This is a genomic window from Enterococcus xiangfangensis (assembly GCF_005405365.1).
Lineage (GTDB): Bacteria > Bacillota > Bacilli > Lactobacillales > Enterococcaceae > Enterococcus_A > Enterococcus_A xiangfangensis.
On record NZ_BJDX01000001.1, the window covers coordinates 1 to 115343 of the forward strand.

General features: G+C 38.9%; 118 protein-coding genes (1 of these 118 running past the window's edge). 12 read left to right on the forward strand and 106 right to left on the reverse strand.

Translation table 11 applies throughout. The annotated features are described in order from the left end of the window. Positions 1-134 precede the first annotated feature (134 nt). From ribF to rpsB, 18 genes are all read right to left on the reverse strand, one after another. Positions 135-1088, reverse strand: a complete 954-nt coding sequence (gene ribF, locus FFM68_RS00005) for a riboflavin biosynthesis protein RibF (protein ID WP_137617409.1) — start codon at positions 1086-1088, stop codon at positions 135-137. Between the two features lie 3 nt (positions 1089-1091). After that, entirely contained in the window at positions 1092-2015 is a 924-nt protein-coding gene (gene truB / locus FFM68_RS00010) for a tRNA pseudouridine(55) synthase TruB (protein WP_137617410.1), read from the reverse strand. A 149-nt stretch (positions 2016-2164) separates the two neighbouring features. Next, on the reverse strand, positions 2165-4237 hold the full coding sequence (locus FFM68_RS00015) for a cation:proton antiporter (protein WP_137617411.1): 2073 nt from the start codon (positions 4235-4237) through the stop codon (positions 2165-2167). A 4-nt stretch (positions 4238-4241) separates the two neighbouring features. Next, complete coding sequence (locus tag FFM68_RS00020; protein ID WP_137617412.1) at positions 4242-4532, reverse strand: hypothetical protein; 291 nt, start codon at positions 4530-4532, stop codon at positions 4242-4244. Positions 4533-4654: 122 nt separating this feature from the next. After that, positions 4655-5002, reverse strand: a complete 348-nt coding sequence (gene rbfA / locus FFM68_RS00025) for a 30S ribosome-binding factor RbfA (protein ID WP_137609323.1) — start codon at positions 5000-5002, stop codon at positions 4655-4657. Between the two features lie 19 nt (positions 5003-5021). Continuing rightward, a complete protein-coding gene (infB, locus tag FFM68_RS00030) occupies positions 5022-7634 on the reverse strand; it encodes a translation initiation factor IF-2 (protein WP_137617413.1) in 2613 nt (870 codons plus the stop codon). A 12-nt stretch (positions 7635-7646) separates the two neighbouring features. Beyond that, positions 7647-7949: a L7Ae/L30e/S12e/Gadd45 family ribosomal protein gene (locus FFM68_RS00035; protein ID WP_174784485.1), complete on the reverse strand. Its 303-nt coding sequence runs from the start codon at positions 7947-7949 to the stop codon at positions 7647-7649. After that, the gene (gene rnpM, locus FFM68_RS00040; RefSeq protein ID WP_137617414.1) at positions 7942-8238 is read right to left on the reverse strand and encodes an RNase P modulator RnpM; all 297 of its coding nucleotides are present in this window, start codon (positions 8236-8238) and stop codon (positions 7942-7944) included. Before rnpM ends, FFM68_RS00035 begins: the two co-directional genes overlap by 8 nt. Before the next feature lie 19 nt (positions 8239-8257). Further along, positions 8258-9418 carry a transcription termination factor NusA gene (gene nusA / locus FFM68_RS00045; protein ID WP_137617415.1) on the reverse strand — a complete coding sequence of 387 codons (1161 nt, stop codon included), beginning with the start codon at positions 9416-9418 and terminating at the stop codon, positions 8258-8260. 66 nt (positions 9419-9484) lie between these two features. Beyond that, on the reverse strand, positions 9485-9958 hold the full coding sequence (gene rimP / locus FFM68_RS00050; RefSeq protein ID WP_137617416.1) for a ribosome maturation factor RimP: 474 nt from the start codon (positions 9956-9958) through the stop codon (positions 9485-9487). A 166-nt stretch (positions 9959-10124) separates the two neighbouring features. Beyond that, positions 10125-14468: a PolC-type DNA polymerase III gene (locus FFM68_RS00055; RefSeq protein WP_167483422.1), complete on the reverse strand. Its 4344-nt coding sequence runs from the start codon at positions 14466-14468 to the stop codon at positions 10125-10127. Positions 14469-14565: 97 nt separating this feature from the next. Next, on the reverse strand, positions 14566-15834 hold the full coding sequence (gene rseP, locus FFM68_RS00060; protein WP_137617418.1) for an RIP metalloprotease RseP: 1269 nt from the start codon (positions 15832-15834) through the stop codon (positions 14566-14568). 101 nt (positions 15835-15935) lie between these two features. After that, complete coding sequence (locus tag FFM68_RS00065; protein ID WP_137617419.1) at positions 15936-16730, reverse strand: phosphatidate cytidylyltransferase; 795 nt, start codon at positions 16728-16730, stop codon at positions 15936-15938. Then, on the reverse strand, positions 16727-17527 hold the full coding sequence (gene uppS, locus FFM68_RS00070; RefSeq protein ID WP_137617420.1) for an undecaprenyl pyrophosphate synthase: 801 nt from the start codon (positions 17525-17527) through the stop codon (positions 16727-16729). The genes FFM68_RS00065 and uppS overlap by 4 nt, the downstream gene beginning before the upstream one ends. 289 nt (positions 17528-17816) lie before the next feature. Beyond that, complete coding sequence (gene frr, locus FFM68_RS00075) at positions 17817-18374, reverse strand: ribosome recycling factor (RefSeq protein WP_137609332.1); 558 nt, start codon at positions 18372-18374, stop codon at positions 17817-17819. A 1-nt stretch (position 18375) separates the two neighbouring features. Next, the gene (gene pyrH / locus FFM68_RS00080) at positions 18376-19098 is read right to left on the reverse strand and encodes a UMP kinase (protein WP_137617421.1); all 723 of its coding nucleotides are present in this window, start codon (positions 19096-19098) and stop codon (positions 18376-18378) included. Between the two features lie 129 nt (positions 19099-19227). Continuing rightward, positions 19228-20112 carry a translation elongation factor Ts gene (gene tsf, locus FFM68_RS00085; protein WP_137609334.1) on the reverse strand — a complete coding sequence of 295 codons (885 nt, stop codon included), beginning with the start codon at positions 20110-20112 and terminating at the stop codon, positions 19228-19230. Positions 20113-20192: 80 nt separating this feature from the next. Further along, positions 20193-20990, reverse strand: coding sequence for a 30S ribosomal protein S2 (gene rpsB, locus FFM68_RS00090; protein WP_137617422.1), 798 nt, complete (start codon positions 20988-20990; stop codon positions 20193-20195). Between the two features lie 436 nt (positions 20991-21426). Between rpsB and FFM68_RS00095 the strand changes: the two genes are divergently transcribed. Next, a complete protein-coding gene (locus FFM68_RS00095; RefSeq protein ID WP_137617423.1) occupies positions 21427-21912 on the forward strand; it encodes an arginine repressor in 486 nt (161 codons plus the stop codon). Between the two features lie 118 nt (positions 21913-22030). Here FFM68_RS00095 and argS read toward each other — a convergent pair whose 3' ends face one another. The 8 genes from argS to galE form a co-directional block, all read right to left on the reverse strand. Further along, complete coding sequence (argS, locus tag FFM68_RS00100) at positions 22031-23722, reverse strand: arginine--tRNA ligase (RefSeq protein ID WP_137617424.1); 1692 nt, start codon at positions 23720-23722, stop codon at positions 22031-22033. Positions 23723-24110: 388 nt separating this feature from the next. Beyond that, positions 24111-25124: an ornithine carbamoyltransferase gene (gene argF / locus FFM68_RS00105; protein ID WP_137617425.1), complete on the reverse strand. Its 1014-nt coding sequence runs from the start codon at positions 25122-25124 to the stop codon at positions 24111-24113. Between the two features lie 188 nt (positions 25125-25312). Beyond that, positions 25313-26335: a tRNA (adenosine(37)-N6)-threonylcarbamoyltransferase complex transferase subunit TsaD gene (tsaD, locus tag FFM68_RS00110; protein WP_137617426.1), complete on the reverse strand. Its 1023-nt coding sequence runs from the start codon at positions 26333-26335 to the stop codon at positions 25313-25315. Beyond that, positions 26328-26753, reverse strand: a complete 426-nt coding sequence (rimI, locus tag FFM68_RS00115) for a ribosomal protein S18-alanine N-acetyltransferase (protein ID WP_137617427.1) — start codon at positions 26751-26753, stop codon at positions 26328-26330. The genes tsaD and rimI (FFM68_RS00115) overlap by 8 nt, the downstream gene beginning before the upstream one ends. Before the next feature lies 1 nt (position 26754). Further along, complete coding sequence (gene rimI / locus FFM68_RS00120) at positions 26755-27303, reverse strand: ribosomal protein S18-alanine N-acetyltransferase (protein WP_137617428.1); 549 nt, start codon at positions 27301-27303, stop codon at positions 26755-26757. Continuing rightward, positions 27287-27991: a tRNA (adenosine(37)-N6)-threonylcarbamoyltransferase complex dimerization subunit type 1 TsaB gene (gene tsaB / locus FFM68_RS00125; protein ID WP_137617429.1), complete on the reverse strand. Its 705-nt coding sequence runs from the start codon at positions 27989-27991 to the stop codon at positions 27287-27289. The genes rimI (FFM68_RS00120) and tsaB overlap by 17 nt, the downstream gene beginning before the upstream one ends. Before the next feature lie 168 nt (positions 27992-28159). Next, a complete protein-coding gene (locus tag FFM68_RS00130; protein WP_137617430.1) occupies positions 28160-29638 on the reverse strand; it encodes a UDP-glucose--hexose-1-phosphate uridylyltransferase in 1479 nt (492 codons plus the stop codon). An 11-nt stretch (positions 29639-29649) separates the two neighbouring features. Beyond that, on the reverse strand, positions 29650-30639 hold the full coding sequence (gene galE / locus FFM68_RS00135; protein ID WP_137617431.1) for a UDP-glucose 4-epimerase GalE: 990 nt from the start codon (positions 30637-30639) through the stop codon (positions 29650-29652). A 291-nt stretch (positions 30640-30930) separates the two neighbouring features. Here galE and FFM68_RS00140 point away from each other — a divergent pair, with 291 nt between their 5' ends. Beyond that, positions 30931-31098 carry a DUF3042 family protein gene (locus FFM68_RS00140; RefSeq protein WP_137617432.1) on the forward strand — a complete coding sequence of 56 codons (168 nt, stop codon included), beginning with the start codon at positions 30931-30933 and terminating at the stop codon, positions 31096-31098. 28 nt (positions 31099-31126) lie between these two features. Here the strand turns inward: FFM68_RS00140 and FFM68_RS00145 are convergent, their stop codons facing one another. The 11 genes from FFM68_RS00145 to FFM68_RS00195 form a co-directional block, all read right to left on the reverse strand. Beyond that, positions 31127-32890: an FAD/NAD(P)-binding protein gene (locus FFM68_RS00145; RefSeq protein WP_137617433.1), complete on the reverse strand. Its 1764-nt coding sequence runs from the start codon at positions 32888-32890 to the stop codon at positions 31127-31129. Between the two features lie 110 nt (positions 32891-33000). Beyond that, complete coding sequence (gene yidA, locus FFM68_RS00150; RefSeq protein ID WP_137617434.1) at positions 33001-33813, reverse strand: sugar-phosphatase; 813 nt, start codon at positions 33811-33813, stop codon at positions 33001-33003. Positions 33814-34060: 247 nt separating this feature from the next. Further along, complete coding sequence (locus FFM68_RS00155) at positions 34061-34462, reverse strand: rhodanese-like domain-containing protein (RefSeq protein ID WP_137617435.1); 402 nt, start codon at positions 34460-34462, stop codon at positions 34061-34063. Between the two features lie 24 nt (positions 34463-34486). After that, a complete protein-coding gene (locus tag FFM68_RS00160; RefSeq protein WP_137617436.1) occupies positions 34487-35443 on the reverse strand; it encodes an ROK family glucokinase in 957 nt (318 codons plus the stop codon). Position 35444: 1 nt separating this feature from the next. Further along, positions 35445-35651 (reverse strand): YqgQ family protein, encoded by a 207-nt coding sequence (locus FFM68_RS00165; protein WP_137609348.1) that lies wholly within the window; start codon positions 35649-35651, stop codon positions 35445-35447. A gap of 143 nt (positions 35652-35794) precedes the next feature. Further along, a complete protein-coding gene (locus tag FFM68_RS00170) occupies positions 35795-36328 on the reverse strand; it encodes a DUF1697 domain-containing protein (RefSeq protein ID WP_167483423.1) in 534 nt (177 codons plus the stop codon). A gap of 45 nt (positions 36329-36373) precedes the next feature. Continuing rightward, complete coding sequence (locus FFM68_RS00175) at positions 36374-37039, reverse strand: rhomboid family intramembrane serine protease (RefSeq protein WP_137617438.1); 666 nt, start codon at positions 37037-37039, stop codon at positions 36374-36376. Between the two features lie 51 nt (positions 37040-37090). Beyond that, a complete protein-coding gene (locus FFM68_RS00180) occupies positions 37091-37627 on the reverse strand; it encodes a 5-formyltetrahydrofolate cyclo-ligase (protein ID WP_137617439.1) in 537 nt (178 codons plus the stop codon). A 119-nt stretch (positions 37628-37746) separates the two neighbouring features. Further along, positions 37747-38727 carry a FecCD family ABC transporter permease gene (locus FFM68_RS00185; RefSeq protein ID WP_137617440.1) on the reverse strand — a complete coding sequence of 327 codons (981 nt, stop codon included), beginning with the start codon at positions 38725-38727 and terminating at the stop codon, positions 37747-37749. Then, on the reverse strand, positions 38724-39707 hold the full coding sequence (locus FFM68_RS00190; RefSeq protein ID WP_137617441.1) for a FecCD family ABC transporter permease: 984 nt from the start codon (positions 39705-39707) through the stop codon (positions 38724-38726). The genes FFM68_RS00185 and FFM68_RS00190 overlap by 4 nt, the downstream gene beginning before the upstream one ends. Positions 39708-39710: 3 nt before the next feature. Beyond that, positions 39711-40499: an ABC transporter ATP-binding protein gene (locus FFM68_RS00195; protein WP_137617442.1), complete on the reverse strand. Its 789-nt coding sequence runs from the start codon at positions 40497-40499 to the stop codon at positions 39711-39713. Between the two features lie 160 nt (positions 40500-40659). On the opposite strand from FFM68_RS00195, the gene FFM68_RS00200 reads away from it, so the two are divergent. Continuing rightward, entirely contained in the window at positions 40660-41586 is a 927-nt protein-coding gene (locus FFM68_RS00200) for an ABC transporter substrate-binding protein (RefSeq protein ID WP_137617443.1), read from the forward strand. Positions 41587-41647: 61 nt separating this feature from the next. Here the strand turns inward: FFM68_RS00200 and FFM68_RS00205 are convergent, their stop codons facing one another. The 8 genes from FFM68_RS00205 to FFM68_RS00240 form a co-directional block, all read right to left on the reverse strand. After that, complete coding sequence (locus FFM68_RS00205) at positions 41648-42379, reverse strand: DUF6681 family protein (protein ID WP_137617444.1); 732 nt, start codon at positions 42377-42379, stop codon at positions 41648-41650. Continuing rightward, positions 42376-42768, reverse strand: coding sequence for a hypothetical protein (locus FFM68_RS00210; protein ID WP_137617445.1), 393 nt, complete (start codon positions 42766-42768; stop codon positions 42376-42378). The genes FFM68_RS00205 and FFM68_RS00210 overlap by 4 nt, the downstream gene beginning before the upstream one ends. 196 nt (positions 42769-42964) lie before the next feature. Next, positions 42965-43114, reverse strand: coding sequence for a 50S ribosomal protein L33 (gene rpmG / locus FFM68_RS00215; protein ID WP_067623696.1), 150 nt, complete (start codon positions 43112-43114; stop codon positions 42965-42967). A gap of 111 nt (positions 43115-43225) precedes the next feature. Next, complete coding sequence (locus FFM68_RS00220) at positions 43226-43711, reverse strand: glutathione peroxidase (protein WP_137617446.1); 486 nt, start codon at positions 43709-43711, stop codon at positions 43226-43228. Positions 43712-43831: 120 nt separating this feature from the next. Further along, positions 43832-45949 (reverse strand): penicillin-binding transpeptidase domain-containing protein, encoded by a 2118-nt coding sequence (locus tag FFM68_RS00225; protein ID WP_137617447.1) that lies wholly within the window; start codon positions 45947-45949, stop codon positions 43832-43834. A 360-nt stretch (positions 45950-46309) separates the two neighbouring features. Then, positions 46310-48247, reverse strand: coding sequence for a threonine--tRNA ligase (gene thrS, locus FFM68_RS00230; RefSeq protein WP_137617448.1), 1938 nt, complete (start codon positions 48245-48247; stop codon positions 46310-46312). A 316-nt stretch (positions 48248-48563) separates the two neighbouring features. Continuing rightward, positions 48564-48740 (reverse strand): 2-hydroxymuconate tautomerase, encoded by a 177-nt coding sequence (gene thmT / locus FFM68_RS00235; protein ID WP_137609361.1) that lies wholly within the window; start codon positions 48738-48740, stop codon positions 48564-48566. Positions 48741-48822: 82 nt separating this feature from the next. Then, positions 48823-48996 carry a transcription termination/antitermination protein NusG gene (locus FFM68_RS00240; protein WP_167483424.1) on the reverse strand — a complete coding sequence of 58 codons (174 nt, stop codon included), beginning with the start codon at positions 48994-48996 and terminating at the stop codon, positions 48823-48825. Between the two features lie 146 nt (positions 48997-49142). Between FFM68_RS00240 and FFM68_RS00245 the strand changes: the two genes are divergently transcribed. From FFM68_RS00245 to helD, 3 genes are all read left to right on the forward strand, one after another. Further along, positions 49143-49553 (forward strand): VOC family protein, encoded by a 411-nt coding sequence (locus FFM68_RS00245; protein ID WP_137617450.1) that lies wholly within the window; start codon positions 49143-49145, stop codon positions 49551-49553. Between the two features lie 12 nt (positions 49554-49565). Continuing rightward, complete coding sequence (locus tag FFM68_RS00250) at positions 49566-50438, forward strand: VOC family protein (RefSeq protein WP_137617451.1); 873 nt, start codon at positions 49566-49568, stop codon at positions 50436-50438. 125 nt (positions 50439-50563) lie between these two features. Beyond that, a complete protein-coding gene (gene helD, locus FFM68_RS00255; protein ID WP_137617452.1) occupies positions 50564-52846 on the forward strand; it encodes an RNA polymerase recycling motor HelD in 2283 nt (760 codons plus the stop codon). Between the two features lie 104 nt (positions 52847-52950). Here the strand turns inward: helD and FFM68_RS00260 are convergent, their stop codons facing one another. The 31 genes from FFM68_RS00260 to FFM68_RS00410 all read right to left on the reverse strand — a co-directional run bounded on the left by FFM68_RS00260 (position 52951) and on the right by FFM68_RS00410 (position 78825). Then, complete coding sequence (locus FFM68_RS00260; RefSeq protein ID WP_137617453.1) at positions 52951-53670, reverse strand: YebC/PmpR family DNA-binding transcriptional regulator; 720 nt, start codon at positions 53668-53670, stop codon at positions 52951-52953. A gap of 72 nt (positions 53671-53742) precedes the next feature. After that, positions 53743-54882 (reverse strand): nucleotidyltransferase, encoded by a 1140-nt coding sequence (locus FFM68_RS00265; RefSeq protein WP_137617454.1) that lies wholly within the window; start codon positions 54880-54882, stop codon positions 53743-53745. Positions 54883-54927: 45 nt separating this feature from the next. Further along, positions 54928-55656 carry a class I SAM-dependent DNA methyltransferase gene (locus FFM68_RS00270; RefSeq protein WP_137617455.1) on the reverse strand — a complete coding sequence of 243 codons (729 nt, stop codon included), beginning with the start codon at positions 55654-55656 and terminating at the stop codon, positions 54928-54930. After that, a complete protein-coding gene (gene rsfS / locus FFM68_RS00275) occupies positions 55656-56012 on the reverse strand; it encodes a ribosome silencing factor (RefSeq protein WP_280531853.1) in 357 nt (118 codons plus the stop codon). Before rsfS ends, FFM68_RS00270 begins: the two co-directional genes overlap by 1 nt. Before the next feature lie 61 nt (positions 56013-56073). Next, a complete protein-coding gene (yqeK, locus tag FFM68_RS00280; protein WP_137617779.1) occupies positions 56074-56670 on the reverse strand; it encodes a bis(5'-nucleosyl)-tetraphosphatase (symmetrical) YqeK in 597 nt (198 codons plus the stop codon). Then, positions 56660-57295 carry a nicotinate-nucleotide adenylyltransferase gene (locus FFM68_RS00285; RefSeq protein ID WP_137617456.1) on the reverse strand — a complete coding sequence of 212 codons (636 nt, stop codon included), beginning with the start codon at positions 57293-57295 and terminating at the stop codon, positions 56660-56662. Before FFM68_RS00285 ends, yqeK begins: the two co-directional genes overlap by 11 nt. A 31-nt stretch (positions 57296-57326) precedes the next feature. Then, positions 57327-57638 carry a ribosome assembly RNA-binding protein YhbY gene (yhbY, locus tag FFM68_RS00290; protein ID WP_137617457.1) on the reverse strand — a complete coding sequence of 104 codons (312 nt, stop codon included), beginning with the start codon at positions 57636-57638 and terminating at the stop codon, positions 57327-57329. A gap of 28 nt (positions 57639-57666) precedes the next feature. Continuing rightward, positions 57667-58776, reverse strand: coding sequence for a ribosome biogenesis GTPase YqeH (gene yqeH, locus FFM68_RS00295; RefSeq protein WP_137617458.1), 1110 nt, complete (start codon positions 58774-58776; stop codon positions 57667-57669). Further along, positions 58776-59300 (reverse strand): YqeG family HAD IIIA-type phosphatase, encoded by a 525-nt coding sequence (locus FFM68_RS00300; RefSeq protein ID WP_137617459.1) that lies wholly within the window; start codon positions 59298-59300, stop codon positions 58776-58778. Before FFM68_RS00300 ends, yqeH begins: the two co-directional genes overlap by 1 nt. 127 nt (positions 59301-59427) lie before the next feature. Further along, on the reverse strand, positions 59428-60162 hold the full coding sequence (locus FFM68_RS00305; RefSeq protein ID WP_137617460.1) for an amino acid ABC transporter ATP-binding protein: 735 nt from the start codon (positions 60160-60162) through the stop codon (positions 59428-59430). Positions 60163-60181: 19 nt separating this feature from the next. Beyond that, positions 60182-60871, reverse strand: a complete 690-nt coding sequence (locus tag FFM68_RS00310; protein WP_137617461.1) for an amino acid ABC transporter permease — start codon at positions 60869-60871, stop codon at positions 60182-60184. Between the two features lie 12 nt (positions 60872-60883). Beyond that, entirely contained in the window at positions 60884-61720 is an 837-nt protein-coding gene (locus FFM68_RS00315) for a transporter substrate-binding domain-containing protein (protein WP_137617462.1), read from the reverse strand. Between the two features lie 249 nt (positions 61721-61969). Then, positions 61970-62776: a transporter substrate-binding domain-containing protein gene (locus tag FFM68_RS00320; protein ID WP_137617463.1), complete on the reverse strand. Its 807-nt coding sequence runs from the start codon at positions 62774-62776 to the stop codon at positions 61970-61972. 129 nt (positions 62777-62905) lie between these two features. Then, positions 62906-63691: an acetyl-CoA carboxylase carboxyl transferase subunit alpha gene (locus tag FFM68_RS00325; RefSeq protein ID WP_137617464.1), complete on the reverse strand. Its 786-nt coding sequence runs from the start codon at positions 63689-63691 to the stop codon at positions 62906-62908. Beyond that, entirely contained in the window at positions 63691-64557 is an 867-nt protein-coding gene (accD, locus tag FFM68_RS00330; protein ID WP_137617465.1) for an acetyl-CoA carboxylase, carboxyltransferase subunit beta, read from the reverse strand. The genes FFM68_RS00325 and accD overlap by 1 nt, the downstream gene beginning before the upstream one ends. An 11-nt stretch (positions 64558-64568) precedes the next feature. Then, positions 64569-65933 carry an acetyl-CoA carboxylase biotin carboxylase subunit gene (locus tag FFM68_RS00335; RefSeq protein ID WP_137617466.1) on the reverse strand — a complete coding sequence of 455 codons (1365 nt, stop codon included), beginning with the start codon at positions 65931-65933 and terminating at the stop codon, positions 64569-64571. A 6-nt stretch (positions 65934-65939) separates the two neighbouring features. Then, positions 65940-66362 carry a 3-hydroxyacyl-ACP dehydratase FabZ gene (gene fabZ, locus FFM68_RS00340; protein WP_137609382.1) on the reverse strand — a complete coding sequence of 141 codons (423 nt, stop codon included), beginning with the start codon at positions 66360-66362 and terminating at the stop codon, positions 65940-65942. A gap of 41 nt (positions 66363-66403) precedes the next feature. Continuing rightward, the gene (gene accB / locus FFM68_RS00345; protein WP_137617467.1) at positions 66404-66853 is read right to left on the reverse strand and encodes an acetyl-CoA carboxylase biotin carboxyl carrier protein; all 450 of its coding nucleotides are present in this window, start codon (positions 66851-66853) and stop codon (positions 66404-66406) included. A gap of 2 nt (positions 66854-66855) precedes the next feature. Beyond that, a complete protein-coding gene (gene fabF / locus FFM68_RS00350) occupies positions 66856-68082 on the reverse strand; it encodes a beta-ketoacyl-ACP synthase II (protein ID WP_137617468.1) in 1227 nt (408 codons plus the stop codon). Positions 68083-68099: 17 nt separating this feature from the next. Further along, positions 68100-68831 (reverse strand): 3-oxoacyl-[acyl-carrier-protein] reductase, encoded by a 732-nt coding sequence (gene fabG, locus FFM68_RS00355; protein WP_137617469.1) that lies wholly within the window; start codon positions 68829-68831, stop codon positions 68100-68102. A gap of 92 nt (positions 68832-68923) precedes the next feature. Continuing rightward, complete coding sequence (gene fabD, locus FFM68_RS00360; RefSeq protein WP_137617470.1) at positions 68924-69847, reverse strand: ACP S-malonyltransferase; 924 nt, start codon at positions 69845-69847, stop codon at positions 68924-68926. A gap of 64 nt (positions 69848-69911) precedes the next feature. Continuing rightward, positions 69912-70136, reverse strand: a complete 225-nt coding sequence (locus tag FFM68_RS00365) for an acyl carrier protein (protein WP_137609387.1) — start codon at positions 70134-70136, stop codon at positions 69912-69914. A 51-nt stretch (positions 70137-70187) separates the two neighbouring features. Next, complete coding sequence (locus tag FFM68_RS00370; RefSeq protein WP_137617471.1) at positions 70188-71150, reverse strand: beta-ketoacyl-ACP synthase III; 963 nt, start codon at positions 71148-71150, stop codon at positions 70188-70190. Further along, a complete protein-coding gene (gene fabT / locus FFM68_RS00375) occupies positions 71147-71587 on the reverse strand; it encodes a fatty acid biosynthesis transcriptional regulator FabT (protein ID WP_137617472.1) in 441 nt (146 codons plus the stop codon). Before fabT ends, FFM68_RS00370 begins: the two co-directional genes overlap by 4 nt. A gap of 197 nt (positions 71588-71784) precedes the next feature. Then, entirely contained in the window at positions 71785-72948 is a 1164-nt protein-coding gene (locus FFM68_RS00380; RefSeq protein WP_137617473.1) for an SAM-dependent methyltransferase, read from the reverse strand. Between the two features lie 162 nt (positions 72949-73110). Beyond that, positions 73111-73341 carry a YkuJ family protein gene (locus tag FFM68_RS00385; RefSeq protein ID WP_010740403.1) on the reverse strand — a complete coding sequence of 77 codons (231 nt, stop codon included), beginning with the start codon at positions 73339-73341 and terminating at the stop codon, positions 73111-73113. A gap of 110 nt (positions 73342-73451) precedes the next feature. Beyond that, positions 73452-74312 carry an NAD(P)-dependent oxidoreductase gene (locus FFM68_RS00390; protein ID WP_137617474.1) on the reverse strand — a complete coding sequence of 287 codons (861 nt, stop codon included), beginning with the start codon at positions 74310-74312 and terminating at the stop codon, positions 73452-73454. 63 nt (positions 74313-74375) lie between these two features. Continuing rightward, positions 74376-75614: a glycosyltransferase family 4 protein gene (locus tag FFM68_RS00395; protein ID WP_137617475.1), complete on the reverse strand. Its 1239-nt coding sequence runs from the start codon at positions 75612-75614 to the stop codon at positions 74376-74378. Positions 75615-75629: 15 nt separating this feature from the next. Continuing rightward, a complete protein-coding gene (locus FFM68_RS00400) occupies positions 75630-76673 on the reverse strand; it encodes an LTA glycolipid anchor biosynthesis glycosyltransferase, IagA/BgsA family (protein WP_137617476.1) in 1044 nt (347 codons plus the stop codon). A gap of 158 nt (positions 76674-76831) precedes the next feature. Next, the gene (gene ptsP / locus FFM68_RS00405) at positions 76832-78559 is read right to left on the reverse strand and encodes a phosphoenolpyruvate--protein phosphotransferase (RefSeq protein WP_137617477.1); all 1728 of its coding nucleotides are present in this window, start codon (positions 78557-78559) and stop codon (positions 76832-76834) included. Next, complete coding sequence (locus tag FFM68_RS00410) at positions 78559-78825, reverse strand: phosphocarrier protein HPr (protein ID WP_137609395.1); 267 nt, start codon at positions 78823-78825, stop codon at positions 78559-78561. The genes ptsP and FFM68_RS00410 overlap by 1 nt, the downstream gene beginning before the upstream one ends. 439 nt (positions 78826-79264) lie before the next feature. Between FFM68_RS00410 and FFM68_RS00415 the strand changes: the two genes are divergently transcribed. Then, a complete protein-coding gene (locus FFM68_RS00415) occupies positions 79265-81487 on the forward strand; it encodes an ATP-dependent Clp protease ATP-binding subunit (protein WP_137617478.1) in 2223 nt (740 codons plus the stop codon). A gap of 156 nt (positions 81488-81643) precedes the next feature. After that, a complete protein-coding gene (locus FFM68_RS00420; protein ID WP_137617479.1) occupies positions 81644-81940 on the forward strand; it encodes a DUF1827 family protein in 297 nt (98 codons plus the stop codon). A gap of 161 nt (positions 81941-82101) precedes the next feature. Here the strand turns inward: FFM68_RS00420 and FFM68_RS00425 are convergent, their stop codons facing one another. The 3 genes from FFM68_RS00425 to FFM68_RS00435 form a co-directional block, all read right to left on the reverse strand. Then, positions 82102-83679 (reverse strand): peptide chain release factor 3, encoded by a 1578-nt coding sequence (locus FFM68_RS00425; RefSeq protein WP_137617480.1) that lies wholly within the window; start codon positions 83677-83679, stop codon positions 82102-82104. A 253-nt stretch (positions 83680-83932) separates the two neighbouring features. Next, positions 83933-85309, reverse strand: coding sequence for a hemolysin family protein (locus FFM68_RS00430; RefSeq protein WP_137617481.1), 1377 nt, complete (start codon positions 85307-85309; stop codon positions 83933-83935). 111 nt (positions 85310-85420) lie between these two features. Continuing rightward, positions 85421-86545: an AI-2E family transporter gene (locus FFM68_RS00435; protein ID WP_137617482.1), complete on the reverse strand. Its 1125-nt coding sequence runs from the start codon at positions 86543-86545 to the stop codon at positions 85421-85423. 76 nt (positions 86546-86621) lie between these two features. On the opposite strand from FFM68_RS00435, the gene FFM68_RS00440 reads away from it, so the two are divergent. Next, positions 86622-87053: a GNAT family N-acetyltransferase gene (locus tag FFM68_RS00440; RefSeq protein ID WP_137617483.1), complete on the forward strand. Its 432-nt coding sequence runs from the start codon at positions 86622-86624 to the stop codon at positions 87051-87053. 71 nt (positions 87054-87124) lie between these two features. On the opposite strand, the gene ntdP is transcribed toward FFM68_RS00440, so the two are convergent. The 3 genes from ntdP to recX form a co-directional block, all read right to left on the reverse strand. After that, positions 87125-87658 carry a nucleoside tri-diphosphate phosphatase gene (gene ntdP, locus FFM68_RS00445; protein WP_010740416.1) on the reverse strand — a complete coding sequence of 178 codons (534 nt, stop codon included), beginning with the start codon at positions 87656-87658 and terminating at the stop codon, positions 87125-87127. A gap of 97 nt (positions 87659-87755) precedes the next feature. Then, positions 87756-88907 (reverse strand): A/G-specific adenine glycosylase, encoded by a 1152-nt coding sequence (gene mutY / locus FFM68_RS00450; RefSeq protein ID WP_137617484.1) that lies wholly within the window; start codon positions 88905-88907, stop codon positions 87756-87758. Then, a complete protein-coding gene (gene recX / locus FFM68_RS00455) occupies positions 88900-89697 on the reverse strand; it encodes a recombination regulator RecX (RefSeq protein ID WP_137617485.1) in 798 nt (265 codons plus the stop codon). The genes mutY and recX overlap by 8 nt, the downstream gene beginning before the upstream one ends. 193 nt (positions 89698-89890) lie before the next feature. Here recX and rlmD point away from each other — a divergent pair, with 193 nt between their 5' ends. Continuing rightward, positions 89891-91264: a 23S rRNA (uracil(1939)-C(5))-methyltransferase RlmD gene (gene rlmD, locus FFM68_RS00460; RefSeq protein WP_137617486.1), complete on the forward strand. Its 1374-nt coding sequence runs from the start codon at positions 89891-89893 to the stop codon at positions 91262-91264. Positions 91265-91461: 197 nt separating this feature from the next. Here the strand turns inward: rlmD and FFM68_RS00465 are convergent, their stop codons facing one another. The 3 genes from FFM68_RS00465 to FFM68_RS00475 form a co-directional block, all read right to left on the reverse strand. Beyond that, entirely contained in the window at positions 91462-92661 is a 1200-nt protein-coding gene (locus FFM68_RS00465) for an LCP family glycopolymer transferase (protein WP_137617487.1), read from the reverse strand. A 233-nt stretch (positions 92662-92894) separates the two neighbouring features. After that, positions 92895-93503 (reverse strand): superoxide dismutase, encoded by a 609-nt coding sequence (locus tag FFM68_RS00470; protein WP_137617488.1) that lies wholly within the window; start codon positions 93501-93503, stop codon positions 92895-92897. 72 nt (positions 93504-93575) lie between these two features. After that, positions 93576-94043 (reverse strand): GtrA family protein, encoded by a 468-nt coding sequence (locus FFM68_RS00475; RefSeq protein ID WP_137617489.1) that lies wholly within the window; start codon positions 94041-94043, stop codon positions 93576-93578. Positions 94044-94205: 162 nt separating this feature from the next. Here FFM68_RS00475 and FFM68_RS00480 point away from each other — a divergent pair, with 162 nt between their 5' ends. Beyond that, positions 94206-95021, forward strand: coding sequence for a DUF1189 domain-containing protein (locus tag FFM68_RS00480; RefSeq protein ID WP_137617490.1), 816 nt, complete (start codon positions 94206-94208; stop codon positions 95019-95021). A gap of 88 nt (positions 95022-95109) precedes the next feature. Then, complete coding sequence (locus FFM68_RS00485; RefSeq protein ID WP_137617491.1) at positions 95110-96057, forward strand: phosphoglycerate dehydrogenase; 948 nt, start codon at positions 95110-95112, stop codon at positions 96055-96057. Between the two features lie 12 nt (positions 96058-96069). Here the strand turns inward: FFM68_RS00485 and FFM68_RS00490 are convergent, their stop codons facing one another. The 21 genes from FFM68_RS00490 to FFM68_RS00590 all read right to left on the reverse strand — a co-directional run. Next, positions 96070-97002 (reverse strand): glycosyltransferase family 2 protein, encoded by a 933-nt coding sequence (locus FFM68_RS00490; RefSeq protein ID WP_137617492.1) that lies wholly within the window; start codon positions 97000-97002, stop codon positions 96070-96072. Between the two features lie 11 nt (positions 97003-97013). After that, positions 97014-97307: a HesB/YadR/YfhF family protein gene (locus FFM68_RS00495; protein WP_137617493.1), complete on the reverse strand. Its 294-nt coding sequence runs from the start codon at positions 97305-97307 to the stop codon at positions 97014-97016. A gap of 11 nt (positions 97308-97318) precedes the next feature. Continuing rightward, entirely contained in the window at positions 97319-97984 is a 666-nt protein-coding gene (locus tag FFM68_RS00500) for a potassium channel family protein (RefSeq protein ID WP_137617494.1), read from the reverse strand. 135 nt (positions 97985-98119) lie between these two features. Continuing rightward, positions 98120-98752 carry a response regulator transcription factor gene (locus FFM68_RS00505; RefSeq protein WP_137617495.1) on the reverse strand — a complete coding sequence of 211 codons (633 nt, stop codon included), beginning with the start codon at positions 98750-98752 and terminating at the stop codon, positions 98120-98122. A 60-nt stretch (positions 98753-98812) separates the two neighbouring features. Next, on the reverse strand, positions 98813-99886 hold the full coding sequence (locus FFM68_RS00510) for a sensor histidine kinase (protein ID WP_137617496.1): 1074 nt from the start codon (positions 99884-99886) through the stop codon (positions 98813-98815). Continuing rightward, positions 99883-100605 (reverse strand): cell wall-active antibiotics response protein LiaF, encoded by a 723-nt coding sequence (liaF, locus tag FFM68_RS00515; RefSeq protein ID WP_137617497.1) that lies wholly within the window; start codon positions 100603-100605, stop codon positions 99883-99885. The genes FFM68_RS00510 and liaF overlap by 4 nt, the downstream gene beginning before the upstream one ends. 187 nt (positions 100606-100792) lie before the next feature. Further along, complete coding sequence (gene greA / locus FFM68_RS00520) at positions 100793-101272, reverse strand: transcription elongation factor GreA (protein WP_137617498.1); 480 nt, start codon at positions 101270-101272, stop codon at positions 100793-100795. Positions 101273-101369: 97 nt separating this feature from the next. Continuing rightward, on the reverse strand, positions 101370-102578 hold the full coding sequence (gene mltG, locus FFM68_RS00525; RefSeq protein ID WP_167483433.1) for an endolytic transglycosylase MltG: 1209 nt from the start codon (positions 102576-102578) through the stop codon (positions 101370-101372). A 593-nt stretch (positions 102579-103171) separates the two neighbouring features. After that, positions 103172-104122, reverse strand: coding sequence for a glycosyltransferase family 2 protein (locus FFM68_RS00530; RefSeq protein WP_137617500.1), 951 nt, complete (start codon positions 104120-104122; stop codon positions 103172-103174). A 67-nt stretch (positions 104123-104189) separates the two neighbouring features. Then, complete coding sequence (locus FFM68_RS00535) at positions 104190-105140, reverse strand: NAD-dependent epimerase/dehydratase family protein (RefSeq protein WP_137617501.1); 951 nt, start codon at positions 105138-105140, stop codon at positions 104190-104192. Continuing rightward, positions 105137-105541 carry a glycerol-3-phosphate cytidylyltransferase gene (gene tagD, locus FFM68_RS00540; protein ID WP_137617502.1) on the reverse strand — a complete coding sequence of 135 codons (405 nt, stop codon included), beginning with the start codon at positions 105539-105541 and terminating at the stop codon, positions 105137-105139. Before tagD ends, FFM68_RS00535 begins: the two co-directional genes overlap by 4 nt. A gap of 23 nt (positions 105542-105564) precedes the next feature. After that, positions 105565-106401, reverse strand: coding sequence for a LicD family protein (locus tag FFM68_RS00545; RefSeq protein WP_137617503.1), 837 nt, complete (start codon positions 106399-106401; stop codon positions 105565-105567). A gap of 71 nt (positions 106402-106472) precedes the next feature. Beyond that, positions 106473-107324 carry a hypothetical protein gene (locus tag FFM68_RS00550; protein WP_137617504.1) on the reverse strand — a complete coding sequence of 284 codons (852 nt, stop codon included), beginning with the start codon at positions 107322-107324 and terminating at the stop codon, positions 106473-106475. Between the two features lie 22 nt (positions 107325-107346). Beyond that, positions 107347-108741 (reverse strand): lipopolysaccharide biosynthesis protein, encoded by a 1395-nt coding sequence (locus tag FFM68_RS00555; RefSeq protein ID WP_137617505.1) that lies wholly within the window; start codon positions 108739-108741, stop codon positions 107347-107349. 8 nt (positions 108742-108749) lie between these two features. Beyond that, positions 108750-110258, reverse strand: coding sequence for an O-antigen polysaccharide polymerase Wzy family protein (locus FFM68_RS00560; protein ID WP_137617506.1), 1509 nt, complete (start codon positions 110256-110258; stop codon positions 108750-108752). 89 nt (positions 110259-110347) lie between these two features. Continuing rightward, on the reverse strand, positions 110348-111325 hold the full coding sequence (locus FFM68_RS00565; protein WP_137617507.1) for a glycosyltransferase family 2 protein: 978 nt from the start codon (positions 111323-111325) through the stop codon (positions 110348-110350). Further along, positions 111325-112380, reverse strand: coding sequence for an NAD-dependent epimerase/dehydratase family protein (locus FFM68_RS00570; protein ID WP_137617508.1), 1056 nt, complete (start codon positions 112378-112380; stop codon positions 111325-111327). The genes FFM68_RS00565 and FFM68_RS00570 overlap by 1 nt, the downstream gene beginning before the upstream one ends. A gap of 10 nt (positions 112381-112390) precedes the next feature. Then, positions 112391-113092, reverse strand: a complete 702-nt coding sequence (locus FFM68_RS00575) for an IspD/TarI family cytidylyltransferase (protein WP_137617509.1) — start codon at positions 113090-113092, stop codon at positions 112391-112393. Beyond that, the gene (locus tag FFM68_RS00580; RefSeq protein WP_137617510.1) at positions 113093-113965 is read right to left on the reverse strand and encodes a LicD family protein; all 873 of its coding nucleotides are present in this window, start codon (positions 113963-113965) and stop codon (positions 113093-113095) included. A gap of 15 nt (positions 113966-113980) precedes the next feature. Beyond that, positions 113981-115021, reverse strand: a complete 1041-nt coding sequence (locus tag FFM68_RS00585; protein WP_137617511.1) for a glycosyltransferase family 2 protein — start codon at positions 115019-115021, stop codon at positions 113981-113983. Between the two features lie 14 nt (positions 115022-115035). Next, positions 115036-115343 carry the end of a sugar transferase gene (locus FFM68_RS00590; RefSeq protein ID WP_137617512.1) on the reverse strand. 1084 nt of this gene lie beyond the right edge of the window, so the window shows 308 of its 1392 coding nt (coding positions 1085-1392); the start codon falls outside the window, past its right edge — the gene reads right to left on this strand; its stop codon occupies positions 115036-115038.

Sequence of the window (115343 nt, forward strand, 5' to 3'; positions counted from 1 at the left end):
GGCTACCAATCACCGATAGAATATCGGAAATTAGCAGCCTAATAAATGCTTTTTTATTACTGTCTCAGTATTTTAGGTCAGTTCCTACAGTGATCCGAAGCTTTTTATCTTGTAATTACACATCATAACTTTAACTATTGAGCTTTTTTCTTGAAATAATCTCGAGTCGCCTGTTCATCTATTTCGAGTTGCCGAACCAATCCGTCAACTGATTCAAAGGCTACTTGTCCTCGCAACATATGATACCAGCGTACTTTCACTTTTTCTCCGTAGATTTCTTGATTGAAATCTAAAATATTGATTTCGACTGTCAACATCCGATTGGAGCCAAACGTATCATTATGTCCGATTGATCCCATCGCTTGATACCATTGATCACCGACTTTAAGCTGATTGACATAAACTCCTTCTTTCGGTAATTTCATGTCTTCTGGTACTTGAATATTAGCTGTCGGATAGCCTAAAGAACGACCGCGTGCTTCACCGTGGATCACTGTGCCGCTGATTTCATAAACATAACCTAGCAACTGATTGGCTTCTTCCAAACGACCTTCTGATAATAAACGGCGAATGCGTGAAGAACTGATTTTTTCAGTCTCATGCTCTTCCGTTTTTTTAGCAACAATAACTACCTCAAAACGATCTTTAGCATAATCAGGCAGCCGTTCAGCATCTGCAGATTGATCTTTTCCAAAATTATAATCGAATCCTGAAACCGCGACTTTTCCGTGCAGTCCTACAATGTATTGATCCACAAATTCTTGCGGATCTAACGCCGCAAAAGCGGAAGTAAAAGCCACTTCATATAAAATATCCACGCCTAAACTTGCCATGCGTTCTTCTTTTTGTCTCAAAGTTGAAAGATATTTGATTGGTTTGCTCTGAACTTGTTGGAACACGATTGCAGGATGCTGATTGAAAGTCATCACAGCTAATTTTAACTTTTTCTCTTCCGCAATTCTTTTGCCAGTATTGATTACTTCTTGATGTCCGCGATGGACACCATCAAAAAAACCTAAGACCAATACACAATCTCCTGCTGGAATTTCTTCTGGTTTATACGGATGACGCAACTTTACTATTTCCATCTGCTATACCTCGTTTCGAATCACTTTGCTTGGCTTTAAGAGCCAATCTTTTTCTGGATGCTGACCATATAGACTGACTAATTGGTCTTTATAGAAGAATGCGATCAATTTTCCCGGCATTTTTTTTAGACCAAAATCATTCATTGGCAAAACTTGTCCATTTTTAACTTTTTGCCAACTGACAGTTGTAAGATTGATCCGTGGAAAATCTTTCATCGCTTCTTCGATTGGTTGTAACGCTTGATCGATCTGATTTTTTTCCATTAATTCACTGACTTGTGCTAAAGTCACCGCTTGGCCGACTGAAAAACCACCGCTTGCTAAACGAGTTAGATCAGACATATGAGCTGGATACCCAAGTTTTGCTCCCAAATCGACGGCTAAAGTTCGAACATACGTCCCTTTTCCGCAAGTTACTTGAAACCGCCAGCTTTGTGTTTTAGTTTCTGCGTGGTAAATTGGATCAGTCGTTCGTTTAAAACTTTTGATGACTGCAATTCGTTCGGGGCGTTTAATCGTTTCACCCGCTCGCGCGTATTCATATAAGCGTTTCCCATTTACTTTTACCGCTGAATACATCGGTGGGATTTGTGTGATTTCTCCGATAAATGTGGCCATCATCTGATCAATTGCTTCTTTTGTCAAAGGGGTTTCTACCGCTTTAGTCTCTACAACTTCTCCGCTACGATCTTCCGTTGCAGTAGCAAAACCTATCGTAATTTCGCCTTCGTAAATTTTTCCGCCTTCTTGTAAATATTCGATCACTTTGGTTCCTTTTCCGATACAGATAGGCAAGACCCCATCGACATCCGGATCTAAGGTCCCACCATGTCCAACTTTTTTCGTTTGTAAAATCTTTCTTAATTTAAAGACACAGTCATGACTTGTCATACCGCGCTCTTTCCATAACGGCAAGATACCGTCCATTTTATTTCCTCATTTCGTCTTATAATTAACGTTCCCATTATAGCATAGCTGATCTGAGAATTGGCAAGATAGCTTTTGACTAGTTTTTTCTGTAGTCATCAGCTGTAAAAATCTAGATATAAAAAGAACCGTCAGTAATGACGGTTCAGCTATTCTGTTTCTTTGGTTCTTTTCTTTTGACGTTTAAGTACAAAGGAAAAACTTGGATCTGAAGATTGCCGCATTGTATACGACTCCAATTGATTCACTTGATGGCGATAATTATTTGCCGTAAAATTAGTGATTTCTGAATTTGCTTCGTATTGATCGATCAACTTTCTTTCTAAATAAAAGCCGCGGATCAATTCTTTAACATACAACGGATCTTGTTGAATCAAATGCGTTCCAAACAATCCATGTCCGCTGACTTGATTCATCAGATTCTTTCGTTCATCCACAAAAAAATCAATCAAATCTTCATCATAAACATCGCGTAGATTTTCTAAACTATCTAAGATCACTTCGCTATTACGGATAAATATTTTTCTAAGAGATGAGATATCACGATTATCAACGATCTCTTTTTGCTTTTTCTTCCGTTGCCAAAACATTTTTGGATGCAAGATGATCCGAATGATCCGACGCACAAAAATCAGCCAAAAACTAAGCAAAGACAGCATCTGCTTTGTTACCGATTCAGATACATTAGAAATGAAGCGTGAATATAATCGATACGCACTTGCATCGATTTGATGCCTTCTAAAGCTTTCGTCTAGGCCATCGCGTTCAACGGAAATGATCAACGCCTGAATTTCTTGAAATTCCTGTTGTGCACTTTCTGGCATCGAATTATTGAAGACTTGCTGGATTCGACCTTGATAATTCGCAATTACCGCAAGCAGTGCAAAACGTTCTTTTTCACTGAGTTTCTTATCATCTAAGTCCGCATAGAGTTCGCTAATTACTTCCCGCAATATCAACATCAATTTTGGATCTGTTGGCGGGATGACTTCTCCTTCAGACAAGATCGGTAGTAAAATCATTCCGATGATCAAAGTCAAAAAAGTTACGCAAGCGGTGATGAATAAGAGCAGTGAACGTTCAGGAAAGGCTAAGCCATGAATCGTTGTCGGTAAAATAAAAATCGTGGCGATACTGACCGTTCCTTTGACCCCACCAAAGGTCAGCAGCAGACGCTCTCTTAACTGTGAACGTGTCGTTTGCCAGCCTTGCGTTACGACATAAAAACCACTGACAAATAAAAAGCGTAAAACAAATAATAGAGCTGTCAATAACAAAACTATCCCTAAAAGATGCAGGTTTGAATAGCTCTGACTGTTCCACACAGGAGAAAAGACTTGTGATAGTTCGATACCCAAGAAAATAAAGACTAGAGCATTCAACATAAAACTGATCGTATCCCAAGTACTTTCTGTAACATTTGATAATTGTGCTTCAAATAGATTTACTCGCCGAAACCCAGTCGCCTGCAAAACGCCTGTAACTACCGCAGCAATGATCCCTGAAGCATGGAACAATTCCGCAATAAAATACGCTGTAAACGGCAAAATCAATTCAATCAGTAAATAGGCTGAAACATCTTGAGCAGAGATTCGCTCAATGATTTTTATGATTTCATTTTTAACCCAAATAATGACTAATCCAACCAAAACACCTACGATACTTGATTCCAACAAAGAGATTGATGCGTCCATTGCTGAAAATCGGCCCGTCAAAAGAGCCGCCACAGCAAACTGAAACGCCGTTACGCCGGTCGCATCATTGATTAATCCTTCGCCTTCTAAGACATGCATGACTGATTCTGGGATATTCAATCGTTTTGCCAAGGAGTTCACAGCTACAGCATCAGTAGGCCCTAATGAGGCGCCAAAAGCCAAACAAGCTGCTAACGGAATTATCGGTAAGATTTTATGCAAGACAAAACCCAAACCAAATAAGGTGAAAATAACGCCGCCAAAAGCTAATAACAAAATCAAGCCAAAATGTTTCAAGATCGAAGCAATATCTGCCGTCTCGCCTTCGCGAAACAATAAAGGCGCAATGATCATCACTAGAAACACTTCTGGCTCAAAATGGATTGAACTGCCAACTTCAGTAAAACCAATGATGATCCCGATAATAATCTGGATCATAAAAATCGGAAAAGACGGAAAAACTTTTGCTAAAACATTCGATAAGGTGATGGCGATGGCTACAATAATAATAATCTCAATTAAACCCATTCACTCACCTCGGGGAACAACTATCTTTTGCCTTCGATAATAATTTTAAGAATTCACGTTTCTTATTGATAATGCGGTCTTCTAGTTCCGCCAATTCTTTCGGGTCGTCATCTAATGAAAGCTGTGCCCGCTTAGTTTCCATGCGCAATAAATCATGTTTCATCCGTTCTAATTTACGAGACGTCAAAACATTGACCCTTTTTATCTTTTGTTTAACGACTTTGCGTTCTTCCGGGCTCAACTTTTCAAACTCTTGATGAAGAGCCTTCATCCGTTCTTCAAATTCTGTAGTCATTTTAGACTTTGCCTCCTTGAAAATATCCCAAAAAAGGATCATTTACAAACTGCCTACACTGTAACAGGATTTTTCTAATATTGCAAAAAGAACCTGAAAAAATTTTTCAGGTTCTAACGAATTTATTCTTTATTTAAATCTCGGATCAGCTGATCGATTTTAGAACCGTATTCAACTGATTCATCTAATTCAAAAAACAATTCAGGTGTCTTGTAGATCGATAATGCATGGCCTAGTTCACGTCGAACCAAACCACTTGCTTTATTCAATCCTTCTTGAGCTTTTTCCTTATCTGAAGCTTTATCAGATAATAAGCTGTAGTAAATCGTCGCTTGTTGCAAGTCGCCAGTAACATGGACATCCGTGATATTCACATTTTGGACCCGCGGATCACGAACCTTTTTTCGTAAAACGTCATTGACTTCTTTTAAAATTTCTTGAGCAAGACGACGATCGCGATAATTTGGCATAGCGATGGCCTCCTTAGAACTATTTTTGTTTGATTTCTTCCATAACAAAGCCTTCAATTACATCGTCGACTTTGATATCATTGAAGTTTTCGATCATAGCGCCACATTCGTAGCCCATTTTGACTTCTTTCACATCATCTTTGAAACGTTTCAAGCTAGCAAGTTTTCCTTCTAGAATAACGATGCCATCGCGGATGATCCGAACACCGCTATCACGTTGGATAGAACCTTCGTTGACATAACAACCAGCGATTGTTCCGACTTTAGAAACTTTATACGTTTCACGAACAGTCATTTGACCGGTGATTTTTTCTTCATACTCAGGATCAAGCATCCCTTTCATCGCTGTTTCGATTTCTTCGATTGCTTTATAGATGATGCGGTGTAGACGAATATCTACTTCTTCCGTCGCTGCTTGTTGTTTGGCTTGCGCTGTTGGTCGAACGTTGAATCCGATAATGATCGCATTACTTGCTGCTGCTAAAGTAACGTCACTTTCGTTGATTGCGCCAACAGCTGAATGGACGATCTTCACACGAACGCCTTCAACATCGATTTTTTTCAATGATGCTGATAACGCCTCGGCAGAACCTTGTACATCGGCTTTGATGATTACGTTGACTTCTTTTAATTCACCCTCTTTAAGGGATTCAAATAAGTTGTCTAGTGTCACACGAGCATTGGCACTGCGGTGCTCTAACACGGCACGTTTTGCACGTTCTTCACCTGCTGCACGAGCTGTTTTTTCATCATCGAAGATTGCGAAACGATCGCCGGCTTGAGGAACATCATTCAGTCCTGTGATCTCTACTGGTGTTGCAGGTCCAGCTGTTTTTTCACGACGACCAATGTCATTAGTCATAACACGTACACGACCATAAGTATTACCGACAACGATTGGATCGCCGACTTTCATTGTACCTTGTTGAACCAATAAGGTCGCAACCGGGCCTTTTCCTTTATCTAAACGAGCTTCAATAACTGTTCCGATACCGTGTTGGGTTGGATCAGATTTCAAATCTTCTACTTCAGCAACCAATAAAATCATTTCTAATAATTCATCGATATTTTGATTGAATTTCGCTGAAATTTCTACGAAGATCGTGTCGCCGCCCCATGCTTCAGGAATCAATTCATATTCGCTTAATTCTTGCATCACATGTTGTGGGTTGGCACCTGGCTTATCGATTTTGTTTACTGCTACGATAATCGGCACTTTTGCCGCTTTTGCATGGTTGATTGCTTCGATTGTTTGTGGCATTACACCATCATCAGCTGCTACGACTAGAATCGTAATGTCTGTGATACTTGCACCACGAGCCCGCATACTTGTGAAGGCCGCATGTCCTGGTGTATCCAAGAAAGTGATTGGTTTGCCGTCGATATCGATTTGGTATGCACCGATATGTTGAGTGATCCCACCGGCTTCTCCGCTAGTTACACGTGAATGACGTAAAGTATCTAGCAATGTCGTTTTACCATGGTCAACGTGTCCCATGATAGTTACTACTGGCGGACGTGATACTAAGTTTTCTTCATTGACATCAGCTGCGTCGAAGAAACGATCGATATCAGCGACATCGATTGTCACTTTCTCTTGTGATTCGATCCCGTAGTCTGTTGCTAGTAATTCGATCGTATCTTTATCTAATGGTTGGTTTTGGTTGACCATAACGCCCATCATAAATAATTTTTTGATGATTTCAGCTGGTTCGCGATGGATTTTCTTCGCGATATCTGCCACATTCATGCCTTCTGTATACTCTAATACTTCTGGCAATTCACGGAATTTACGTGGTGGTACTGCTGGTTTTTGGCTTTGTTGCTGTCTGCCTTTTTTCCCTTTTTTGTTAAATCTATTTTTATTGCGATTTTGGTTGCCGCCAAAACTATTGTTACGGTTTTGATTGCCTCCTTGGTTTGAACGCTGCCCTTGATTTCCACTTTGCGCTGGACGTTGTCCTTGGTTTTGACGCTGCGCATTATTTGTTCCGCTTTGTGCAGGGCGTTGTCCTTGGTTTTGACGCTGCGCATTATTTGTTCCACTTTGTGCGGGGCGTTGTCCTTGGTTTTGGCGCTGTGCATTATTTGTTCCACTTTGCGCTGGACGTTGTCCTTGGTTTTGACGCTGCGCATTATTTGTTCCACTTTGTGCTGGACGTTGTCCTTGGTTTTGACGCTGCGCATTATTTGTTCCACTTTGTGCTGGACGTTGTCCTTGGTTTTGGCGCTGCGCATTATTTGTTCCATTTTGCGCTGGGCGTTGTTGTGTGTTACTTGTATTGCTTTGTGTTGGGCGTTGCCCTTGATTTGAACGGTTTGCGTTCGCTGAGTTGTTTGGTTTATTAGTTTGTGTCAAGTCTTTATTTCCTTTTCTATTCTGGAAATTTGGGTTGTTCTTCGAGCTCTTTCCATGGAATTTTAATTTTTCGTGCTGGTTAGCTGATGGTTTTGCTTGAGTAGTTTGTTGCGGCTTGCTAGAAAAAGCTTGTTTCAATTTTGATTCATCATCTCCAGATAATGTACCCATATGGTTTTTAACATCCATACCTAAAGATTGTGCTTTTTCTACGACATCCTTATTTGATTGATTCACTTCTTTGGCAAATTCGTATACTCTCTTTTTTCCCATGCAATCACCTTCCTAACCTGTTATTAACGTCATAATTTTGTTGGCGAATCCTTGATCTAAAACTCCGATAACTTTTCGAGGTTTTCCGATTGCGCCTAAAATCTCTCCTTGAGTAAATTCGATAAAACATGCCGTTTGGTAATACTTACTTTTATCTGATAGCTTTTTTTGAGTGTTATCACTCGCATCAGCAGTGACGATTACAAGTTTCACTTTATTTTTACGAATCTCATTGATCGTCATTTCTTCCCCTGTGATCAGTTTGCCTGCACGCATCGCAAGGCCTAACATGTTCAAGGCCTTCTGTTTATTCATTGCCGAAGAGCTCTTTTCTGGCTTTTTGGTGCTTCACATAATCAAGTAGTTCTTGATAAAATTCATCGCTCAAATCTGTTCCCAGTGTGCGGTCTAAGACACGTTTTTTCCATGCCTCTTCAACTTCAGCCGGCTCCAATACAACATAGGCGCCGCGACCTGGTTTCTTACCTGAAGGATCGATCGAAACATCGCCTTCTTTTGATTTGGCAATGCGGATCAAATCTTTTTTAGGGAACATTTCACCGGAAACAACCGATTTACGCAAAGGAACTTTTCTTTTTTTCATTTGCTGTCCTCCCATTAATTTATTCTTCCGTTTGATCAGAAGCGCTGTTTTCTTCAGTCAAATCTGGAGTTGCTTCTTCCATTTCTTCAGTTGCAACGGGCTCAATTTCTTCAACTTCTGATTCTTCATAGTTTTCGTAAAATTCTTCCATGTCAGATTCAGACTTGATATCAATTTTGTGTGCAGTCAATTTGGCAGCAAGCCGCGCATTTTGTCCGCGTTTTCCGATAGCAAGTGATAGTTGATAATCTGGAACTACGACCGTACAAACTTTTGGATTGTTGATATCAAAGATTACATCTTCAACTTGAGCCGGATTTAATGAGTTTGCAATAAATACTGCAGGATCTTCATTCCACTCAACAATATCCATATTTTCGCCTTTTAGTTCATTGACGATTGCTTGAACACGTTGGCCTTTAGGACCTACACAAGTTCCCACTGGATCGATGTTAGGATCCGTTGAACGAACTGCTACTTTCGCACGATCTCCAGCTTCACGAGCGATGCTGACAATCTCCACGATGCCATCATAGACTTCAGGAATCTCTTGTTCAAATAAGCGGCGCAATAAATCTGGATGACTACGGCTTACAAAAACTTGTGGTCCTTTTGAAGTATTTTCTACCCGAGAAACATAGACTTTGATTCGATCATGAGGTTTGTAATGTTCATTTGGTATTTGATCTTGTTTTGAAAGAACCGCTTCAATCTTCCCTAAATTAACATAGATATAGCGATTGTCTTGGCGTTCTACTACACCTTGCATAATATCGTTTTCGTAGGCGCTGTATTCGTTATAGATAATGCTGCGTTCAGCTTCGCGTACCCGTTGTAAAATAACTTGCTTTGCTGTTTGAGCTGCAATTCGACCAAAATCCTTTGGAGTCACTTCAAAACGGATCGTATCCCCGATTTCATAGGCAGGATTGATTGCCATCGCATCTTTCAATGAAACTTCTAATTGTGAGTCCATAACTTCTTCTGTTACTTCCTTCACCGCATATACATGGATGTCGCCTTTTTTCTCGTTGAATTCAACTTCAACGTTTTGTGATTGACCATAATGACGTTTGTAGGCAGAAACTAAAGCCGCCTCCAACGCTTCGATCACGATTTCTTTCGAAACACCTTTTTCTGCTTCTAGAGTATCCAAAGCATTTAGCATTTCTTTACTCATCTTAACTTTCCTCCTAGTTCATATTAACGAATCTATTTTTCAAAGAAAAATAGGTTTGATTGCTAATTAAAATTCGATCGCAAAACGAGCCTTCGCGATATTCTTGCGCTCAAAGATCATCTCTTTGGTGCGTGTCTTGATTTTTACTGTCAATGTTAAGGTCTCATCAGTAACTTCCTTTAAGAAGCCCTGATATTGTTTTTCGCCATCAATATTTTGATACAGTGAGATATTGATGTATTGTCCAATTGCTTTATGGTAATCTTCTTCTTTTTTCAATGGACGTTCGGCCCCTGGTGAAGAAACCTCAAGGAAATATTCTTGCGGAATTGGATCTGGATCAACTAAATCCAGTTTCTCGCTAAGTTTTTCACTGACAAAGGCGCATTCTTCAATATCGATACCGCCTTCTTTATCGATAAATACTCTTAAAAACCAACTTTTTCCTTCTTTGACGAATTCCACTTCAACTAACTCAAAATTCTGCTCATCCAAAATGGGAGTTACTAAGTCAGTCACTGTTTCGACTACACTGCTCAAACTGCCAGCCTCCTTTAATCCATTAAAAAGAGTGAGCGAAAAATCCGCTCACTCACCATCAATCTATGATTACTTTGTTATAGTAGCACAATTTCATTGAAAATTCAACCTCAGCATTTTCATGATGAGAATTTCTTTCATTTTAACCCAGAAATTATCCTTTTCTTTACATATCGAAGAGTGAAAGTTGGTTTTCATCCGGTAGGTCTTTCAAGACACCATGGGTATCCATGTACTCGATTAATGTCTTTGATACTTTACCGCGAGAAGCCAAATCTTCTTTTGATAAGAAAATCCCGTCTTTACGTGCTTCTACGATTTGGTTGGCTACGTTCAGACCCAGTCCAGGCACCGCACGAAATGGTGCAATCAGCGTATCACCATCGATTACAAAGTCATGCGCATCGGATTTATACAGATCGATCATTCCAAAATGGAAATCGCGTTCCAGCATTTCATTGCACAATTCCAAGACGGTCAACTGATTTTTCTCTTTCGTTGAAGCGTCCATTCCTTTATCTGTGATAGCTTTCATTGCCGCTTTTACCGCGTCTTTGCCTTTTGCCATCGCCACTAAATCAAAATCGTCTGCACGCACTGAAAAATAGGCACAATAATACAGGATGGGGAAATAAACTTTAAAATAAGCGACCCGCAATGCCATCAACACATACGCTGCCGCATGGGCTTTAGGAAACATATACTTGATCTTCGAACATGAATCAATATACCAGTCAGGCACATTATTTTCTTTCATCGCCGTTAAATAGGTTTCACGTAATTCAGCATCAATTTTATTCCACTGACCTTTACGAACAGTCTCCATAATTTTGAAGGCCATTCCACTGTCAAGGCCTGCATGGATCAAATAAACCATGATGTCATCCCGACAACCAATCACTTGCGCTAAGTTTGCTTCTCCGCGGCTGATTAATTCTTCCGCATTGCCCAGCCAAACATCTGTCCCATGAGACAAACCGGAAATCTGCAACAATTCAGCAAACGTTGTTGGACTGGTTTCTTCTAACATTCCACGAACAAATCGCGTTCCAAACTCAGGAATCCCTAATGTTCCTGTTTTAGAATAAATCTGATCTGGCTCAACCCCTAAAATTTGCGGACCTGAAAAGATTTTCATCACTTCAGGATCATCTGTCGGGATTGTTTTTGGATCGATTCCTGATAATTCTTGCAGCATCCGAATCACGGTTGGATCATCGTGACCTAGTATATCAAGTTTCAATACATTATCATGAATCGAATGGAAATCAAAGTGCGTTGTCTTCCATTCTGAATTTCGGTCATCTGCTGGAAACTGGATCGGTGTAAAATCATAAACATCCATATAATCAGGAATAACGATTATCCCTCCTGGATGTTGTCCAGTCGTTCGCTTAACTCCAGTTGCTCCTTTAGCTAATCGATCTACCTCGGCATTGCGAAAATGTAAATTATGGTCGCGTTCATATCCCTTAACAAATCCATACGCTGTTTTATCAGCAACCGTACCAATCGTCCCGGCACGATACACATATTCCTCACCAAATAATACTTTTGTATAGTTGTGAGCTTCTGATTGATAATCCCCCGAAAAGTTTAAATCGATATCGGGAACTTTATCTCCGTGGAAGCCTAAGAATGTTTCAAAGGGAATGTCGTGCCCATCTTTGTATAGTCGTGCACCGCATTTAGGACAGTTTTTTTCTGGCATATCAAAACCAGACCCGTAAGAACCATCTTCAAAAAACTCTGAATACTGACACTCAGGACAATAATAATGTGGCGGCAGTGGATTTACTTCGGTGATCCCGGTCATCGTGGCAACAAAACTTGATCCTACCGATCCACGCGAGCCAACTAAATAGCCATCCGCATTACTTTTGTGTACTAATTTTTGAGCGATTAAATAGATCACGGAAAACCCATTTCCGATAATCGAGGTCAATTCTTTTTCTAACCGTTTCTCGATAATGTCAGGTAGCGGGTCTCCATACAATTCCCGCGCTCGATCATAACTTAATTTTTTGATTTCTTCTTCTGAACCAGGAATTTTAGGTGTGTACAGAGCATCTTTAACTGGGATGATCTCTTCACAGCTGTCAACAATCGTATTCGGTCCATCGACAACGATTTCTTTTGCTAATTCAGGTCCCAAAAAACTGAAAGCTTGCAGCATTTCATCTGTTGTCCGGAAATGAACATCTGGCAAACTGTGACGATTCAACGGATTGGCACCGCCCATTGAGCTGATCAAAATTTTTCGATAGATCGCGTCTTCTTTATTTAAATAGTGTACGTTCCCTGTTGCGACAACGGTTTTGTTTAATTCTTTTCCGATCTGAATCAAATTCCGCAAAATATCTTCCAAATCAGCTTCACTTTTCACCAACTCTTGTTCGATCAGCGGTGCGTAAACAGCCTTTGGCATTACTTCAATGTAATCATAAAATGCTGCTCGAGTTTTCGCTTCTTCCACACCTTTTTGCATCATCGCTTCAAAGATCTCACCTTGTGAACAAGCCGAGCCTATTAAAAGATTCTCTCGCATTTTGCTTAATTGTGAACGAGGGATTCGTGGTACCCGTTCAAAATACTCCACATTAGACATTGAGATCAGTTTGAATAGATCTTTTAAACCATCTTGATTTTTCGCCAAAATCGTTGCATGGAATGGTCGTGCCCGTTTATAGGAGTCCCCCTCACCTACATGATCATTCAGTTGATCATGATAATTCATCTCATGCTTTTCGATTGCTTCTTTCACGAAGATCCATGCCAAGTGACCGGTAGCTTCCGCATCATAAACTGCTCGGTGATGCTGCTCCAAATTGACCCCGAATTTTTTTGTCAAAACGCCTAAACCAAAACGTTTAAATTCAGGATACAAAAACCGTGCCATTTCCAACGTATCGATAACTGGATTCGCTGTTTCAGCCATATCGTGTCGAACGTAAGTAGTATTGATAAAACCAATATCAAATGTCGCATTATGGGCAACGAGAATCGCGCCTTCACAAAATTGTTCAAACAATTCCATAACTTCTTTTTCTGGTTTGGAACCGCGAACCATTTCATCCGTGATCCCCGTTAAATTAATCGTCGTTTCTGACAATGGATGCCCAGGATCAATAAATTCTTCAAATGTTTCGACTACATTTCCTTTGTGCATTTTGACCGCGGCAAGTTCAATAATTGTATCGTAAACCGCTGACAAACCAGTAGTTTCCACGTCAAAGACTACATAAGTAGCGTCAGTCAACGATTGGTGTGCGTCGTTGTAGGCGATTGGTACGCCATCAGAGACAACATTCGCTTCAACACCGTACAAAATTTTCACGCCGGCCTTTTTTCCTGCCGCATGGGCTTCTGGAAAAGATTGTGCACCGCCATGATCCGTGATCGCAATGGCTTTATGACCCCATTTTCCTGCTTGAGCAACCAATTCACTTGCACTGTTGATTGCATCCATCGTACTCATATTAGTATGCAAATGTAATTCCGAACGTTTCTCAGTTGCGGTATCTTGGCGTTGTGGGTGTTTAACTTCTTGGATATCTTGTGCGTTCATGACTAGATCCCGCATGAATGTGTCTTCTTGGACACTTCCTCGCACACGAATCCAGCTATTATTCGCAATCGCATCAAAAATCGCTTCATCTTTTTCTCCATTAGAGAATTTTTTCACTACAAATGATGACGTATAATCCGTCATTTTTAAGATTAAGATTTTCCGTTTTGAACGCAGCTCACGGACTTCCTTATCAAAAATGAAGCCTTCGATAGTGATTCGGCGTTCTTCTTCAATAATATTCCCCATTGGTGTAATGGATTCATCTGCCGGGATATTCCGTCCCATTTGAATGGGTCCATCAAACTGAGCGGCACTTTCTTTCTTCTCTTTTTTCTTCGATTCGTATTGCGCCAAACTAGCAGCCGCTTGTTCCTGCATTACTTGTGCTTGCTCTTTTTTTCGGACTTCGAATTCTTGTAATTTTTTATCTGCTTGCTCTTTGTCTACTTCCGGATCGATTCGCAAATGCGGAAACCCATAGGAAACTAAGTTCTCTTCGATCAGCGGTAAATATTGCTGTTTCAAAAATGGGATAACAGTATCATTGTCGATTAACAAAACAATCCGCTTATCTTGGATCAATGGCAATGTTTGACTTAAAACTTGCTTAACAAGTGGCGTATCACAATCTTGCTCACTCAATGCCAGTTGCCAATAACTTTGCAAAAGCGCTTCTTCGAAATGATTGTCTGCTGGTACAATATGTAATTTTACTTTTGCGATCGATTGAAAAGCCAATTGTAATTTTTGATGGAATGTATAAAACAATTTAGCTGGCCAAATTTGTGGTGTTTGGATAAAAAATTCCCACATACGAGATTTCTCATGAACAACAACTTCTTGGATTGCTGACGCTTGGATTTCTGCAAGTTGCTGCTCAGCTTCAGCTAATTCAATTTGTCGTAATAAATTTTCAAACAGTTCACGATTTTTAGACAAAATGACATCTCCTTCACTTTTTCAAGTATGATCCAGTATACCTGTTTTTATTTATGATTGCATTAGAAAAAGGATCGAAAAATTTCGATCCTTTCATTTAAAAGAAGAAACGCTGGATATCGTTCCAAGTCACTAAAATCATCAAAAGCATAATAAAACCAAAGCCGACCATCGTGATCAACCCTTCTTTATCTGGATCAAGCGGTTTCCCACGAATTCCTTCGATCAGATTCAATAAGATTTTGCCGCCATCAAATGCCGGAACGGGCAATAGATTGACAATCCCTAAGTTGACTGATAGCACTGCCATCAAATAGATTACGTTTTTGAATCCGGCACGTGAAGCTTCCGCAGACATTTGATACATCATCACAGGACCGCCTAGTTTATCCAAACTAAATCCGCTAAACAATGACCCCAAAGCACTAAAAATATTTTTAGTCAGTTCCCATGACTGAGTCAATCCGCCGACAACTTTATCTAGAAAACCAGTTTTGAGATACGGTGTCACTCCGATTTGACCAACTTTTTGACCATTACTCTTCACACTTTTCGGTGTCAGTTGGACCGTTTTTTGTTTGCCATTTTGTTCGATTGTGACACTCAACTTTTCTCCTGGTTTTTTCGTAACATTACTTGTTAGATCATCCCATGAAGAAATTTTTTCTCCGTCAACAGCAATGATCGTGTCATGATCTTTCAGTCCAGCTGCCGCCGCTGGACTACCAGCTTGGACTGTACCGATCTGATTTGTCTGGAAATCGGCCACACCGCCTTGCAAGAATGCTAAAGCGATGAACAATACGATTGTCAAAATAAAATTATTCATTGGTCCGGCAAAATTTGTCATGATTCGCGCACCTAGTTTTGCTGATTGAAATTGAACATCTCGCGGCGCGATCCGAACTTCAGTCCCGCTTTCTTCAATGACTGTTGCATCATGCTGAACTTTATAGATCGTCTCTTGGCTCTCATCGCCATTTACATACCCTTTGATCGTCAAGTCATCCACTAAGTCTGCTGAAATTAATTCCATTGGAATACTATTAGGCAATTGGACTTTTTTGCTGACATTGATTCGACGTACTTCATTTTCAGCAGTCAATTCAACAGACAATGGCATTCCTGGACTCAATTCGGTCTCTTCGTCTTCTAAACCAGCCATTCGGACATATCCACCGATTGGCAGCAAGCGCAATGTATAAGTAGTACCATCTTTGCCCATGTGAGCAATTAGTTTTGGTCCCATACCGATTGAAAATTCTCGAACCAAAATTCCTGAACGTTTCGCAAAGAAAAAGTGACCAAACTCATGAACGATCACAAGAACACCAAAAACGATCAAAAATGTAATAATCGTACGCATAATTTTCCTACCTTCATTCATTTATTAGAATTAGTTTATCACAGACTTAGAAAAATACAGCTCTTTTCAGAGAAAATTTAAAAAAAGAGCGTTGCCGCTCTTTAAAATACGCCTAATAGATGCATCATTGGAAAAACAAACAGCATGCTGTCGAAACGGTCTAAAATGCCGCCGTGTCCAGGTAAGATCTTCCCTGAATCTTTTACTCCATAATGACGCTTAATAGCAGATTCCACTAAATCACCAAACTGTCCAACGATTGAAAAAATAATCGTAAAGATAATCATCGTCACTAGATTGTGTTGGAACACTTGCGGTTGAATCAAAATAAAGATAACAGCTATTACAACTGCACTGGCAATTCCGCCCAATGCTCCTTCAATCGTTTTATTAGGTGAGATATCTGGCCATAGTTTATGTTTGCCGATCTGTCTACCTACCATGTACGCACCAATATCCGTTGACCAAACAACAAAGAAAGCAAACAATAAAATAGCTAAACTATCTGCTCGTGCGGTAACCAGATTTTGAAAACCCATGCCGACATATAAACTTGTAACGACTGGAAAACCAGCCTCATCAATCGTATAAGCATTTTTCGATACGACAGAAATCCCTAAAATAATCATCACTGTTAAATAAAACAATAGAAAATTGCCATCGCGTTCATTTAAAAATGGCAACCAGCGTTCAGCCGGTAAGACGAGAAAGACTGCTCCTAATATTGAAAGTACCCCTTCAGAGCTCAAAATTGCGAGACCTCTCATCCGGAATAATTCGTACACACCCACCCCTGCTAATACTGCTGCTGCTATTTCTACAGCGATCCCGCCGACATAAAGAATCGGAATAAAGATCACTAAAGCGACAACTGCAGTGATTACTCGCTGTCTCATTTTTTCTCCCCCTTATCTAAACCACCAAAGCGCCGATTTCTTTGTTGAAAAGCAGCGATTGCAGCTTTCAAATGATCCCCATCAAAATCAGGCCATAAAGCTTTTGTAAAATATAATTCGCTATAAGCCAATTGCCATAGCAAGAAATTGCTGATTCGCTCTTCCCCACTTGTTCGCACGACTAACTCTGGATCGCGCAATTCTTGCGGCAAAAAGCCCGTCATTAAATGATCTCCAACCACATCATCAGTAATTGCTTCAACAGCGAGTTGTTCGTCTTTGACTTCTTGAGCCATTTGCTGGATTGCTGTAACAATCTCAGCCCGGCTGCCATAATTCAAGGCAAAATTTAAAATAAGTCCATCGTTTTGTGCAGTTTGTTCGATTGCACGTTTGACCGCATCTTGTGTGTGAGCTGGCAGGTATTCTTCATATCCCATCACGTGGACTCGAACATTTTCTTCAATCAATTCTGGTACAAAAGTATCAAAGAAATCGACTGGCAGCTGCATTAGAAATTTCACTTCTTCTTCAGGACGCTTCCAATTTTCAGTCGAAAAGGCATACAGTGTCAGTACTTTGACACCTAAACGATTGGCATGTTTCGTGATTTTTTTGACGGTTTCCATTCCTTCTTTATGACCAGCGATTCTTGGCAGCCGGCGGTTTTGTGCCCAGCGTCCATTGCCGTCCATAATGATTGCAATATGTTTTGGTACCGCACCTTCAGGGTCGAAAATGAATGCAGACTCTTCCGGTGTATATTTTTTTTTCTGTGGAAAAAAACGTAAGACCATGTTTTCCCTCCTACTTTTACATGATACATAGTGCTGTCTCGTTCTCCAAATTTCTCAGAAAACAAACAAGCATTTAGATTCATCAGCCATTATAGCAATAATCTAAATGCTTGCCTATGTATATCTATGGGTATTTAGACTTTTTTCAAACTTTCGTTGCGGTAATTGCATACTTTCGGTTTACTCCAATCGTATTTTTGGCTTTTTCAGCAAGAGCGTTTGTTTACACTACAACCCACATCTAAAATAAAAAAAGCTGATATGCAATCAATGCATATCAGCCGCTAAATTAAACTTCTAATAATTCTTTTTCTTTTTCAGCAACGATTTGATCGATTGCTTTGATATTATCGTCAGTTAACGTTTGAATATCTTTTTCAACACTACGCAGGTCGTCTTCTGTCAAGTCGCCATTTTTTTGTTGTTTTTTATAATCATCCATCGCATCACGGCGGATATTACGAACAGCGATTTTTGCGCCTTCTGATTCTTTCTTCACTTCTTTAGCTAATTCTTTACGGCGTTCTTCCGTTAGTTGAGGAATCACCAAACGAATCACATTGCCGTCATTGGCTGGATTAAGTCCGATATCGCTGGCCATGATTGCTTTTTCAACATCTTTGATCATATTTTTATCAAAAGGTGTCACCATTAGTACACGTGCTTCTGGAATCGTGATCGATGCCATTTGATTGACTGGTGTTGGGACACCGTAGTAATCAACTGAGATTCGGTCAAGCAAACTTGCATTTGCGCGTCCAGCACGAATTTGACCTAATTGACGTTGCAAAGACTCTTGAGCTTTTTTCATTTTATCTTTCGTTTCGTTCATTACTGCATCTGCCATTTTATTTCCCCCTTACTGTCGTTCCGATGTTCTCACCGAGCACAACACGCTTAATATTTCCTGGTTCATTTAAATTAAAGACAACAAGTGGAATATCATTGTCCATACTTAATGAGCTTGCTGTTGAATCCATGACTTGCAATCCTTTCGCAATCACATCTAAATGAGTCAATTCCTCATACTTCACTGCATTTTCATCAAGTTTTGGATCAGCGGAATAAACGCCATCGACGTTGTTTTTCGCCATTAAGATCACGTCAGCATTTACTTCTGCTGCTCGTAAAGCTGCTGTAGTATCTGTTGAGAAATAAGGGTTCCCTGTTCCGCCGGCAAAAATTACGATTCGACCTTTTTCAAGATGACGTTCTGCTTTACGACGAATATACGGTTCGGCAATTTGACGCATTTCGATTGATGTTTGAACACGGGTCGGCACATCGATATTTTCCAAGGCATCTTGCAATGCCAAAGCATTCATCACAGTTGCTAACATGCCCATATAATCTGCTTGTGCACGTTCCATTCCCATTTGCGCACCAATCTGTCCGCGCCAAATGTTTCCGCCGCCAACAATGATGGCCATTTCGATCCCTAGATCATGGACCTCTTTGATTTCTTCAACGATTTCTTTGATCACCGGCGGATTGATGCCAAACTTCTCATCGCCCGCTAAAGCTTCACCACTAAGTTTCAATACTACACGTTTATACTTTGGTTCATCCATCTTAATACCTCCACTGTCACTCTATTGATATTTTAGCATACTCTGCCTTTGAAGCCACTCAAATTTGAATTTGCTTAAAAAAAGGGAGCGCACATTTTCCGTGCGTTCCCGACTGTTAAAAAAACAGAATTATTTTTTGATTTGGCTCATAACTTCTTCAACAAAGTTATCTTCGCGTTTTTCGATACCTTCGCCGACTTCGAAACGAACGAAGCTTTCAACTGTCGCACCTTTAGCAGATACATATTTTTCGACAGTCATATCAGGATCTTTAACGAATGGTTGGTCTACCAAAGCGATTTCTGCTTTAAATTTGTTCAAACGGCCAATAACCATTTTTTCAACGATATTTGCTGGTTTGCCTTCATTTAATGCTTGTTCAGTTAGAACTGTTTTTTCATGTTCTAATTCTGAATCTGGGATTTGACTTTCGTCAACGTAACGAGGGTTGATAGCCGCAACATGCATTGCAACGTCTTTGGCAACTGTTTCGTCAGTTGTACCGTTCAATAGAGCTAAAACAGCAATGCGTCCGCCCATGTGTAAGTAGCCGCCAAATGCTGCATTGTCATCTTTTTCAACAACTTTAAAACGACGGAAATTGATTTTTTCACCAATAACTTGAGTTGCTTCGATCAATGCTGCGTCTAAAGTTTCACCTTTAGCATTTGTTAATTTCATCGCTGCATCCATGTCAGCTGGTTTGTGTTCAGCAACTAATTCTGCGATTTCTTTAACTAAGTTTTGGAACATTTCATTTTTAGAAACGAAGTCTGTTTCAGAGTTGACTTCTACGATTGCAGCAGTATTTCCATGGATTGCAACTGAAGCTAAGCCTTCAGCGGCGATACGGTCATTTTTCTTAGCTGCTTTAGCCATACCTTTTTCACGTAAAAGATCGACAGCTTTTTCAATATCGCCTTCTACTTCTACTAATGCTCGTTTTGCATCCATCATCCCTACGCCAGTCATGTCGCGTAGTTCTTTTACCATTTTAGCTGTTACGTCTGCCATTTTAAAAAGGCCTCCTTAATTTTTCTAAAAAAGCTGCTTCAAAGGAAAATATTTACTTTGAAGCAGCATATGCTACTAAATTATTCAGCTGATTCAGTAGAAGCGTTGTCGCCTTCCACTACATCAACGATTTCTTCGATTGAAGTTGCTTGTCCGCCATCTTCACTTACGAAGTCTTCTTCAGCTACTTGGTCTTCCCCTTGATTGCCTTCGATGAAAGCGTCAGCCATTTTAGCAGTGATCAATTTCACAGCACGGATAGCGTCATCGTTTGAAGGGATAACTACGTCGATTTCATCTGGATCGCAGTTTGTATCAACCATTGCTACGATTGGAATGTTTAATTTTTGAGCTTCTTGAACAGCGATACGTTCTTTACGAGGATCAACGATATACATAACATCAGGGATGCGAGGCATATCAGCGATACCGCCTAAGAATTTTTCTAAACGTTCACGTTCTTTATTTAAACCAACAACTTCTTTTTTAGGCAATACTTCGAAAGTACCGTCTTGTTCCATAGCGTTGATTTGTTTCAAACGAGCGATACGTTTTTGGATTGTATCCCAGTTTGTTAAAGTTCCGCCTAACCAACGGTGGTTTACATAGTATTGACCAGCGCGGATTGCTTCTTCTTTGATTGCTTCTTGAGCTTGTTTTTTAGTACCTACGAACAATGCAACGCCGCCGTCTTCAGCAACATCTTTCATGTAATCGTAAGCAACGTCTACTAATTTGACTGTTTTTTGCAAGTCAATGATGTAGATTCCGTTTCTTTCTGTGAAGATATATTTCTTCATTTTTGGGTTCCAGCGACGAGTTTGGTGACCAAAGTGTACGCCGGCTTCTAGTAATTGTTTCATAGACAATACTGACATTTGTGTTTCCTCCAATTGGTTTTTGTTTTCCTCTTTTGCTCTCTTTTTTGTAAAGAACTGACGATGCAGCACCGCTTTACAAATCAAGTCAAAATGTGGATTTTAGTTGCGTAGTCGCCTACACACAATTAGTAATTATACAAGAGTCTTTTTAATAAATCAATCTTTTTTTCTTACCTGAAATGGAGATTAATATTTATGTAGGAATACTGCTCAAAAAAACTTTTTCTGCTATACTGAGTGCATAATTATTATTTAATTGGTTGATTTCACAACTTAAGACGGACAGATCCAAAGCCACTGCTGATTCCAGCGACAAACAAACGATTAATTTTTATTACTATCAAGAATGACTGCTTGTTTTCTGATCGACGTCTCTAGATTGTCGACTCAACGTTTCTAATAAAAATGTATTATCAGGAATAAGGAGATTTTTATGCGAAAAAAAGACCGCCATGAATTAATCAAACAAATTATTTCGGAAAATCCGATTCGTAATCAAAATGAATTGATGGATTACTTGCAGCAACACCATGTCTCAGCAACTCAAGCAACCATTTCAAGAGACATCCGCGACTTAAAGATCGTAAAAACGATCGATGAATCCGGCAAACCGCGCTTTGAATTGTTTCAAGAACATCAAGCACCGACTGAAGATGATGATATCAAACGCTTGATCCGAATGACCAGTGATGTAATCGTCAAAGTCGCTACTGTTCAATTTATGACCATCGTCAGCACTTTACCGGATAATGCGCATCTATTAGCTTCGGTCTTAGATGATCTTTCCAGTGAATTGATCGTAGCGACGATGGCAAGTTTTGATACGATCATCATTATTTCAAAAACAGCCGAAGATGCAGAGAAAGTCGCAAACTTTTTACAAAATCCTGAACAAGGAACTATTTTTACCCAAGCTTGATTTTATCTTTTCAAACCATTAAATATCCAAACAAAAAAGGAAACTTGGTTAACCAAGTTTCCTTTTTGTTTTATTTTAAACCCATTCTCAGCGTTTGACCGATCGGATTAATTATAAATTACATTTTATTCGGTGCATGAACCCCTAACAGACGTAGATCTTCTTTCAAGATGACCGTCACTGCATGAACTAGTGCAAGACGCGCATCTTTTTGTTCATCCTCAACGAGTACTTTTGTGTGGGCATAATACTTGTTGAAAGCTTGCGCTACTCTGATAGAATGCTTGGCGATCACTGATGGTTCGTATTGATCAGCCGCTTGCATCACGACTTCTGGATAGCTTTGTAATAACTTGATGATTTCCCAGCTATCAGCATCATTTAAGGCGTAGACTGCTTCTGGATCAACCATAAAGTTGGCTTTTTCTAAAATTGACATCGCACGAGCATGCGTATATTGCACGTATGGTCCAGTTTCTCCTTCAAAACGGACCACTTCTTCTAAGTTGAAGTCGAAGTTATTCAGACGATCATTTTTCAGATCATGGAAAATAACTGCGCCGACGCCGACTTGATGAGCCACTTCTTCTTTATTCGGCAGATCAGGATTTTTTTCTTGGATTTGTTTGAAGGCTAGGTCTTTGGCTTCATTCAACACTTCTTCTAATAAAACGATTTTTCCTTTACGCGTTGACAACTTTTTGCCATCTTTTGTGATCAAGCCAAAAGGGATGTGGACCATTTCATCAGACCAATCAAAAGACATCTCTTTTAAGACAGCTTTTAACTGCTTGAAGTGTCCGCTCTGTTCATTCCCAACTACATATAATGATTTAACAAAATTATATTCACGTTTGCGATAAAGTGCAGCAGACAAATCACGAGTAATGTATAAAGTGGCGCCATCAGATTTTTTAATCAATGCAGGATTCAAGTCATATTTTTCAAGATCGACGATTTCTGCACCTTCACTTGTTTGTAATAAATGTTTTTCTTCTAGCATCGTAACGACTTCATCCATTTTATCGTTATAAAAGGCTTCGCCGTTGTATGAATCAAACTCAACTTCCAGCATGCTGTAGATTTTATTGAATTCTTTTAACGATTCGCTACGGAACCATTTCCATAATCCCAATGCTTCTTCGTCATCTTCTTCTAAACGTTTGAACCAAGCCCGCGCTTCATCATTTAATTCAGGCTCTGTTTCAGCTTTTTCATGGAATTCCACATATAGACGCAGTAATTCATTGATTGGCTCCGCTTTGACTTTTTCTTCTGAGCCCCATTTTTTGTAAGCGACGATTAACTTGCCAAATTGTGTGCCCCAGTCGCCTAAGTGATTGATCTTGATTGGGTTATAGCCGATTTTACTTAAAATCAAACTGATAGAATTACCGATCACCGTTGAACGTAAATGTCCCATGGAAATTGGTTTAGCAATATTAGGAGAAGACATATCAATCGTAACATTGCCCTCATTACCAATAGTGCTGTCGCCAAAATGTTTGGCTTCTTTGGCGATTTGTTTTAATACCATACTTGAAATAACTTCTTTTTTCATAAAGAAATTCAAGTACGGACCAACTACTTCAATTTTTTCAAAAGCTGTTGTATCGATTTTTTCCGCTAGTTCCGCAGCAATCTGCTGTGGTGCTTTACGAAAAGCTTTGGCAAGCGCAAAAGTGGGAAACGCGACATCTCCATGATCTACTGATTTCGGATTTTCTAGCAAACGTGCTACTTCCGGCAGTGTTAGGTTCTCTTTGACTGCTTCAAAAACAGCTTGTGCAACAATTTCTTTATTATTCATCCAAATTTCCTCCCAATTCACATTAATGAAAAAGCGACGGCTAAGATTCTAAGCTTGGTAAATGGAAAAACGATTTTCTGCACATTTAAAACTGCACAGGTCACGTTTATTATATAAGAATTCGAAAAAAAAAGCCCCTGATGTATAAAATACATCAGAGACGAGAATTCCCGCGGTACCACTCTTATTGTCGTAAACGACCAACTTAGACTATAACGGTAGCTGCCGTTTCATCTCAAAAGTGCGCCCTCTATTTTTGTTTATCCGGCTCTCACCTGCCCGAACTCGCTGCAAAACAGACCATAGACTTCTCTTTTTCATCAATGAAATAATTATCTGGCATTATACTAACAGAAAATTCTTCATCTGACTAGTCAAGAAAAGTTTTTTATGGATGAGGAATAAACAAATTACCCAGTGTCGCCGCCATCACTGCTTTAATCGTGTGCATCCGATTTTCAGCTTGTTGAAATTGCAAGGCATTCTTGCCGCGAAAGACTTCATCGGTCACTTCCAATTCTGTTAGACCATATGTTGCTTGAATCTCTTTGGCAACTTTTGTTTCAAGATCATGAAACGCCGGCAAACAATGTAAAAAGATTGTTTCTTTCTTGTGCGTTTTTTCCATCAATGCTTGATTGACTTGATAAGGCAATAACAACTCGATTCGTTCTTGATACGCGTCTTCTTCTCCCATCGATACCCAGACATCTGTATAAATAATATCGGCTTGCTCAACACCTTGATCAATAGCATCCGTGATTAAAATGTTTGCGCCAGTTTCTTCAGCGTATTTTTCAGCCAATGCTATCAAATCATTTGCTGGAAAAAGTTTTTTTGGCGCTACGATTGAAATATTCACCCCTAAAATAGCTCCGGTGATCAAAAGTGAATTGGCCATGTTGTTTCGCCCATCACCGACATACGCCAAAGTCAATCCTGTTAATTTTCCAAAGTGTTCCTTGATCGTCAAAAAATCCGCCAACATCTGGGTCGGATGCCACTGGTCGGTTAGCCCATTCCAAACAGGTACCCTGGAATGAGCCGCCAATGCCTCAACTGTTGCTTGTGAAAAACCGCGGTACTCGATACCATCAAACATACTGCCTAAAACTTTAGCGGTGTCTTCCACAGATTCTTTTTTTCCCAGTTGGATGTCATTTTTTCCTAAATATTCAGGATGTGCGCCCAAATCAATCGCCGCAGTTGTAAAAGCTGAGCGTGTGCGAGTGGATGTTTTCTCAAATAATAAGGCAATATTTTTCCCAGCTAAATAATTATGCGGAATGTTTTGTTGCTTCAATGCTTTTAAATGAGCCGCAAAGTCAATTAAGTAAAGCAATTCATTTTTAGTGAAATCAATTTCTTTTAAAAAACTTCTCCCTTGAAAAATACTCGTCATACTAACGCCCCCATTTTGAATATTAATTCGTCAATATCTCAAAATTATTTATTTTTATTCATAATAACGGAATAACTAGAAAGTATCAACCACATTTGTGAAATAGAATGAAAAAACTTCCTCGAAAAAATTCGAGGAAGTTGACTGACTATTTTTATTTCTTCAATCATTTTTGATTGAGGCAAACTTTAGATGTGTTGAAAAGCCAAACTTGGATCAGCGTTTAAAGTCATTCCTGCAAAGTGCTTTTTTTGCAATTCTACATGAGCTGCTGCTCCGATCATTGCTGCATTGTCTCCGCATAAACGTAATGGCGGTACGATCAACTTTATAGCAGGCAGTTCTTGACTTAGCACGCGCGCCATTTCTTCTCTTAAACCACGATTAGCCGCTACTCCGCCAGCCACGATTAATTGTTTGACCGGGTATGTTTTGCAAGCTTTGACCGTCTTTGTAACTAATACTTCAACGACACTTGCCTGAAAACTAGCGGCTAGATTTTTATGTTCCAATACTTCTCCCCGTTGTTCAGCGTTGTGCGTTAAATTAATAAATGCGCTCTTCAAACCGCTAAAGCTAAAATCAAAATTATCTTCCTTAATCATGGCACGAGGGAAATCATAGGTATCTTCTCCTTGATGAGCCAGTTCATCGATTTCTTTTCCGCTTGGATAACTAAGACCTAACACACGGCCAACTTTATCATAAGCTTCACCAGCAGCATCATCGCGAGTCTCGCCAATAATCTCAAATGAACCGTCTTGTTCCATGTAAACCAATTCCGTATGACCACCGCTGACTAGCAGAGCCATTAAAGGAAATTCCAACGGTTCAACCAAACGTGCCGCATAGATGTGTCCAGCCATATGGTTGATTGGCAATAGCGGCAATCCGTTTGCCCAAGCAAAAGCCTTTGCGGCACTTAGACCGATCAATAATGCTCCGACAAGTCCTGGGCCATAAGTTACTGCCACTGCCTGAAGATCTTTAGCTTCGACCGCTGCTTCTGTCAATGCTTCTTCAATACAGATCGTAATTTGTTCAACATGATGACGGCTAGCTACTTCTGGTACAACTCCGCCAAAACGTTTGTGGCTATTAATTTGTGATGCCACAATATTAGATAAAATCTTTTCACCGTTTTCAACCACTGCAACACTTGTTTCATCGCAGCTGCTTTCAATCGCCAAAATGAGTTCTGTTTCATTCATCTGCTTTTCCTACTTTCAAAGACATCAGCACTGCATCTTCTTGCGGATGCTGATAATAATTTTTGCGCCTGCCGATTTCTAAGAAACCAAACTTCTCATAAAAAAGACGTGCCGCGTGATTCGAAGCACGGACTTCTAAAAAAATAGTCGCGATTTGGTGTACTTTTGCATAGTCCAGTAGGCGCTCCAGCAACTGTGTGCCATACCCTCGACCTTTTATTTTAGTCGCGATATTTGTGATTTCGATTTCATCACAAACTTGATGAAATCCTAAAAAAGCTGCAGTTTCAGTTTTTTCAACAAAGTAATGACTATGAGCCAGTTTCATATCACTGGCAAATTGTTCTGCTGTCCATGGTGCATCATCTGTATATGCCGCGTGGCTGATTTCCCAAATTGTTCTGGCTAATTCATCCAACTTATCTCACTTCCAAATGTTTGATCATATCTAACGCATCTTCATTATCCTCGGTGTAATAATTTTTTTGAATATTCCGAGCAGAGAATCCCAACCGTCGATACAGTCGTTGAGCATCTGTATTGCTGAGCCGAACTTCTAAAGAGAGCGTTGCACAATCGTTCATTATAGCGAAATTTTCTACTTCGTCAATCAACAGCTTCCCTATTCCACGATTTTGAAATGCGGTTCCCACTGCAATATTTGTAATATGAGTATCATTTCCAATCAAACGGCTGCCGATAAATCCAGCGATTTCTGCTTGTTTGGTTACAATACAAATATATAAATGCGGGATTGGTGAATGAATTTCGGAAAGAAAGGCACTTTTTGTCCAAGGGGTCTCGCCAAAATACACATCTCGTTCAAGTGCTATCAACTCTTTGATATCTCGATCACCGATTTTTCGCATTAAATACTCCTCACCTTGCAGTCCAATCGATTTTTCACTAAAAGGCGCTTGTCTTCCATATAAAACGGTCTTTACTAATCCGCTAAATTTTTTCAACATAGTTATCGCCCTCAGATTGATGTGTTTCCAGCCATTTTTCTTCTGCCTCCACCCGTTTCAAATATTCTGGGACCACTTCATGAATATTTTCGATTGGTTTCGCAGAAAGACCTAATTTTCCTAAGATCAATCCATTTGGCAAGTTTACTTCATCTGCTTCAGAAATTTCAGCTTCCGGTAATACTGATAGGATCTGTTCTTTGAATTTAGCTGTTTCACCAACAAAAACTGCTGGTTGCTTTATTTGTTTCAATAAATCTGCTAACGCGATGTGACGATCTGCTAAATGATTTACTAGCTGATTTTCCCACTGATAAACACCTGCATAAACATTGTTTCGCCGTGCATCCATCAATGGAACGATCAACTTATTTGTTTGTACGTTCCCAGCAATGACTGCCAAACTAGAAACTGTTGTCAACTCGATTTTTAAAGTTTCAGCTAATGTTTTAGCCGTTGTTACTGCAATCCGGATCCCTGTATAAGAACCAGGACCTTTAGCTACAACAATCCGATCCAAATCAGTCGGTTTTAACCCGCTTGCTTGCATCACTGTTTCGATTGCCGGCATCAAGGACAAACTGTGATTTAGCTTTCGATTTAATTGAAAGTGAGCTAGTACATTTTCATCCTCTAAAACTGCCACAGCTAGTGTTTGATTGGATGTATCCATCGCTAATAATTTCATAAAAGTTCATTTCCTCGCATTTAAGATAGCCATATTTTAACACAATCCTTATTTGCTTTCCTACTAACCGATGAAAGATTTCCGTTTTTCCTAGATTATACAAAAAGAGCCGCGCACTAGCGCCGCTCTTTTAACGTATTCAATCGCTTTTATTTCTATCACTTTTTTCTACAACGTATGGATAAATCGTAAAAAGCCTAGCTGCCCTTCACTATCGCGTTTGAAAACACTCGCATCTTCCAATCCGCGCACAAAAATTTTTCCAACAGCCTTTTGGACGATCTCGGTCACATTTTCAACTGTAATTTGGTTGTCTGTTTTTAATTGATCTGCCCATTTTTGATGATAATCAGCCAGCGTATTTTCTTGTCCTAACAAATACTGTTCCACTTCTTTTAGTTCTGTTTCTAAATGTGGCGCCAGTACTACTGATCCCATCACATCATTTAAATCCAAAATTCCTTTTTTAATGTGTTGAACCTCTGGATGCAAATGAAAGATTCCGTCAGGAAATTCTGCTGAGACATTGTTATCGCGTAAAACAAGATCCAATTCAAAATGATCCCCCGTTCGACGAGCAATGGGTGTAATCGTATGATGTTGTGTTCCATCAGTTGCTTGTGCAATGATTTCCAACGGTTCATCCGAATAAGTCTGCCAATTTGTTAGAATCTTATTGGCTGCCTCAACTAAATCCCTTTGTTTTTTCCCTTGCAATCGAATCACAGACATCGGCCATTTTACGATACCGGCAGTGATACTAGGAAAACCTTGCAAAGTAAATGGTCGTTCTATTTCAGCTGCTGCTAAAGGAAAAGCATGACGCCCACCTTGATAATGGGCATGGGTAGTCTTCGAACCGCCCACGATCGGCAGGTCCGCATCCGAACCCACAAAATAATGCGGAAGAACTTCTACAATCTTCAACAAACGCTGAAAAGTCGCTTTAGTCGTTTTTAGCGGACGATGTTCTTCTGATGCAATTATGCATTGCTCAGTATAATGAGCGTTTGGCGCGTATTGAAACCCCCAACTTTCTCCATCGAGATTCATTCGAATGATCCGCTGATTGCTTCGTGCCGGATAATTTGCGCGGCCTTTGTATCCTTCATTCTCCATACAAAATACACATTTAGGATACGCATCTGTTACTGTTTGTTTTGCGATAAACGCTTCTTGATCATTCTCTATTTTTGAAAAATCAATCATCATTTCCAACTGACCATACTCAGTTTCAACGGAAAATAAACTATTGCGAGCATTCTCTCGTGTTTTGACATAATTCGTCTCTTTGCTTAAATTGAAAAAATAATCCGTCGCCTGAATTGGATCTTTTGAATAATATTGCGCAAAATAAGCATTCACTACAGATGGCGGAGGCGTCATCAGATCCATCAATTGAGCTTCCAATCTCTCTTTTTCTGCTTGCAGACCGGTGATTACTTGATTTTTTTGAGCTTGACCCAAAAGCTGTTCAACTAGTGCTATTGCCGGTTCAGCTACAGCTTGAACTTCAACTTCCATTAATGCGTCTTCTCCAATCATAGCAATGACTCGATTTTCTAAATATAAGCGATCCATTTCCATCCAGCCACCTGATTGAATGGCCAGCGTAATAAAATCTCTTATCGTTTGACTGATTGACACATTGATTCCTCCTAATCTTCATATCCATTGGGATGACTCACATGCCAATTCCACGCCGTTTCAATAATTGCTTCGATATCAGTGTATTCTGGCTTCCAACCTAAAATGGTTTTAACCTTTTCGCTCGAAGCTACTAAACGGCTAGGATCGCCTGCACGGCGCGGCCCAATTTCAGCAGCAATCTCTTTCCCTGTCACTTTGCGTGCAGCATCCAACATTTCTTTTACAGAATAACCATTATTTGAACCAAGATTAAAGAAATTACTTGGATTACCTGCTTTTAAATATTCTAAGGCAAGGATATGAGCTGCCGCCAGATCCTCTACTTGAACATAATCTCGAATACAAGTCCCATCCGGTGTATCATAATCATCTCCAAAAATCGTCAGGTGATCTCTTTGCCCTAAGGCTACTTGCAAGATGATTGGTACTAAATGAGTCTCAGGATCATGGTCTTCCCCAATACTTGCATCAGCCTTTGCACCTGCTACGTTAAAGTAGCGTAAAGCAACATAGTGCATTCCATAAGCATTATCACACCACTTCATCATTTTTTCCATCATCAATTTACTTTCACCGTATGGATTTGTCGGATTGGTTGCTACTTCTTCCGTAATTGGAGAAACTCCCGGTTCACCATAAGTTGCCGCAGTTGAAGAAAAGACGATATTTTTTACACCAAATTCTTCCATAACTTCTAATAAATTTTCCATGCCGACTACATTGTTATTAAAATATTTTAATGGCTTTTCCACTGACTCACCAACTAATGAACTCGCTGCAAAATGTAGAACACCTTCAATTGATTCTTGTTTGAAAACTTCGCTCATAAAAATTTTATCGCGACAGTCTCCTTCATAGAAATGTGCATTAGGATGAATCGCTTCACGATGACCTGTCAATAAATTGTCAACGACAACTACCTCATAATTTTGTGTGATTAGTTTATCAACTGTATGGGAACCAATATACCCTGCTCCACCAAGAACTAAAATTGTCATTTAATCTTCTCCTGTTGCTTTCATTTAGTAAACAACTTATAAGTTGTTTACTAAATGAAAGCAAGAATCGCTCGTACGTTAAACTTTTCATTTTTGTCCTTTTGCTTCATAATGAAGGTATAAGAAACAGTACTAGTTTGTTGCGCATGCCCGCTAACTGCATGTGCTCAGCTTGAGAAAAAGTTTTTTTCAGATTGCTTAGCTTTAGCCATCAACTAGTTAATCGAACAAAATTGAATGTTTTTTGGCGGAAAATACATTCTGTACACTGTAGAAAGGAGTGATGACACGATGCGTAAATTTGCTTCAGGTTTCGTTACCGGTACTTTAGCAGCAGCGGCAGTAGTTGCCGGCGTAGCAATGAGTGTGAAAAAGAAAATAATCGATCCGATTGAAGAAAGAGACTCTAAAATCGATGAAAATCGCAAAAAAGCCCGCAGAAAAAGAATTGCACGCTAAAAAAAGAAAGCCTTAGAGCTTTCTTTTTTTAGTGATAAATTGTTTGAACAATTTGATTGGCTAAATAAAAAATTCGATCCTCGCTTTTAGGCCGCGGTGAAGTTGCATTCAACCAATCAACGCCTTCTAACGGGACACCATAACAATATAGATGCGGCAGTATTTTTCCATCTTCAGCTAGTAGTTGATGGGTTTTACGATTTACTTGAAGGGCCCCCATTGAATGTTTTTTATTATCAATGGTTACACAATACGGAGCCAAGTAACCTTTTTCCCGCATTTTGATCAGCAGCGGATTTTTCGTATGCGCTAAACTAGTTGCTGGTAAACGTGCTTCAATCAAGTTTTTTCCAGAAAAAGATCGTTTTGGGTCTTGCTTGCTATATGCGAAAAACTCTCCATTTTTTCTTTCTACTTGCATTTCAGGAGCCAAAAACTCAACTACACCGGCTTTTACCAATGCCAGTAATTGTTTCTGTCGAATTATCGGTGCGCCAATAGTCAAAAAACTATACATATGTTTAAATGTCCCAAAGAAATCTTCAACGTATTCTTTGGGTGAGAACTTTTCTTGGTCCAACATCTTATTTAACGGATCTTGTAATTCTTTATACGTATCAATAGCGCTGGCGATCGCTCCTGTTTGGTTGCCTCGTTCTGCCTCTTCGATATCTTTTTTCAAATATTGTTGAATAAAATCAGGAAATGCTTGTGGAACAACTTCTTTAGCTGGATCAAGTAGTTTCGTCCAATCTAAGCGATCCTCAACAGAAATTTGGTATTTGCGCAAAATAGTTTCTCGATCACCTACTTGATAGTCTCGTAAAAACCTGTCCAAATCGATTTTTTTATTGGCTAATTTCTTTTGGTAAAAAACTAATTCAGCTTCTTTTTTTAATAGATCAAATAATTCCTGAGCACTGCCTTGAAACTGTTCCATAAAGGACTCAGTCAAAATTTGTGGTTGCGCAACATCTCCAAATCCTTTTTGATTGTTCGGTCGCGTATGATAAGGCAACCCTCTGCCAGAACCCACAACTAATGTCTGCTCTTTCCCCGAAGGTACGTACATCAAATGATTTTTTTCTTCAGTGAACTGCCCACCCCACTTAGCAACAAATAGCGCAAGATAATCAAAAAAACTCAATCCTAACCCACGAATGATCACCGTACCCGGTGCTGATTTTTCAAGCGGTGTATCTGAAGGATTCCCCGGTCCTTGATAAAAAAGCCCGTGTGCTTCCGCATATTCTTGATTTTTTGCTTCGTCGCCACTGAGATAATTCTGGGCATGACCAGTTGCTAAGATCACATCGGTTACTTGATAACACTTGGATGTTTGAAGAGAAATATTTCCTTCCGCTATAGTCAAGTCGACAACTTGTTCTTTGAAAAAGTTTACGGTCACATTTTCTGGCAGCTCACTTGTCACTCGTTCAAAAAACCAATGTTGATACGCCCCATAATAACGACGCTGGCAATAATCATTTTCTGTTAATTTTGTCTCTGATAATAGAGTCTCTTCGTAATCAAAATCCGTTAGAAATGCCCCTGCTTCTGTTTGACTCCATTCAGCTAGATTTGGTCCCTCATCTTCTGAAAATAAAGTCACATGCTGCATCACGGTATTCATGATCACTTGATCGCTTTGATCTTTACGCCACACATGTCCGCCTAGACCAACCGAATCAAAAAACAATAATTCAATTTTTTCAGCAGGTGCTTGCTTGATCAAGCGATCCAATGCAACTAGCCCATAAGGACCCGCTCCGATAATAGCAATTTTTTTCATACACATTCTCCGTCTTTTGATTGATCCTTCTCTTTACAGAGTAGAGAAAAATTCTAGAATAAGCAATCAAAAAAAGTTTCTGACGATGATTCATCAGAAACTCGAAAGAACTAATTTAATACCCAGCGATCAAATGCTTCTTTTACACCATCCTCTAAATTTGTTGCAACAGTGTAATCAGCAGCAGCCTTGATCATTTCACTAGCATTGCCCATCGCTATGCCAGTACCGGCAAACTCGATCATTGACAGATCATTTTCTGCATCGCCGATCGCCATCACTTCAGCTTGTTGGATTCCTAAATGTTCACTCAACTCTTTTAATGCCAATCCTTTGCTGGCATCAGAATTCAATACTTCAAGGAAATATGGTGAGCTGCGGACAAGCGTATATTTTTCAAAATACTCTGCAGGAATTTGCTTAAAAGCTTCACTTAAAATCGCTGGATCATCGATCATCATCATTTTAACTGCTGTAACATTTTTCGCAATTTCTTCAGGTGTTCGGTAATGCAACGGCATATTAACTAAATAAGACTCGACGACTGTATACGGGCTGATGTCGCGATTTGCCGTATACATTGCTTTTTTATCTGTAACGTGCAAATGGACACCCAACAGTCTTGCTAAATGATCGATCTCAAGATAATTCTCGCGAGTCAAGCTGTGCTCTGCTACGATATCCCATGTTTTTGTATTCAAAACTAATGCACCATTATACGTGATGATGTAATCGTCTGCCTCTGTCAAGCCTAATACTTCTAATTGAGCTTTCGTACCTGACAATGGACGACCGGTAGAAAGAACCACATAGACTCCTGCTTTGCGTGCAGCTTTGATGCATTCAACTACAGGTGCGTTGATCTCATGATGATCATTCAATAACGTTCCATCTAAATCAATGGCAACTAATTTTATACTCATAAATAATTATCTCCTATTTCTCATTACTCTTACAAAAAAATCTTCCTCGCGTGTTCTCAGTTTCACGCTCTCCATGCTCGCTCCTTGCTGAGTAATACTCTCAGCAAAAAAAATTTTGCAAAAGTTCCAGCTTTCATAATACGGGTTATTTAATCACTCGTCAAATTCGACTGAACAGTCCTATCTGCATTTCAATCTGAATTCTATTCAAAAGAAAAAGGCTAGACAATTATCTAGCCGTGAATCATTAGTCGATTTTCTTTTGTTTCACTTTTCCTGTCCATTCTTGCATACCGCCTTTAAGAATGTACAAGTCTGTGTAGCCTTTTTTGCGTAATAAGTTGGCTGCACGAGCACTGATCGACTTATTGTGGTCATAAATGTAAATTGGTTGATCTTTACGTAAAGAGCTGTACGTCTCTTTTAACATCGTATACGGGAAACTACGTGCGCCTAAAATATGTTTTGCATTGAATTCATCGCGTTCACGAACATCGATCACTTGTGCTTTACGCATCCCTGTTTGAAATTCTTCTTGTGCGATCGTTTTAGCTGAGCGTTTCATCATGATCCGCACATACAATTCGTAGAGACCGTATAAAACGAGCACCGCAATTAGTACACTATTAATTATCCACCAAATTGACATAACTTAATCCCTCTCTGATCTTTTCTATTTAGCTAATGAAGCTGCACCGATTACGCCGGCTTCATTTCCTAACTCTGCTAGTTTGACTTTTGTACTTTCACGGACTTGTGGGAAAGTAAATTCTTTGAAATATTTTTCTACTCGGCTGCGTAAAAATTCACCTGCAGCTGAGACACCGCCACCAATAACGATCGTTGATGGGTTTAAGGTATTTCCTAAATTACCGCAAGCTAATCCTAGATAGAAAGTCACTTTATCTATGACCATCAAGGCTAGATCATCGCCGTCATTTTCTGCCAATTCAAAAATATCTTTACTTGTAATGTCTTCTCCGTTATCTAAACGAGCTTTCAAGGTTGAACCGCCAGCATATTCTTCTGCTAATTTACGCGCTACTCGCACGACACCCGTCGCACTAGCCACTGTTTCCAGACAGCCGCGTTTTCCGCAAGTACATTCAAAGCCAGTTGGATCGACTGTTACGTGCCCAATTTCCCCAGCACAGCCAGCTGCACCATGAAGCAATTGTCCATTCATAACAATTCCGCCACCAACGCCGGTACCTAAAGTCATAAAGATCACGTCAGATTCATTTTCTCCAGCACCTTTCCAGCGTTCGCCTAAAGCAGCAACGTTGGCATCATTATCAATACTGAATTTGATTTTTGTCCCTTTTTCAATTTCTTTTTTGACCTGTTGCAACGTTGTCCAATTTAGATTATATGCTCCAATTACAGTACCTGCTTCAATATCGACACTACCGGGCGTTCCCATCCCAATCCCGATAAATTGTTCTGGCACCATATCATACAATGATAAATGATGATTAATTGAATCAATGATATCCGGTACGATATGTGAACCGTCATCTAAAATATTTGTTTCGATACTCCATTTTTGCTGAATTTCACCTGTTTCAGTCAAAATAGCAAATTTCACAGTTGTCCCGCCTAAATCAATACCTAATAATTTTTTATCCACTCTAGTCACCTTCTCGACTTTCTTCAATGTGATGTTCTCGTTTTAAAATGCCCCAACCTTGCAAATAAGTGTCTCGATCAATTACGCGACTCTCATATAAATTTCTCAATTCGATCTGCATCAATTCGATATCATAGATTCGCTTCCCGACGTAAACATAGATACCAAATTGTTTGAGCAGTTGTTGCACGTCATATAAACTTTCCATTAAACCACATCCCTAATATTATACAGAAAAAAATCGTTTTTTATAGCCCATTTTTTTATTTCCTAATTTATTTTAAAAAAAAGAACCCTTACATCCATTTTATAGTCTATCTCATTGTGTGAACACTCGCAAATTGAATCAAACTATTCTTCCAGTAATGCTGTTAATCTTAAAACCGTCTTCCAATTACGCGCCGTTAATCCATCGGATAGTTTATTGAGTTTCGTTGTTAATTTAGAAAGACGGATGCTTTGCTCCGTAAGATAATAAATATCTCGATCCTTTACGACTGCTCGTTCACCAATCCCCGAAACTTCCTGCTGAGACATGCTTGCTGTTGAAAAATAAACATACAAATGAACCATTTTAGGATCTTGTCTTTCTGCTTCAGCAATTTCCTCTGCTGTAAATGGCAACCGATCGCGAAGAATTAACATTTCTGCTTTTGTTCGATACATAATCGGTACTGAAAAACCAAAACGGTGGGTGAACGCGTCTGCGACTTCTTTAGAAAATTCACTTATGTTTTTATCTGTCGTAAATAGGATATTGCCACTTTGGATGTAACTGCTGACATCCGTGAATCCCAATTCTGAAAAAAGTTCTTTCAACTCTTTCATCTTGACCGTATTTTTACCACCAACATTGATCCCTCTAAACAATGCTAAATATCTCATATTCTGCTCCTCCATCAAAAAAACGGACATTTCTGTCCGCGACTATTAATACATACTGAATTTCCTTAACCCAAAAAGGACCAAAAGGACACTGACAAAAATAAAAAATAAAACAGCCGTGATCCTTGCCCGTAAGGAGAAACGCTCCTTTTCATAGGGAACTGCTACTGCCCAACCAGATAACGCCCCCCCAACGATACCGCCTAAATGTCCCCAAATATCGATCGTTGAATCAAACAAACCAAAAACCAAATTCATTAAAATGAATAAGGCGAATTGCCGGGTCAATGCTTGGATCGCACCGTTGTCGCGATAGTGCATGCCGACGACTAAAAAAGCACCGAACAGACCAAAAATCGCTGTACTGGCTCCGCCAGATAATGTTGTCGGTTGATTGAAGGCGAAACTTGCAAAATTCCCCAGCACACCACTCAATAAGTAAACAACAGCAAAGCGCCAATGACCAAAAATCGCTTCACATTGCTGTCCCATATAATAAAGTACCACACCGTTCAAAGCAAAATGCATCAAACCAAAATGGATAAACATCGGTGTGACAAAACGCCAATATTGATGCTGCCAAATAATGGATGGCGAGAACATCCCCAACTGATTTTCAATCGCTAATCCAGGTAATAAATATTGCATCAAGAAAACGATCGTGTTGATCGCAAAAAGAGTATACATCACGTACGGCTTGTCTTTTCTCATATATTTTCCTCTCACTTTGTAGTGATTCACATTATTTCCAAGTTTAACGATTTAAGCAAGAAATAATTGCTGAATCTGTTGATCAAACGTTTCAGTTTGCCACTCTTCCATCAGCTGTTCGGCAAAAACCAAACTGCAAGTTTTGCCATGATAGTTTGCTAAGTAGCGATCGTAATAACCACCGCCAAAACCGACCCGATAGCCAGAACGCTTATAAACCAGACCCGGAACAATCAGTAAATCTAGTTCGTCAGGTGCTGCAATATCTTCGATTGTCGGTTCTTCCACCCCAAATTTCGTCGTCGCAAATGCAGTATCCGGACCAACCCAGTGAAATACCAGCTTACCTTTAGGCAACGATTTAGGAACAGCTACTTTTTTTCCTGCTTCGAATGCGCGCTGGATCAATAAAGAAGTTGGAAACTCAAACGGAGTCGCCATCGTCACACCAATACTAGACGCGCCTTTCCACATGTCACTTTGAAAAAATTTATCGAGAATAAGTTCGACTTGAATTTGTCTTTGCTCGCTATCAGCAATTTTTTGCAATCGAGTGATTGCTAGTTTTCGTAATTCTTGTTTTCCCATTTAATCACCTTCTTATTTAGAAATACTAACAAAATCAGCACAAAATAAAAAGAGGATCACTCCTCTTTAACAAAATCACTAGAAACAAATCAAATACTTTGCTGTTGTATAAGACGATGTTAGCTTTTTTTCATCAATTGAAAAATAAAATATGGCGCTCCGATCAATGAAACAATGATCCCTGCTGCCATCTCACCATCTGGTAAAATAACTCGAGCTAAAATATCGCTGAACAACAATAAAATACCACCGATCACGGCTGCCATCACTAATGTCTGATTATTTTTTCGACCTGTCAACTGGCGCGCGATATGCGGCGCGATCAACCCGATAAAGCTGATACTTCCAGCAATCGAAACACTTACTGCCGCTAAACAAACAGCACAAATCAAAAAGAAAAGCTGAGTCCGTTTTAATTTTATCCCTAATCCAACTGCGATATCATCACCAAATTCCAATATTTCTAATGAACGTCCCTTCAATAAAATTAACGGAAGCAGGCAAATCAGCCACGGAAGCAGCAACCAGACATGTTCTTGCGTCGTTCCCCAGATTGTTCCAGCCAGCCACGCTGTCACGAACTGATAATTATCACGAGAAACTTGAATCGTTCCAATCAATGTCAGGGCTGAGATCCCCGCATTTACAGCAACACCTGCCAGTAACAAGCGGTTAGGAGTGATTCGTTCTGCTTGTCGACCAAAGTAATAGACCAACCCAGTTGCGATAAAACTTCCGACACAAGCAATCAGCGGCAGATACAAGCTATTTTCACCTGTAGCAAAAAAACCTAAATAAAGCAAAACAGTTAAACCTGCTCCGGCATTGATTCCTAAGATCCCTGGATCTGCTAAATCATTATGGGTAATTGTTTGGAACAAATATCCAGAAACTGCTAATCCCATTCCTGCTAAAATCGAAACGATTAAACGAGGAAAACGAAAATCAAAAACGATTAATTGCTGGCCCGCAGTAGCAGTGTGTTGGAACACACGGACCAAATCACCAAATGTTAACGGGATCGTTCCAACTGTCAGGCTAAGCGACGTTCCTAGTATTAGTAAAAGAAGCAAACTCAGCCAACCTATTTTTTTCCTCATAAGCTTCCCTTCCTAATTTGTAAAAGTAAAAATGGTACGCCGATGATTGTGATGATAACCCCAGTCGGTGTTTCTAGAGGCGGCGCAACTAATCGCGAACCAATATCTGCCAAGACAAAAAATAATGCCCCAAAAAATCCCGATGCAGCGATCACATAACGATAATCATGTCCAACAAAAAAACGAACGATATGCGGAACCATCAATCCGATGAAACCAACCGTTCCAACTAAAGCGACGGAACTTCCTGCTAGCAACAACACAAAAAACATGCTTAGCTGTCGAATGCGGCTAGGATTTTTCCCTAAAGAGATTGCTGTTTCATCCCCCATGCTCAACAAAGTTACTTGCGGGCTGATCAAGCATGCACCAATGATCCCCAGTAAGATTAATGGAAAAATCGTCTGCAGCTGATTCCATGTAAGATTTGCAGTACCACCTACAAACCAAAAAGTCATATCTTGGTTTAAATCAAATAGCAAACTGATACTTTGGCTAATTGCCGCAAAAAAAGAACTCAATGCCGCACCTAACAAAACGATTCGAATTGGCGACAAGCCGAATGAAACTCGTTTTGAAACAAAATAAATCAATAAAATCGAGACAGAAGCGCCAAGAAACGAGCCAATGACGCCCATAGCCGGTGAAGGATTCGTATTAATTGCAAAAACTAACGCAAGCCCCAGTCCCGCACCTGAATTGATTCCTAAAAGTCCAGAATCTGCAATTGGATTGGACGTGATTCCTTGGATCAAAGCTCCTGAGATTGCAAAAGCCGCACCGACTAAAACAGCTCCTAACATTCTCGGCAAGCGTAAATAACGAATCAATTGCTCTCCCTGATCCGTTGGGTCAAAATGTAGCAACGCTTGAGAAACATCTGACCATTTACTAGTCACCGCACCATAGCGCAAGGACAAGCTCATTGCTATCAACAGCAAGATGAAAACAACTGGAAAGAAATATTTTCGTCTAGCCATTTTCTAGCACTCCTTCACTAAGTCATATGCAATAACGATTGGTTTATCGCTGTTGGGCAACGTCGCAAACGTTGCTTGGATATCAAAAAGTGTCAATAATTTATCTGCTGTAAACATCTCTTTTGGTGTTCCTTGAAACAGTAATTGACCTTGCTTCATTCCCAATAAGTAGTCGGAAAAACGCGAAGCATGATTCAAATCATGGATCGTCATCAAAATAGTTTTTCCTTGACGATTGATCTCTTGCAACAATTCCAAGATCTCCAATTGATGCGCCGGATCCAAAAAGGTGATGGGCTCATCCAAGATCAAGATATCAGTATCTTGTGCTAAAGCCATCGCAATCCAAACACGCTGTTGTTGTCCACCTGACAATGTCAATAAAGTCCGATCCTTCAATTCTTGCAAATTCGTTGCCTCAATCGCCCAGTCGATCAACTGACGGTCTTGTTTTTTTAAACCTGAAAAACCCTTTTGATATGGAAAGCGTCCGTAAGCTACGATCTCTTCTACGGTCAACCCATTTATTTGGGTACTGCATTGTGACAACGATGCGATTTTTTGTGCGACTGTCTTAGTATCTAGCCGTTGGACGTTCTCGCCATCGATCAAAACTTCCCCTTTGGCTGGTTCGAGAATTCGAGCCAAGGTTTTTAAGAAAGTAGATTTGCCACAACCATTTGGACCAATCAAACTAGTAATCTGCCCTTTAGGAATTTCTACTGTAATATCGTTTACAACGATTTTTTTTTCGTATCCGATTGAAAGATCAGCCGTATTTAATTTTGTCATAGATCTTCCTCATTTCTCTGATAATCATTCTCAATTATGACGCTCTTTTTCTTCAGCGTCAACCCGTCAATGAAAGAAAGATGCTTATTGACAGCGCTTGTTCTTTCGGTAATAATATTAATTGAGAACATTTCTCAATTAATGTTGAAGGAGTTTTTTTATGTTCAAAAAATTAGTTTTAGGAACCGCTTCTTTGTTAGCGCTATTTAGCTTAGCCGCTTGCGGACAAAGTAGTGAAAGCAAAGACAGCAATAACGAAGTTCGGACAATAACCGATGCACAAGATCATAAAGTTGAAATTCCCAAAAAACCAAAACGAATCATCGCTTCTTATTTAGAGGATTATTTAGTCGCTTTGGATGAAAAGCCGGTCGCACAATGGACTGTCGGCGAAGGCCGGATCCAACATTATTTACAAGATGAACTAAAAGATGTACCAACTATCAACTACGATCTGCCCTACGAAGATGTGTTGAAATTAGAACCAGATCTTTTATTGATTGGTTCCAACGGTACACTTGAAGGAGGAAAATACAAAGAGTACGCTAAAATCGCCCCAACTTATGTTGTAAAAAATGGCGAAGGTGTTACTTGGCGTGACCAACTAGAAATTATCGGTAATGTACTGGATAAAAAAGACCAAGCTGAAAAAGTTGAAAAAGATTACGATCAATTAGTTGACCAGACGAAAAAAGATTTGGGCGATAAGATCGAAGGCAAATCAGCCGCCGTTTTATGGGTCACTAACAACTCAGCCTTTATGGTAGCTGCTAACCGTTCTAGCGGCCAATTGCTTTATAACGATTTAGGTTTTGAAGTTCCAAAATTAACGAAAGACATCAGTGAAAAAGCAACCGCTGACTTTTCACAAGTATCATTAGAAAGCTTGTCTCAACTTGATGCCGACTATCTCTTCTTAGTCAACAGCGATTCTGGAGCTGCTATGTTCAATGATCCTTTATGGAGTAACATTCCTGCTGTAAAAAATAACCAACTATTTGAATTTGATAACAAATCCAGCTGGTTATATAATGGACCGATCGCCTATACCAAAATCATTGAAAATATCCGTGACGTCTTAAAATAAAAAAATGCCGTTCTGATCAAAAGTCGTTTTTTCAATAAAGCGGCTTTGATCAGAACGGCATTTATTTTTTACTGCGACGGGTACGAGTTGCAGCTTCTTCGGTCTTAGTTAAAAATTTCAAACGATACGGTTCATGATACCGAACACCTTCTTTAACAAAGTCACCACCAACGATGAATAATCCAATCGGTCTTAAAGGCTCGGTTTGACGGATCACCCCGATTGTTTCTAGTTCTCGGTAATTTTTTCCAATCTGTAATTGATAAGTTCCTGCAGCTACTTGTTTTACGTAATAATATGGATACAATGTATTTTCCTCGATCAAGAACCCTTCTTCTTTTGTCAGATCGCGCGTAGTAATTTCTTTTTCATCAATCAATGCTTGGATATCTTCGACTAATTTCAGCTGATAATCTTCGTTAAAATCAACATCTATTTCCTTCGCTTGTTTAAATCCTTGTTTTTTGCTTTTAGGTTGCTCATTTTGAATATTGAAGGCATCGTCTGGCAAATATTTGACAAAAAGCTGGGTGATATCTCCCTTTACATTTTTATCCAAGAAATAATAAAAGAAGTTCAAGATGATGAAATAGACCAATCCGATAAGAACCAGACTATAGAGCACCAATTGGAGATAGTTTTGATTCAGCCACAGTCCATAAATGATCCGTAAAATATAGATGGTCGGCAAGATACTCAACAATGTATAGGCGCGATTTGAATACTTGGGACTAATGTCCAAAAAGCCTAGAAATTTATTTAATCCATTAATAATATCTAATAATAGGGTCATTGGCTATCACTCGTTTCTGTTCCAGCTGATTCCGGCTGCTGTTGTGCCGGCGTTGTTTGCGATTCTTCGGTTGAAGATTGCACCGCGTCAACAGTATTCTCAATTGAAGATTGCGGCGTTTCAACTTGATTATCGGCAACCGTACTTTCTTCGATATTATTTATATTAGGTGTTTCACTTGATACTTGTTCTTCACTGATCGTACTAGTTTCATGGGTCGTATTCGACGCTTGAGAAGAATCGGTCGTATTGGTTGTAGATTCAGTCTTTGGTGTTGTCGCTTTGACTTGACGATAACTGGAATTATTCAAAATCCCTGAAGTTGTTGCGATCAAGATCGATAGTGTCAAAAGTGCGATCGGTTTTAAAATCGGTGGTACTTTGCGCATCGGATCCTTCCTTTCTGAATGTTCTATTTAACTATTAGTTTTATCATTGGAAGCTTAGTTTTTGTTTAGGAATGTGTGAAGATTTTATGTAGATTTAGTCAAGTTCTATCTATTTTACAGGATTTAGTCGCTAGAACATTTCGCCTAAAATTCAAAAAAGCCAACAATCGCTGTCGATTGCTGGCTTGTCCGTCGATTATTTTACTTCTTTATGCAAAGTAACTTTACGTTCGCGTGGGCAATATTTCATTTTTTCCAAACGATCAGGGTTGTTACGTTTGTTTTTGCTTGTTAGGTAGTTACGTTCTTTACAAGAAGTACATTCTAAAGTGATATTTACGCGCATGATTTTCCCTCCCTAGCTAAAATCAGTTTTCCAAGATATTTCTCAGACTTTGATATCATATCATGTTTTCTTTTTCTTGACTAGTCTTTTTATGATTTTTGTTAAGTAGTTCTACTTGACGTTTGAAAGTTGCGCTTCAATATCTTTGGCAATTTCTTCTGGCTTAGTTTGCGATGCATAGCGCTTTATCACGTTTCCTTCACGATCAATCAAAAATTTAGTGAAATTCCATTTGATTGCTTTGTTAAGTAATCCACCTTGCGCATCTTTCAAATAACTATATAGCGGTGCTTCGTTTTCACCATTGACATCAACCTTGGCGAACGTTTGGAACGTTGTATGGTATTTCATCTGACAAAATTCTGCGATTTCATTATTCGTACCTGGTGCTTGATTGCCAAATTGATTGCAAGGAAAATCAAGAATTTCAAATCCTTTTTCTTGGAAATCTTCATACAAGTTTTGCAGACCTTCATATTGCGGTGTAAAGCCACAACCTGTTGCGGTATTGACAACTAAAAGAACTTTTCCTTGATAATCTGCTAAAGATTTTTCGGTCCCATCTGTTTGTTTCACTTCAAAATCGTATATTGTCATCTTCTTCACTCCTCAGTTAAATGCTTACTTGTTTATCATACTCTTAAAAAAGCTACATGAAAAATAATTTATTTTCAACTAATTCGTTATAAAAAAAGCTAAGGAGTATTGCTCCTTAGCTTATTGTACGCCATAGGTATCCGCAAATGCATTTAATATGTCTTTTGCGATGGCTTTATTCGTATCATCATGTTCTTCATCCAAGTTAGGCAGCATCACGCTGATTGCTACTTGCGGGTTATCGTAAGGTGCATAAGCTACGATGTTGCTGTTGATCGTGCTTGCCCCATTTTCTGCCACTGTTTCCGCCGTACCTGTTTTAGCTGCCGGATCGATTTTAGCTGAAGCCAAATCACGCGCGGTTGTATACGCATCGCTGCCGTGAACGGCTTGATAGAAACCTTGTTTGATGATTCCCATTTGATCTTGGGTAATATTTACTTGATTTAATTTTTTTCCGGTGATTTCTGTTTGCAGCTCACCTAAACCGCCACTGTCATTGTTGCCATAAATCCCTTTTACTACATGAGGTGAGATTCTAGTCCCGCCATTAGCAACTGTTGCTGCATATTGAGCAAGCTGCATTGGAGTATACGTATCATACTGACCAAATGAAAGATCCAACAAGTTCCCGCCGCCAGGTCCATTTTCTTCTCCAAAATTAGTATTCATGATGCCGGTAGCTTCATTCGGCAAATCAATCTCTGTTTTTACACCCATTCCATATTCGGCAAAGGCGTTTCGCAATTTATTATACATTTCTTTAGTAGAAGCAATTTCCGGTAAGGTCATATTTTGTTGGTATTCAACACCTAGCATCCGTAATACGAGCTGCATCATATATGCATTGGAAGACCATTCTAGTGCTTTCACCGTGTTCAAAGAAATTTGATTTCCTAAAACTTGATTATAAATCGAACCTTTTAATGACGTTCCAGATAATTTGATTGGCTGATCAATCAAAACATCATTTCCGCTGATTGCTCCTGTTTCATAGCCTGCGGTAACCGTTCCGCCTTTGACAACAGATCCGGGAACAAACGCATTTGTAATCGTGCCTAATGTATTTTCTTCCAACGTCTTACTATTGATATCATGAGTAAATCCAGTCATTGCATAAACTTCGCCTGTAGTTGGATTCAAAGCCACCGCATAAGCGCCTGGTGAATATTTAGCAACACCACTGTCTACCAAGCCTTGATAGTGAGTTTTCAAAATTTCTTCTACTTTTGTCTGGAAGTCCGAATTGATGGTCAGAACAATGTTAGATCCTTTTTCGCCTTTTTTGATTTCTTTTTGTTTTTCAATGTTTCCATCTTGATTCAAAGTAACTTTATATTCGCCTTTTTTACCTTGAAGTTGTTCTTCATATTGTTTTTCTAAATAACTTTTACCGACACGGTCATTGCGTGAATACCCTTTTTTCAAATATTCATCTGCGTCTTCTGCCGGCAGCCCTTCTTTTTCTGTCGTGATCGTTCCTAAAATACTCTTCAACGACCCGTCTAAAGCCGCATTATATGAACGATCCCAATCAGTTCCTGTAGAAACGCCTGGCAGATCAGCCGCGTGTTCTGCAACTACCGCTAATTCTTCATCAGTCACGTCTTCATTTTTTACAAAAACAGTGCTGAGTGCTGAAGCGGCGTTCATCCGCTTAAAGATTGTCGCAACTTTTAATTGATTATCATCAAACTGGATTTCACTATCTTTGACTTTATCGACCAGTTTTTGATATTCATCGGTAGTATCTAGATTTTTCTCTTTAAAAGATAAACGGTCTTCGGCTTCTTTTAAATGTTCTTTATCAGCTAACCAATAATCTTTTTTATCACGAGTAGTCAGATTTTCATCTGCAGGTACATCGATCAATGTATTGAGTTCGTCAGCTAATTCAAGGATATCAGAGGCTTCCATCGCGTTGCCGCGAGTAAAAGTGATCGCCGGATTGGCAACATTATTGACCAAAGCTGTTCCGTTTGCATCATAGATCACACCACGCGGCGCATTTTCTTTTACCGTGATTGTTGTCGATGCCTTCATCTCAGCTTTCATCTTGTCCCCTTCAACGATCTGAAGATAGCCTAGTCGAGTGACTAAGATAACAAACAAGCCAAAGATGACAAAAAATAGAAAGTTCAATCTAAATGGGACATGACTTCTATTTTGATTGCGGCCATTTTCATCCGCAAGTCTTAATTTTTCAAAAAGTTTCTTAAATGGATTCGTTAGTTTCATTCATCTGTTCCTTCCATTTTGACAGTTACTTTTTCTATTGTAGCTGAAAAAGTGTTTTTTCAAAAGGATTATTCGTAGTTCCTTTAACATCGTTTAAAAACTTTAATTTTTCTTGCGACAAATAGCTCAGTTGTTTCACGGATATGTCATAGATTTTTTAATTGACAATTTTTTCAGCGCTAAATATGGTTTATTAATTGAGAAAAGCCTCATCTTTCGTGAAACATTCTATTTTTTATTTTGTTGTGGAAAACTTTGCTGATTCAAAAGACAGGGCTCAAGCATTTTCTTTAAAAAGTTTTCCACAATGGCTCGTTTTAGACAATAAAAAAACCGGTGAGTAAACTCACCGGAAATTTTTTAGCTGCGACTTAGATTGTTGATATCCGCTTTGATTGCTTCAATAAACATATTTAAATCTTGTGCTGCTTGTTCATCACTACCGTAGCGGCGAACATTGACTGAAGCATCTTCCACTTCCTTATCGCCGATAACTAATAGGTAAGGGATTTTTTGTGTTTGAGCTTGGCGAATCTTATAGCCAAGTTTTTCATTACGGTCATCAACCTCGACACGAACACCTTCACGAACCAAACGATCTTTCACTTCATAAGCATAATCGCCATGATGTTCTGGTGAGACTGGTAAGATTGCTACTTGTTCTGGTGCCAACCAAGTTGGGAAAGCACCTTTGTATTGTTCGATTAAGTAAGCAGTAAAGCGTTCCATTGTTGAAACGACACTGCGGTGAACAACGACTGGACGATGATCTTTACCATCTTCACCCACATAAGTTAAGTCAAAACGTTCAGGCAATAAGAAGTCAAATTGGATTGTAGATAATGTTTCTTCAGTTCCTAATGCTGTCAACACTTGAACGTCAAGTTTTGGACCATAGAAGGCCGCTTCGCCATCTGCTTCAAAGTATTCAAAGCCGGATTCATCCATTACTTCTTTTAATAGACTTTGCGAAGTTTCCCACATTTGATCGTCATCGAAATATTTTTCAGTATTTTCTGGATCACGATAGCTTAGACGGAAACGATAGTCATCAAAACCAAAATCTTTGTATACTTCTAAGATCAAGTCTAATGTACGACGGAATTCCTCTTTGATTTGATCTGGACGAACAAAGACGTGCGCATCGTTCATTGTCATTTCACGAACACGTTGCAAGCCTGATAGCGCACCTGATTTTTCATAACGGTGGTCCATCCCAAGTTCAGCGATGCGGATTGGCAATTCGCGGTATGAATGGATATGATTTTTATAAATCATCATATGATGCGGGCAATTCATTGGACGTAAAACTAATGATTCTTCGCCGTCACCCATATCCATGATTGGGAACATGTCTTCTTTATAATGATCCCAGTGACCAGAAGTTTTGTATAGACTTGTATCTGCTAAAACGGGCGTATAAACATGTTCATAACCCATTGAAATTTCTTTGTCCACAATGTAACGTTCGATAACACGGCGAATCGTTGCACCTTTTGGCAACCAGAATGGCAGACCTGAACCAACTTCTTGTGAGATCATGAATAAATCTAATTCTTTTCCTAGTTTACGATGGTCGCGTTCTTTAGCTTCTTCACGCATTTTCAAGAAATGGTCTAAATCTGCTTGATTGAAGAAAGCTGTTCCGTAAACCCGTTGCATCATTTGGTTATCGGAATTTCCGCGCCAGTAAGCTCCGGCAACTGATAGTAATTTAACGATTTTGATTTTTCCTGTTGATGGTACGTGTGGTCCACGACATAAGTCAGTGAATTCTCCTTGAGTATACGCCGTGATCACTTCGTCTTCTGGCAGATCAGAAATCAATTCTACTTTGTAAGGATCATAGCTGAAGAAATCTAAAGCTTCTTGACGGCTCATCACTTTGCGCTCGATTGGTAGATTTTCTTTGATGATTTTCTTCATTTCTTGTTCAATTGCTGGGAAATCTTCTTCGCTAAGTTGATTTTCTCCGTTATCAGTATCGTAATAGAACCCTGTTTCAATCGCTGGTCCCACACCAAAATGCATATTCGGGAATAGACGACGAACTGCTTGTGCCATTAAATGGGCACTTGAATGACGAACGAGCGGTAATGCTTCTTCATCTTTTTCAGTCACGATTTTCAATTCCGCATCTTCTTCAATTGCACGATTTAAATCTTCTAACTCGCCGTTTACTACAACAGCCAATGCATTTTTTGCTAATGAATTAGAAATACTTTTTGCGATCTCTAAGCCAGTAACACCATTGTCAAATTCTTTTATTGATCCATCTGGAAATGAAATTTTTACCATCCTATAGTTCCCCCTTATGATTTTTGATTGATAAAAAAAAAGTCCTAGTACCGAAAACGGTACTAGGACGAATAAACGTGGTTCCACCTAATCTTTGAGCAGAATTTCTGCTCCTCACAAGCGATAACGGCGCTGTCCGCTGCTGCATTTGTGCAACAGTCTCTGAAAGTGGTCATCCCTTGCGCTTGTCTGGAAAAGTCTCAGCCGTGCTTTTCCTCTCTGATAAACAGCTTTCAAGTTCAGGTGTCTTTCTTCATCAATCATTTACAATGTCATTATAAACACTTATCGATTTGAAATGCAAGCATAATATTTATTATTTCCATTTTCCGCCTTGTGCATACTTACCTTTTTGCATCTCATTGATGATTACATGGATATTTTCTTTTGGCGCACCGACGTTTTTTGAAATCGCCTCTGTTACTTCTTCGACCATCTTAGTTAACTGTTCTTCTGTTCTTCCTTCGACTAATTCAATGTGGACAAATGGCATAATAAATCGCTCCTTTATTTTTTTATTTCTATTGTTTTATTTTAGCACAAATAGTCTTAAAATGAAGATTCCTTCTGAAAAACTACTTTTCAGACCATAAAATGATTTCATCGACCGAATAATATAGCTGCTGCTGACCACTAAAACGGATCAAGTATTTTTCTTGCCGCTTGTCATAAAAAACGATCACACCGTAAATGTCTTTAAAAGGACCGTTTGTTACCGTGACACTCTCGCCTAGTTTAAATTGTTCCACCAAACATCCCATCCCTCCGATTTCACTTCTTGCTTCAAGCATAAATAGTTCTGATAAAATTGTCAAAGATTGTCTTTATGATTCAAATTAGTATTGTTAACCCTTTCATCATGGTAAAGTAGACCTATCAGATTGGAGGAAAACGCATGGATATCTATTTGCATTTTAAAGATCAAGCAGCTGAAGCCATTACTTTTTACGAAGATGTTTTTAAGACAAAACCGGCTCAAATCATGACATTTGGCCAAATGCCCCACGATGATAACACCCCCGTCGATGATTCTATCAAAGATTTAGTATTGCACGCGAACTTGCAGATCAATGATACAAATGTCATGATCTCTGACAGTCCGGAAAGTCTAACATCACCGAGAGTTATCGGAAATAATGTGGCTTTGGTTTTCAACGCAAAAACTGCTGGAGAAGCCTTAGAGATTTTTCAACAATTAGCAGAAAACGGAACCGTGTTACTGCCTCTAGAAAAAACATTTTGGGCAGAATTATACGGAATGGTCAAAGATCAATATGGCGTAAATTGGTATATCAATTTTCTATAAGGAGGGAACTTTATGGAACAGCAATTTGGTTGTTGTTTATGGTTTGACGGGCAGCTAGCTGAAGCTGCCGATTTTTATACTTCGACTTTTGAAAATAGCCGAATAAAAGATCAAACTTATTATATTACAGATGAGCATGGCACGATTGGTGATTTACTGACGATCACATTGGATTTAGCAGGCTGTGAATTTCTTTTACTAAATGGCGGGGATACTTTTAAACCGACTCCGGCAATCTCGTATGTTGTTAACTGCGAAAACGAAGAGCAGCTCAATCGTGTTTGGCAAGAGTTAAATCATGACAGTCAAACATTGATGCCATTGATGGATTACCCAGAACTGGGAAAATATGGTTGGACCAATGACCGTTATGGTTTTTCATGGCAAGTTCGTTTAGAAGGAACCGCACAAACGATCGTCCCCTGTATCATGTTTGCGAATAAAAATTTTGGCCTGGCTCAAGCCGCAATCGATGAATGGATCACAGCCTTTGGCGGAAAACAAAATTTTGCCGTCAAAGAAGGCGAACATCTGCGAGCAGCCGGCTTCCAACTACGAGGGCAAGATCTGATCGTTATGGACAGTCCAGAAAAACATACTTTTGATTTTTCTATGGGAAATTCCTTTTACTTCTATTTCAACGATCAAGCCGACATCGATCACGTCTGGGATGCGATCACTACTGCTGGAAAAGAATGGCCCTGCGGCTGGATGGAAGATCGTTACGGTGTTTATTGGCAAACAGTTAATAAGCAACTGCTCGCTTGGACTAACGATCCTGATCAAGAAAAAGCAAAACGTGCGACCCAAGAGCTGTATAAAATGAAAAAAATCGACCTTGCTCAAATCCAGCGAGCACATGATGGAATAATCGGATCAGATTAACGATCAGCTGCGGTATATCCGCAGCTTTTTTTCGTAAAAATCAACTTTTTGCTTCTCTTCCTTCTTATATGCTATACTATTATGCTGTTATAAACAGTGGATGGAAAAATAAAGGGGGATGCTCAATGAACGCACGAGAATACGAACAAGAGCACGTCCAACAAACAAGCGCTTTGATCCAACAGGAACTAGCCTTTTTGGACAACCAAAAGAAAGAAACCAAAACAAAATTTGATACTGGTATGTTAGAAAATGCCGGACAAAGAATTCAAGGTGGTTCCTTCGAGGCTTTGGCTGAGACAATGGCAGATACAAGACAGCATGAGGCTGAATTACTTTTACGTTATCAGACACTTGCTTCTCAGGAAAAACGGCAAAGAGTACTTAAATTGATGGGAGAAAATCCTTACTTTGCCCGAATCGATTTTAAAGAAGATCAAGAAACCGAGACCCTTTATTTAGGAATCGCTTCTTTGCGGGATACGCAGGAAGAAACGGTTGTAATCGACTGGCGTGCACCAATCGCCAATCTTTATTATGAAGGCACATTAGGGCAGACAGAATATGAAGCGCATGACGCGATCATCCCAATTGAACTGCAATTGAAACGACAATTCAAGATTCGCGAAGGACAAATTTTATCGATGGTGGACACATCAGAAGCGATCAACGATGATTTTCTTTTGGAGATTTTAGATGAAGCATCTTCGAATCATATGAAAAATATCGTGGCTACAATCCAACGTTCACAAAATGAGATTATTCGTGATGCAAGAAGCAAAGTCTTAGTAGTTGAGGGAATCGCCGGCAGCGGAAAAACATCTGCCTTGCTGCAACGAGTCGCCTACTTGCTTTATCACAACCGCAAATGGTTAGACAACGAACAAGTTTTACTGTTTTCTCCTAACCATATCTTTTCAGATTATATCTCGACTGTTTTGCCATCATTAGGCGAAAGCGGCATCCCAACTGAGACATTCAAAACATTTCTGAGTGCCTTATTGCCAACCTATCAGATTCATACGGAAGAAAGTCATGAAGAAGTCTTTCTTTCTGGTCAAGACGATCGAATTTTACGCGCTAAAAGCAGTTTTGCAATCGTCCAAGAATTGTATAACTATATCGAAAAAATTGCGACATTTGGACCTTTATTCCGTGATCTTAAATTAAAACAAGAAGTTTTGATCTCGAGAAAACAAATTCGCGATTGGTATCAAGAAGCCAATCCTGAGCTACCGATGTATCAACGAATGCAATTATTGCAAACAAAACTTTTGAAAAAGCTAGGCGGCTTAGAAAAAGATGAGATGAAAAAAGATTGGGCCAAAGAAGCTGCTGATGAATTAATCGAAGCTGCTTTTGTCAATAATCCTGATATGGAAGATTCAGAAAAAGCGGAACGTCGGCTGCGTCGTCAGATGACTCAAAAAGTCGTCCGAAAAAAACTAAAACCTCTACGCAGACAGATCACTCGGTATGGTTTTATCAACTATGCAAAACAATATCTCCATTTCTTGCAAAATGTCTCAAATCGTTTGTTGGCACATTATCAATTGACACAAGAAGATTGGAAATTGATGCTTGAAGAACTATTGAACGATTTTAAACGAAAAGATCTTAGTTTAGAAGATGGAACATTGTTGTTTTTATTGATGAAATCGATCCATCCGTTAGATGTGAAGCAAAAGGCCCGCTTCATTTTTATCGATGAAATGCAAGACTTCTCTCCTGCACAAGTCGCTCTGCTGCGCCATTTATATCCTAAAGCAACTTACACTTTGTGTGGCGATTTGAATCAGAAAGTTTTTGGAAATGAAAGTATGGTCCATTCTTTAGCACAGATTTTCCCTGATCAATCATTGACTCATTTTGAACTAACTACTAGTTATCGTTCAACTGAAGAGATCACAAATTTTGCCAACCAATTTCTAACGCAAGAAAATCGTGTGGAATTGACGGCTCGTGTCGGCGATCTGCCAAAAGTTTATTATACAAATGACTCTCGACAAATGATTGACGGCTTGATCCAACAGATTGAAGAGACTGCTGAAACAGCCAAATATTGGCGGACAGCTATCATCGCTAAAACAGTCGAAGAATGCCAAGCTCTTTACGACCAATTGACTCCTGAACAAAAAACTCAGGTTCAACTGCTGGTCGACGAAGAAGACTTCATGAAAAAGAACCTGATCATCATTCCGACTTATTTAGCGAAGGGATTAGAATTTGACCGAGTATTTGCTTGGAATGTCTCACCTGAAAATTACCATACGGAACAAGACAAACTGATTCTTTATACTGTCTGCACCCGTGCGATGCATGAATTGAATCTGTTAGTTATCGGTAACCAAAGTCCATTATTGGAAATGATCCCAACAGATCTTTATGTTCAAAAATCACTAAATTAATCAAACAACTCGGTGAAGAGTCCTTCACCGAGTTGTTTGGTCTTTGATTTATTTGCAAAAAATAAGCGGGTGTGACAAGGCTTCTGTCACACCCGCTAGTTGCTTTAATCTTCTAATTCCACATTGTGATAGATTTGCTGAACATCTTCTAATTCATCCAACACATCGATCATTTTTTCGAATTTCTCTAGATCTTCGCCAGTCAAAGTTACTTCATTTTGTGGAATCATTTGCATTTCAGCAACTGAAAATTCGGTGATTCCTTTTTCTTTTAAGGCTTCTTGAATCGCGTTAAAATCTTCCGGTTCGCCGTGAACGATGATTTGCCCCTCTTCATCTACTACATCACGAACATCGATCTCTTTATCCATCAAGTATTCCAAAATTTCATCGGCATCCTCGCCGGCAAAACCAAATAATGCGGTGTTGTCGAACATATAAGCGACTGCACCAGAAACACCCATGTTCCCGCCGTTTTTACCAAAGGCTGCACGAACATCTGACGCTGTCCGGTTGACATTGTTTGTCAGCGCATCAACGATCACCATTGAACCATTAGGGCCAAAGCCTTCGTAACGCAACTCTTGGAAAGTTTCGTCGCCAGAACCTTTCGCTTTTTCAATTGCTCGATCAATGATATGTTTTGGAACATTATACGTTTTCGCACGTTCAATAACAAAACGTAATTTTTGATTTGCATGCGGATCAGGTTCACCTGATTTTGCTGCTGCATAAATCTCAATTCCAAATTTAGCGTAAATTTTACTGTTGTTTGCATCCTTCGCGGTCTTTTTAGCCACGATATTCGCCCATTTACGTCCCATATTTTCACTTCTCTTTCGTTAATTTCATACTTTCCCATTATAACGACTCGCTTACACTTTGGAAAGTATTTTTTATACTCGAATCGGAAATCGGCCGATTGTTTGCTCTTGCGGGTGGATCAATTGATAAATTTGATCCGCACGATACGTTAAAAAATGCTTGTCTTTTTCTTGCTGACCGATCTTTGCGGCTATCGGCAACGTAACTTGTTTTTTTATTTGATTCAAATACTTCTGCCCTTGCTCTGTGAAACCTAAAATATGCAGCATCGAATTTTCTTGTTCTGCTTTTATTTCAGCAGCTTTCACTTGCAGCAAAACATAGGTCAGCAACCGTTGCAAGCGTGGTTTAGTATAGCGTTTCGTACGGATTGTTTGCAGAAATCCAGCAAAATTTGGTACAGCTTGTTCAACTAGCCGATGTTCCAGACCTTCTGTCATTTGGTAAATTTCTCGAAGATCCGCTAAAGAATTTGCACGCAATTGATAATTTAAATACGGCCAAAAATCTTCCCATGAAATAGCTGTCCGTTTGAGTTCTTGCAGCATTTCCCTTGGGACAAATGCCGCCACTTCCTCACCAGCAAAAACGGCTTGTCTAATCCCCGTCGCACTGGCAAACTGATCTACCGCTAATGTCTGATCATGATAGCCTTGATCTTTTCGCGGCAATGGGAAGATTTCCATTGGATGTTCATACGTCGCATTTTCTTTGGCATAACTCAAACCTAGCAGATGATTTGGCGGGAATTTTTGTGCTTGCGGATACAACCGAGAAACGACTTCAGCCATTTTTTCAGGATAGCTCCAACCGATCGGCAATTCATGAAAAAGTTGATCAATCGCTGCTTTTTCTTCAATAAAAAAACGACCATAACCGGCATAATCAAATACGATGTCACTGTCTGTACCAAAACAAAGCGCGTCGCAATTTAAAGCCTGTAAAAATTTGATACTGCCTTTAGCAAAATAGTCGGCAGATTGAACCGCCCAGGCAAAAGGCAATTCGATCACCAGATCCACTCCATTTTGTAATGCGGTCTGGGCGCGTGCCCACTTGTCAACGATCGCCGGCTCTCCGCGCTGCAAAAAATTTCCGCTCATCACAGCTACTACAACATCCGCGCCGCTCAATTCGCGTGCTTTTTTCGCATGATAACGATGCCCGTTATGAAAGGGATTGTACTCCACCACAATTCCGCAACTTCGCATCTTACCGCTCCTTTCTAATAACAAAAAAACCGAGAGCGCTCTCGGCTATTTTTGACAGACAAAAAACCAGCGTTTGCTTGTCTCATTAGGATGTTCATCAGTGAAATCGGCAAAAACTTCGACGTTAAAGCCGACTTCAGTCAACATTTTTTGATACAGTGCTAACGGATAAGTCCGTTCTTTGTGCAATTCATCGAATCGTTCAAACACTTCGTCTTCTTTTTTTACAAAGAAAGTCAAAAAGTGTTCGATACTATGCTCCTCTTCGCCAGAATAACTATCCCACAAAAAAGCGAACTCTTCTGTCTGATCGTGAAAACTATACTCTGGAAAGACTTCGTCGATCTGATAGGTTGAATGTACATCAAAAATAAATGTTCCAGCTGATTTTAATAACTGATAGACACCAGCAAAAACTTGTTTGACTTGCTGAGCATTTTGCATGTAACAAAGCGAGTCGGAAAAACAAGTCACTGCCTGATACGTTCCGATATCCGTTAGATCCAGCATGTCGCCAGCGACCCAGTTGATTGCGACCTCTGCTTGGATCGCACGATCACTGGCTAGTGTCAACATTTCTTCTGACAAATCCAAGCCGGTCACTTCAAAGCCGTGCTCAGCAAAAGCAACAGCTAAGGCGCCTGTACCGCAAGCAAGTTCTAAAACTTGATCTGTTGATTTTGGCAAATGACGCAATGAAAAATCTAGCCACTGCTGATACAGCGTATCATCCATTACTTCGTCATAGACAAAAGCAAACGTTTCATAAGCCATTAGTCTAACCACGCCTCAATGTTTTCAAGTGGTGCATCAGACCATAATTTTTCTAAATTATAAAATTCGCGTTCAGAAGTACTGAAGACATGGACGATCACATCGCCTAAGTCGATTAAGACCCATTTTCCGCCATCTTTCCCTTCGACCCGTTTAACTTCAACTTGCGCTTCTTCTTCTTTATCCACGATTGCATCTACGATTGCGTTGATTTGACGATCAGAATTTGCTGAACAGATCATAAAATAATCCGCCAATAATGAAACTTGTGATACATCCAATGCCACGATATCAGTCGCTCGTTTTGAATCAGCTGCCTTCACGGCAATTTCTAACATATTTTTACTTTCTATGATAATTCTCCTCCTTGTTATCTGAAACTGCGCTTACTATTTTTATTCAAGTATTGTAAATATTTTAGTCTAATCCGCACACCCAGCGATTGTATGTTTCTAGTGTTTTAGGGTAAATGAGACTTTCGCTTTCGACTAAATGAGCCAATGTGTGCTTGGTTTCAAAGGCGACGGCTTGATCTAAATCACTAAATGCAATCACCCGTGCGTCTTCAACTCCGGGAAATTCTCTGCCAGGTTCGATATAATCGGCTACATAGATGATTTTAGCTAGCAAAGACAACTCTGCTGCACCAGTAGTGTGCAACCGGATAGCGTCTAAAATTTCTTCATCTGTAATGGCTAACTCACGCGCAACAAAATCAGCGCCCACAAGTCCGTGCCAAATGGCATTCCCGTATTTTAATAATTCTGTTTTATTCTCATAAGTACCTTGCTCGATCGCCAGCTGAAATTCTTCATCTGAGCGTTCTTTTGCATAATCATGTGTCAAAGCAGCGATACTCGCTTTTTCTGGTGATGCCCCGAAACGTTCCGCTAAAGCGACAGCAGTTTCTTCAACACCTAAAACATGGTTGAACCGTCGTTCGCTCATTCGCATCTGAACAGCTTGCATCAAGGCTTCTCGTTTCATTGTCGTATAGTCGGCACTATAATTCATCAAGATACAATCCTTCTTCCGCAATATATTCTCGTACCCGTTCAGGCACTAGGTAACGAATCGAGCACCCTTGTTTGACTTGCTTGCGAATATAAGAAGACGACAGCTGAATTTCAGGAACATCGACCCAAATAATCGGATAAGGACTCTCCAATGTATAACCAGCTCTTTTGACCCCGACAAAATTGACGAGTTGTACTAGTTCCTCGATGCGATGCCATTTCGGCAAATAAGCCACTTCATCTCCACCGATAATAAAATAATATTCTGTATCAGGATTTTCTGCTGTCATCTCTAGCATCGTGTCGATTGTATAGCTCTTTCCTTTGCGTACAAGTTCTCTTGTATCCACTGATAAAAAAGAATTGTCCTCGATCGCTAATTTTACCATCGCCAAACGATGCGTACTGTCAATCGTCTTCTTCTCATCTACATGAGGCGGTAAATAACTTGGTAACAGATGGACTTCATCAAATCCCATTTTTTGACCGACTTGTTCAGCGATCATTAAATGCGCTTGATGAATCGGATTAAAGTTCCCCCCTAGCAATCCCACCTGCTTTTTGGGCATTGTGTTAACTGTCATTGGTTTGACTTTAGGAATTGTTAAGACATCTTGATACACGCGTTATTCCTCCTTGTTTTTTGCTGAAAAATTAAATGCTGCAAACTTCTTTTGAAATTCTTTGATACTTCTCTTTGCTTGACGCTTTATATAAAACTAAGACTCTTCCGATGATCTGAACAACTTGACAATTGGTTTTTTCTTCTAAAATCCGTGCCACATCTTCCGCGATTTCATCGGTATTTTGTAGTAAATTGATCTTGATCAATTCTCTTTTTTCTAACGCTTCAGCGATTTGAATAATCACTGCGTCATTGATCCCATTTTTACCAATTTGGAAAATCGGTTGTAAATGGTGCGCTTGACTGCGTAAAAAACGTTTTTGTTTTCCTCTTAATTCCATCGATACACCCCTTTTGGATTATACTTTTTTAAACTAGTGCTTTACGAGTCAGAACATCGACGCCCTTAGGTGCCCACCCGGCAATCACTGCGGGTTTTGTCACTGTGACCCAGCCGAGTCCGGCAAAAACGACATCGGTTTTTTCTTTGATTGAAAATTCAAAACGGACCAATTCAGGGAAGTCTGACACTTCGTCTGGACGCGGTGGCTGCAACAATCCACCAACGTGTTTTTCATAAAAAGCATCGGCTTTTTCCAATTTTGTCCGATGAGGCGCGATATCATTTGAGACATAAGCAACAAAGGAGGCACGATCTCCTTGAATAAAATCAAAACGAGCTAAGCCGCCTAAGAATAAAGTCTGACCAGCATTCAACTGATAAACTTTTGGCTTGATTTCTTTGTGGGGCGCGATGATTTTCAAATCTTTTTTACCAAGATAATGTGCCATCTGATGACGATGGATAATCCCTGGCGTATCAAAGAGATACTTGCCGTCATCTAACGGGATCTCGATCTTGTCTAACGTCGTCCCTGGAAATTGAGACGTCGTGATCAAGTCTTGTACACCCGCCGTTTGTTTGATGATTTGGTTGATCAAAGTCGATTTGCCGACATTCGTCACACCGACTACATAGACATCGCGACCATTGCGGTATTCCTCGATTTTTTTCAACAATTCGTCCATCTCGTTTGGTTTGCGTGCGCTCGTCAATAAGATATCCACCGGACGCAACCCTTCTTCATGGGCACGTTCTCGCATCCATTGAGTCAAATGACCGCGTTTTAATGACTTCGGCAACAAATCTACTTTATTGCCGACTAATAACACCGGATTATCGCCGACAAAGCGATGCAATCCTGGAATTAGCGAACCGTTGAAATCAAAGATATCTACCACGTTCACGATTAAAGCGTCTGCTTTTCCTAATTCATTCAATAAGCGTAAAAAATCATCATCGGTCAATGAAACATCTTGAATCTCATTGTAGTGCCGTAATCGAAAACAACGTTGACAATAAACTTCGCCGTTTGCGATACCTTTTTCTAAAGCCGATTGCGGCGTATAACCCAATTCATTGGGTTGCTCTGTTTGAATCTTTGCGCCGCAACCGATACAAAATAATTCTTCTTCCATTATAATCCACTCTTCCATTTCATCTCAGGATCTTTACGCACTAACACATGCATCACACGACGTTCAAAAAAACGATTGATTCTTGTATTCCAACCATCCGTAGCTACGATCGGCTGCACAAGGATACTGCGGATGCCAGCTGCACTCGCACCGCGAATATCTGTCATCACTTGGTCTCCGATCATGACGATCTCATCTTTTGGCATACCCAATTGTTCTTGAGCATTTTTTATTCCTACCGAAAAAGGCTTCATTGCCCGCGGAACAAAATCTAATTGAAAATTTTCTAACGCTTTTGCCACACGGCTAGCCTTGTTATTTGAAACGACGACTACCGGAATTCCCGCCTCATCCATCATTTTTAACCAATCGATCAGCTCTTTTGTTCCATTAGGATTGTTCCAAGCAATCAACGTATTGTCCAAATCTGTTAAGACTGCTTTGAACCCGTGAGCTTTCAATTGTTCCGGGGTTATTTGATAAATGGCTTCGACCATCCACGTTGGTTTGAATTTATCTAACATGGCAACTCCTATAACTTTATTTATACTTCTACAAAACCTGATTATAACGCAATTTTTTTGAAAACTCTACATTAGACTCCAAAGGTTTAAAAAAAGACTAGGCTTTCTTTGCCTAGTCTCATCCATTCTATAATACTTTTGATAAAAAATCGATCGTTCGAGCATTTTGTGGATGCTCAAAAACTTCTTCTGGTGTTCCTTCTTCTACGATCACACCGCCATCCATAAAGATCACACGATCGCCGACTTCTTTAGCAAAGCCCATTTCATGGGTGACAATCATCATCGTCATTCCTTCTTTAGCTAGCTGCTGCATTACTTGCAACACGTCGCCAACCATTTCCGGGTCAAGGGCTGAAGTCGGTTCATCAAACAACATCACATCCGGTTGCATCGCTAAAGCTCGAGCGATCGCGATCCGTTGCTGCTGCCCACCAGAAAGTGATTGCGGATATGCATCGGCTTTTTCAGACAAACCGACTTTTTCCAATAATTCTTTGGCGATTTTTATCGCATCATTTTTTGCCAGTCCTTTAACTTTGATTGGTGACAACGCGATATTATCTAAAACTGTCATATTAGGGAATAAATTGAACTGCTGGAATACCATGCCCATCTTTTCTCTTGTTTTAAAAATATCATTCTTTTTGTCCGTGATATCAGTACCTTCAAATTTGATAGTCCCTGATGTTGGAATCTCTAGTAAGTTGACACAGCGTAAAAAAGTACTTTTACCTGACCCAGATGGCCCGATGATCACGACCACTTCGCCGGGAACGATCTCTGCCGATATATCTTTAAGTACTTCGTTGTCGCCAAATTTTTTATTTAAATGTTCGATTTGAATCAATGCTTCTGTCATTATTTTTTCACCTCTCGCGTTATCTTTGGTATCCTTTTCCAAGTTTTCTCTCCCATAAATTAAGCAGACGCGAAGTGACAAAAGTCATCACAAAGTAAAGCGCTGCGGCGATAAAATAGGGTTCTAGTGGAATATAAGAATTTGAAATAACGATTTGAGCAGATCCCATCAATTCGTTGATTCCGATTGCTGTTAATAATGAAGAATCCTTGATCAAAGTGATAAATTCATTGCCTAGCGGCGGTAAAATATTTCTCAGTGCTTGCGGCAAAATAACATACCGCATCGTTTGTGCCGGACGTAGGCCTAATGAATGAGCCGCTTCGGTCTGACCGTAATTTACGGCAGTAATCCCTCCACGAATAATTTCTGCCACATACGCACCAGAGTTCAATGACAACACGATCATCCCTGGAAACAACCGGCCCAGATCAACTGTTAAGACACCGACAGCTAGATCTCTAGATGGAAATAATCCTTGTAAAGCCAAAAAACCGATCATGATTTGCAATAACATCGGAGTGCCGCGAAGCACTTCGATGTAAATATTGGCTAACCAATTTAACGGTTTGTGTTTAGAAATTTTTAAAAGGGCGATTGCTAACCCGATCAACGTTCCGAATAGGACTGTAACGAGTGAAATAACTACCGTGATACCAGCACCAGAGGCAAAGTAAGACAAGTATTTATCTAAAAATGAAAAGTTCAATGCCGATTCCCTCTATTCTGCTGATTTTTCAGCCAGCTCGTGATTTGTTTGGACATATTCATCGATCTTGCCTTCATCACTTAATTTTTTGATGATTTTATTCAATTCTGTTTGTAATTCATCGCTGCCTTTTGGCAATGCAATCGCAAATGCTTCATCTTCTGATGGTTCTAAGTCAATATCAGCGATCATCAATTCTGGATTTTGTTGGACATACGATTCCGCGATTGTTTTTTCTACGACCATCGCATCTAAAGAACCGCTGTTGACTTCTACTACCATATTAGGCACTTTTTCGATTGAAACAAGTTTTGCATCTTTGATTTGTGTTTTTACGATGTCTTCTTGGATTGAACCTTTTTGTGCGCCGACATTTTTATTTTTTAATGCAGCCAAACTTGTAAATGTTCCTTGATTCTTTTTATTGATAATCATTACTTGTGGTGGATTGTAATAATTGTCTGTAAAGTCAAATTGCTCTTTCCGCTCTGCAGTTGCTGAGATCGCTGAGATCGCGATATCTGATTTTCCTTCTTTTAATGAAGCTAATACAGTATTGAAGCTCATATCAGATATTTCTGCTTTAACGCCTAATTCTTTAGCAATTTCATTTACTAAATCAATATCCGCACCGACGACTTTATCTTTGCCGTCCACCATTGTATGGAACTCAAATGGTGCATAATCTGCTGATGTCGCAACTTTCAATACACCCGCATCTTTAATTGCTGCCAATTGGTCTGTTGTTTTTTCTGCTGATGAATCAGCTGTCTTATCATTGCCTCCGCCACACGCTGCTAACGTAAGAAGTGCAACTGCTGCCATAACTAAGCCGGTAATCTTTTTCATCCTGTTTCCTCCTAAATATTCTGTAAAATTCAGCCTTCCAAAAATACTGCGCTTTTTCGTTCCTTCTATTAGTTTACTTGCTGCATTGCCAGACCGCAAACTAACAGCTTATTTTTGAAAGAATTTTTTTATGAATTCATTATAGCATGGAATTTTCATAAAACAAGTATTTTCTGTATAAATATTTAAAATATTTTGGATATTTGTAGATATTTTGCATATATTCAATTTAACTGTGTATAAATATTTTTAGTTGTCCCCATTTTGTGTCAATTGATTGTTCGTATCGACCATTTTTTCGATCGTTCCTGCCTCTTTTAGTTCTTTAATCTGTTTATTCAATTCTTTCACTAACTTTTTATTGCCTTTAGGAACTGCGATACGCAATGCATCTTCTTTCATACTTTTTAATGGAATATCTGCGATCATTAGTTCCGGATTCTTATTGACATAGGCATCTGCGACCGTTTTCTCAACGACCAATCCATCTAATGAACCATTTTTTACTTCGACAAAAATATTAGGAAGTTTTTCAATCGATACTAATTTGGCATTTTTCAATTGCTGCTTCACAATATTTTCTTGGATCGTGCCTTTTTGTGCCCCCACTTGTTTATCAGCAAACTGTTCGATCGAAGTGAATTGATCAGCAGACTGCTTATTAATGACGATCACTTGCGGCGATGTATAATAATCCGTAGTAAAATCAAAAACCTTTTCACGCTCGCTTGTAGCTGAGATCGCAGAAACAGCAATGTCGGCTTTGCCTTCTTTAGCTGCCGCTAAAACTGCATTAAAACTCATGTCCACCCAATCAACTTTTACATCCATTTTTTTAGCAATGGCTTCCATCATTTCAATATCAGCCCCAACGATTTTGTCTTTCCCATCAATCTCCGTATGGAACCCAAACGGCGCATAATCTGGTGAAGTCGCTACTTTGATGACGCCTTTTTCTTTAATCGTGTCTAATTTATCCGCTTCGTTTTTGTTGCCACATGCTGTTAATCCCAATAAAATCAATCCCGCTAATACAACCTTCAAACTTTTTTTCATAGACTTCCCTCCGAATACTTTTTTCAAGTATAGCATATTATTTCATTTTTTCTACACTTTTATGTATATTTATTTATATCGTTCAGGTGAAGTGTATAAAAAAAAGACGGCAAACGCCGTCACTGAAACTTAAAACTTTCGAAACCGTTGATACCTTTTTTCAATCAATTCCTCACTAGAATACTTTGTCAGTTCTGTGATTTTCTCGATCAATGCTTTTTTCAGCAGCTGAATGATTTTATCTTCACTAATTTTTTCCCCGTTCAATGTTTCAGGGATCACGCGATCAATAACAGCAAGTTCCAACAGCTCCGCTGCAGTGATTTTCATCAGCTCAGCCGCTTCGTCCGCTCGCTTGCCATCCTTCCAAAGAATCGAAGCAAATCCTTCAGGTGAAAGAATCGCATAAATACTGTATTCCATCATCCAAACTTCATCCGCAAGCGCTAAGGCCAACGCTCCCCCGCTGCCGCCTTCTCCAGTAATGATTGAAATGATTGGAACTTTCAAATCAGACATTTCTAACAAATTGCGTGCGATTGCTTCGCCTTCTCCCCGTTCTTCTGCTTCAACTCCGCAGAACGCTCCAGGCGTATTTACTAGACAGATCACTGGCCGTCGAAACTTTTCTGCTTGTTTCATTAAGCGCAGTGCTTTACGATAGCCTTCTGGATTTGGCTGACCAAAATTACGTTGCATGTTTTCTTTCAGATCGGCCCCTTTTTGGATTCCAATGACGGTAACTGGTTTACCTGCGAGAGTAGCTACTCCGCCAACAATCGCCGGATCATCTCCGTATAAACGATCGCCATGAAATTCTTGAAAGTCGGTAAAGACTTTTTCAAAATAATCCAAACTAGTTAAACGTTCTTGATGTCTGGCTAATTTTACAATTTCTCCAGCAGTTAGACTCATTAATCACACCAGCCTTTCTGTTGATGAAATGCGAGCAATTGGGTCAATCGTTCCCGTATCGTAGTTCTGTGAACGATTTGATCGATAAAACCGTGTTGCAGTAAAAATTCAGCTTTTTGAAAATCATCTGGCAGCTGTTGTCGAATCGTCTGTTCGATCACACGGCGCCCGGCAAAACCTACTAATGTCTGTGGTTCAGCTAAAATAATGTCTCCTTCCATCGCAAAACTGGCTGTTACACCACCAGTTGTTGGATCGGTCAAGACAGTAATATAAAGTAAACCTGCATTGCTGTGACGTTTCACCGCTGTAGAAATTTTTGCCATTTGCATCAATGAAAAAATCCCTTCTTGCATCCGTGCACCACCAGAAGCAGTGAACAAGATCACTGGCAATTTTTCACTCGTCGCTTTTTCAAATAGTCGGGTAATTTTTTCGCCAACGACGGTCCCCATGCTTCCCATAATAAAGTTAGCATCCATCACGCCAATTCCTATCGGCTGATCATTGATCGTGGCTTTGCCAGTCAACACCGCCTCATCCAATCCGGTTTTTTCTTTGACACTAGCGATCTTCGCTAGATAATCTGGAAAATCGATAGGATTCTTCTGCTTTAATTGATTATCCCAATCGATAAAACTCTTTTCATCAATCGTCAAAGCTAAACGTTCCCAAGCGCTGATTCGGAAACTGTAGCCGCAGTGCGGACAAACTTTTTCAGCTCGGATTTCTTTTTTATATAGGGTCCGTTTGCAACTGGGACATTTTGCCCACATATCGTCAGGGACTTGCGGTTTTGTCGTTGGTCCACTATCGCGGTTAGGATTGATCCGAATGTAGTTTTTTTTCTTGTTAAAAAGGCCCACCTAAATTCCTCCTACTCGCTTTGTTGCCACTCAGGTAAAAATGTTTTTTGTAAAAAGCTGGTATCATAATCGCCGAACAAAACATTCGGATGCCCGATTAGATCCATTTGAAACTCCACGTTCGTAACGACACCGTCTGAGACAAATTCTCCTAGCGCACGCTGCATCTTCATCAATGCATCAAAGCGATCTTCACCATGAACGATGATCTTAGCTATCATTGAATCATAATAAGGCGGGATCGATACGCCGCTATACATTGCACTGTCTACTCGCAGACCTAAACCGCCGCTTGGCAACAACAATGTTTTGATTTTACCTGGTGAGGGTGCAAAGTTGAACGCCGGGTTTTCAGCATTAATCCGGCATTCGATGGAGTGTCCCTTAAATTTAATCTCTGATTGCTTTAAGCCTAACGGTTCTCCAGCAGCGATCTTAATTTGTTTTTTTACGATATCGATTCCAGTGATCATCTCAGTGATCGGATGCTCTACTTGAATTCGGGTATTCATTTCCATGAAATAAAAATCGCCCGCTTCATCTCGCAAAAATTCGATCGTTCCAGCACTTTCATAGTTGACCGCTTTCCCAGCTTTAACAGCGATATCGCCCAACATCGCTCGGGTTTCTTCCCCAATCACCACAGACGGCGCTTCTTCTAAAACCTTTTGATTGTTTCGTTGCAATGAACAATCACGTTCACCCAAATGAATAACATTTCCTTGTTGATCGCCCAATATTTGGACCTCGATATGACGGGCTGGATAAATAATTTTTTCCAGATACATCGCATCGTCACCAAAAGCCGCTTTAGCTTCTGATTTGGCCGATAAGAAATGCTGCTCAAGCTCATTTTTACTTGGGACTTTGCGAATTCCTTTACCGCCGCCGCCAGCCGCGGCTTTCAACATCACTGGATAACCGATTTTATCCGCTAGCTTTTCTGCTTCTGCTAATGTATTGATCGCACCATCGCTGCCGGGAATAACTGGGACTCCTGCGGCTTTCATCAATTGACGCGCATGGATCTTGTTGCCCATCGCATCAATCGTTTTTTCAGTGGGTCCGATAAATTTAATGTTACACTCAGCACACATCGTTGCAAACAAACTATTTTCTGATAAAAAACCAAAACCTGGATGGATCGCCTCCGCATTTGTGACGATCGCTGCACTCAAAATTCCCTGCATATTCAAATAGGAATCGATTGAGCGCGCCGGACCGATACAAATCGCTTCATCTGCCATCTCTGTGTGAAGTGCTTCTTTGTCTGCCTCAGAATAAACTGCAACTGTCTGAATTCCTAATTCACGACAAGCACGAATGATTCGTACAGCGATCTCGCCGCGATTGGCAATTAATATTTTTGAAAACATAGACATCTATCCAATCATAAAAGTTAATTCTGCTTCGGCTACTTTTTTGCCATCGACATAAGCGATCCCTTTGCCGCAACCAGCTGCTGAACGAACTTTTGTTAATTCTACTTCTAAGAGCAGTGTATCTCCTGGAACGACTTTCTTACGAAACTTCGCTTTGTCGATTCCGCCAAAATATGCCGTTTTCCCTTTGAACTCATCCATTGATAATAAAGCGACAGCTCCAGCTTGTGCCATTGCTTCAACAATCAACACGCCAGGCATAACTGGTTCATGAGGAAAATGCCCTTGGAAAAATGGTTCATTGACAGAAACGTTTTTCTTTGCTGTGATACTCTTTCCGGCTTCTAATTCCTCCACGCGATCAATCAATAACATTGGATAGCGATGCGGGATAATTTCTTTGATTTCTTCGATCGTTAACATTTTTTCCTCCTAATACCTGCTACTGTTTTTTTATAACTGTATCAGCCAATCCGAAATAACGGTTGGCCGTATTCAACGACGTCTTCATTTTCGACTAAAATCTCAGTGATTGTTCCATCAAATTCGCTCGTGATCTCATTTAATAATTTCATCGCTTCGATGATACAAACCGTTTCACCTTGTTTGACCGTATCACCAATTGATTTATAAGCCGCTTGTTCTGGTGAGGGCTGCAAATAAACAATTCCTACAATTGGAGAAGTAATCACTTTTCCTTCCTCAACAACAGGAGCTGTTTCTTCTGAAACTGCCGGACTCGGTACAGTTGGAACTGACACCGGTTCTTGTGCTGCTGAAGCAGGCGCTGTATTTTGGCGACTCGTCTGATTTTTATTCATATATAATTCAAAACTGCCTTCTTTTAAATCGAATTCAGTTAGACTTGAATCGTCAAACTGATGCAACAGTTCTTTGACTTCTTTGATTTCCATGTTTAATCCTCCCAGCGCTTCAAGCAGATCACTGCGTTGTGACCGCCAAACCCTAGAGAATTACTTACAGCGTAATTGACAGGTGTTTCTTTCGCTTCGTTCACAACAATATTTGCTTTGATTTCTGGATCTATTTCTTGGATATTGACAGTTGGTGGGATGAATTGATGCTGAATCGCTAATAACGATGCGATTGCTTCGACACCGCCGGCTCCACCCAATAAATGCCCCGTCAATGATTTTGTACTGCTGACATAAGCATGTTCTGTTAGTGCTGACTCGATTGCTTTGCTTTCTGCTTTATCGTTTGCTTGAGTACTTGTTCCATGTGCATTCACGTAATCCACATCAGCAGGATCGATGCCCGCTTCTTTAACAGCTTCTTTGATTGCTCTTGCCGCGCCCTCTCCATCTGGTGAAGGTGCAGTCATATGATACGCATCACAGGTAGCACCATAACCTACGATTTCACCAAGAATTTTTGCGCCGCGTTTTTGTGCGTGATCTAGTGATTCTAGAACCAAAATACCAGCGCCTTCTCCCATGACAAAACCATTTCGCTCAGTATCAAATGGGATCGATGCCCGTTTAGGATCTGTTGAAGTGCTCAGTGCAGTCAGTGAAGCAAAACCAGAGATACCGATCTTGTTGATACAAGACTCCGCTCCGCCAGCGATGATCACATCAGAATAGCCGTGTTTGATATTGCGGAAAGCTTCACCAATCGAGTGTGTTCCGCTAGCACAAGCTGTCACTGTGCTTGTACAAATACCTTTTGCTCCGATTCGCAATGCAACATTACCAGCTGCCATATTTACAATAGCAAGAGGAACGAACATTGGCGAAACACGAGCGGGTCCTTTGGCATCCATTTTCAAGACTTGATCTTGGATCGTACCTAGACCGCCAACGCCAGAACCAATCATCACGCCAAAGCGTTCCATATCTTCTGTCGCAGTATCAATCCCGCTCATTTCTAACGCTTCAAGTGCTGAATAGATCGCATAAAGTGAATATGTTTCCATCCGTTTCGTATCTTTTTTAACAAAATATTTTTCTAAAGGGAAATCTTTGACTTCTGCCGCCAGCGTGATACCTGTTTGGCTGGCATCAAAACGAGTGATTGGGCCAAACCCATGATTTCCTTCTTTTAGATTTTTTAAAAATGTTTCTTCATCATTTCCGATCGGCGAGGCAACACCAAAGCCTGTAATTACGACACGATTCATATTTTTCCGTCCTTTCTTTACATGACCATTCCGCCATCAACATTCAATACTTGTCCTGTGATGTAACTGTTTTGTGCTAAAAATAGCGCGGCGTTCGCCACATCTGCCACAGTACCAAAACATTTTAACGGAATTTGCCCTTCCATTTGTTCTTTGACTTTATCAGTTAATCCATCTGTCATATCCGTTTTGATAAATCCTGGAGCGATCGCATTGCATGTGATCCCTCGCGGAGCGACTTCTCGTGCAACTGCTTTTGTAAAGCCGATCACACCTGCCTTGCTTGCGGCATAATTACTTTGTCCAGCATTTCCAATCAAACCCACGACACTGGAAAGATTAATGATTATGCCTGCACGTTTTTTCATCATTTTTTTTAGAACTTGCTGCGTCATATTGAAGGTCCCCTTCAAATTGATATCCATGACAGCATCAAAATCTTCTGGTTTCATCCGCAACAGTAATTGGTCTTTAGTGATCCCTGCATTGTTGATCAAGATATCGATTGATCCGATAGACTCTTCACATTCCTTGATCATGTTTCCCGCTTCAGCAAACGAACTAATATCGCCGCAAATACTGACACACTTTACACCAAACGCTTCGATCTCTGCAATTTTTTCAGCAGAAATTGCTTTCCGACCATTCAATACGATATTTGCTCCCGCGCGCGCGAACGCCTGTGCTATCCCCCAGCCAATTCCGCGACTACTGCCGGTAATGAATACCGTTTTATTTGTTAATTCCATTCGGGCCCCCTGTTTCATAGTGAGAAATTTATTTTCCAAGAAAAATATATCTGTCTTTATCCGTATAATTTTTTAAACAAGAAGCAGAAAGACTAGCTTAAAAAGCTGATCGTCTCTGCTAGAGTTTTGCTATCTTCTACTCGACTAGTTGCTAACGAGCGATCGATTTTTTTAATGAAGCCGCTGAGTGTTTTTCCTGGACCAATCTCGACGATTCGCGAGACTCCCAGCTCTTTCAATGTTTCGATACTGTCGCTAAAGCGGACTGGTGACATGACTTGTTTAGTCAGTAAATCGATGATCTCAGCTTGCGGCATAATTTTGGCCGTCGTATTAGAGATCACCGGAATCTGCATTTGATCAAATGCAATCGTCTGCAGGACTTCATGTAATCGTCTGCTTGCCGGCTCTAATAAAGCCGTGTGGAACGGACCACTGACATTTAAAGGGATCAGTCGTTTTGTTCCAGCAGCTTGTAATAATTCGACTGCTTTTTCAACAGCTGGCGCTTCACCACCGATCACGATCTGCTGCGGCGTATTATAATTAGCCGGTGAAACGATCCCCAATACTGAAGCTTGGTTGCAACAATCTTCGATCACTTCTGCAGATGTGTTCATCACCGCGACCATTTTACCGCTGCCAGTCGGTGCGGCTTCACTCATGAATTGACCACGTTTATGAACCAGCTGGACTGCATCACCAAACGTTAGTGCGCCAGAAGCGACCAACGCGGTGTATTCGCCCAAACTCAATCCCGCCGTAATGTCTGCTTGATGACCGTTAGCCGTTAAGACACGTAAAAAAGCAGTACTGACTGTTAAAATTGCCGGTTGGGTATATTTAGTTTCATTAAGTTGGTCATTTTCTGTGAAACACAAGTCTTCCATCGAAAAACCAAGCAAGTCGCTAGCTTCTTCAAATGTTTCTTTCACGATTTTTTCTTGCTGGTACAACTCGTTGCCCATTCCGCTGTACTGAGCGCCCTGTCCGCTAAACAAGAATGCTGTTTTCATAATCGTCTCCTAATAGCAGGAAAGGCCAGGCCTTACGCCTAGCCTTTTCCCGAAATTTTATTAATTAAGCGTTTTGTTTCTCAACGTATTCAACTAAATCTTTTACAGTTGTGATGCCGTCTTCTGTTTCGATTTTCACATCAAATTCGTCTTCGATCTCGTTAATGATTTGGAATAGATCTAAGCTGTCTGCTTCAAGATCTTCTTGGATGTTGGTTTCCAATTTCACTTCTTCTTTTTCTACTCCTAATTCTTCTACGATAATGTCTTGGATTTTTTCGAATGTCATAAGTTGGTTCCTCCGATAATTTTAAGTTTTAATTTTATATTTTTAACAAACTTACAGCTGGATCAGCAGGTTGCCCCAAGCTAAACCGCCACCATAGCCTGTCAATACTATTTTTTGTCCCCCATTTAAAGATAAACGATTCGTTTCAACGAGTTCATCCAATAAAATCGGGATACTAGCCGCTGAAGTATTCCCATACTTCATCAGATTCATCGGGAATTTTTCAATCGGCTCGCCCATTTTACGAGCGATTTTTTCAATGATTCGCTTATTTGCTTGATGCAGCAAGTAATAATCGACTGCCTCATCATCAACAAATTCTTTCAAACTTTTCGTTACTTCATTCAAGGCGAAATTCCAAATACCGCGGCCGTCCATTGCTAAAGCCGTATCGGTCTTTGGTTCTTCATGGAAAATATTTTTATTAGCGTGAAAACCCGCTGTCAATGCTTTGGCTTGTTTCCCATCTGCTCGCAACATTTGCTTTACAATAGAAGGCTCTTCAGCAGCTTCTAACAAAACGCCTGCTGCGCCATCCCCAAAAAGAACAGCCGACGAACGGTCTTGCCAATCGACTAATTTTGAAGTCTTCTCACCACCGATTATGATGCCCCGCTGCATACCGCTGCGGATAAAGTTTTCGGCCGTTGCTAATGCATACACAAATCCTGCACAAGCAGCCGCTATGTCAAATGCCATCGCTTGTGCTGCCCCGATTTGTCCTTGGACCTGACAAGCGACTGAGGGTGAAGTATAGTCAGGCGACATCGTAGCTACGATAATAAAATCTAAACTCATAGGATCAATCGCCGTTTTTTCCACCAATTTTTTCGCAACTTGTCCGCACATATCTGAAGTGTTTTCGACTTCTGCGATATGGCGTTGTTTAATGCCTGTGCGTGACTGGATCCATTCATCCGAAGTATCCATCCACTCAGCCAAATCATCATTTGTCACGATCTTTTCCGGCAAGTAACGAGCTGTTGCGATTATTTTTCCAAAACTCTTACTCATTTGATTCCCTCTAAGTAAGTATAGAGATTTACCAGTGCCTTAAGAAAGACCTCTTGTTCCTCCGCATTCAAATCTTTAATGGCACTTTTGACCATTTCATGATGAAAATGTTGATGGATTCGAAAGACCAAACGGCCTTTTTTGGTCAAACCTAATTTGACTACGCGCCGATCATCCTCACTGCGGATCCGTTCGACATAACCTTTTTTCACTAGTCGATTAATCGAGGTCGTAAGTGTTCCGACCGTCACTAGCAATTCTCTAGCTACTTCAGTCGTCGTCTTCTTTTTGTACATCCCGATTGCATCAATGGTATGCATTTCTGTAATCGTTAAATCGCTGAATTGTGATTTCTTTAGTTCGTTTTCTTCAATCGATAAAACATCGTTGAAAATTGAAACCAAATAGGTATTTAATTCTTCCCAGTTTTTTTCCATGTCATCACCTAATTAGTTTGATTATCAAATCATTTGATGTTCAAACTATATCTTATTTTTTTTGTGAATGCAACAATATTTTTTCAATTAACTAAAAATTAATGCGTATCATTGAATCCATTTGACTTATTCTACTATAAAATTACTTTGGTAATCAAATGAATTTTTCGATAAAAAAAGAAGCGGCAAGCCGCTTCCTAGACATTCCGATGCATCGGAATCGTATTGTTATTTGGATGAACCAATAGGTATTGGATCACATCGATATTACTGGCTTGGAATGATGCCGCGCAAGCTTGCAAATAAAGATCCCACATCCGATAAAAAGCTTCGTCTTTTTGTTCGATAACTTTATCTGCTACTTGATGAAAATTCTTTGTCCAGTGTTCTAAAGTATATTGATAATCACGGCGCAGACTTTCTAAATCAAGCAATTGCAAATCATTTTCGGTAATGCGTTCGACTAGTTCAGTCACACCAGGAATATAGCCGCCGGGGAAAATGTATTGATTGATCCAAGCATTTTTTGCGCCACCTTGTTGTCGGCTGATACCATGGATCAATGCTGTCCCAGATGGTGCTAGATGATCTTTAATAACGTTAAAGTATTCTTTCAGATTCTCTCCGCCCACATGTTCAAACATTCCGACACTTGTGATGTGATCGAACGTTCCTTTTAAATCGCGATAATCCATCAATTCAACCGAAACAGTTTCTTCCAAATGTTCTTTTTCGATGATTGCTTGAATGTGTTGGTATTGTTCTTCACTCAAGGTGATCCCTTTAGCTTTTACATTGTATTCTTTTGCCGCAGTCAGGATCAGTGTTCCCCAGCCACAACCGATATCTAATAATGTCTCATTTGGCTGAATAAATAATTTATCCAAAATATGATGAACTTTATTGATTTGTGCTTGTTCCAACGTATCCTCTGGTGTTTCGAAATACGCACAAGAATAAGTCAGTGTACGATCCAACCACATTTCATAAAAATCATTGCCTAGATCATAGTGACTATGAATGTCATGAGCCGATTGTTTTTTAGTATGTTTTTCTTTTGGCATCCATTTTTTGAAATTCGTATTATGGAAAAAACCGTTCGCTTGGTTGTAAACATCGTAAATCAACGCTTGCAAATTTCCTTCGATCTCGATTTTCTTTTCCATATATGCTTCCCCAAGTGCTAACGAAGCATTGCTGACCAATTCCTTTACAGGAATCTTTTCATTGAAAATGATTTTGAAGATGACGTCACCTTCAGTGTCACCATATTCTTTAATAGAACCATCCCAAAAAGTCACTTGTGTCTTTTGAGAAAATGATGGTTTGAACAATTGATTGTATACTTCTTTATCTAACATAGCATTGCCTCCTTATAATATCATCTGACTAAAGGCCAATAAATTCAAAAGATTTGCATTGGTTTTTCAGAAAAAGGAGATTGTTCTCATGGAAATATAATCAAAAATTATATGAAACCCTTTTAGTTTAAAAAGAGTACAAAAAAAACGGGTCGCCCCGTTTTATTGAATCAAATCATAAATTTCCATCGCAACGATGTCAATGTTATCAAATTGATAAGATTGTTTGCTGTCGCTTTCTGTCAGCTCAAATGTTTCTGTCGTATTATCATAAGTTACAGTACATTTTTCTACGCCTTCTTTTTCAAAACGACGCAATTGTACTTCATTATCAGTTGATTCAGTCATTGCTTCCAAGCGTTTAATAATGGCAACTAATTGTGAATGTTTCATCTAGGTGCCCCCCTTCTTCTCAATTCTGTCTTATTGTATCAAATCCGATCGTATCTTGCATTGATTTTCAGCAATTAATTTATGATTTTTTTACTAAATCTAACTTAAGCTTACGACCACCACAATTTAATCAATACTTGTGTCCCATCATTTTCAAAACCTTGATCGGCTAAACGTTCATAGAGTTCCTCAGCCAGCTTTGTTGCAGGCAGATTAAGTTGCAGTTTTTCCGCTTCATCTAGTGCGATTTTCAGATCTTTGATAAAGTGTTTAACAAAAAAACCAGGTGAATAATCTTCTTTTAGGATCCGTGGCGCATAATTTGCCATCGACCAATTTTGGGCTGCGCCACCAGACAATGTGTCTAAAACCTTAGGGACATCCAAATTAGCTGCTTTAGCATAAACTAACATTTCAGTCATTCCGGTCATCGTTCCGGCGATCATGATTTGATTGGCCATCTTCGTATGTTGGCCTGCACCTGCAGAACCTTGCAATGAATAACTTTTTCCCATGATCTCAAATAATGGGATCACTTGGTCATATGTTGACTGATCTCCGCCGACCATAATCGTCAAAGTCCCATTTTGTGCGCCTAGATCACCGCCAGAAACGGGTGCATCCAATGCAGCTGCTCCTGTTTCTTTTGCCGTTTGATAAATTCTTTCTGCCAGAGTAGGTGTTGATGTCGTCAAGTCGACCAATAATTTCCCGGTAACCGTTGCGGAAAAGATTCCGTTTGCTCCATAATAGATTTCTTCAACATCGCTAGGGTAGCCAACCATTGAAAAAATGATCTCGCTAGTTGCCGCAACTGCCGCTGGTGTTTCCTGCCAAATCGCACCGTTCGCTACTAGCTCATCTGTTTTGCTCTTTGTTCGGTTGTATACTGCAACGTCATGACCTACGGCTAAAAAATGTTTGACGATCGATTTTCCCATCACGCCTGTACCGATAAATCCTATTTTCATATTGATTTCCCTCCAAATAAAAATAATCCATCTCCAGTATACATGAAGAGATGGATTTCAGCTTTATTTATCTTCGCCATTTCTCAGCGAATTGATCCGAACACGCATTTTTCGAACTGTTCGAGCAGGTATTTTTTCTTCACTATGGTTTTCATCATAGTAAACAATCATTTCTTGATAAAATTTAAAGATCTCACTGCCAAATCGTTCAGCAGAGATTTCGATCAGTTTATTTTGTCGAACATGTGGATCTAACGGGATTTGTTGTTGCGCATAACGGATAAAACTATCGCTGAAGTCAGAATCTTTTTCAAAAGTGATCCCTAAAGATTCATCGTCTAGCAGTTGATTTAAATAATCATTTCCTTCAACGATACATTGTGTCCCTGAAGCGATTGCTTCGGCATAGGTCAATCCTTGTGTTTCTGATGTCGAAGCACTGACAAAATAATCTGCCGCATGGTAATAATACGCAACATCTTGATGATCCACCTCGCCAGTAAATTGTACATAGTCTTCGATCCCAAGTTCTCGTGTGAGTTCTTCCAACTCTTCACGATAGGGTCCTTTACCAACGATCACAAGTCGAGCCGTGGGGTAACTCATCAAAATTTCTGGAAATTGCTGTACGATGACATGAATATTTTTTTCATAAGAAAGACGGCTTAGTGATAAGATCATCAGTTCACCCGGCTTGATCCCTAGTTTTTCTCTAAGGCGTTCTGTATCTTCTCTTGTGATATCCGAGCGAATAAACTGTGCGACTTCAATCCCGGTCGGAATGATTCGCATTGGAATATCTACCTCATAGCGTTGCAATGTGTCTACGACTCGCTTGCTTGGACAAACGACACCTGTTGAATGATTAATGAACATCTTGATAAAATGTTTGACATGCGTCGGTCTAACGACTTTGCCATTGGCGATATAATGAAGATAGTCCTCATACATCGTATGATACGTATGGACGACTGGGATCCGTAAACGATTGGCAACCATTTTACCTAAAAATCCGGCACCAAATTCCGTATGAGTATGAATAAGTTCTAATTCTAATTCTTTTGCGATCCGATAAGCGAACCAGATTCCCCGTACGACGATTCGCCGATCCGTGAAAGAGACAAAAGGAACACTCGGCATTCGCACGATGTCTTTTTCAAATTCATCGGCATCTGGATCTGTTGTTGTAAAAATGTATACTTCATGACCTTGTTTTTCGAGTTCCTTTTTTAATGTTCTAATTGACGTTGCTACCCCGCTGACTTGAGGGAAATAGGTATCTGTAAAAAAGCCGATCCGCACGTCTATTCCTCCAAACTATTTCGTGACTTTTGCATAGATCTGATGATCATAAGGCTGCTCCAAAACTTCTTGATAAACAGCTTTTAATTCTGCACCAATTTGTGTGATACTTTTTTCCTGGGCTGTTTTAAAACCAGCCATCGAAAGATTTGGCAACTGATGTTCGACTAACTGATGGATCAAACGTTCAAATCCCTGATTGTCATTTCCCATGTAACAATTCGTACGATCTTCCATCCAACCATCATAGACTGGAATATTTCTTAGTAAAACTTGCTGCTGACTGGCTAAAGCTTCCAAAACAACGATTCCTTCCGTTTCTTCATATGAAGGAAAGAAAAATAAGTCTGCACCAGAATACGCCCCTTCAATCAAATCACCATTGATATAACCAGGGAAGATAACATTTTCTGGATGATCTTTTTTCACCACTTGCCGAACGGCTGCTGGGATCGAAAGCATCGGTACATCTCCAAACCAAATAAACGTATATTCGGGCATTTTTTTAGCGATTTCAACAAAATCTAAGATTCCCTTGCGTTCAAAAAATAATCCGACACAAATCACGACTTTTTGTGTTTCTGATAGTTTAAAATACTTCCGAAAAGCCGCTTCTTTTTTCTCATCAGGATAATATTTTTTTAAATCAATTCCATTTGAAATCGCTGAAATTGGCTGTGTTAAGCCGTAACTGCGCAATAGTTTTTTTGAATAAGGTGTCGGTGTGATCAGATGATCTGCCTGTTGATACAATGCAACAAGCCATTTTTTTACTAAAGGAGCTAACTGATTTGAGCCGACAAAAGAATTGCGGAAATCTTCCTCAGTAGAGTGCGCATGAAAAACGACTTTTTTCCCAAGTTTTTTTGCTTTTCTGACCATTTGCAAACTTTTTGGTCCATAAGTATTAATATGCAGCAGATCATAATCTGTCGCTTTCGGATCAAGCGTATAATCAATTCCCATAGAAGCTAAGGCTCGTTTTTGATGACTCAAAGCACGGCCAATGCCAGATTTTCCAATAATGTTCTGACCTTCAAAGTAAAGTAAAATTTTCATGTAATGCCTCCTTAAAAGCAAATTAATTATATCATAAGCATTTGAGCTTTATCTCAACCTATAGTCTGATTTTAACCTGAAAATGTCACTTTCAGCCACTTTACTGATTACACAAAAAAACCGTTGCCCATTTCAGGCAACGGTTCAAGTTTCTTGATTTATTTTACGTATTGCTTAACTAGCTCTTCGACTTCTTCCATCGTATCGCATTCTTTCAAGGCTTTTTCAGCTAATTCAGCCATGTCAGTCGTTGATAGACGTTTCATCAAACTACGTGTTCTAAGAACAGATGTCGCACTCATTGAGAACTCATCTAATCCCATACCCATTAATAACGGAACAGCGGTTTGATCGCCGGCCATTTCGCCACACATACCTGCCCATTTGCCTTCAGCATGCGCTGCATCGATCACGTTTTTGATCAAACGTAAAATTGATGGGTTATATGGTTGGTATAAGTATGAAACGCGTTCGTTCATCCGATCAGCTGCCATTGTGTATTGGATCAAATCGTTTGTTCCAATACTGAAGAAGTCAACTTCTTTAGCAAACTTGTCAGCTAAAACAGCCGCTGCAGGGATTTCGATCATGATTCCGACTTGGATCGTGTCAGAAACTTTCACGCCTTCTTTAACAAGTTTTTCTTTTTCTTCAACGAACAATTTCTTCGCTGCACGGAATTCTTTTAATGTTGCGACCATTGGGAACATGATGCGTAAGTTTCCGTGAACAGAAGCGCGCAACAATGCACGTAACTGTGTACGGAACATGTCGTCGCCTAATTCAGATAAACTGATACGCAATGCACGATAACCCAAGAATGGATTCATTTCGTGAGGTAATGTTAAGTAAGGTAATTCTTTGTCTCCACCAATATCCATTGTACGAACAACGACCGGTTTGTCGCCCATGCCTTCTAAAACGGCTTTGTAAGCTTCAAATTGATCATCTTCAGTTGGGAAATCAGAAGAATCCATATATAGAAATTCTGTACGATACAGCCCAATCGCTTCAGCGCCATTGTTATGAACGCCTTCAAGGTCTTTTGGTGTACCGATATTAGCTGCTAATTCAAAGTGCTTGCCGTCTGCAGTAATAGTTTCCGCATCTTTCAGCTTATCCCATTCTGCTTTTTGCGTCGCATAAACTTCGCCGGCTTTTTTGTATTCAGCTGCTTGTTCGTCAGTTGGGTTCACGATTGTTTCGCCAGTGATCCCGTTAACTGCAAGCAATACACCGTCTTTAGCTTTAGCAGTGATTTCTTTTGTCCCAACGATTGCTGGAATCTCTAATGAACGAGCCATGATTGCTGAGTGTGATGTCCGTCCGCCGATATCAGTAACAAAAGCTTTTACGAAATTTTTATCTAATTGCGCTGTATCACTTGGCGTCAAGTCATGTGCGACAACGACAACTTCTTCATCGATCATTGATGGATCTGGTAATGTCGCGCCTAATAAATGTGCCATTACACGTTTTGTAACATCACGGATATCTGCTGCACGTTCTTGCATATAAGCGTTATCATCCATCGCCTCGAACATGCCGATATACATATCAGTTACTTCTTTAAGTGAACTTTCAGCATTCACTTTATTATCTTGAATATGTTGTTTGATTTGACCAATCATTTCTGGATCTGAAAGAACCATTAAATGAGCATCAAAAACTTGTGCTTCTTCTTCACCTAAGCTCTTTGCTGCTTTATCCCGAATTTTTTCTAATTCAGCAGAAGAAGCTGCCAAAGCGTCGTCTAAACGCTTTTCTTCGGCAGCAGTGTCTTCTACATTATTTTGTTTGAAAGATAAATCCGGTTGTACTAGCAGATAAGCTTTTGCAACGGCAACGCCATCGCTTGCGGCAATACCTTTTAGTAATTCAACCATTATTCGGATAATCCTTCCTTCTTCATTGTTTCTACGATTGCTTCGATTGCTTCTTTTTCGTCAGCGCCTTCAGCAGTAATAGTCACATCAGAACCTTGGCCAACACCTAGAGACATAACTCCCATGATTGATTTAAGGTTAACTGATTTTCCTTTATACTCTAAGTTGATGTCAGAGTTAAATTTGCTTGCAGCTTGCACTAATAAAGTTGCAGGACGTGCATGAATCCCTGTTTCTGCTACTACGTGAAAATCTTTTTTTTCCATATTGACCGTTCTCCTTTGTAAAAACAAATGTTTTTTTATGTTAGGGCATCCATGATACTATCCATCATTTTAAGCCCTTCATTTCCTTAGATTACCATTTTTTGGCGGTGGATACAACCAATTTTAATTGATTTATTCTCGCAGAATGTATCCCCTTTCTTAAAATACTCGCTTCAATCGGATAACTCCCCTATTTCTCCTGTTTTCATATATATTCCATAACAATCTTATCGCTTAAAGAGACGTTGCATCATTATTTTAGCACTCTAGTTGGTCGATTGCTAATTTTTTGAGCAAACTGTTTGCTTTTATCAAAAATCACGCTATAATTGTTTCAAGGTCAGCAATGGTCAAAGAACTGACCAGCGTATCTTTTTACTAGATTCGCTTACTCGATGTACAATGGAAGAAACAATCAACTATTGAAAGGGTGAAAATAATGCTTTGCCAAAATTGTCATGAAAATGAAGCAACTATTCATTTATATGCAAATGTCAATGGTCAACGAAAGCAGTTGGACTATTGTCAAAGTTGTTATCAAAAATTAAAGAATCAAGCTGGAGGTGCTCCACAAATGGCAGGAAATGATCCATTTGGTTTTGGAAGTTTAGATGATTTGTTCCGCTCAATGTCTCAACAAATGCAACAACGACAAGGCGCCGCAGATCAAACGCCGCCTACTCAATTTGGTGGTGGAAATGGTATGAATAATCAACCTCCCCGCAATAACGGCGGTGGTGGTCTATTAGATGAATATGGGATCAATATCACCGGTCAAGCTCGCGAAGGAAACATCGATCCAGTTGTGGGACGAGACGAAGAGATCCAACGCGTGATCGAAATATTGAATCGGCGAACAAAAAATAATCCTGTTTTGATCGGCGAACCAGGTGTTGGTAAAACAGCTGTCGTTGAAGGATTAGCTCAAAAAATCGTAAACGGCGACGTTCCGCAAAAACTGATGGACAAAGAAGTCATTCGCTTAGATGTTGCTTCTTTAGTACAAGGAACAGGGATCCGCGGACAATTTGAAGAACGGATGCAAAAACTGATTGAAGAGATTCGTCAGGCTGAAAATATTATTCTCTTCATCGATGAAGTCCATGAGATCGTTGGCGCAGGCGCTGCTGGAGACGGCAACATGGATGCCGGCAACCTTTTGAAGCCTGCTCTAGCACGAGGCGAATTACAAATGGTCGGTGCTACGACATTAAATGAATATCGAATCATTGAAAAAGATGCAGCTTTAGAACGTCGGATGCAGCCAGTTCGTGTTGAAGAACCTTCTGTTCAAGAAACGATCGAAATTTTAAAGGGACTGCAACCACGTTATGAAGATTACCATCATGTAAAATATACAGATGTCGCAATCAAGGCTGCTGCAGAACTATCCAATCGCTACATCCAAGATCGATTCTTACCTGATAAAGCAATCGACTTGTTGGATGAGTCTGGTTCTAAGAAAAACTTGACGATTCAAATTGTTGATCCTAAAACGATCGAGAAAAAATTAGCGGAAGCAGAGCAACAAAAATCCCAAGCTTCTCAAGAAGAAGATTTTGAAAAAGCCGCTTACTACCGCGACCAAATCAATAAATTGCAAAAAATGAAAGAACGCCAATTAACAGATGAAGAAACACCAGTCATCACTGAAAAAGATATGGAAAAAATCGTTGAAAAACGGACTGGAATCCCTGTTGGCGAACTGAAAGAAAAAGAACAAACACAACTGAAAAATCTAGCTGATGACTTAAAACAACACGTTATTGGCCAAGATGAGGCTGTTGATAAAGTCGCTAAAGCAATCCGTCGTAATCGCGTCGGCTTAAATAAGAAGAATCGTCCAATCGGTTCATTCCTGTTTGTTGGACCAACTGGTGTTGGTAAGACTGAATTAGCTCGTCAATTAGCTGAAGAGTTGTTCGGCTCAAGCGATTCGATGATTCGTTTTGACATGAGTGAATACATGGAAAAACACAGTGTCTCTAAATTGATCGGTTCACCTCCAGGTTATGTAGGTTACGAAGAAGCTGGACAATTAACTGAACAAGTTCGACGTCATCCATACAGCTTGATTTTATTGGATGAAATTGAAAAAGCTCATCCAGATGTTCTGCATATGTTCTTACAAATCCTTGATGATGGTCGTTTGACCGATTCACAAGGTCGAACTGTCAGCTTTAAAGATACGATTATTATCATGACCAGCAACGCTGGAACTGGTAAAATCGAAGCCAACGTCGGTTTTGGTGCCGCAAGAGACGGCGTTACCCGCTCTGTCTTAGGACAATTAAAAGATTTCTTTGCACCAGAATTCTTGAACCGTTTTGATGGGATCATCGAATTCAGCTCATTATCAAAAGAAAACTTGATGAAGATCGTTTCCTTGATGTTAAATGATGTAAACGATATGTTGGCAGCACAAAAACTTAACATCGATGTACCAGATAATGTCAAAGAAAAATTAGTCGATCTTGGCTATGATCCTGCTATGGGTGCTCGCCCGTTGCGTCGGACAATCCAAGAAAATATTGAAGATGGCATTGCTGAATTTTACTTAGAACATCCAACGATCACTGATTTGAAAGCAAAACTTGATAAAGAGGACCACATTATCATTACGTCAAGACCAGAACGCTTGGCCAAAGAAGACAAAAAGTAATGGCTAGTTTAAAGGGCTGCGACACAATTGTCACAGCCCTTTTTCTTAGCAAAATCTTTATCTTCACTCATTTATTTGAGCGTCTTTCTTCTTTTTTATTAATCTTTCTTATATAATTACTTTACAAATCAAGACTCAGAAAGTAGGTGTTTCGAAATGAAACTTATCAATGTCACGAATAGTCATTCAAAAATGGTTTACCAGCAACTAGAAAATACCGATGCCAATATGATAAAGGTCTATACGATTGGTAACACGACCGTCATTTATACTGATGCCTATAAACATGCAGAGATCGTTTTGAAAAATAGCAAACGAAACATCCAGCCATCAGAAATCGATTTCGTACATACATATTTCAAAAGAAAACTAGATCAAGGTGCTTATGATTTTGCGAATATCTCTTACTTAGAATCTCCGGGTCTATTTGAAATGTCGATTACTAAAAAATAGTTGAGGCTAGCCTCAACTATTTTTTTGATGGATTCTCTTTTGCCAAACAAAATCTGCCACCATTAAACTACCCTCTTTCCTATCAGCTAACGATAGAAAAGAGGGCAGTTTTTTAATAAATCTGAAATTCATGCTCTGAAAAATTTTAATGAATCAAATTTTTACATCAAACTCTTCAATTCAACCTCTGGATACTTATCCGCAAACCAACGCATCGCAAATTGATTTTCAAATAGGAACAGCGGCTGATCAAAACGGTCTTTAGCTAAAATATTGCGGCTTGAGCTCATCCGTTCATCTAATTGTTCGGGATTGATCCAACGAGCTATCTTGTTACCCATTGGTGTCATCACGACCTCAGCATTGTATTCGTTCAACATCCGATGTTGGAAAACTTCAAATTGCAACTGACCTACAGCACCAATGATGTATTCATCTGTCAAATAAGTCTTATACAATTGAATCGCACCTTCTTGCACCAATTGATAAATGCCTTTATGGAATGACTTTTGTTTCATCACATTTTTTGCAGTAACTTTCATGAACAATTCTGGCGTAAATGAAGGCAATTCTTCATAAGCAACCTTTAGTTTTCCTTCATATAAAGTATCCCCGATTTGATAATTCCCCGTATCATAAACACCGATGATATCGCCGGCAACAGCTTCCTCCACATTTTCGCGGGTATCCGCCATAAATTGAGTAACATTGCTCAATTTCATTTTTTTGCCAGTCCGTCCCAACGTAATATCCATTCCTCGTTCAAATGTTCCGGAACATACACGGACAAATGCGATTCGATCACGATGATTTGGATTCATATTTGCCTGGATTTTAAAGACGAAACCTGAAAATTCTTCTTCATAAGGTGAAATTGGTTCGTCTTCTTCTGTTTTATGTGCATGTGGTTTTGGCGCTAAATCGACAAATGTTTCTAAAAATGTTTCGACCCCAAAATTGGTCAACGCTGAGCCGAAGAAGACCGGTGTTTGATCACCGCGTTCGATTTTTTCAAGATCAAATTGATCACCGGCTTCACGAACCAATTCGACTTCTCCTAAAACATCTTCATAGATTGATTTTTCTTTCAGTGGATGAGCCCCAGCAATCTCCCCATCAGTCAATTTTACAAACCGTTCACCTTCATAACGTTCCGGACGATAAAATTCGATCCGTTCATTATGAATATCATAGATTCCTTCCAATCCTTTCCCCATGCCAATCGGCCAGTTCATCGGATAAGATTCGATGTCTAATAATTCTTCTAGCTCTTCCAACAATTCCAACGGCTCACGTCCGTCACGGTCAAGTTTATTGATAAAAGTAAAAATCGGGATGCCTCGGCGTTTGACAACTTGGAAAAGTTTTTTCGTTTGGGCTTCGATCCCTTTTGCGCTATCAATTACCATCACGGCACTGTCGACTGCCATCAATGTACGGTATGTATCTTCAGAAAAATCCTCATGTCCGGGTGTATCCAAGATATTTACTCGTTTGCCATCAAAATCAAATTGCATCACAGAACTAGTTACTGAGATCCCACGTTGCTTCTCAATATCCATCCAGTCTGATTTTGCAAAGTTCCCGGTTTTCTTGCCCTTAACCGTCCCGGCTTGTCGGATCGCTCCGCCAAATAATAATAATTGTTCAGTGATCGTCGTTTTACCAGCATCCGGATGGGAAATAATCGCAAAGGTGCGACGGCTGTCCACTTGTTGTTTCAAATTAGGATTGTTCATTCTATTGCTCCATTCATTTATCTAAATATCTAAAAATTTCAACCCAATCAGTATAGCATGGATTTTGCTTTGTTGGAAAGTTGAAACGTTCCGACAATCAAAGAGTTTTTCTAAAAAGATTATCTGATTGTTTTGATTTACCGGCGACTAAACCAGCTGTATAATCCCATCGGTCATTCCAACTTTCTTAAACGTTTGGAAAAACTGGCAAAAAGAAAACACTCTGCAAAGCAGAATGTTTTCTTTTGCTTAATTAACGGCGCGGTTCATCGTCTTCAAAATCTTTCGTGAAGAAGCGACGTTCTTCTTCTGGCTCAACATTTTCGTGCTCTTCTGGATGAAAGATTGCACGCAGAGTTAAGACACGCGAGCCTTCCATTTCTTCAGAGATCAAAGTCAGATCCTCCACATCAAAGGAAAGTTTTTCTCCTTCATCAGGGATCGTCCCTAAAGCAGTGATCAGATAACCAGCCATCGTATCAACGTCACTCATGTGCAGATTCAAGCTGAACTCTTCATTGAATTCATCGATCAGCATCTTCCCGTTTATCAAGTATTCATTGTCTCCGACTTTCTCATAAAGTTTTTCTACTTCGTCAGATTCATCATCGATTTCGCCTACGATTTCTTCTAATAAGTCTTCCAAAGTAACCAATCCAACCATTCCGCCGTATTCATCAAGCAGAATCGACATTTGATTTTGGGTCTTCTTCAACTCATAAAGCAAATCATCAATGAAAATTGTTTCTGGGACGAATAGCGGTTCTTGCAAAATCTTTCGTAAATCAACATTTTCAAAACCGAATTGACGAGCAGCTTTTAATAATGTCTTTGTATGCAAAATCCCTATGATTTTATCTTTGTCCTCATTGTAGACTGGAATCCTTGAATAGCTTTCGCTCAAGATCTCATCAACATTTTCTAATACTGGATCATTGATGTCGATCATGAAAGAATCTGTCCGCGGAACCATGACTTCTCGAGCAACTTTCGTATCTAATGAGAAAACGCCTTGCAACATCTCAATTTCTTCGTTGTCCAATACGCCTTCGTTTTCTAACATATATCGCATTTCGTCACGGGTCATCTTCGTATCTTCGTCATCAAACGTCATCGGTGTGATTTTAGCCAATGTGTTGGTCGAAGCTGTCAACAACCAAACGAAAGGTCTCGTGATCATTCCTAATTTACGAACAATTCCTGAAGTAAGTTGTGCTACTTCCTCGGTTTTGTTCATGGCAATTCGTTTGGGATATAATTCTCCAAATACAATTGAAACATAGGTCAATAAAAGCATGACGATCGCCGCCGCAATTGTTCGTGCAGCTGCACTTCCGCCTAATAGAGGTGCTAAACGAGTAGACAGACTATCTGCCAAAGAAGCCCCTGACAAGATATTGACTAACGTGATCCCAACTTGAATCGTTGACAAGAAATTATTCGGATTTTGAATAACTTCCAGTAATCTTTTTGATTTCAAATTGCCTTCTTCTGCCTTTTGTTCCACTCGGTTCTTATTAATCGATACCACCGCGATTTCAGCCGCAGCTAAAAATCCGTTGATTAACGTTAATATTACTAATAGACCTAGTTGTAAAATTAACGACTGACTATCGGGGTCAGCATTCATAATTGCATTCGCTCCTTAATTTAAAGTGTAAAAAAAGTGGCACAAGGCCACGATAAAATCGTATCACATCACCTGTTTTAATGCAATCTTTTACAAGCGAAGAGCCGCTAACTAATGTAAAAACTCTTGCTCTCGTTCCTCTTGTTTGCTGTGCTTGACTATTTTCACAACAAAAACGACTACTGTCCGTAAAATAGCATACACTGGAACGCCCAGAAAGACCCCTAAAACTCCAGAAAGCTTACCAGCAACTAATAAAATTAAAATAATCGTTAGCGGATGGATATTCAATGTTTTCCCGATCACATTCGGGTAGATCACATTGCCATCGACTTGTTGGACGATTAAGACAACCAAGATACACAATAACGCTTTGTAAGGTGAATCAAAGAACGTATAGACTAACGCAGGAGCTAGTCCTAAATATGGGCCTAAATAAGGAATCAAATTCGTCAGACCGGCGATTACACCAAACAAGAAGGCGTAGTCTACACCAATCAGCAAATAACCTAAAAAGGTAAACGTTCCGACAAACAAACATTCGATCGCTTGTCCGCTAATATAATCAGATAATGTTTTGTTTAATTGTTCCAAGAGTCCTTTGATGTTTCCCCGCTGTTTTTCTGGGAAAAGTCGTTCGATATTCGGAACAAGTTTTTCACCGTCTTTTAACATATAAAATAAAATGAACGGTACGGTGACCAGCAATAGTACTACAGTCGTGATTTTTCCGATGATTGAGCCCAATCCATTCGTCATTCCAGTCAATGATTGTTGGATGATACTGCCGGCTGAAACATCTAAGTTGCTGATATATTTATCAACATCTAATTCTTTGAAAATCGGGAATCGGGTTGCACTATCTGCTAGTTCTTGCAGCCAGTTTTGCATGTTATTGACAAAACTTGGGATATTCTTAGCCAATGACACCAACTGCTCCACTAAATTTGGAATCACGCTTAAGAAAATCAAAACTACCATACCGATCAGCAAAACAAAGATCAATGCAATTGCAATCAAGCGTTTGACTCCTAATTTTGCCAATAGATTTACTAACGGATTTAATAAATAATACAAAAAGCCCGCAATCAAAATCGGCGCAAACAACGTGGTGAAAAATGTCCCGATTGGTTGAAAGACAAAATCGATTTTTGATGAAACCAAAATTACTGTCGCGATGATCAATATCTCAAGTGACCAAAACATTAATTTTGAATTTTTTATTTTTTCAAACATCCATCTACTCCTTTTTTCAGTTTTAGTTTATAGTATACATCATGTAATGCAAAATCTGCTTGAAGAAGGTGTCATTATGAAAATTTTAATCACTAAGGATACGATGAGCGAGATCTACCTTGACGCTGTTCGTATTCGACAAAAAGTTTTTGTACAAGAACAAGGTGTTCCTGCCAGTTTAGAGATTGATAAAAACGAAGCCTACTCTGTTCATTTTGTTCTTTATATTGATAAAAAACCAGCCGCGACTGTTCGGCTACTGCCGTTGGACGATCAAACATTCAAACTGCAGCGGATGGCTGTTTTAAAAGAATACCGCGGAAAAAAATTAGGTGCTGCAATCATTGCAGAAGCAGAAACTTTTGCGCGGCAACAAAAGTTTACAAAAATTGAGTTAGGCGCACAGCTATCAGCTGAAAAGTTTTATCAAAAACTAGGCTATACTGCTTATGGCGAGATTTTTCAAGATGCTGAGATCGATCACGTCCATATGAAAAAAGAACTATAATTTCGTAAACGGCTAAAGCCGAAAGACTTGCAAAAAAGGCTGTACCAAATACTTGGTACAACCTTTTCTTTCTACTTCCGCGACAATTGCTTATAACGATCATACCAAATATCAATATAGCCTTGGGAAAAAGGCCCCTTTTCATTGTTAATCCAGTCTACTAAGATTTTGACGTTTTCCTTGAGGATATAATCAATTTCTTTTGAGTAATGCATCTGCTGACTATGGGCTTCATATTCATCCACGTCTAATAGACGTTTTTCGCCATCAGGAAAAACTTTGACATCTAAATCATAATCAATATATTTTAGTGCCTCGTCATCTAATACATAAGGTGATGCTAGATTACAATAATAAGAAACTCCTTTCTCTCGAATCATCGCTATTATGTTGAACCAGTATTTTTGATGAAAATAAACGATCGCTGGTTCGCGAGTGACCCATCTTCTGCCATCAGATTCTGTGACCAATGTATGGTCATTCAAGCCGATCAACGAACACTCGCTGGTTTTTAATACCATGGTATCACGCCACGTTCGATGCAAACTGCCGTCGTGTTTGTAACTTTTGATTGTCACAAACTCTCCTTCTTTTGGTACTCCCATAGCTACCCTTCCCTCAGCGAAAAAAATTTCCGCATTTGTTTGGGTGTTATCACACCGACATCAGAATTATTATAGCAATAAAATGTAAGATTGCCTACTACTCTTTGTCGTCTGCTAAATTATTTTCAAAAACTTCCAGCATTTTTTGCTGTGGCTTTGGGAAGACATAATCAGAAAAATCTTTTGGCTGCACCCATTGACCTGCGAGTGTTAACGGGCCTGTATTGCGTCCATAAAAAACTAAAATATGCCAACGCAAGTGGCTAAAGACATGTTTGACCTCGCCAAGTAATTTTTTTTGCCAAACAACTGCTTGTTCAGAGAAAAAAGGCGGGTTGTCTTCAGCGACTAAGGAACTAGAAAACAGATCCCACGCTGCTGGATCGTAGCGTTTTTGAAACGCTTGAAATTCTATCTGTGAGACCTCTTCTAGCGGAAACAACCACATATTGGCTAACAAACCAGATTCTGGTCGCCGTTGCAGAAAAATTTCTTGCTGCTGATTCTCTATGATCCCTGCAATATAGTAAACATCTTTAGGTTTTTGTTTTTTTGACTTAACAGGAAAATCCGTTTGACGTTTTTCTTGATATGCTTGGCAATAGTTTCGAATAGGACAACTCTCGCATTGCGGACTAGTTGGTGTACAAATACTAGAACCTAAATCCATCAATGCTTGATTGAACTCTCCCGGTTGGTTTTGACTAATGATTTTCCGCATCGCTTCATCAAAGACTTTACGACTGCTGGCTTTGGCGATATCTGCTTCGATGCAAAATAAACGGCTGACGACTCGCATCACATTGCCATCGATCGCAGGTTCTGGAATTTTGAACGCGATACTGCTGATAGCACCAGCCGTGTAAGGCCCAATCCCTTTCAACGAACGGATTGCTTCGACAGTTGTTGGAAATACACCGTCAAATTCTGCTATGATTTGCTTTGCTGCGGTTTGCAAATTACGCGCACGGGAATAATAGCCTAATCCTTCCCACACTTTCAACAATTTATCTTCTGGCGCATCCGCCAACTCCTGGATCGTCGGAAATTCCTCCATGAAACGATAAAAATAATCAATCACTGTATCGACTCGCGTTTGCTGCAACATGATTTCTGAGATCCAAATACGATAAGGATCTTGATCATAACGCCATGGAAGGTTTCGTTTTTCCTGCTGATACCAAGAAAGAAAATCAGCTTGGAAATCGGCAGTCATTTCCGCATCCCAGTTCTCCCAATTTTTACTCATTAGCGTCCTCTTTCCTTTGAATAAACGCATCAATCTGATCTAATTGAAAGCCTTTTTGATACAGACTTTGTTTGACTTTTTGGCGTTTTTTTGCTGGTTCAAACCGTTGATTTTTCCGCCATAATTTCTCTCCTTGTAATTCCAATGCATCGACCTCTTGATCCAAAATATCAGAAAAATCGATCTCGGCTAAGACACTTTTGCTAATATCACTATTAAATCCTTTGGTCATCAGCAATTGCTGCAGTTTTTGCCGCGCTTCTCGCTGACTACTGCGATGAAATTTTTTTAAAGCTTTTTGAGCGGTGTGAAAAGCAACTTGGAACTGCTCATCGTCCTCATAAAGATAGAGTGCTTGTTGGATGTTGTTGTCACTCACACCTTTTTGTTTCAATTTTTGCTGCAAGACTCGTGGTCCCTTATCTCCTAGGCGCATTTGTGTACGAACATAGCTTTCGCTGTAAACAAGATCATCTACTAAATTTATTTCTTTGAGTCGTTCGATGATTTTTTGTCGATCCACTTGTTCGATCTCTTTATCCTTTAAGTAAATATGCAGCTCTTTTTCTGTTCGCAATTGGTAACTTAAATAGTTCAAAGCTAGCTGAAAGCCTAGATCTTCTTTTCCTTCTTGCTTGATGGCTTCCAACGCTTCTTCAGTTAGTTCTTGTCCTTTGAGTAAACGGTGACGCACGACAGTGTCTTCTGACAAGCGTAGCTTTTCACCATTAGAAAATTCAACTTTGTAATAAGGCCCGCGACCTTGACTGATCTTTACTACTGTCAACATCTTGTGTCCTCCTCTTTTAACCAAGTATCTTTACTATACGTTTAACTTTAGAAAAAAATCTTTTTAACTGAAAGATATCCAGCTGTTGCTCACAAAAATTAATTCTATCATAGATAATCAGCCAAGCACTAAAAATATGCTAAAATGAAGGACATAAAAAGCTGAAAATATAAATTTAAGAAAGAGGCTCCCTATGGCTGTTCAACTAAAACCAAATCAAACATTAACCTTAAAAATAAAACGGCTGGGTATCAATGGCGAAGGCATCGCCTATTATAAGCGGCTGATCATTTTTGTGACTGGCGCCTTACCTAATGAAACGGTCATTGCCAAAATAACGAAAGCAACTCCGCGTTTTGCCGAAGCTAGCTTAGTAAAAATCACGAAAGAAAGTCCTGATCGGATCACTCCGCCTTGTCCCGTCTATGAAGAATGTGGGGGCTGTCAACTGCAGCATCTGGCCTACAATAAACAGTTAGACTTCAAAAAAGATCTATTGCAACAGGCTTTGGAAAAATACAAACCAGCAGGCTATCAACAATTTGAATTGCGAGATACATTGGGAATGGACGATCCTTGGCACTACCGTAATAAAGCACAATTTCAATTGCGGAAGAACCAAAAAACAAAACAAGTCGAAGCCGGATTGTATCGCGCGGATTCGCATCAACTAGTTCCTTTGACAGATTGTCTCGTCCAAGAACCGACTACTCAAAAAGTAATCAATACGGTGACGAATTTATTAACTAAATATGATGTACCAATCTACGATGAACGGACCAATGCCGGTATTATGCGTACTTTAATGGTTCGAATTGGAATCGAGACTGGCGAAATGCAAGTAGTGTTGATCACAAAAACAAAAAAACTGCCAAAAGTCAATCCGCTGATCCGTGAAATCACCAATCGATTACCAGAAGTCGTTTCTATTATGCAAAATATCCAAGATAAAAAGACTTCGGTTGTAATGGGTGATGAAACCATTCATCTTTGGGGCAAAGAAGTAATCAATGAAAAAATCAATGAAGTAAGCTTTGAACTTTCCCCACGCGCTTTCTTCCAGTTGAATCCCAAGCAAACGAAAGTACTCTATCAAGAAGCCATCGCGGCATTAGATCTATCCACGCCTAAAACAGTCGTTGATGCTTATTGCGGTGTCGGAACGATCGGTTTATCGTTAGCTAAGCAAGCAAAAGAAGTGCGCGGCATGGATATCATCCCGCAAGCAATCGACGACGCGAAAAAAAATGCTGAAGCAATGAACCTGACCAACACGCATTACGAAGTCGGAACGGCTGAGAGCCTCTTACCAAAATGGTTAAAAGAAGGTTTCGCACCGGATGCTATTGTCGTCGATCCGCCAAGAACAGGTTTAGATGATCAGTTGTTAAAAGCAATTCAAGAATCACCTAGTCCACAGATGGTTTATATTTCTTGCAATGTTTCGACTTTAGCACGCGATCTTGTGAGTCTTACTAAAATTTATCAAGTAGATTACCTACAATCCGTGGATATGTTTCCACAAACCGCTCGTTGCGAAGTGGTCGTGAAATTATCTCGAAAATAAAAAAAAGTTAAAACAGAAGTGCTGGCTTCAAGAAATAGGTGTGAAATTTCGGCTCATTGCAAAGAGCTACTTTTCACCATTTATTCGAAAAAAGGCGTATGACAAGTCATACGCCTTTTTCATAGATACTCATTCAGAAAATTTTCTTAGTTGTCTTATTTAAATTTCAAGAGACTTCTTAATTACCTAGTTATTAATTAGTAAGCCGCTGCTAGTTGTCCATATTGTGCATCCGCTTCTTCGCCATAACCTGCTTGATTCGGATCCGTGTATTGCTCATTCGCAGAATCCTCGTATTGTTGATAAGCGCTATCCGTACTTGAAGAATCTCCATACGTACTGCTGTCATAATTATTGGGATCATCATAGCCTGGTGCATATTGACTCGAGTCCTCGCTTGCTTCCCCATCAGAATCATCGTAGAACAAGCTGTCTGCGTCGTCCTCTTCAAGATTCGGCAATGTTTCAGCAGTTGCTTGGCCTAGTTGCTTCTTCAACGTGTTTTGGATACTCAGCAATTCATTTGTCCCTAGGATTTGATAATAAACGTCATCGATCATTTGGCTTTTCCCGACTAATTGTCTTTGCTTGATCGTATCAAAAGCTGACAAATAATTAGTCCCGATATCCATCATGTCATCCCATGATAAATCTGTCACCATATTTTTTTCGACCGCTTTTAAGATCTTGCGATAATTTCCGACTCCATCGATTGACATCGCTTTACGCAAAATTTTAGTTACAACTTCTCGTTGGCGTCGTTGGCGGCCAACATCCCCTTCTGGATCTTCATAGCGCATCCGCGCATAAGCCAAACCTTCTTCACCATTCAACGTCTGCTTGCCTTTTTTTACATGGATACCATCTAAGGTGAAATCAATTTTATTATTTACTTCGATCCCGCCGACCGCATCAATCAAATCTTTTAACCCGCGCATATTAATCGATACATAATGATCTAACGGAATGTCTAATAGGGTTTCAATCGTGTCCATCGACATCTCGACACCGCCAAAAGCATAGGCATGGTTCAATTTATCATTTGTACCATAACCGACGATCTTGGCTAAAATATCTCGATCAAGACTGACGATTGTTGATTTTTTTTGCTTAGGATTGATAGTCACTACCATCATACTATCTGAACGGCCTTGATCCGAACGGCCTAGATCGCCCGTGTCTACCCCCGCAAGCAAAATCGAAAAGGGTTCCGCATCGTTGATGTTAGGCTTCTCGCCACTTTCTCTTTTCAAACTAGTTCGTTTGACTGTTTGACGAATACTATCGACCATTTTGCTTGCATCAGCTGTCACTTGGACTGCATAATACGTAATCCCGCCTACAACAAGATTCAATAGGACAAGTAATCCTATAATAATTTTTTTCCAACGACTCATGGCACACCTCTATCAACGATTTTTACGTTTTATTTTCTCATAGATCGGCTATGGGTTCAACCGTCGCCCAAAAATAATTTTTTTTATGTAAAAAAATTAAAAGATTCGATCATTTGCTCTTCAAAATTGATTTATACCATATATTTATGAAGATTTTGGGAAGGACACAAAAAATTAACAAAAGAACAAAAAAACGGAAAGACCGATGTAACAGTCTTTCCGTTATATTTAAATTATTTAGCAGCTGCCAAATTTTCGTTTGCTTGCTCCCAGTTCACAACATCCCAGAAAGCTGCGATGTAATCCGGACGAACATTTTTATATTTCAAGTAATAAGCATGTTCCCACACATCTAAACCGATAATTGGTGTTTTCCCGTCAGTCAATGGATTGTCTTGGTTGGCAGTTGAAGTAATTTCTAACTTGCCATTGTTCCATACTAGCCATGCCCAGCCAGAACCAAAACGACCTGTTGCAGCGGTCTTGAATTCTTCTTTCATTTTTTCAAAACTGCCGAAAGCTTCATCGATTGCAGCTTTGATGGCGCCAGTTGGTGCACCGCCAGCGTTTGGTGCCATGATTTTCCAAAAGAAACTATGGTTTGCATGCCCACCGCCATTGTTGCGAACGGCTGTTTTGATGTCTTCAGGCAATTCGTTTAAGTTTGTTACTAGTTCTTCTATTGATTGTTCTGCTAATTCTGGATATTTTTCAATCGCAGCATTCAAATTAGTTACATAAGTATTATGATGCTTGTCATGATGCAAATGCATCGTCTCAACATCAATATAAGGTTCTAATGCATCGTATTCATAAGGTAGATCTGGTAAAGTATAAGCCATTATTCAATTCCTCCTTAAAATATCTTACATCCTGACTGTATCAAACAATGCCTTGTTCTTCAAAAAATATGCCTACCGCGGCGAGGAATCTGCCTTCTCATCCTCGATGATCTCGACCTTCTTGAAAATAAATACTTTGCTGAAAACATAGTTAGCAACTACAACGATGATTTGAGTGATCAGTTTAGCGATCAAATTGCCGGTGTGGAGCAAATCAATCAAGAGATACATCGTAGCCATATCCATCCCAAAAGAAACTACCCGGGCAAAAATAAATTTGCTGAATTCCCAAATCAGTTCCTTAAAACTTTCGGTTTTTGATTGAAAGACCCAGACTTTATTGGTCACAAAAGCAAACAGGACCGAAAATACCCACGAAATAGTATTTGAGATGGGCCAACTCAAGTTAAATACTCGATATGATAACGTAAATGACACGATATTTACAACTGTAGTCAGTCCGCCAAAAAATAAATAAATAAAGACTTCCCAGAGTCTTTTTTCTATTAAATAATCCTTGAATATACGGTAAATTTTCATAATTACTCACTTTCTTGTTCTGTTCTTCTTAAAATAAGATAACGAAGCCAGAAATATTAGTCAATTCTTTCTTGATTTCTTTTTACTTTTTTACGGATCGCCTTGTTATTTCAACATTACTTCGCTACAATGGCTCTTGTATAAAAAGATTGGAGCGATCACATGACATTTCGTCAATTAATCAAAGGATCTCTTTTTCGTTTTGAAGATCTGAAAAATGCTAAAAATACATCCTTTTGGAAGGTGATTGTTTACTTACTAGGTTTGAGCTTGATTTTAGCAATTCCCAGTGTCTACCAAGCACTACAAGTAATGGATCAAATCAAAACCGATAGTCTGAAAATCGTAGAAAAAATTCCTGATTTTCAAATTGAAGATGGTGAGATCAAAACAACAAAACCAGAAAAAGGATTCATCTATCAAACGAATTCAATCATCTTGACCTTTGATCCTGAAAACAAACGGACGCAGGAAGATATTGAAAAAGACCTCGTCGGAAATTACTTCAGTGTCGGTCTATTAAAAAAACAGGCAATCGTTGTCTTGCCTGATTATGGCGGGGTTAGTTCCGCACTATTTGGCGATAATGTTTTGAAATTTTCTTATGCGCAAGAGCCGCTAAGTGTTATGACTGGAGATACGCTGAGAAGTGAACTGAAGGATTTGAAGATACCGATTTGGACTCCGCTGGTGATGTTGGCTGCAGGGATCTACCCTTCTTTCATCAATTTATTCGTAACCTTGATCTTTGCTGGTTTTGCCGGTATGATTGTAGCAAAATTACGTTTGCGTCGTGTAAAATTCTTTGATTGTTTTAAAACAATTATTTTTTGTGCCACGATCCCAACGATTTTAGCGACAATCGTGTTGTTATTCCAGCCTAGTTTTGACTCAAGTATCCTGATCACCTTTGTTAGTTTGTTTATCTTTTTCCGAGTCATCAATTATTTTCCAAAAATCGAATTACCGACCAATTAACTGCTTACGATTCTGTAAGCAGTTTTTTTCTCGAATTTTTGATACTATTGAACTGAGATTTCTAGTAAAAAGAAATGAGGGGATCCGTATGACGAAACCAATTATTTTTTTGCAGCGACCATTCCGCGAAGAATTTATCGACAAAATCCAGGCAATTGCACCGGCTTATCAAATCAAAACAGCCTTAACTCCAGATGAATTTTCAGCCGTAGAAATATCTGTCGGCTGGTCAAAAGAATTCCATGAACAACTGCTAGCAGCAAATCAGCTAAAATGGGTACAAGCCCTCTCAGCTGGGATCGATTCTCTGCCTTTAGCTGAATTTTCAGCAAAAAATATTTTATTATCTAACGGCAGTGGAATCCACGCATTGTCGATCAGTGAACACATCATTGGCGTCTTGCTAGGTTATTATCGTGGACTCTATCAAGCAGTGAAAAATCAAGAACAAAAAAATTGGGGGCACGATGCTATCCAGTATGACCAGCTTGCCGGAAAAAATTTATTGGTTGTTGGAACAGGTCACATCGGTCAGCAACTTTCAAAATCGATCCGCAGTCTCGGTGTAAATGTTTATGGAATCAATACAACAGGACATCCTGCAGAGGGGTTTGTTGAGACCTACTCGATCAAAAATTTAGCAAAAATTGTTCCTGGAATGGACATCGTGATAGGGATCCTGCCGGGAACGGATGAAACTTATCATATCTTCAACAGCGATATTTTTGAAAAAATGAAAAAAGACGCCCTTTTTATCAATGTTGGTCGAGGTGATACTGTCCATACGAAAGAACTGCTGACTGCTCTAAAAGAAAAATATTTTGCCTTTGCTGCCTTAGACGTTTTTGAAGAAGAGCCCTTACCAAAAGAGAGCCCACTTTGGACATTAGACAACCTCTTGATCACTCCGCATATTTCAGGGATGACCGTCGACTTCCAAAATAAATTTATGCAAATTTTCTTAGCCAATCTGAAAAATTATGTAGCAACAAATGAACTAGCAGTCAATCAAGTTGAGTTGCAACGTGGATACTAAAAAAGTTGGAGCCTACTGCTCCAACTTTTTTTCTGTTTCCTTAACGATATAAACCGGTCTTTTTTTTGTTTCCAAAAAGATTTTGCCGATGTATTTTCCGATAATCCCAATACATAATAATTGTATCCCGCCAATAAATAAAATAATGGTCACTAATGACGGCCAACCAGCTGTTGGGTCACCAAAAAGCAACGCTCGGACAATGATAAATACCATTGCGATGACTGACGCCATACAAGAAAAGGCACCGACAAAAGATGCAATATTTAACGGCGCATCTGAAAAATTAACGATTCCATCAATCGAATAATTGAACAACTTCCAGAAAGACCAGGAAGTTTCACCTGCCGTACGTTCCCGATTTTCAAAAGAAATATATTCAGTCTCAAAGCCGACCCAGCTGAACAAACCTTTCGAAAAACGATTGTGTTCTGTCAATTCCAAAATCGCATCGACCATTTGTCTTGTCATTAAACGATAGTCCCGCGCCCCATCAACCATTTCAGTCTCACTGATTCGATTGATTAGTTGATAAAATTTTTTCGCAAGAAAACTTCGAATAGGCGGTTCGCCTTTGCGGTCGGAACGACGCGTACCGACACAATCGATCCCTTTTGTCTCGATCAGCTGAACCATCTGCGGCAACAACTCAGGCGGATCTTGTAAATCGACATCCATCACCGTTACAAGCTCCCCTGTTGCCGCTTGTAGCCCTGCATATAATGCCGCCTCTTTGCCAAAATTTCGTGAAAAAGAAATATACCGGACAAAATGATGGGTTCGAGCTAATTTGCGCAATACTCCCAGCGTTTTATCAGCAGAACCATCATTGATAAAGATGTATTCAAATTCATGAGTGATATTCTTTTTTACTTTCTCCATCTCTGCAAAAAAAAGAGGAATGGCTTCCTCTTCATTAAAGCAAGGAACAATCACTGATATCATTCAAGCCACCTCTAAATTTGATTAAACTCATATTTCGGTTCATCTAGTTTTGCATCATAGTCAACAACTAAATCATATCCTTTGAAAAACCATTCGTCTGCTTCTTCAACAAAAAACAGCTGATCAGCTACCTTTTCTTCAATCAATGGATTCTCTGGAAAATCTACCGCCATTCCAACTGAAAAGCCATCATGGACCTGTGTCTTGCCATAGACTTTGCCATAAAATTTAATGCCTTGACCTTCCGCCAATTCAAGTTCTCGTTTGAACCACTCTTGGGCTTGGGGTGTTATTGTTAATTTCATTTAAAAACCACCTATCCATTCATTTTTTCATCTAGATAATCGACATCTTCATCGCGACCAATTACAACTAGATGATCATTTTTTTGCACGATCTCTTCCGCATCCGGTGTAACGATAGGATCTTGTTTGTCGCGGCGGATTGCCACCACATTCAAACCAAAACGCTGACGAAAATCTAATTCGTCTAACGTCTTCCCATAAAATTTTCGATTGGTCACATTGATCTCAGCCAATGAAAATTCATCCGATAATTCTAAGTAATCTAAAATATTCTTAGAAATCAGATTATGGGCAATTCGTTGACCCATATCACGTTCTGGATGGACGACTCGGTCAGCACCGATTTTTTCTAATACTCGCGCATGGTATTCATTTTGCGCTTTAGCTAAAATATTGGGGACACCCATTTCTTTGACCATCAGTGTTACCAAGATACTGGCTTGGATGTCTTCACCGATCGCTACGATCACATGATCAAAGTTGCGGATCCCCAAAGAGCGCAGCGTCAGCTCATCTTGTGCGTTAGCAACAACTGCATGGGTCGCGATGTTCATATATTCATTCACTCGATCTTCATTGCTGTCAATCGCTAGAACTTCCTGCCCAGATTCGATCAATGTCCGGCAAATACTTCCGCCAAATCTTCCTAAACCAATAATGACAAAACTTTGTTTCATGGTATCTCCTTATTATGATCATTTATTTTACTTAGCCTCGCCAAACTTTAGACAGCCATTTGGTGAAAACTTTAGTTGAACTTTTTACTTATTCAGTATAACAAAGAGCGGGTCAATAAAACAGAGATGGACTCTCTATTTTATTAACCCGTGTTTAAAGGCATAGATCGCAGCTTGTGTCCGATCTTCCACTTCTAATTTTGCTAAAATATTTGAAACATGCGTCTTGACTGTTTTCAACGTAATAAACAATTCATCTGCAATTTCTTGATTGCTCATCCCTTGGGCGATCAGCAATAAAATCTCTTGTTCACGATTGGTCAATTCTTCATGTAGAACATGTCGATTTCGATTGGATAACTGTTCCATCATCTTCGTCGTTACTTCCGGTTCCAGTACCCGCTCACCAGCATAGGTTTTGCGAATGGCATTGGCGATTTCGTGTGCTGTTGATGTTTTCAACAAGTAACCTGATGCTCCAGCTTCTATCGCTGGATAAACTTTTTCGTCATCAATAAAACTAGTCACGATCAAAATTTTTGCCTCGGGCCAATCTTTTAAAATTTTCTTGGTCGATTCGATTCCATCCATCACTTCCATCACTAAGTCCATCAAAATCACATCTGGACGAAGCTCCATAGCTTTCTCATAGCCTTCTTCACCATTTTCTGCTTCGCCAGCGACTTCTACATCGGTTTGAATCGATAAATAAGAAGAAACGCCTAACCGAACCATTTCGTGATCATCAACTAATAGCACTCGTATCATCTTCTGCCTCCTAGTTCCTATCCATAAATTTTTCCAGTACTGTTTTTTCTATTCGTAACATCAATTATCGGTCGGACTCGTTCCATTTACGACTGGAATTTTGATCTCAATGCTTGTTCCTTGTCCTTTAAAGCTGATTATTTTAGTTGAACCGCCAACACCTGCGATCCGCTCGCGAATATTTCGCAGACCATAGCTTCCTGCATGTTCATCTTTTGCTTCAAATCCGATGCCGTCATCAATCACCCGCAGCAAAATATTCTGGCCGACTATTTTTAAATAGACTTCCAATTCATTCGCTTTGGCATGACGTAATGTGTTTGAAAGCAATTCTTGCACGACACGGAACAATTGGTCTTCGATACTAGCTGAGACACGGATATCTTCTACATCCCATTTCAACTTGATTTGAATTTTTGTCTGCAACTCTTTTAATAATTGTTCAATCCCTTGCCGCAAGCTTTTTCCTTCCAAACTGATTGGCCGCAAATGCAACAATAATGCCCGCATTTCTGATTGTGCCGCATTGATAATATCAGCGACCATTGCTAGCTGTTTCTTATACGGCTCCAATTCTTCCGAATACTGTGACTGCTCATTTAACGCTGACATCATCATCATCGCCGCAAAAAGCTGTTGCGAAACAGAATCGTGCAGTTCACGGGCCAAGCGATGCCGTTCTTCTTCTAAAATCTTTTCTTTTGTCGTTCCATCGACCATTTGTGGCTGACTGCTCAACTGCTGCAATTCTCGCGACATGCTGACTAATTTTTCTTTAATCCGTTTGATATCATGGTCAACGATCATCATCTCTTTATCTTGCGTGAGCGCGATATCTAACGAAGGCTGATCATAATTTCCCGAAGCTAAGTTTTGCAACTTTCCTTCAAGTTTCCCCAATTGCCGTTTTTCTAAAAAGGTCAACAAGAAATAAATTACCGCGCTCACTGTCAGCGAGATCACAATAATATGAACAAATAATGGCATATAAAAAATTCGTGCAATAAATAATTGTGCAAATAACTGCTGCTTGCCAATCGCGTACATGTATAAAAATAGTGTCGTCAGAAACAATAAAAAGGAGATCAACCCAAAGTAAAGGGCGATCTGTAGTCGAGAATATTTCCCCATCATGCGCGGATCACCTCGACATCACCGACTAACGTATTCGTTACGATTTTTAGTCTGCGGGGACTCTCATCATAATCCTCGCTGTATATTTTGATTGTTTCATTGCGCAGCACTTGCAGCTCGTCATCAAAAATAACTTTTCCATATAATGTGGCATGCTCAAAAAGAATCCCAATCCCATATGGTACCAAAATTCGTGTCCGGCCAAATCCTTTACGAACGATCACAACACTGTCTTCTTTTGGCAATAATGTATTGCCTAGATCGACAATCGTATCACCTGCTAAAATCGCAACATTGATATCGTCCCATTCAAAGACTTGTGTTCCGATTCGATCATTTCCGATCCAATTTTGTTTTTTTCGTTCACCATTATGACTGGCTGGATCTGTTGTTTCGACCATCACGATACTTTTTTTAGTCTTCATAGAACGATTCGGCATAGAGATTCCTGCAATTTCAAAGCCTTTAAGACCAAGAAAAATCACTGCAAAAACCAACATCAGCCAAGTCGCTGGGCTATTCACTAAACAGATGATCAAGATCACTGAACCTAAGATCAATTGGAATTTTCGCCGCTGCTGGTTACGTAGTGCCCAATATATATTCAATATCCCAAAGAGCAATAAGATCAACATCGCAGGATTTGAAGACAATTGCCATAATAAGAAAATCGCAAGCAAGGCCTCAATCACAATAAAAAAGCGCCATGGACTTTTCATTTTGTCTTTCCTCCAACTTTTTTATTTATACCCTATTCTACTTTTTTTACTTTCTAAATACCATCGGTCTAAAGTCGCAACCTTAGTTCAACTATTTTCTAAATTACTTCTCGAAATTTATTAAAAACAGAAAATTGACCGAATTTAGCTAAAAGAAAAGAGACGACCAGCGCCTCTTTCCGTATTTTTAGTTTTGTGTCACTTTAGTGATCTTAACTTCCATATTTCCGCCTGGTGTTGAGATCGTAACGACATCGCCCACGCTCTTCCCGATCAATGCTTGTGCAATCGGCGAATCATTTGAGATTTTTCCTGACAGTGGATCCGCTTCTGCTTTTCCGACGATCGTATATTCTTCTTCTTCATCGTCAGGTAATTCTACAAATGTCACCGTTTTACCAATTGAGATCTCGTCAGCATCAACATTATCGTTATCAATGATTTGTGCAAAGCGGATCATATTTTCTAAAGTATTGATCCGGCCTTCTACAAAAGCTTGTTCATCTTTAGCTGATTCATATTCGGAGTTTTCCGATAAATCACCAAAACTGCGGGCGATTTTAATTCTTTCAATGATTTCTCCACGTTTTACTGTTTTTAATTCTTCTAATTCCTGCTCTAGCTTTGCTTTTCCTTCAAGAGTCATCGGATATACTTTTTCTGCCATACTAATTCTCCTTCAATCAAATAAGATTACGAAAAGGTAATCCTTTATAGATTTAATCCACAAAAGATTACCACGTAATGCTTATAATGTAAATTGTTTATTTGTCATTGTTAACATATTTTTCAACCAGTTCCATATGCTCTTCATATGTCTTCGCATAATAAACTTTCCCAGTTGTAATATCTGCTACAAAGTAATAGTCTTCTGTTTCTGTCGGATCAAGCACCGCCAAAATAGCTTCTTGACTTGGATTATCAAACGGTCCAGGTCCATAACCAGAGTTTACATACAAGTTATACGGTGAATCCACTTCCGTATCTTTATAAGTCACAAGTTCCTTGTGTTCGCCTAACGCATAAAGAATCGAGATATCCGACTGCAACGGCATTTGAGCTTCAATCCGGTTAAAGAAGACTTGTGCAATCTTCTTACGGTCTGATTGAGTGACCCCTTCTTTTTCAACAAGTGAAGCTAACGTCATCACTTCTTGGACGTTTAGACCTTTTTCTTTGATTTGACTATAGTAAGGCGTCAAGATTTGATTAGTTGTATCGACCATTTGAGTAACCAAATCTTCCAAACTGCGATTCTTATGAACATTATACGTTGCTGGGAATAGATACCCTTCTAGACGATAACGAACATCTTCTGCATTGCCTGCATCTGTTAATAGATCTGGATATTGTGTCTTCAACTGATCAAAGAAATCTTCATCCTTCATTACTTTGATGAAGTCTTCTTTCTTGAAGTCTGTCTTCTTCGCTATCAAACTAGCGATCTGGTCCACATCATAACCTTCTGGGACCGTTAATTTTGATGCATCATCCAATGGCTCGGCACTGCCGCCTTGTTGTAATTCTTTACTGATTTGATCCAAACTCATATTTGGTGAAAACTGATAATAACCAGCTTGAAAATTCGTTAAATTTTTGAATTTTGTATAGAAATTGAAGACCATCCCATCACGGATAACCTCTCCATCTTCCAAAATGTCACCGATTTGACGATTGGATGAGCCGCTTGGTACTTCTACTTGTACTAATTTTTTATCGTTTTTATCTAACGGTTTCAACCCGGCATTAACATAGTTATATCCTGAGATGGCTAAAATTCCGGCGACGATCAAAATACCGATCGTCAAGATATAAACAATTTTCCGGACGACTCGATCTTCTTTGCGACGTTCTGCTCGTTTCAAATTGCTCTCCTCACTTAAATCTTCTTCAAATTCTTCTTCCATATGACGAAGCTCATCAAATTTTTCACCTAGACGATGGAAAATCGATGGCTCTGTCTCAGCATTCATATCATTCTTTGGTACTTTTTCTGCTTCAACTTCTTTTACCGGCAAAGCAGTCTTTTCTGAATGTCGATTTTTGATCCGCCTTGCTGCCTCTTTTGAAGCTTCTATCTTTTCAACATTCTTATTACTAGTGTTTCCTTCATCAACCCCTGTAGTTTTTGTTTCTTGGGGGATCGCTTTGTTAGCTGCTGATTTAGGCTCACTACGAACTGTATCTTCTACGATAGGCGCTTTTTTCGGCGGTTCAATTATTTTTTCAGTTGATTTTAATTTTTGCTCAGAGTCAGTTGTGTCTTGCTTATTTTGTCTATTACCAAATAAACGCTCATAAGACGAAGCTAAGTCGTCATCGCTACCATTCTTTTTTTCTTTTGATGTTCCACTGTAAGCAGAAGTTTTTTTACCAGCTTCTACTTCACGACTTTTTTTGCCCTCTTCTAAAGCCCGCATGATCTGCTCTTTAAAAGATCCTTCTTCTGAGTGTTGATTTTGATCCTCAGACAAAAAACAACTCCTCCTTACTTCATGTCATAACTTAAACCATTATACATGAAATGAAAGAGGAGTGAAATGTAAACTTTATTTAGTTAAGGAAATTATATTTTTTTCTTTTGAATATTTTCTTTGTACAGACGATACAAATTTAATTCATACTCTTTTTTAGAATTGGTTACAACGGTATCTAAGATCAAGCCTGTAATCAGCAGCAGCAAGGCAAAAATCATCAGGCCTGTCGCAAGAATCGAAGATGGGACTTTCGTTATAAAGCTCGTACGGACAAATTCATTGATCACCGGTACACCAAAAATCAAGCCTAGTAAAAAGAAGATGAAACTAAAAAGCGAGAAAAATAATAACGGTTTATAATCTTTAAACATTTTCATGATCGTAAGTAATACTTTTGTCCCATCAGAAAATGTGTCTAATTTAGACTCGCTGCCTTCTGGCCGATCTCGATAATCAATTGGAATCTCCACCAACTTGAAACGTTTATCCAACGCATGGATCGTAAATTCCGTTTCGATTTGAAACCCAGAACTCATCACTGGGAAACTTTTGACAAACACACGATTGAATCCGCGATAGCCAGTCATTACATCCTTGATATTCGCTTTATACAGGCGATTGATTGAATTTTTAACTAAGTTGTTCCCAAAATCATGGAAAGCCCGCTTGTTCTCATTAAAATACGTTCCATTTGATAAACGATCGCCAATAACCATATCCGCTTTTCCTTCTCTTAATGCAGCAATCAGCTCATGAACATTTTCTGCAGGATAAGTATCATCTCCATCGACCATTAAATAATAATCGGCTTCAATGTCAAAAAACATTTGGCGAATGACATTTCCCTTACCTTGACGCGGCTCTTTTTTTACGATTGCTCCTTCATTAAGTGCGATCTCATACGTATTGTCTGTCGAATTATTATCGTAGACATAAATATCTGCCTCAGGTAATTCCTTTTGGAAATCGTTAATCACTTTTTTTATAGTAAGTGCTTCGTTATAACAGGGGATAAGAATTACTATTTTTTCATCATTCATGTTTATTCTCCTAACTACACAACTATCTACAATAATACCAAAAAAAAGCCGGAGATGCTCCGACTTTTTAAATCAAACCTTCAGATATTAGATATTTCTTTATGCCTTCTTTGATACTAAATTCTGGTTTGTATCCTAACTTCTTCAATCTAGAAATATCAGCAACAGAGTCCTTGATGTCGCCATCTCTTTCAGCCTCATATTTAACAGGCAATTTGATTTCTAATGTATCATTTATCACTTCAATTAACTCTTTTAAAGCAATTGCTTTCCCAGTTCCAACGTTAAACTGTTTTCCTAAAGATTCCTCACTAGCAGCTACTAGTAACAAAGCTTGGATAACATCTTCAACAAAAACAAAATCACGTGACTGTGAGCCATCTCCGAATAGTGTAAATTGCGTTTCTTCGCCTTTTTTTAGTTTCTTATAACGATCAACTAAAATAGAAATGACTCCACTGTATGGAGATTCCGGATTCTGATTCGGTCCATAGACATTAAAGAACCTCACTGCACTAGTATTAACGCCATAAAGATGATTGTAATCTAAGACATATTGCTCTGCGGCAAATTTATCAACTGCATACGGAGTCAGTGGACGAATAACTGATTCTTCTTTCTTAGGCAGTGTCGATTCATCACCATAGACTGCTGCAGATGAGCTAAAGACTAACCGCTGCAAGTCTTTTTGGTACTTTCGAACTAACTCTAATAATAGTAGCACACTTTCAAAATTGATTTGATGTGTTTCAACTGGCCGTTCAACTGAATCAGCCACACTCGCAATCGCTGCAAAATGGAAGATATAATCAAACGTATTTTGAGAAAGTACATCAGTCATTAATTCTTTGTCCGTAACAGAACCATTAATAAACTTCAGATTCGAATTTTTATTTAAGTTCTCTTCTTTCCCCATTGAAAGATCATCAATTACGACCACTGAATTTTCTTTAGATAAATGATTCGCTAAAGTCGAGCCGATAAACCCGGCTCCACCTGTGATTAGATAATTAGTCATATTTTCTTAGCCTCTAAATCTCTCTTGATTTGTGTTGTAGAAATCTCTGGAGTTCTAGGAAGATATATCACTTCAGCACGAGTTTCAGTTTCAATAAAATCAAACTTTCCAGCCCAGTCATCACCCATAATAAATTTATCGACTTTAAATTCTTTTATATCACTAGTTTTTTGATTCCAGGTATTTTCGGGAATAACAAGATCTACATATCGAATAGCCTCTAACAATTGTTTTCTTTTTTCATACTCAAAATAGCATTTTTTTTGTTTCTCATTCCAATTGAACTCATCTGTTGATAGAGCAACAATAAGATAATCCCCTTGCTCTTTTGCTCTTCTTAATAGGTTGATATGTCCATAATGGAGTAAATCAAAAGTACCATATGTTATGACTTTTTTCATTTAAGTTCACCTTCTTATCCTTTCTATTTCCAATAAAAATCATAGGAGTGATTTGATATTTGTTCATCTTTAGGCGGTAAAGTCATGTAATCGCCAAAATACTGTGTTAAAAATATGTCTGCATTCTTGATGGCATTTACTTTATGACCTTCGAAATCTATTCTTTCAAAACTATCCTCACAAAACCAATCAGTCGGATAAATTGCTTTATCATATTTTATAAATTCAAGATGTCCGCAGAAGTTACTTTTTTCAAATGGATATCTTAAAGAATTTTGTTCATATAGATTTCTCCAATATCTATAATTTCCTTTTTTCTTATACTTTCTATGTGTAGGATATTTCACTAAAAACTTTATAATAGACCTTGAGTAAAAATACGATCTAGCGTATAAAAAACCCAAAGTGTACATAAATCCAAATTTATACGAGTCTAATTCACTAGCATATTTCTTCTGCTCATCCTTATCATTTGGGACACCATCCAAAGGAAAAATATCAATGAATACTCCTGCATTTTTATCCTCATAACCAAGAATTTGTTTTGAAACTAATTTCGTTTTTGGGTCAAAAAGTTTTGAATAAGTATATCGATAAGAACTATTACTTAATGGACTAGCCAGTATATAATTTGAATCATCAATTAATATTTCTAATAATTTTTCATAATCTGGACGCGGAAGAACAATGTCTATATCATCATCCCACGGAATAAATCCTTGATGACGAACAGCACCCAATAAAGTACCATAGTAAACAGAGTACTGCAACTGATTTTTTTGGCAAATGTCATCGACATAAGCCAGCATATTCAGAGCTACCTCTTTTATTTCTTCAAGTTTTAATTTCTCACTGGTCATCTGAATTCCATCCTTTCATACAGAAACAGCATTATTAAAAAATATACTATGTCTTTATAGAATCTTCTTTGTTAATTACTTTCTAAGGTATCAATAATTTGATTATACATATTAAATTGAGCATTATGGATACCATTTTCGCAAATCAAAATTATTTTTTTTTCTTCGTTACTAGCTATTCTTGAACCATATAGTGGATTTCTATCAAATATTTCTTGCATTTTTTTTAAGTCCAATGAACCATATCTAAATTCTAAACTAGAAATATCACTATTCTTTTTTTTAACAGGTATTTGTAATAATTGTGAAATATTAAATTGCTCTTTTGAAGGCAGCCATTTAGACTCGTTTAAATAGTATTCTTTTGCTATCTTGAAGTCTGCTTTTGTATTAAAAGAAAAGACTCTAATTTCATTATTACTCTTATCTGAACCATCTGAAAAGATTATTCCTTCACGTATTTTAAAAGGTGTTTGCTCAGGTATTATTATTTCTTGATTTTCAACAGATAATGATGAATCCTTATACATATCTAATATTTGTTGCGGCGAAATATACTCCTTCAACTTCAATGCTTTAGCAAAATCCTTAGTATCCAACGGTGTAGAACCAACAACTATCTCCCCCTCAGGGGTTTCAACCCCAATAGAAAACTCCTTTTGCTCATTACTCAAAATAAAGCTATCGATTTCAAATTTCCCTTTATTATTAAGATATATATTCTGATTATCGCGATCAATGTTGGCCTTATAATTTCCTTCAGACATTCCAGATATGTATCCTTTAATATGAACATTGCCCAACTCGTCTACTTTAAATTTATCCTTAGTAAAAATAATTTGATTTTTCCTCTCATCATTTGAACATCCTGAGAGTGTACTTACCAAGAACAACAATAGAAATAAAATTACTTTTTTCTTCATAAAAACCCTCCAAGATTTTTAATCATTCTATGTTTTCTTTATGTCTAGTAGAAATGATTTTTATTATTTCTGTTCTGTAAGACATGAAAAATATTACAAGAATTATCATTAGCTCCAGTATATTCACTAACATTGATCCAAAATTAAATATTAGCACTGCTATAGTGAAGAGTAATGTATACATTAAAAAATGTTTAATATTGATTTCTATTTTTACAAATTTTCTTACAAGCTTTATTCTAGCAACAAAGCTTATGACATATCCTACACATAAAGAGATTGTTGCTGCTTGAACGCCTAGTGGCTTAATTAGTATTAGCAAAATAAAGATGTTGGTGAGTGCAGACATCAGTGTTGTCATAAATATAAATTGATTTTTTTTTAAGATATTAATAATACTTGCTAAAAATGATGTTAAGCTTGAAAAGAAAGTTCCATACAATGCAATTGGAACAATAGTGATCGCTGCAGTATATTTTTCATCAATAAAATATGGAAAAATTATTTTTATGATGGGTAACAATGTAATTAAACCTAGATATAAAAATTTTGAATACTCATTCATTGCACGAGAGTATAATTTTTCCTTATCTTCATCAGAAGCATCCGCTTTTGAGTAAGATAACTCTTGCCAAGCCATTTGGAAACCGGTCGTTACCAACATAAGCATTGAGCTGAATCGCGTAGCTACAGCATACATACCATTATCTGCATTAGAAAGTGTATGAGATATCATAACACGGTTAAACCCATTCAGAAACCACCAAGCTCCTGAATTGAGACACAGTGGGAGTGAATACCTCAGCATTTCATGAAACAATGCTGAATCAAAAAATGTAACTTTTACTCGCTCCCACAATTTAATCACAATAGAAAGACCTAACGCATTAATTCCTAATCCGAGAATCGAGCTAATGTATAATGCACTGTAATCCATCTTAAAAACAGACAAGAGAATAATATTTGACAATAATGTCACTAAAGAACCTATTAATCCACACATAACAAACGCATTATTTTTACCAAAACCACGAGCGATATATCCGACTACCTGTTGAAAATTATTTACTAATCCCATAATAAAAAGTAAGCCTAAGAACTGTAATCCTGCTATCTTTCCAAATATCACCAACACAATCGCATAAATAATAGTAGATATAGAAAACATTAGAATTCCAATAGTTATTGGTTTATTTTTGTCATTTCCTGAAAAGTCAAACATAAATCGCATGGTACCTTCCCAGATATCTAGAAACAATATCGAAATCAAGAAAGTATTATACGCGATGGAAAGATCATAAATCCCGTAATCATTGGGACTCAGATAAGATGTATATAATGGAAGTAAGAAAAATGATAATGACTTACTTAATACATTCCCTAATAAGTAAATCCCTGTCGACTTTATAAACTTCATTAAATCCTTCAAATTAACTCTTTTCCTTTCAGATACTCAAACATTTTTTGAGGAAATAATTTAGACTTTTTGAATATTAGATATCCCCCTAATAACGTAATAACACTAAATATAAATGATGGCTTAATAAGAAATAGTAACCATTCCGTTGCACCACCTCGTGGAGTCCAAAAAATATCACTTAGACAACACAAAAAAAATACCGAACTCAGGTAGCCAGGAGACGTAAATAATCTCACGAGAAAAATTAAGATTATACCAAATAACAAACTAAATAATATTATTCCTAGCATCCCATAATCAGCATTTACATCTAATAGATAAGAACCCCCATTCCCATTTCCTGCAAGATAGGCATCCCGTCTATAAACATAGGCTAAATTATGCGCATACGAATTACTTACCATTCCTTTTAACGGATTATTTCCATCTCCTAGGCCAGGAGAACCAAAAACTTTCTGAGCTATAAATCCATGTTTAAAAGAGTCTATAAAACCACCAAAAGTATAGTTTTTCAAATCTATAAAAGGAAGTTTTGCTAAATTTTCATATCCAGAAGTCAATGTATCAAATTGGGTCCCTTGTTTATAGAAAAAATCCATAATTAACGAGACTATACCTTTTGACTCTACTGCTGTATTTGCTCGAATATAATTGTAAGCACCTAAAAGTAGCAATAAAAATGGAGTACCTATAGCAATCCCAAGCTTTTCAAATTTTCCTAACCATTTGTCACGGTCATCATAATAATTTTCAATAATATAATAAACTAGTATAAATAATAATCTAAGTACTACAGTATTTCGCTGTCCCATCAAAAGAGTTGGAACTCCACCTAAAACATAAAAAGCTAATATAGGAAAAACAATTTTCTTCCTTGGCTTGCAGGCTAATAGAAAGCATATTGAATACGGCATCATAGTGGCTAACGCCTTTACCGGTAATGGAGCAACAGTTTTATAGCTTACATAGAATTCTTCATAGGAATGTCCACGAACAAATAAAAGTTTTTCAACGTCTATTAATGTTGAGCAGGTCCAGCAAACAACAAACATTAAAAAAGATACTACGAATAATAACATCCTTTTTTTATACTTCTCAGAAGTTTCCTTCGCCTTATTTTCTCTCTTAGGAAACCATTTTATTTCAATTACATTGTAAAATATTACACCAATATAAAGTAGTAAAGTACTGATGAATAATGCAATTAACGAAAATTGAATACTCTCTGGCTCAAAATACCACCACCAAATATTTCCGCGAATCATACTAATAAATGGACGACTATACATAAACGTAAAAAGCATAACTGTAAAGAAAAAGAAAAGAACACGATCTCCCATTTTTCGAGAAGCAAATATAAGATTATTTACCCCAAGGCAGACAATCCCAAAAATTTGAAAATTAAAGCTTTCGTTAATATAGCCTAAAAGAAAAAATAAAAAACCTAACAAAAGAAAAAAATATTGGAAAACTAAAATAATTTTTCCCCAATATTTTTTTAATAATTCTATCATTAATACTACATCTCCTTACACGTCCTGAATATTACTAGCAGCTATTATCATACTATAAATATAAGTATTAATTATAGTAATATTCCCTACTAATTATTTATTTTGTTTATCCATTTAGTTTGAATTAAAGAAGGAATTTTATATAATTTTAAACTACTCATTAATAATATCATTGATATTTTTCTGTTTCTTGTAATGATTGAGTTTTTCATAATAAATTGAAAATTAGATTTTAAATAATTAACAATCTCCTCAGTTTCAGGTACTTCATTTTCTACACTAGCATTAACAATCTTATCTAATACTATGAAGTTAGCCCAACAAACTCTCGTATGAACTTCAGTATATAGACTAGGTATATTATCTAAAATCCATTTTTCATTTTCACGCCAAACCTCAATTGTTTGTAAACTTTCTATAGAAAAATTTTTACTTGATATACTATCATCTCTGTGGAAATAGAAATACTTCTGCGTAGCATCAATAATTATCTTCTCACACTGATCTAGTATTTCAAGAATTACAGCGGCATCTTCGGTTATTTTTCCTATAGGATATCTCACATTTTTAAATAGCGTCTTTTTATATAATTTATTTACAGCATGAACAGAGATTAGATTAGCATCTAAAATCATTTTTATTGTTTTTTCTTTCGTACACACTTCTCTAAATTCTGGCAAAATTTTAGGTTCTTTATCCTTATAAACATCATATATCCCACAAATGGATAAATCTGCTTTTTCTCTAATAATATTGTTATACAAAAGTTCGTACATATCTTCTGCAATATAATCATCACTGTCAATAAAACCTAAATATTTCCCTTTAGCAACTTCAATCCCAGCATTCCTTGCATCGCTTAAGCCGCCGTTTTCTTTATGTATAACTTTGACACGCGAATCTTGTTCAGCGTATTGGTCACAGATCGCTCCTGAATTATCCGGCGAGCCATCATCCACTAAAATCAATTCAAAATCTGTAAATGTTTGGGCTAAAATGGAATCAACACATTTTTTCAGATACTTCTCCACATTGTAAACAGGAACAATAATACTTATTTCACACATTAAACTCGCTCATTTCTGATTAACTCTACTGTATTTTCTAATGCTTCAGCTAGACCAAATAATGGCTCCCATCCAATAGCATTAATTTTATTTGAAGCTAAGATAGCTTGATTTGCTGTTGAAAAACCTTTTCTTTCCTCTTCATCGGGTAAATCAAAAGTAACCTCTCTCTGATTTAAACCTGCTAATGCCTGTGCTAAATCTTTGAGATGTAAATCAAACTCTGAGGCGGCAATATTGTAAGCTTCTCCTTTTTCGCCATTCACTAATAGATAAAGCAATGCATAAACAACATCGCCTACGTATGCATAAGAAAAATATTGATTCCCTTCGCTTTTCAGAACGATATCTTCCTTATTTACTGCATTTAGAATAAATTGAGAGGAGGCTTTTGAATCATTTAACAACATCGTTGGACCAAATGTCCGACAGATTCTTGGTATAACAATATCTAACCCATGTTTTGCAATATAAGCCTGACAAAGACTTTCACTAGCACGTTTTCCTTCTGGATAACCAGCTCTTAAGGTATTACAGTCAATATAGCCGCAATAGTCCTCTGTAAATTTTTCAACATCGCCGCGGTTCTCACCATAAATTTCAACGGTTGATAAAAATGCTACACGCTTTGCTTTATTTTTTGTAGCGAAATCCAAAACTTGTTGTGTCCCCATCAAATTGGTCATGATCGTCCCAATCGGATCCGTAGCATATGCCCGAGGATGTGTGTTACTAGCGCCATGAAAAATATAATCTACTTCTTCATTTAGATTGATTGGCTGAGTAACGTCTCCTTCGACCAGATGAAAAAAAGGAGTTTCAAGATACATTGAAAAACGCTTTTTCAAACGCTCCTTGCTTCTTCCCATCGCAAATATATGAATATTAGATTCATATTTTTCATTTCTCATCATCAAGACATCGATCATGTAAGAACCAATCATTCCAGTCGCACCAATAATCAAAAAAGAATGGTTATCAATCCTATCCCAATTATTTTTTGCTTGATTAATTTTATTTAACTCAGCACGATAAATTTCATTTTCTAGTAACACACTTTCACCTCTAATCTTTCATCTTTAAATATGCTTTAAAGAGTTCTAAATCATCTTGAGTTGTCAATTTAATATTTTTGTCTGAACCTGCTGCGAAATACAACGTCTCACCAAGTTCAACCATCATAGTATTTGTGTAAGAAGAATCCGTCATTCCGATATCTTCTTTGATTGCTTTGTCATAAGCCCAGCTTAGTTTTCCAAACTGATAGGCTTGCGGTGTAGAAACACGTCGCAATGTATTGCGATCAATATATTGTTTGGTCGTTTCTTCCGTATCTTTTAAAAATATTTGTTCATTATACGGCAGTGAAGTCACACCATTTCCATGTTCTTGGCATTTAACGATTACGTCTGAAAGAACGATCTCATCTACTAATGGTCGAATACCATCATGGATGATAATCGTATCATTTTCATCAGAGTACTCTTTAAGGAACTGAACACCATTATTAATTGACTCTTGCCCTTTCGATCCTCCAGGAATAATCCATTGAACTTTTTTTAGTTTATATTCTTTAACGTAGCCCCATAATGTTTCTTCCCACCCATGTTTACATACAACTAAAACTCGATCAACTAATGGGTGATGCTCAAAGGATTCAAGAGTGTAGATAATAATTGGTTTGCCTTCAATGGTAATAAATTGTTTAGGAATGTCTTGCCCCATCCTTTTTCCAACGCCACCGGCAATAATCAATGCTGTAATCATTTATTTATCCTCCTTGTTAGTTAAATAGTAAACACCTTTATATTTTGTATAAGTGTTCTCTGGATCTATGAATACTGTTTCATGATGTGCCACTTGCTGCTCCTTTGGAGGCAATTGCATATAATTCCCAAAAACAGTTGACAGATAATTGTCATATCCTACTGGGATTGGCAATTCTGTATCTTCAAAAGCAACCTTTTTAGAATCTAAGAAATCCTTTTTAGGGTAAACATTTCCCATGTATCTAGGACCTACACATAACTCAGTGACAAACCCGGTATCTTGCGAACGATACTTTGTCATCTGTTTTTCTGCGTATTTCCAAATATGATACTTCTTCAATTGACTAGGTGCTAAATCCAATAATACTTTTCCAAGCCTAGCCAAAACTTTCCCATGATTTTGCGGTACTTGTTGGCTGCAGTAAATCGCATACACTAAAGCCCAAAATTTCTGGATTTTTCTTTGATACGTTTTGGCAGGAGCAATATCCAAAGGAAAGATATCAATTTGTATACCATGACTAATATCTAAATCCTTTTGATAGGTCTTAATAAAAGTCGTTTCCTTGTCTCTTAATGTCGTGAACGAATTGCGATCATTGTAATCTCCACTAGCTCTTAGCAAGATATATCTATCATTATTTTCCTGTTCTTTCCATAAATCCATCAGCTTCTCGTAATCAGCTCTAGGCATAAAAAAATCTAGATCATCATCCCAAGGAATAAAACCTTGATGACGAATCGAGCCAATTGCCCCGCCACCACATAAATAGCATAACAGTCCATTCTTATCACAAAAATCAGAAAAATACTTTGCAAGCTTCAAACTAGTTTCTTGTACCTGACGTAACTGCCTGTCTTTGCTGTACATACAATCCCTCAATCATTAATATTTTCTCTTCAACAACGCCATCATTCCCGGCATCTTTGTTTCGACAAAAGATCCCGTGTTGAGTACCAGCATAAGTAACGGTTTTGGCATATTAAAAAGTAATTTAGTAATTTTTTTTGCTGTAGTATCAGTTATTGCTTTCTTTTTTGCTTCTGTTATAGAGCTGTCACTCAAAATGGAGTTGACCTCCAACTTTTTCTGTTTTTTATCAACCTTGTTTGTCTCTAAAATTGAAAAAATGACAGATATAGTCCCTTTAAGGAATAAGGCCGCCATTCCAGCTTCATTCTCGTTATTGGTGATCGCATTACTTCGCTCATAGAACTCTTTAAAGGTAGCAAACTTATTGCTGTTATATTGATTGGTTATTCCTTGGCCACCCTCAAATTCATAAATATATTCACTTTTAGCATTCATTACAACAAGAGAACAATACTTATAATAAGCTAGATTGAAGATTCGATCCTCACAACTGCGATAATCTTTAAAACGAATGTTGTTATCCATAATGAGGTCGCGTCGATAGCACTTATTCCAAATAACATACATTAGTTGTTTATTCATTAATTCATACATGTCTAATAAAAATTCCTCATTACTGTTATAAACATAGTCGTCTACTAAAAATTTCTTTTCATCCACAAGCTTTCCTTGATTTAACGTTCTGAAAGTAAAGGAACTAATGATTAAATCAAGATCAGGATTTTTAGAAATAATATTAGTGTAGTCGTCTAATATACTTTTTTCGGGAAAGTCGTCTGCATCAAAAAATAGCAGATAGTCGCCTTTAGCCTGTTCAATTCCAACATTCCTAGCAGGACCCGGTCCTTCATTCTTTTTATTCAGTAAAGAAAAGCGCGGATCACTGTTGATACTATTACTAATCATTTCCTTCGTATTATCGATTGAACCATCATTAATCAACAACACCTCAAAGCTTGCGGCAGTGATCGCTTTTAATACTTTGATTATTTTAGTAATGGTTTTCTCAGCATTATATACTGGAATGATGATACTAAATTTTGGCTCAGCCATTCTTTCACCTCAAATTATTGAAGAATCTTCTCTTTCGGAAAATCCATTTTATCTAATGATGTACATAGCTCATCTTCTTCTAAGCCTTGAGAAGAAACTTTATCAAACAAAATCTTGATTGTTTGAAGCAAGATTTTCAAATCCAACATAAGTGAATACTTCTTGATATACAATAAATCAAATTTCAACTTGCTATTATAGTCGGATGCATATTTACCATAGACTTGAGCATAGCCGGTGATTCCCGTACGAACATTATGACGCAGATAATAATAAGGATTTTCTGCATTAAACTGTTCCACGAAGAAAGGGCGTTCAGGGC

Coding starts and splice junctions, on each gene's coding strand:
- recX (WP_137617485.1), bottom strand. CDS start 89,697: ATGTTGACAGTAGTAAAGATCAGTCAAGGTCGCGGGCCTTATTACAAA.
- FFM68_RS00415 (WP_137617478.1), top strand. CDS start 79,265: ATGCTTTGCCAAAATTGTCATGAAAATGAAGCAACTATTCATTTATAT.
- nusA (WP_137617415.1), bottom strand. CDS start 9,418: ATGAGTAAAGAAATGCTAAATGCTTTGGATACTCTAGAAGCAGAAAAA.
- thmT (WP_137609361.1), bottom strand. CDS start 48,740: ATGCCATTTGTCCACATTGAATTAGTCGAAGGAAGAACAGAAGAACAG.
- FFM68_RS00530 (WP_137617500.1), bottom strand. CDS start 104,122: ATGAATGATGAAAAAATAGTAATTCTTATCCCCTGTTATAACGAAGCA.
- FFM68_RS00320 (WP_137617463.1), bottom strand. CDS start 62,776: ATGAAAAAAAGTTTGAAGGTTGTATTAGCGGGATTGATTTTATTGGGA.
- mutY (WP_137617484.1), bottom strand. CDS start 88,907: ATGAGTAAAAATTGGGAGAACTGGGATGCGGAAATGACTGCCGATTTC.
- FFM68_RS00580 (WP_137617510.1), bottom strand. CDS start 113,965: ATGTACAGCAAAGACAGGCAGTTACGTCAGGTACAAGAAACTAGTTTG.
- rnpM (WP_137617414.1), bottom strand. CDS start 8,238: ATGAAAAAAAGAAAAGTTCCTTTGCGTAAATCGGTTGTTTCCGGTGAA.
- FFM68_RS00475 (WP_137617489.1), bottom strand. CDS start 94,043: ATGAAAATTTACCGTATATTCAAGGATTATTTAATAGAAAAAAGACTC.
- FFM68_RS00065 (WP_137617419.1), bottom strand. CDS start 16,730: ATGAGACAGCGAGTAATCACTGCAGTTGTCGCTTTAGTGATCTTTATT.
- FFM68_RS00210 (WP_137617445.1), bottom strand. CDS start 42,768: ATGCGCAAAGTACCACCGATTTTAAAACCGATCGCACTTTTGACACTA.
- FFM68_RS00420 (WP_137617479.1), top strand. CDS start 81,644: ATGAAACTTATCAATGTCACGAATAGTCATTCAAAAATGGTTTACCAG.
- rbfA (WP_137609323.1), bottom strand. CDS start 5,002: ATGCCAAATTATCGCGATCGTCGTCTTGCTCAAGAAATTTTAAAAGAA.
- FFM68_RS00560 (WP_137617506.1), bottom strand. CDS start 110,258: ATGATAGAATTATTAAAAAAATATTGGGGAAAAATTATTTTAGTTTTC.
- fabZ (WP_137609382.1), bottom strand. CDS start 66,362: ATGTTAACGATCGAAGAAATCAAAGAAATTATCCCGCATCGCTATCCA.
- FFM68_RS00205 (WP_137617444.1), bottom strand. CDS start 42,379: ATGACCCTATTATTAGATATTATTAATGGATTAAATAAATTTCTAGGC.
- FFM68_RS00440 (WP_137617483.1), top strand. CDS start 86,622: ATGAAAATTTTAATCACTAAGGATACGATGAGCGAGATCTACCTTGAC.
- tsaB (WP_137617429.1), bottom strand. CDS start 27,991: ATGAAATTATTAGCGATGGATACATCCAATCAAACACTAGCTGTGGCA.
- FFM68_RS00200 (WP_137617443.1), top strand. CDS start 40,660: ATGTTCAAAAAATTAGTTTTAGGAACCGCTTCTTTGTTAGCGCTATTT.
- tsaD (WP_137617426.1), bottom strand. CDS start 26,335: ATGAATGAAACAGAACTCATTTTGGCGATTGAAAGCAGCTGCGATGAA.
- FFM68_RS00480 (WP_137617490.1), top strand. CDS start 94,206: ATGACATTTCGTCAATTAATCAAAGGATCTCTTTTTCGTTTTGAAGAT.
- FFM68_RS00335 (WP_137617466.1), bottom strand. CDS start 65,933: ATGTTTTCAAAAATATTAATTGCCAATCGCGGCGAGATCGCTGTACGA.
- FFM68_RS00245 (WP_137617450.1), top strand. CDS start 49,143: ATGGATATCTATTTGCATTTTAAAGATCAAGCAGCTGAAGCCATTACT.
- FFM68_RS00225 (WP_137617447.1), bottom strand. CDS start 45,949: ATGAAACTAACGAATCCATTTAAGAAACTTTTTGAAAAATTAAGACTT.
- FFM68_RS00425 (WP_137617480.1), bottom strand. CDS start 83,679: ATGAACAATCCTAATTTGAAACAACAAGTGGACAGCCGTCGCACCTTT.
- FFM68_RS00180 (WP_137617439.1), bottom strand. CDS start 37,627: ATGGGAAAACAAGAATTACGAAAACTAGCAATCACTCGATTGCAAAAA.
- FFM68_RS00410 (WP_137609395.1), bottom strand. CDS start 78,825: ATGGAAAAAAAAGATTTTCACGTAGTAGCAGAAACAGGGATTCATGCA.
- rseP (WP_137617418.1), bottom strand. CDS start 15,834: ATGCGTACGATTATTACATTTTTGATCGTTTTTGGTGTTCTTGTGATC.
- FFM68_RS00145 (WP_137617433.1), bottom strand. CDS start 32,890: ATGAAAAAAATTGCTATTATCGGAGCGGGTCCTTATGGGCTAGTTGCA.
- FFM68_RS00490 (WP_137617492.1), bottom strand. CDS start 97,002: ATGATATCAGTGATTGTTCCTTGCTTTAATGAAGAGGAAGCCATTCCT.
- FFM68_RS00035 (WP_174784485.1), bottom strand. CDS start 7,949: ATGAATAAACAGAAGGCCTTGAACATGTTAGGCCTTGCGATGCGTGCA.
- FFM68_RS00400 (WP_137617476.1), bottom strand. CDS start 76,673: ATGAAAATTTTACTTTACTTTGAAGGTCAGAACATTATTGGAAAATCT.
- liaF (WP_137617497.1), bottom strand. CDS start 100,605: ATGAAAAGTCCATGGCGCTTTTTTATTGTGATTGAGGCCTTGCTTGCG.
- FFM68_RS00370 (WP_137617471.1), bottom strand. CDS start 71,150: ATGAGTAAGAGTTTTGGAAAAATAATCGCAACAGCTCGTTACTTGCCG.
- greA (WP_137617498.1), bottom strand. CDS start 101,272: ATGGCAGAAAAAGTATATCCGATGACTCTTGAAGGAAAAGCAAAGCTA.
- helD (WP_137617452.1), top strand. CDS start 50,564: ATGAACGCACGAGAATACGAACAAGAGCACGTCCAACAAACAAGCGCT.
- tagD (WP_137617502.1), bottom strand. CDS start 105,541: ATGAAAAAAGTCATAACATATGGTACTTTTGATTTACTCCATTATGGA.
- tsf (WP_137609334.1), bottom strand. CDS start 20,112: ATGGCAGACGTAACAGCTAAAATGGTAAAAGAACTACGCGACATGACT.
- truB (WP_137617410.1), bottom strand. CDS start 2,015: ATGGACGGTATCTTGCCGTTATGGAAAGAGCGCGGTATGACAAGTCAT.
- FFM68_RS00305 (WP_137617460.1), bottom strand. CDS start 60,162: ATGACAGAAGCATTGATTCAAATCGAACATTTAAATAAAAAATTTGGC.
- yqeH (WP_137617458.1), bottom strand. CDS start 58,776: ATGGAAGAAGAATTATTTTGTATCGGTTGCGGCGCAAAGATTCAAACA.
- FFM68_RS00165 (WP_137609348.1), bottom strand. CDS start 35,651: ATGGAAAGTTTATATGACGTGCAACAACTGCTCAAACAATTTGGTATC.
- FFM68_RS00550 (WP_137617504.1), bottom strand. CDS start 107,324: ATGAAGAAAAAAGTAATTTTATTTCTATTGTTGTTCTTGGTAAGTACA.
- thrS (WP_137617448.1), bottom strand. CDS start 48,247: ATGGTAAAAATTTCATTTCCAGATGGATCAATAAAAGAATTTGACAAT.
- FFM68_RS00470 (WP_137617488.1), bottom strand. CDS start 93,503: ATGGCTTATACTTTACCAGATCTACCTTATGAATACGATGCATTAGAA.
- FFM68_RS00505 (WP_137617495.1), bottom strand. CDS start 98,752: ATGATACGAGTGCTATTAGTTGATGATCACGAAATGGTTCGGTTAGGC.
- FFM68_RS00565 (WP_137617507.1), bottom strand. CDS start 111,325: ATGTGTGAAATAAGTATTATTGTTCCTGTTTACAATGTGGAGAAGTAT.
- fabF (WP_137617468.1), bottom strand. CDS start 68,082: ATGAATCGTGTCGTAATTACAGGCTTTGGTGTTGCCTCGCCGATCGGA.
- FFM68_RS00260 (WP_137617453.1), bottom strand. CDS start 53,670: ATGGGACGTAAATGGGCGAATATCGTGGCTAAAAAGACCGCGAAGGAT.
- FFM68_RS00175 (WP_137617438.1), bottom strand. CDS start 37,039: ATGAGAAAAGACAAGCCGTACGTGATGTATACTCTTTTTGCGATCAAC.
- yhbY (WP_137617457.1), bottom strand. CDS start 57,638: ATGGAATTAAGAGGAAAACAAAAACGTTTTTTACGCAGTCAAGCGCAC.
- FFM68_RS00095 (WP_137617423.1), top strand. CDS start 21,427: ATGCGAAAAAAAGACCGCCATGAATTAATCAAACAAATTATTTCGGAA.
- FFM68_RS00510 (WP_137617496.1), bottom strand. CDS start 99,886: ATGATGGGGAAATATTCTCGACTACAGATCGCCCTTTACTTTGGGTTG.
- rimI (WP_137617428.1), bottom strand. CDS start 27,303: ATGTTGAAAAAATTTAGCGGATTAGTAAAGACCGTTTTATATGGAAGA.
- FFM68_RS00195 (WP_137617442.1), bottom strand. CDS start 40,499: ATGACAAAATTAAATACGGCTGATCTTTCAATCGGATACGAAAAAAAA.
- FFM68_RS00265 (WP_137617454.1), bottom strand. CDS start 54,882: ATGCGAAGTTGCGGAATTGTGGTGGAGTACAATCCCTTTCATAACGGG.
- FFM68_RS00020 (WP_137617412.1), bottom strand. CDS start 4,532: ATGACTACAGAATTTGAAGAACGGATGAAGGCTCTTCATCAAGAGTTT.
- FFM68_RS00555 (WP_137617505.1), bottom strand. CDS start 108,741: ATGAAGTTTATAAAGTCGACAGGGATTTACTTATTAGGGAATGTATTA.
- FFM68_RS00430 (WP_137617481.1), bottom strand. CDS start 85,309: ATGAATGCTGACCCCGATAGTCAGTCGTTAATTTTACAACTAGGTCTA.
- rlmD (WP_137617486.1), top strand. CDS start 89,891: ATGGCTGTTCAACTAAAACCAAATCAAACATTAACCTTAAAAATAAAA.
- FFM68_RS00385 (WP_010740403.1), bottom strand. CDS start 73,341: ATGAAACATTCACAATTAGTTGCCATTATTAAACGCTTGGAAGCAATG.
- FFM68_RS00545 (WP_137617503.1), bottom strand. CDS start 106,401: ATGACCAGTGAGAAATTAAAACTTGAAGAAATAAAAGAGGTAGCTCTG.
- FFM68_RS00140 (WP_137617432.1), top strand. CDS start 30,931: ATGCGTAAATTTGCTTCAGGTTTCGTTACCGGTACTTTAGCAGCAGCG.
- FFM68_RS00485 (WP_137617491.1), top strand. CDS start 95,110: ATGACGAAACCAATTATTTTTTTGCAGCGACCATTCCGCGAAGAATTT.
- FFM68_RS00465 (WP_137617487.1), bottom strand. CDS start 92,661: ATGAGTCGTTGGAAAAAAATTATTATAGGATTACTTGTCCTATTGAAT.
- fabD (WP_137617470.1), bottom strand. CDS start 69,847: ATGAAAACAGCATTCTTGTTTAGCGGACAGGGCGCTCAGTACAGCGGA.
- FFM68_RS00380 (WP_137617473.1), bottom strand. CDS start 72,948: ATGTTAGATAAAGAAGTATACAATCAATTGTTCAAACCATCATTTTCT.
- FFM68_RS00185 (WP_137617440.1), bottom strand. CDS start 38,727: ATGAGGAAAAAAATAGGTTGGCTGAGTTTGCTTCTTTTACTAATACTA.
- galE (WP_137617431.1), bottom strand. CDS start 30,639: ATGACAATTTTAGTTCTTGGTGGAGCAGGGTATATTGGTTCCCATACA.
- FFM68_RS00155 (WP_137617435.1), bottom strand. CDS start 34,462: ATGTCAATTTGGTGGATAATTAATAGTGTACTAATTGCGGTGCTCGTT.
- FFM68_RS00535 (WP_137617501.1), bottom strand. CDS start 105,140: ATGACTAATTATCTAATCACAGGTGGAGCCGGGTTTATCGGCTCGACT.
- FFM68_RS00315 (WP_137617462.1), bottom strand. CDS start 61,720: ATGAAAAAGATTACCGGCTTAGTTATGGCAGCAGTTGCACTTCTTACG.
- FFM68_RS00325 (WP_137617464.1), bottom strand. CDS start 63,691: ATGAGTCTAACTGCTGGAGAAATTGTAAAATTAGCCAGACATCAAGAA.
- frr (WP_137609332.1), bottom strand. CDS start 18,374: ATGGCAGATGCAGTAATGAACGAAACGAAAGATAAAATGAAAAAAGCT.
- mltG (WP_167483433.1), bottom strand. CDS start 102,578: ATGAATGCTGAGACAGAGCCATCGATTTTCCATCGTCTAGGTGAAAAA.
- FFM68_RS00190 (WP_137617441.1), bottom strand. CDS start 39,707: ATGGCTAGACGAAAATATTTCTTTCCAGTTGTTTTCATCTTGCTGTTG.
- FFM68_RS00270 (WP_137617455.1), bottom strand. CDS start 55,656: ATGGCTTATGAAACGTTTGCTTTTGTCTATGACGAAGTAATGGATGAT.
- uppS (WP_137617420.1), bottom strand. CDS start 17,527: ATGGTCTTACGTTTTTTTCCACAGAAAAAAAAATATACACCGGAAGAG.
- fabT (WP_137617472.1), bottom strand. CDS start 71,587: ATGGAAAAAAACTGGGAAGAATTAAATACCTATTTGGTTTCAATTTTC.
- ribF (WP_137617409.1), bottom strand. CDS start 1,088: ATGGAAATAGTAAAGTTGCGTCATCCGTATAAACCAGAAGAAATTCCA.
- FFM68_RS00015 (WP_137617411.1), bottom strand. CDS start 4,237: ATGGGTTTAATTGAGATTATTATTATTGTAGCCATCGCCATCACCTTA.
- FFM68_RS00365 (WP_137609387.1), bottom strand. CDS start 70,136: ATGACATTCGAAAAAATCCAAGACATTATCGTAGAAGAATTAGGAGTA.
- FFM68_RS00435 (WP_137617482.1), bottom strand. CDS start 86,545: ATGTTTGAAAAAATAAAAAATTCAAAATTAATGTTTTGGTCACTTGAG.
- fabG (WP_137617469.1), bottom strand. CDS start 68,831: ATGGAATTAACAAATAAAACGGTATTCATTACCGGCAGTAGTCGCGGA.
- yqeK (WP_137617779.1), bottom strand. CDS start 56,670: ATGAATTATAGTGCCGACTATACGACAATGAAACGAGAAGCCTTGATG.
- FFM68_RS00220 (WP_137617446.1), bottom strand. CDS start 43,711: ATGACAATATACGATTTTGAAGTGAAACAAACAGATGGGACCGAAAAA.
- FFM68_RS00300 (WP_137617459.1), bottom strand. CDS start 59,300: ATGTTAGATAAATTCAAACCAACGTGGATGGTCGAAGCCATTTATCAA.
- FFM68_RS00585 (WP_137617511.1), bottom strand. CDS start 115,021: ATGGCTGAGCCAAAATTTAGTATCATCATTCCAGTATATAATGCTGAG.
- FFM68_RS00500 (WP_137617494.1), bottom strand. CDS start 97,984: ATGAAACAAAGTTTTGTCATTATTGGTTTAGGAAGATTTGGCGGAAGT.
- FFM68_RS00495 (WP_137617493.1), bottom strand. CDS start 97,307: ATGAAATTAACAATAACACCCCAAGCCCAAGAGTGGTTCAAACGAGAA.
- yidA (WP_137617434.1), bottom strand. CDS start 33,813: ATGAGTATAAAATTAGTTGCCATTGATTTAGATGGAACGTTATTGAAT.
- infB (WP_137617413.1), bottom strand. CDS start 7,634: ATGGGAAAAAAGAGAGTATACGAATTTGCCAAAGAAGTGAATCAATCA.
- FFM68_RS00170 (WP_167483423.1), bottom strand. CDS start 36,328: ATGAGATATTTAGCATTGTTTAGAGGGATCAATGTTGGTGGTAAAAAT.
- FFM68_RS00390 (WP_137617474.1), bottom strand. CDS start 74,312: ATGAAAATAGGATTTATCGGTACAGGCGTGATGGGAAAATCGATCGTC.
- FFM68_RS00250 (WP_137617451.1), top strand. CDS start 49,566: ATGGAACAGCAATTTGGTTGTTGTTTATGGTTTGACGGGCAGCTAGCT.
- FFM68_RS00575 (WP_137617509.1), bottom strand. CDS start 113,092: ATGATTACAGCATTGATTATTGCCGGTGGCGTTGGAAAAAGGATGGGG.
- rpsB (WP_137617422.1), bottom strand. CDS start 20,990: ATGTCAGTATTGTCTATGAAACAATTACTAGAAGCCGGCGTACACTTT.
- pyrH (WP_137617421.1), bottom strand. CDS start 19,098: ATGGATGAACCAAAGTATAAACGTGTAGTATTGAAACTTAGTGGTGAA.
- rpmG (WP_067623696.1), bottom strand. CDS start 43,114: ATGCGCGTAAATATCACTTTAGAATGTACTTCTTGTAAAGAACGTAAC.
- ptsP (WP_137617477.1), bottom strand. CDS start 78,559: ATGGTTGAATTACTAAAAGGTATTGCCGCAAGCGATGGCGTTGCCGTT.
- ntdP (WP_010740416.1), bottom strand. CDS start 87,658: ATGGGAGTACCAAAAGAAGGAGAGTTTGTGACAATCAAAAGTTACAAA.
- argF (WP_137617425.1), bottom strand. CDS start 25,124: ATGACGAGTATTTTTCAAGGGAGAAGTTTTTTAAAAGAAATTGATTTC.
- argS (WP_137617424.1), bottom strand. CDS start 23,722: ATGAATAATAAAGAAATTGTTGCACAAGCTGTTTTTGAAGCAGTCAAA.
- accB (WP_137617467.1), bottom strand. CDS start 66,853: ATGGAAATCAAAGAAGTCAAAGAACTGTTGCATCAGTTTGACGATTCA.